The sequence below is a fragment of the Limnovirga soli genome (assembly GCF_013106755.1).
GTDB classification, from domain to species: Bacteria; Bacteroidota; Bacteroidia; order Chitinophagales; family Chitinophagaceae; genus Limnovirga; species Limnovirga soli.
This window is the reverse complement of sequence record NZ_WHPF01000005.1, coordinates 288,357-403,699: the sequence shown is the minus strand read 5'-3', so window position 1 is coordinate 403,699 and position 115,343 is coordinate 288,357. Positions and strand designations below refer to the sequence as shown.

General features: G+C 37.9%; 90 protein-coding genes (2 of these 90 cut by a window edge). 39 read left to right on the top strand and 51 right to left on the bottom strand.

The genetic code is table 11. The annotated features are described in order from the left end of the window. Window positions 1-215, top strand: the 3' portion of a protein-coding gene (gene mce, locus GD597_RS08930; RefSeq protein WP_171607486.1) for a methylmalonyl-CoA epimerase. The gene continues 190 nt to the left of window position 1, outside the view; the window shows 215 of its 405 coding nt (coding positions 191-405); its start codon lies off the left edge, out of view; the stop codon is at window positions 213-215. A 135-nt stretch (window positions 216-350) separates the two neighbouring features. Here mce and GD597_RS08925 read toward each other — a convergent pair whose 3' ends face one another. Continuing rightward, on the bottom strand, window positions 351-1,571 hold the full coding sequence (locus GD597_RS08925) for an MFS transporter (RefSeq protein ID WP_171607485.1): 1,221 nt from the start codon (window positions 1,569-1,571) through the stop codon (window positions 351-353). A 177-nt stretch (window positions 1,572-1,748) separates the two neighbouring features. Beyond that, entirely contained in the window at window positions 1,749-3,044 is a 1,296-nt protein-coding gene (locus GD597_RS08920; protein WP_171607484.1) for an aminotransferase class V-fold PLP-dependent enzyme, read from the bottom strand. Between the two features lie 76 nt (window positions 3,045-3,120). Between GD597_RS08920 and GD597_RS08915 the strand changes: the two genes are divergently transcribed. Beyond that, the gene (locus GD597_RS08915; protein ID WP_171607483.1) at window positions 3,121-3,357 is read left to right on the top strand and encodes a hypothetical protein; all 237 of its coding nucleotides are present in this window, start codon (window positions 3,121-3,123) and stop codon (window positions 3,355-3,357) included. 168 nt (window positions 3,358-3,525) lie between these two features. Here the strand turns inward: GD597_RS08915 and GD597_RS08910 are convergent, their stop codons facing one another. After that, window positions 3,526-6,642 (bottom strand): AsmA family protein, encoded by a 3,117-nt coding sequence (locus GD597_RS08910; RefSeq protein ID WP_171607482.1) that lies wholly within the window; start codon window positions 6,640-6,642, stop codon window positions 3,526-3,528. A gap of 544 nt (window positions 6,643-7,186) precedes the next feature. Between GD597_RS08910 and GD597_RS08905 the strand changes: the two genes are divergently transcribed. The 8 genes from GD597_RS08905 to GD597_RS08870 all read left to right on the top strand — a co-directional run bounded on the left by GD597_RS08905 (window position 7,187) and on the right by GD597_RS08870 (window position 14,103). After that, on the top strand, window positions 7,187-8,497 hold the full coding sequence (locus GD597_RS08905; RefSeq protein ID WP_171607481.1) for an ethylbenzene dehydrogenase-related protein: 1,311 nt from the start codon (window positions 7,187-7,189) through the stop codon (window positions 8,495-8,497). A 33-nt stretch (window positions 8,498-8,530) separates the two neighbouring features. After that, complete coding sequence (locus GD597_RS08900; RefSeq protein ID WP_171607480.1) at window positions 8,531-8,929, top strand: hypothetical protein; 399 nt, start codon at window positions 8,531-8,533, stop codon at window positions 8,927-8,929. A 10-nt stretch (window positions 8,930-8,939) separates the two neighbouring features. Then, window positions 8,940-9,872 (top strand): DUF5777 family beta-barrel protein, encoded by a 933-nt coding sequence (locus tag GD597_RS08895; protein WP_171607479.1) that lies wholly within the window; start codon window positions 8,940-8,942, stop codon window positions 9,870-9,872. 58 nt (window positions 9,873-9,930) lie between these two features. Next, window positions 9,931-10,335 carry a c-type cytochrome gene (locus tag GD597_RS08890; RefSeq protein ID WP_171607478.1) on the top strand — a complete coding sequence of 135 codons (405 nt, stop codon included), beginning with the start codon at window positions 9,931-9,933 and terminating at the stop codon, window positions 10,333-10,335. A gap of 130 nt (window positions 10,336-10,465) precedes the next feature. Next, window positions 10,466-10,735, top strand: coding sequence for a hypothetical protein (locus GD597_RS08885; RefSeq protein WP_171607477.1), 270 nt, complete (start codon window positions 10,466-10,468; stop codon window positions 10,733-10,735). A 256-nt stretch (window positions 10,736-10,991) separates the two neighbouring features. Next, window positions 10,992-11,930 carry a 4Fe-4S dicluster domain-containing protein gene (locus tag GD597_RS08880; RefSeq protein ID WP_171607476.1) on the top strand — a complete coding sequence of 313 codons (939 nt, stop codon included), beginning with the start codon at window positions 10,992-10,994 and terminating at the stop codon, window positions 11,928-11,930. Window positions 11,931-11,933: 3 nt separating this feature from the next. Next, window positions 11,934-13,241 (top strand): NrfD/PsrC family molybdoenzyme membrane anchor subunit, encoded by a 1,308-nt coding sequence (gene nrfD / locus GD597_RS08875; RefSeq protein ID WP_171607475.1) that lies wholly within the window; start codon window positions 11,934-11,936, stop codon window positions 13,239-13,241. After that, the gene (locus tag GD597_RS08870; RefSeq protein ID WP_171607474.1) at window positions 13,228-14,103 is read left to right on the top strand and encodes a hypothetical protein; all 876 of its coding nucleotides are present in this window, start codon (window positions 13,228-13,230) and stop codon (window positions 14,101-14,103) included. Before nrfD ends, GD597_RS08870 begins: the two co-directional genes overlap by 14 nt. A 386-nt stretch (window positions 14,104-14,489) precedes the next feature. On the opposite strand, the gene GD597_RS08865 is transcribed toward GD597_RS08870, so the two are convergent. Further along, window positions 14,490-17,459 (bottom strand): S8 family serine peptidase, encoded by a 2,970-nt coding sequence (locus tag GD597_RS08865; protein WP_171607473.1) that lies wholly within the window; start codon window positions 17,457-17,459, stop codon window positions 14,490-14,492. 338 nt (window positions 17,460-17,797) lie between these two features. Here GD597_RS08865 and GD597_RS08860 point away from each other — a divergent pair, with 338 nt between their 5' ends. Continuing rightward, complete coding sequence (locus GD597_RS08860; RefSeq protein ID WP_171607472.1) at window positions 17,798-18,211, top strand: hypothetical protein; 414 nt, start codon at window positions 17,798-17,800, stop codon at window positions 18,209-18,211. Between the two features lie 299 nt (window positions 18,212-18,510). Here GD597_RS08860 and GD597_RS08855 read toward each other — a convergent pair whose 3' ends face one another. Continuing rightward, complete coding sequence (locus tag GD597_RS08855) at window positions 18,511-20,070, bottom strand: beta-N-acetylhexosaminidase (protein WP_171607471.1); 1,560 nt, start codon at window positions 20,068-20,070, stop codon at window positions 18,511-18,513. A 286-nt stretch (window positions 20,071-20,356) separates the two neighbouring features. Between GD597_RS08855 and GD597_RS08850 the strand changes: the two genes are divergently transcribed. Further along, window positions 20,357-20,818: a GNAT family N-acetyltransferase gene (locus tag GD597_RS08850; protein ID WP_171607470.1), complete on the top strand. Its 462-nt coding sequence runs from the start codon at window positions 20,357-20,359 to the stop codon at window positions 20,816-20,818. 188 nt (window positions 20,819-21,006) lie between these two features. On the opposite strand, the gene GD597_RS08845 is transcribed toward GD597_RS08850, so the two are convergent. Further along, window positions 21,007-22,077 (bottom strand): App1 family protein, encoded by a 1,071-nt coding sequence (locus tag GD597_RS08845; protein ID WP_171607469.1) that lies wholly within the window; start codon window positions 22,075-22,077, stop codon window positions 21,007-21,009. A gap of 17 nt (window positions 22,078-22,094) precedes the next feature. Between GD597_RS08845 and GD597_RS08840 the strand changes: the two genes are divergently transcribed. Together GD597_RS08840 and GD597_RS08835 are read left to right on the top strand one after the other, a co-directional pair. Further along, on the top strand, window positions 22,095-22,982 hold the full coding sequence (locus GD597_RS08840; RefSeq protein WP_171607468.1) for a diacylglycerol/lipid kinase family protein: 888 nt from the start codon (window positions 22,095-22,097) through the stop codon (window positions 22,980-22,982). A 110-nt stretch (window positions 22,983-23,092) separates the two neighbouring features. Continuing rightward, complete coding sequence (locus GD597_RS08835) at window positions 23,093-24,136, top strand: cytochrome-c peroxidase (protein WP_171607467.1); 1,044 nt, start codon at window positions 23,093-23,095, stop codon at window positions 24,134-24,136. A gap of 292 nt (window positions 24,137-24,428) precedes the next feature. Here the strand turns inward: GD597_RS08835 and asnS are convergent, their stop codons facing one another. Further along, on the bottom strand, window positions 24,429-25,865 hold the full coding sequence (asnS, locus tag GD597_RS08830; RefSeq protein ID WP_171607466.1) for an asparagine--tRNA ligase: 1,437 nt from the start codon (window positions 25,863-25,865) through the stop codon (window positions 24,429-24,431). 574 nt (window positions 25,866-26,439) lie between these two features. Between asnS and rho the strand changes: the two genes are divergently transcribed. Further along, window positions 26,440-28,167 carry a transcription termination factor Rho gene (rho, locus tag GD597_RS08825; RefSeq protein WP_171607465.1) on the top strand — a complete coding sequence of 576 codons (1,728 nt, stop codon included), beginning with the start codon at window positions 26,440-26,442 and terminating at the stop codon, window positions 28,165-28,167. Window positions 28,168-28,464: 297 nt separating this feature from the next. Continuing rightward, complete coding sequence (gene chrA / locus GD597_RS08820; protein WP_216368546.1) at window positions 28,465-29,724, top strand: chromate efflux transporter; 1,260 nt, start codon at window positions 28,465-28,467, stop codon at window positions 29,722-29,724. A gap of 87 nt (window positions 29,725-29,811) precedes the next feature. Here the strand turns inward: chrA and nadD are convergent, their stop codons facing one another. Together nadD and GD597_RS08810 are read right to left on the bottom strand one after the other, a co-directional pair. Further along, window positions 29,812-30,396, bottom strand: coding sequence for a nicotinate (nicotinamide) nucleotide adenylyltransferase (nadD, locus tag GD597_RS08815; protein ID WP_171607464.1), 585 nt, complete (start codon window positions 30,394-30,396; stop codon window positions 29,812-29,814). A gap of 24 nt (window positions 30,397-30,420) precedes the next feature. After that, a complete protein-coding gene (locus GD597_RS08810; protein WP_171607463.1) occupies window positions 30,421-30,648 on the bottom strand; it encodes a FeoA family protein in 228 nt (75 codons plus the stop codon). A gap of 75 nt (window positions 30,649-30,723) precedes the next feature. On the opposite strand from GD597_RS08810, the gene ybeY reads away from it, so the two are divergent. The 3 genes from ybeY to GD597_RS08795 all read left to right on the top strand — a co-directional run bounded on the left by ybeY (window position 30,724) and on the right by GD597_RS08795 (window position 34,164). Further along, a complete protein-coding gene (gene ybeY / locus GD597_RS08805) occupies window positions 30,724-31,155 on the top strand; it encodes an rRNA maturation RNase YbeY (protein WP_171607462.1) in 432 nt (143 codons plus the stop codon). A 139-nt stretch (window positions 31,156-31,294) separates the two neighbouring features. Then, window positions 31,295-33,163 carry a tRNA uridine-5-carboxymethylaminomethyl(34) synthesis enzyme MnmG gene (mnmG, locus tag GD597_RS08800; protein WP_171607461.1) on the top strand — a complete coding sequence of 623 codons (1,869 nt, stop codon included), beginning with the start codon at window positions 31,295-31,297 and terminating at the stop codon, window positions 33,161-33,163. Between the two features lie 209 nt (window positions 33,164-33,372). After that, the gene (locus tag GD597_RS08795; RefSeq protein WP_171607460.1) at window positions 33,373-34,164 is read left to right on the top strand and encodes a peptidase associated/transthyretin-like domain-containing protein; all 792 of its coding nucleotides are present in this window, start codon (window positions 33,373-33,375) and stop codon (window positions 34,162-34,164) included. Between the two features lie 74 nt (window positions 34,165-34,238). Here GD597_RS08795 and nadA read toward each other — a convergent pair whose 3' ends face one another. Continuing rightward, window positions 34,239-35,252 carry a quinolinate synthase NadA gene (gene nadA, locus GD597_RS08790; RefSeq protein WP_171607459.1) on the bottom strand — a complete coding sequence of 338 codons (1,014 nt, stop codon included), beginning with the start codon at window positions 35,250-35,252 and terminating at the stop codon, window positions 34,239-34,241. 557 nt (window positions 35,253-35,809) lie between these two features. Between nadA and GD597_RS08785 the strand changes: the two genes are divergently transcribed. Next, window positions 35,810-37,912: a peptidylprolyl isomerase gene (locus tag GD597_RS08785; protein ID WP_171607458.1), complete on the top strand. Its 2,103-nt coding sequence runs from the start codon at window positions 35,810-35,812 to the stop codon at window positions 37,910-37,912. A gap of 148 nt (window positions 37,913-38,060) precedes the next feature. After that, a complete protein-coding gene (locus tag GD597_RS08780) occupies window positions 38,061-38,567 on the top strand; it encodes a DUF2480 family protein (RefSeq protein WP_171607457.1) in 507 nt (168 codons plus the stop codon). A 99-nt stretch (window positions 38,568-38,666) separates the two neighbouring features. On the opposite strand, the gene corA is transcribed toward GD597_RS08780, so the two are convergent. Continuing rightward, window positions 38,667-39,761 carry a magnesium/cobalt transporter CorA gene (corA, locus tag GD597_RS08775; protein ID WP_171607456.1) on the bottom strand — a complete coding sequence of 365 codons (1,095 nt, stop codon included), beginning with the start codon at window positions 39,759-39,761 and terminating at the stop codon, window positions 38,667-38,669. Between the two features lie 235 nt (window positions 39,762-39,996). On the opposite strand from corA, the gene GD597_RS08770 reads away from it, so the two are divergent. Beyond that, window positions 39,997-41,394 (top strand): glycoside hydrolase family 140 protein, encoded by a 1,398-nt coding sequence (locus tag GD597_RS08770; protein ID WP_216368545.1) that lies wholly within the window; start codon window positions 39,997-39,999, stop codon window positions 41,392-41,394. Between the two features lie 96 nt (window positions 41,395-41,490). Beyond that, on the top strand, window positions 41,491-42,216 hold the full coding sequence (locus GD597_RS08765; protein WP_171607455.1) for a ferredoxin--NADP reductase: 726 nt from the start codon (window positions 41,491-41,493) through the stop codon (window positions 42,214-42,216). 5 nt (window positions 42,217-42,221) lie between these two features. Here GD597_RS08765 and GD597_RS08760 read toward each other — a convergent pair whose 3' ends face one another. Both GD597_RS08760 and GD597_RS08755 read right to left on the bottom strand, forming a co-directional pair. After that, window positions 42,222-42,452 carry a hypothetical protein gene (locus GD597_RS08760; RefSeq protein WP_171607454.1) on the bottom strand — a complete coding sequence of 77 codons (231 nt, stop codon included), beginning with the start codon at window positions 42,450-42,452 and terminating at the stop codon, window positions 42,222-42,224. A 102-nt stretch (window positions 42,453-42,554) separates the two neighbouring features. Then, on the bottom strand, window positions 42,555-44,000 hold the full coding sequence (locus GD597_RS08755; RefSeq protein WP_171607453.1) for a glycine--tRNA ligase: 1,446 nt from the start codon (window positions 43,998-44,000) through the stop codon (window positions 42,555-42,557). Between the two features lie 353 nt (window positions 44,001-44,353). Here GD597_RS08755 and GD597_RS08750 point away from each other — a divergent pair, with 353 nt between their 5' ends. Continuing rightward, window positions 44,354-44,707, top strand: a complete 354-nt coding sequence (locus tag GD597_RS08750; protein ID WP_171607452.1) for a darcynin family protein — start codon at window positions 44,354-44,356, stop codon at window positions 44,705-44,707. 29 nt (window positions 44,708-44,736) lie between these two features. Here GD597_RS08750 and rfbA read toward each other — a convergent pair whose 3' ends face one another. From rfbA to GD597_RS08670, 16 genes are all read right to left on the bottom strand, one after another. Next, window positions 44,737-45,597: a glucose-1-phosphate thymidylyltransferase RfbA gene (rfbA, locus tag GD597_RS08745; RefSeq protein WP_171607451.1), complete on the bottom strand. Its 861-nt coding sequence runs from the start codon at window positions 45,595-45,597 to the stop codon at window positions 44,737-44,739. Between the two features lie 3 nt (window positions 45,598-45,600). Beyond that, a complete protein-coding gene (rfbC, locus tag GD597_RS08740) occupies window positions 45,601-46,152 on the bottom strand; it encodes a dTDP-4-dehydrorhamnose 3,5-epimerase (RefSeq protein WP_171607450.1) in 552 nt (183 codons plus the stop codon). Between the two features lie 121 nt (window positions 46,153-46,273). After that, window positions 46,274-47,341: a dTDP-glucose 4,6-dehydratase gene (gene rfbB / locus GD597_RS08735; RefSeq protein WP_171607449.1), complete on the bottom strand. Its 1,068-nt coding sequence runs from the start codon at window positions 47,339-47,341 to the stop codon at window positions 46,274-46,276. A 104-nt stretch (window positions 47,342-47,445) separates the two neighbouring features. Continuing rightward, complete coding sequence (locus GD597_RS08730) at window positions 47,446-48,498, bottom strand: NAD-dependent epimerase (RefSeq protein WP_171607448.1); 1,053 nt, start codon at window positions 48,496-48,498, stop codon at window positions 47,446-47,448. Further along, entirely contained in the window at window positions 48,495-49,703 is a 1,209-nt protein-coding gene (locus GD597_RS08725; protein ID WP_171607447.1) for a glycosyltransferase, read from the bottom strand. The genes GD597_RS08730 and GD597_RS08725 overlap by 4 nt, the downstream gene beginning before the upstream one ends. A gap of 264 nt (window positions 49,704-49,967) precedes the next feature. Beyond that, window positions 49,968-50,726, bottom strand: a complete 759-nt coding sequence (locus GD597_RS08720) for a glycosyltransferase family 2 protein (RefSeq protein ID WP_171607446.1) — start codon at window positions 50,724-50,726, stop codon at window positions 49,968-49,970. A gap of 27 nt (window positions 50,727-50,753) precedes the next feature. Next, window positions 50,754-51,479 (bottom strand): glycosyltransferase family 2 protein, encoded by a 726-nt coding sequence (locus GD597_RS08715; protein WP_171607445.1) that lies wholly within the window; start codon window positions 51,477-51,479, stop codon window positions 50,754-50,756. Beyond that, window positions 51,476-52,648 carry a hypothetical protein gene (locus GD597_RS08710; RefSeq protein WP_171607444.1) on the bottom strand — a complete coding sequence of 391 codons (1,173 nt, stop codon included), beginning with the start codon at window positions 52,646-52,648 and terminating at the stop codon, window positions 51,476-51,478. Before GD597_RS08710 ends, GD597_RS08715 begins: the two co-directional genes overlap by 4 nt. Continuing rightward, window positions 52,623-53,468, bottom strand: coding sequence for a glycosyltransferase (locus GD597_RS08705; RefSeq protein WP_171607443.1), 846 nt, complete (start codon window positions 53,466-53,468; stop codon window positions 52,623-52,625). Before GD597_RS08705 ends, GD597_RS08710 begins: the two co-directional genes overlap by 26 nt. Before the next feature lie 143 nt (window positions 53,469-53,611). Next, a complete protein-coding gene (locus GD597_RS08700; RefSeq protein WP_262888847.1) occupies window positions 53,612-54,508 on the bottom strand; it encodes a glycosyltransferase in 897 nt (298 codons plus the stop codon). Beyond that, a complete protein-coding gene (locus GD597_RS08695) occupies window positions 54,495-55,997 on the bottom strand; it encodes an oligosaccharide flippase family protein (protein ID WP_171607441.1) in 1,503 nt (500 codons plus the stop codon). Before GD597_RS08695 ends, GD597_RS08700 begins: the two co-directional genes overlap by 14 nt. A gap of 196 nt (window positions 55,998-56,193) precedes the next feature. Next, a complete protein-coding gene (locus tag GD597_RS08690) occupies window positions 56,194-57,240 on the bottom strand; it encodes a GumC domain-containing protein (RefSeq protein ID WP_171607440.1) in 1,047 nt (348 codons plus the stop codon). A gap of 68 nt (window positions 57,241-57,308) precedes the next feature. Beyond that, complete coding sequence (locus GD597_RS08685; protein WP_171607439.1) at window positions 57,309-59,744, bottom strand: SLBB domain-containing protein; 2,436 nt, start codon at window positions 59,742-59,744, stop codon at window positions 57,309-57,311. A gap of 424 nt (window positions 59,745-60,168) precedes the next feature. Then, on the bottom strand, window positions 60,169-62,010 hold the full coding sequence (asnB, locus tag GD597_RS08680; RefSeq protein WP_171607438.1) for an asparagine synthase (glutamine-hydrolyzing): 1,842 nt from the start codon (window positions 62,008-62,010) through the stop codon (window positions 60,169-60,171). Between the two features lie 11 nt (window positions 62,011-62,021). Further along, entirely contained in the window at window positions 62,022-63,050 is a 1,029-nt protein-coding gene (locus GD597_RS08675; RefSeq protein ID WP_171607437.1) for a Gfo/Idh/MocA family protein, read from the bottom strand. A gap of 112 nt (window positions 63,051-63,162) precedes the next feature. Further along, window positions 63,163-63,741 carry an acyltransferase gene (locus GD597_RS08670; RefSeq protein WP_171607436.1) on the bottom strand — a complete coding sequence of 193 codons (579 nt, stop codon included), beginning with the start codon at window positions 63,739-63,741 and terminating at the stop codon, window positions 63,163-63,165. Window positions 63,742-64,025: 284 nt separating this feature from the next. On the opposite strand from GD597_RS08670, the gene GD597_RS08665 reads away from it, so the two are divergent. The 4 genes from GD597_RS08665 to GD597_RS08650 all read left to right on the top strand — a co-directional run bounded on the left by GD597_RS08665 (window position 64,026) and on the right by GD597_RS08650 (window position 67,760). Beyond that, complete coding sequence (locus GD597_RS08665) at window positions 64,026-65,204, top strand: acyltransferase family protein (protein ID WP_171607435.1); 1,179 nt, start codon at window positions 64,026-64,028, stop codon at window positions 65,202-65,204. Window positions 65,205-65,381: 177 nt separating this feature from the next. After that, window positions 65,382-65,906: an ExbD/TolR family protein gene (locus tag GD597_RS08660; RefSeq protein ID WP_171607434.1), complete on the top strand. Its 525-nt coding sequence runs from the start codon at window positions 65,382-65,384 to the stop codon at window positions 65,904-65,906. 229 nt (window positions 65,907-66,135) lie between these two features. Then, the gene (locus GD597_RS08655; RefSeq protein WP_171607433.1) at window positions 66,136-67,080 is read left to right on the top strand and encodes an isopenicillin N synthase family dioxygenase; all 945 of its coding nucleotides are present in this window, start codon (window positions 66,136-66,138) and stop codon (window positions 67,078-67,080) included. Window positions 67,081-67,280: 200 nt separating this feature from the next. Then, window positions 67,281-67,760, top strand: coding sequence for a YcxB family protein (locus GD597_RS08650; protein WP_171607432.1), 480 nt, complete (start codon window positions 67,281-67,283; stop codon window positions 67,758-67,760). 62 nt (window positions 67,761-67,822) lie between these two features. Here GD597_RS08650 and GD597_RS08645 read toward each other — a convergent pair whose 3' ends face one another. Next, window positions 67,823-68,251, bottom strand: coding sequence for a GNAT family N-acetyltransferase (locus GD597_RS08645; protein ID WP_171607431.1), 429 nt, complete (start codon window positions 68,249-68,251; stop codon window positions 67,823-67,825). Between the two features lie 180 nt (window positions 68,252-68,431). On the opposite strand from GD597_RS08645, the gene GD597_RS08640 reads away from it, so the two are divergent. The 7 genes from GD597_RS08640 (at window position 68,432) to GD597_RS08610 (ending at window position 77,396) form a co-directional block, all read left to right on the top strand. Beyond that, window positions 68,432-68,668 (top strand): acyl carrier protein, encoded by a 237-nt coding sequence (locus GD597_RS08640; protein ID WP_147189896.1) that lies wholly within the window; start codon window positions 68,432-68,434, stop codon window positions 68,666-68,668. 98 nt (window positions 68,669-68,766) lie between these two features. Next, window positions 68,767-70,020: a beta-ketoacyl-ACP synthase II gene (fabF, locus tag GD597_RS08635; protein WP_171607430.1), complete on the top strand. Its 1,254-nt coding sequence runs from the start codon at window positions 68,767-68,769 to the stop codon at window positions 70,018-70,020. A 5-nt stretch (window positions 70,021-70,025) separates the two neighbouring features. Then, window positions 70,026-70,733, top strand: a complete 708-nt coding sequence (gene rnc, locus GD597_RS08630; protein WP_171607429.1) for a ribonuclease III — start codon at window positions 70,026-70,028, stop codon at window positions 70,731-70,733. A gap of 419 nt (window positions 70,734-71,152) precedes the next feature. Next, window positions 71,153-73,006, top strand: a complete 1,854-nt coding sequence (locus GD597_RS08625) for a gamma-glutamyltransferase family protein (RefSeq protein WP_171607428.1) — start codon at window positions 71,153-71,155, stop codon at window positions 73,004-73,006. Between the two features lie 115 nt (window positions 73,007-73,121). Next, a complete protein-coding gene (locus GD597_RS08620) occupies window positions 73,122-73,814 on the top strand; it encodes a hypothetical protein (protein ID WP_171607427.1) in 693 nt (230 codons plus the stop codon). Between the two features lie 211 nt (window positions 73,815-74,025). Next, window positions 74,026-75,873: a 2-oxoacid:acceptor oxidoreductase subunit alpha gene (locus tag GD597_RS08615; RefSeq protein ID WP_171607426.1), complete on the top strand. Its 1,848-nt coding sequence runs from the start codon at window positions 74,026-74,028 to the stop codon at window positions 75,871-75,873. A 305-nt stretch (window positions 75,874-76,178) separates the two neighbouring features. Beyond that, the gene (locus GD597_RS08610) at window positions 76,179-77,396 is read left to right on the top strand and encodes a DegT/DnrJ/EryC1/StrS family aminotransferase (RefSeq protein WP_171607425.1); all 1,218 of its coding nucleotides are present in this window, start codon (window positions 76,179-76,181) and stop codon (window positions 77,394-77,396) included. Between the two features lie 154 nt (window positions 77,397-77,550). On the opposite strand, the gene GD597_RS08605 is transcribed toward GD597_RS08610, so the two are convergent. From GD597_RS08605 to GD597_RS08595, 3 genes are all read right to left on the bottom strand, one after another. Further along, window positions 77,551-79,743 carry an N-acetylmuramoyl-L-alanine amidase gene (locus GD597_RS08605; RefSeq protein ID WP_171607424.1) on the bottom strand — a complete coding sequence of 731 codons (2,193 nt, stop codon included), beginning with the start codon at window positions 79,741-79,743 and terminating at the stop codon, window positions 77,551-77,553. A 2-nt stretch (window positions 79,744-79,745) separates the two neighbouring features. After that, window positions 79,746-80,114: a BlaI/MecI/CopY family transcriptional regulator gene (locus tag GD597_RS08600; RefSeq protein WP_171607423.1), complete on the bottom strand. Its 369-nt coding sequence runs from the start codon at window positions 80,112-80,114 to the stop codon at window positions 79,746-79,748. Window positions 80,115-80,265: 151 nt separating this feature from the next. Then, complete coding sequence (locus tag GD597_RS08595) at window positions 80,266-82,659, bottom strand: ABC transporter permease (RefSeq protein WP_171607422.1); 2,394 nt, start codon at window positions 82,657-82,659, stop codon at window positions 80,266-80,268. Between the two features lie 301 nt (window positions 82,660-82,960). Between GD597_RS08595 and GD597_RS08590 the strand changes: the two genes are divergently transcribed. Next, on the top strand, window positions 82,961-83,647 hold the full coding sequence (locus GD597_RS08590; RefSeq protein WP_171607421.1) for a cell division ATP-binding protein FtsE: 687 nt from the start codon (window positions 82,961-82,963) through the stop codon (window positions 83,645-83,647). An 84-nt stretch (window positions 83,648-83,731) separates the two neighbouring features. Here GD597_RS08590 and GD597_RS08585 read toward each other — a convergent pair whose 3' ends face one another. From GD597_RS08585 to GD597_RS08500, 18 genes are all read right to left on the bottom strand, one after another. Next, window positions 83,732-84,868 carry a glycosyltransferase family 4 protein gene (locus GD597_RS08585; protein WP_171607420.1) on the bottom strand — a complete coding sequence of 379 codons (1,137 nt, stop codon included), beginning with the start codon at window positions 84,866-84,868 and terminating at the stop codon, window positions 83,732-83,734. Window positions 84,869-84,951: 83 nt separating this feature from the next. Next, a complete protein-coding gene (locus tag GD597_RS08580) occupies window positions 84,952-86,040 on the bottom strand; it encodes a glycosyltransferase family 4 protein (RefSeq protein ID WP_235954226.1) in 1,089 nt (362 codons plus the stop codon). Between the two features lie 114 nt (window positions 86,041-86,154). After that, window positions 86,155-87,249 carry a glycine cleavage system aminomethyltransferase GcvT gene (gene gcvT / locus GD597_RS08575; protein ID WP_171607419.1) on the bottom strand — a complete coding sequence of 365 codons (1,095 nt, stop codon included), beginning with the start codon at window positions 87,247-87,249 and terminating at the stop codon, window positions 86,155-86,157. 298 nt (window positions 87,250-87,547) lie between these two features. Continuing rightward, window positions 87,548-89,698: a PspC domain-containing protein gene (locus tag GD597_RS08570; protein WP_171607418.1), complete on the bottom strand. Its 2,151-nt coding sequence runs from the start codon at window positions 89,696-89,698 to the stop codon at window positions 87,548-87,550. 10 nt (window positions 89,699-89,708) lie between these two features. Further along, window positions 89,709-90,068, bottom strand: a complete 360-nt coding sequence (locus GD597_RS08565) for a PadR family transcriptional regulator (protein ID WP_171607417.1) — start codon at window positions 90,066-90,068, stop codon at window positions 89,709-89,711. A gap of 643 nt (window positions 90,069-90,711) precedes the next feature. Beyond that, on the bottom strand, window positions 90,712-91,137 hold the full coding sequence (locus tag GD597_RS08560; RefSeq protein WP_171607416.1) for a hypothetical protein: 426 nt from the start codon (window positions 91,135-91,137) through the stop codon (window positions 90,712-90,714). Window positions 91,138-91,417: 280 nt separating this feature from the next. Continuing rightward, on the bottom strand, window positions 91,418-93,616 hold the full coding sequence (locus GD597_RS08555; RefSeq protein ID WP_171607415.1) for a tail fiber domain-containing protein: 2,199 nt from the start codon (window positions 93,614-93,616) through the stop codon (window positions 91,418-91,420). 177 nt (window positions 93,617-93,793) lie between these two features. Then, window positions 93,794-96,685: a tail fiber domain-containing protein gene (locus GD597_RS08550; protein WP_171607414.1), complete on the bottom strand. Its 2,892-nt coding sequence runs from the start codon at window positions 96,683-96,685 to the stop codon at window positions 93,794-93,796. 153 nt (window positions 96,686-96,838) lie between these two features. After that, window positions 96,839-99,286, bottom strand: a complete 2,448-nt coding sequence (locus GD597_RS08545; RefSeq protein ID WP_171607413.1) for a tail fiber domain-containing protein — start codon at window positions 99,284-99,286, stop codon at window positions 96,839-96,841. Window positions 99,287-99,645: 359 nt separating this feature from the next. Continuing rightward, complete coding sequence (locus GD597_RS08540) at window positions 99,646-100,095, bottom strand: hypothetical protein (protein ID WP_171607412.1); 450 nt, start codon at window positions 100,093-100,095, stop codon at window positions 99,646-99,648. 111 nt (window positions 100,096-100,206) lie between these two features. Then, window positions 100,207-100,674: a hypothetical protein gene (locus GD597_RS08535; protein ID WP_171607411.1), complete on the bottom strand. Its 468-nt coding sequence runs from the start codon at window positions 100,672-100,674 to the stop codon at window positions 100,207-100,209. Between the two features lie 164 nt (window positions 100,675-100,838). Continuing rightward, the gene (locus GD597_RS08530; protein ID WP_171607410.1) at window positions 100,839-101,471 is read right to left on the bottom strand and encodes a response regulator; all 633 of its coding nucleotides are present in this window, start codon (window positions 101,469-101,471) and stop codon (window positions 100,839-100,841) included. A gap of 60 nt (window positions 101,472-101,531) precedes the next feature. Further along, window positions 101,532-103,874 carry a tetratricopeptide repeat-containing sensor histidine kinase gene (locus GD597_RS08525; protein WP_171607409.1) on the bottom strand — a complete coding sequence of 781 codons (2,343 nt, stop codon included), beginning with the start codon at window positions 103,872-103,874 and terminating at the stop codon, window positions 101,532-101,534. Window positions 103,875-104,205: 331 nt separating this feature from the next. Continuing rightward, on the bottom strand, window positions 104,206-104,571 hold the full coding sequence (locus tag GD597_RS08520) for a hypothetical protein (RefSeq protein ID WP_171607408.1): 366 nt from the start codon (window positions 104,569-104,571) through the stop codon (window positions 104,206-104,208). Between the two features lie 237 nt (window positions 104,572-104,808). Further along, window positions 104,809-105,480, bottom strand: coding sequence for a uracil-DNA glycosylase family protein (locus GD597_RS08515; RefSeq protein ID WP_171607407.1), 672 nt, complete (start codon window positions 105,478-105,480; stop codon window positions 104,809-104,811). Between the two features lie 170 nt (window positions 105,481-105,650). Next, window positions 105,651-106,724, bottom strand: a complete 1,074-nt coding sequence (locus GD597_RS08510; RefSeq protein ID WP_171607406.1) for a 3-oxoacyl-ACP synthase III family protein — start codon at window positions 106,722-106,724, stop codon at window positions 105,651-105,653. A 191-nt stretch (window positions 106,725-106,915) separates the two neighbouring features. Next, window positions 106,916-107,998, bottom strand: a complete 1,083-nt coding sequence (locus tag GD597_RS08505) for a mannose-1-phosphate guanylyltransferase (RefSeq protein WP_171607405.1) — start codon at window positions 107,996-107,998, stop codon at window positions 106,916-106,918. Window positions 107,999-108,015: 17 nt separating this feature from the next. Further along, on the bottom strand, window positions 108,016-108,981 hold the full coding sequence (locus GD597_RS08500) for a KpsF/GutQ family sugar-phosphate isomerase (RefSeq protein ID WP_171607404.1): 966 nt from the start codon (window positions 108,979-108,981) through the stop codon (window positions 108,016-108,018). Between the two features lie 218 nt (window positions 108,982-109,199). On the opposite strand from GD597_RS08500, the gene recQ reads away from it, so the two are divergent. From recQ to GD597_RS08485, 3 genes are all read left to right on the top strand, one after another. Next, window positions 109,200-111,488: a DNA helicase RecQ gene (gene recQ / locus GD597_RS08495; RefSeq protein WP_171607403.1), complete on the top strand. Its 2,289-nt coding sequence runs from the start codon at window positions 109,200-109,202 to the stop codon at window positions 111,486-111,488. Window positions 111,489-112,308: 820 nt separating this feature from the next. Further along, on the top strand, window positions 112,309-114,981 hold the full coding sequence (locus tag GD597_RS08490; RefSeq protein WP_171607402.1) for an MGH1-like glycoside hydrolase domain-containing protein: 2,673 nt from the start codon (window positions 112,309-112,311) through the stop codon (window positions 114,979-114,981). Between the two features lie 187 nt (window positions 114,982-115,168). Continuing rightward, window positions 115,169-115,343, top strand: partial view of a hypothetical protein gene (locus GD597_RS08485; RefSeq protein ID WP_171607401.1) — the 5' portion only. The gene runs 143 nt beyond the window's last position; the window shows 175 of its 318 coding nt (coding positions 1-175); it begins with the start codon at window positions 115,169-115,171; its stop codon lies beyond the right edge, outside the window.

The following is a 115,343-nucleotide window of genomic DNA, read 5'->3' as shown; positions in this document are numbered from 1 at the left end:
TAGCCAAATTTATTGCTAAAAAGGGCGAAGGAATGCACCATATTGCTTTTGCAGTTACAGATATTGTTGCCGAAATGAAAAGGCTGCAGGACGCGGGTTTTGAATTATTAAATGCCTTACCAAAACAGGGAGCAGATAATAAATTGGTTTGCTTTTTACACCCTAAAACTACCAATGGAGTGCTTATTGAGATTTGCCAGGATATTAACAGTTAATATTGCCCTTTTAATAGTTCTTGTATTTGCTGCCATGAAACCAGCACCCCGAACCGAGCCCCGAAATTATCGGGGTAAACTGTGGCAAGTGCCGCTGCCCTTTTTGTTAGAGCCGGCTACATTAATATTTTCCAATCAGGCTTCTATAAAATTTAGGTCTTTACCAAAGGTTTCTTTGGTATACCATGCGGCTATAATAGCTGGCACAATTAGTATAATACCCGTTAGCCAGCCACCCATTATAAAATTGCCGGTAATATTTCTTAAGCCCTGAAATAATAGAATAATTAACGGTAACGCCCCACGTACCATATTGGGGATTGAAATAGCAGCCGTAGCCCTTAAGTTGGTGCCAAACTGTTCGGCAGACATGGTAATATACACTACCGAAAACCCGGTGCCAAAACCCAAACCCGCGCAAATAAGATATAAGCCTTGCGCTGTGGTAGCTACCTGTGCAAAGTATAAAACAATAAAAAAGATGGTAATGCCATAAAAAATAAACAGGGCTTTTTTGCGGCTCTTTAACCAATTGCTTATAAGGCCAACTGTAATATCGCCAAAAGCAATGCCCATGTATTGATACATAATGGCTTTGCCGGGGTCTATATTGGCAATGCCAAATACCTCACCAAATTTATCGGAGAAAGTAACCAGTACGCCAATTACATACCAGGCAGGCAAGCCAATAGTAACACAACGCAGGTATTTTAAAAAGCGTTCCCTATTATTAAACAGCATTAAAAAATTGCCACGAGGCACATTGCTTTTAGATAATTCTTTATACAAACCACTTTCAAAAATGCTTACTCTTAACAACAGTAATAATAATCCCATACCGCCGCCAATAAAATAACACATACGCCAGTCAAATTGCTGACTAACAAAGAAAGCAGTAACAGCGCCAAATATGCCAAAACCGGCAATTACAGCTGCGGCAATACCTCTTTTTTCTTTGGGCAACAATTCACTAACCAGAGTAATACTAGCACCCAGCTCTCCAGCAAGTCCCACGCCGGCAATAAAACGCATGATGGTATATTGCGGAACCGTAGTTACAAATCCATTGATAATATTGGCCAAAGAATATAAAAGTATCGAGCCAAATAAAACGCTAAGTCTTCCTTTTTTATCGCCCAGCATGCCCCAAAGTATGCCGCCGGCCAGCAAGCCAAACATCTGAATACTTAAAATATATTCGCCTTGTGTAAATACTTCATTGGCCGACAAGCCCAAAGCTGTTAAACTGGGCTTACGTATAATACCAAATAACAGTAAATCGTATACATCTACAAAAAAACCTAGGGCGCCTACAATAACTGGCAGAGAAAAAATTCCGGGCTGTTTATCATTCACAGTAATTCGTTTTTAAAAAGCAATCGTGCCCGCTAAAATATTATAATTAACTGGTATTGGCCCGGCAAAAAAGCAGGCAGGGCCTTTACTTGCGTCGCACTCTTGTACAGCAACAATTCTATGCAGCAAAACAGCGGTTTTTATCGTAAGTTGGTTTTAATAAATAAACGAAACACTTTACTTTTTAGCTGTGGCAATGGTAGTTATGGCATTTACCAAAACATCCAAATCGTTTAGTGTGGTATACACATGTGGGGTAATACGCACACAGCTTATGTTTTCCCATACAATGCTTACGGTATGTATTTTATATTTCTCAAACAGTTTACCATCAAGCTCAGCAGGGGTTAAACCATCCACGCTTACCCCGCAGATAGCACAGGAGTATTCAGGTTTTAGCGATGTGTGTATGCGCACACCCGGCACTTCCTTTACTTTAGACGCCCAGTATTTTTTTAAATAATGAATTCGTTCCTGTTTTCTTTTAGCGCCTATGGCATTATGGAAATTAAGCGCTTCACCAATCCCCTGTTCTATGGGGAAACTTCGGGTGCCAAGGGTTTCAAACTTTCTTATATCAGCACTTCTTGGTTGACCATTGCATAATAGCGGCCATATTTTCTCAATTTTTTCTTTGCGTATATACATCATGCCGCTGCCAATGGGGGCACTTAGAAATTTATGCAGGCTGGTACCCAGATAATCGCATTCCAGATCGGGAATTTTATAATCCAGTAAACCAAATGCATGCGCACTATCGCAAACCACTTCAATGCCATGGGCATGAGCCATACGTGCAATTTTTTGTACCGGCATAATCTGGCCTACCCAGTTTATAATATGGGTTACATGAATTACCTTGGTTTTGGGGGTAATGGCTTTTTCGTAGGCCGCTACAATGTTGTCGTCGTTTTCTATTGGAAAGTCGAAACTAATTTGGGTGTATTGTATCCCATCTCTTAAGGCCCTTTGTTTCCAGGCCTGTATCATATTGGGGTAATCTTGTTTGGTGCCAATTACTTCATCTCCGGCTTTTAAATCCATTCCAAAAATTACGGTATTTAACGCCTCGGTGGCGTTGCGGTTAATGGCAATTTCTTCGGCATCACAACCACCCAATAATGCCAGTTTGTGACGCAGCGGCTCCCGCCCCTGATCTAATATACGCCACATATAATAGGACGGACCTTCGTTACTTAGCTTGTTATACCGTTCAACTGCTTCCTGTACTACTTTGGGGGAAGGGCTAACACCGCCATTGTTTAAATTAATGATATTGGGGTTTACGGTAAATGCCTGTTGTATCACACTCCAGTAATCTTCATCTGCCGCAATAGCTTCATTGGTAAAACCCATTACGCGTTGGTTGGCACTATCAATAGAAGCTGCATGTAACTGGTTAAATAAGCTGGAAGCGGAAAATGCCCCTGCTGTAAGTGAAACTTGTTGTAAAAATCGGCGCCGGCTGTTCATACAGGATGGTTTAAAGAAGAAAGATAAAACTTTTTGCAGCCTTTTCGGTTATATCTTTGCAGTGAAAAGTGCAGCAATGAAAAATAAATTCTTCGTTTTATATCTCGTATTGTTTTTTTTGGTGGCCGCAAGTTCAACAGCTGATGCGCAATGTTCTATTTGTACAAAAACTGCTTCGCAGTTGGGTGAAAAGCCTGCCAAAGGCATGAATTCGGGTATTTTATATTTGATGTTTGCACCATTGGGTATTGCCGGCTATATTGGCTTTAGGTGGTGGAAAAGAGAGCAACTTTTTTTAGAAGGCGAAAAATAAATACTCATTTTTTTGATAATATAGTTTTGAAAAGCAGCCAATGGTTGCTTTTTTTATGCGTATTATTTTATTACCGCATGTTGTTTTGCTGCCATAAATGAGGAACCCTGAACGGATTGCGACGCAAGCGGCGATGCTATGAAATAATTAGCTGGTATTATAACTGGCCTACTCTTCTGGTGCGGTTTCTTCTAAATTATCGGCATCTGATGCCTGGCGCATTTTTATAATTGGATTATCCTGTGTGCCGGTGATGCTCATGGGTATACCAAATACACCTAATGGAGGCAAACCTAACCTAAACCGCAGATTTAAATTACCATCAAAACTTACCTGCCCTTCTAACCTGGGCCTGAAACCAAATACACGCATTTTAGTACGCTGGATGGTAATAATATTATTAGCGATAATAGTATTTATTTTTACGCCTTCGAGATTGGGGTTATTGATACTATCGCGGTTAGTGGCTTTACTTACTGCACTAAATAGCTTTAACCCGCTTACCTGTACTTTTTCAAGAGTTAGTGTTCCACCACCTTTTAGGGTAGGGTAAACTGGGTACATGTTGGCATCCAGATTGCCTTTTAAAGTATAATCGAGCGAAACTTGTCCTTTTACTTTTGCCGCTGCAGAAGCCATATCGTGAAATAACTGAATATCAGTATAGGCTTTATGGATATCGAAATTACTGGCCTTAATATGATAATTAAAACTGGCTTTTGTAGGAGAAACACTTGTATAGGAACCGCTCATTTCTATCGGTGTATTAATGAGTGTAAAGCCTGTATTTTTTATGGTGAGTGTGCCTTTGTTGAGTAATAGCTGTGCTTTTACATTTGTAAGATTGAGACCATTGTAATTGACCTTATTTGCTGTTGCCTGCATATCCATTTGCAGGTTAGCTGGAATAATTATAACGCCTGTACTATCGGCTGTTGCAATGGCTGCAGAATCGGTACCCGATGCATAGGCCATTAATTCATCGGCCACCAATTGGTTGCTGCTAAGGCTTAATTTGCCTTGCAGCGTTTCGTTATCTGCCAATGCATAATTGATAATATTGTTTACATAGCCTGTAAGCTTAAAATCGGATTTGCCATAATTACCTCGAAAAGCATCCAGCCAAATTTTATCCTGTTTAAAACTAAGTGTGCCATTGGTGATATTAAATGGCAGGGGAAACATATCGGCCTTTAGTGTAAGATCCTTTACAGTGAGGGTACCATTATTATTTAATTTATTGTAGCGGCCATTGGTGGCGTCGCTTTGTACACCTTGTAATGAAAGATTGGTTTCTACCATACCTGCCACATTATACCCTTTAACGGCAAACACCTGGTAAATTTTACCCATATCCAGCTTACCCGCTGCATTGATATTGTATTGCAGGTCATCAAAGTTTTTTAGATTGGCCTGCAGGCTAAAAGGCTGACCTTCAAATTCAAAAGATATGGGCAATATGGTAAGCGCTAGATCTTTTAATGTACCATTGGTGTTTAGCAGGTTGGCCTGTACCTGTATTTTTTGTACCGGATGGGGATAATAAGCGGTTTTAATGCTGCCATTGGTCAAATTAATCTTGGCCGTAGTAACCGGGAATAATTTTTTCTCAGGATTATATTTTCCTTTTGATTGCAGGTTAATAGAAAGTTTGCCTGCCAGTTCCATACTATCCAGCGGATAGAACTTTTTTATATCGGCCAGATTTAACAGGGTTTGTATGTTTAATTCCAGCGGCATATCGCTGGCTGCACTTAGCTGAAGATTGCCTTTAATTTCATTGTGCAAGGCCTGGGCATGCAGGTTATGAAGTATTAAAGCTGCATGTTTATAATTACTATCTGCACAGCTTGCGTTTAGTTGAAAACTGATATTATTTATTGGCTGGGGTACACCCTCGTATTTAATAAAGCCATTTTGTAAAGAACTGTTGATATGAAATACCGGTATGCTGGTAAGTATAGTATCAAAACCCCTTATAGCTTTTGGGATGATAGTAGTGGCATATTTTCCATTGGCATCTGCTGTTATTGTAAACCTGCCTTTTAGGTCGTATGGCGCCAGGCCCAGCGCTTTATCCCAGGTTTCCAGGTTAAGTGAAGCGTTTAATTTTGCCTGAATAAAAGGATTGTTTAAACCCTTAATATGTAATATAGAACTGCAGTAATCCTTATCTACATTAAAATAAAGTGAATCAATATTTACAAGTAAGCTATCCGTATTTAAACCCGGTAAAGCTGCATCAAAGTTGAGGAAGATATTATTTACAGGTACTGGCGCATTATCATAGGCAATAGCACCATCTCTAATTTTTAAATTAAACAGCAGGCTGGGCATAGTAATGGTTTCTGCAATATAGTTTCCGGTTAAGGATGCTATTACATCTGCCGTGCCATCAACTTCGGTTTTTTGTAACCAGCCTAAATATTTTGGGGGTAAGGCAGTAAACAAATCATACAAGGGTGTTGCTTTTGAGTTAATGTTAAAGTCCATTTTATATCCATTTTTCAAAAACTCAAAAACTCCGTTAAACTGAACCGGTAATTTGTTAATGCGCAAATCGTTTTTTTGAAACTCCAGCCGTAATGAGTTGGTATTAATTGCAGTAATAAGATCAGCATTTATTTTTTTTGACAGAACATAATCTTCATTGTCAAACGAAAAATCCAACGAATCAATGGCGGCATGGGTATACAGGTCAAAAATGTCTTTACTTAAATCGCCTTTACCTGTGTAATTAAATCCTTTCGCATTAATGCGCATGGGTAGCGATTGGTCGTTATAAATAAGATGACTGTTTTCTATAACTATTTTTTCAATTTTTAACGAGGTGCTGGTTGTATCGGTGTTTATGCTGGTTGAGGTATCGCCCTTATACACATTATAATTAGCCGCGCCAGCTGCATCTACCAGCACATTAATATTGGCATGGGTTAAAAAAAATTGATCTATACGCAATTGTTTTTCAAAAAGGGAGGAGATGTCAATACCAAAAGCCAGTTCATCAGCAGCAATTAAAGTGTCGTTGGCAAAGGGGGCAGACCCTTTTAGCGATACATCATACATTGTTAATGTAAGTGCCGGAAAATGATTAAAAAAACTAAGCCTCACTTTTGAAAAGTCTATTTTACCGTTAATACTACTATTGGCAAAATCCTTTATTTTATTTTCAATTGTATCAGGAAAAAAATAGGGCAGTAAAAATAGTAACAACAAAAGGCTGCCAATGCTAATGCCTGTAATTTTTGCCAGTTTACCTGCTAGTTTTTTAAAACGCATTGTCATTCGCCTTTCATGTATTGTTTGCACGAAAATACGCTTTTGCTTTTCGCCTTAAAATTTACCCCGCTTTGTTTTAATTAATTAATTGCCCTTTATCAGTCTTTTTTGGTTACCGGCTGCAGCATATTTATTTGGCTTTACTTGCCACGCTCGGTTCGGGGTTCCTCCTTTGTGGCAGCAAAAAAGCAATATTTTTTAGGTAATTGTTGCCTTATTACTGCTGAATTAGGTGCTAAACGTACAAGAGTGCGACGCAAGTAAAGTTGCCAAATTAAAAAAAGCCGGGCTCCCAAATTGGTTTTTATATACAAAAGCCAGAAAGTTTTCTACAAATACCAGCTATAAACACACGCTGAAAAAGCTTATTTGATTATAAGTGATTCATAATCAGTTTGTTAAATTTAAAAATGCGCCATGTATTCACATGACAGGTTTATGACATTTCTGCTTAATGTCATAAAATTTTATGATTCTAAACATAATAGCAGGTGTTAAATGGTGCAACATTTACATAACAAACAATAGTTATCACCATAAATATTTTAATATGAAAATTTATTCGATTGCAATACTCTCCATTTTGCTGGCAGTAGTTTTTTTAAACTGTACCAAAAAGGATCAGGTTGTTGCTGTTACAACTACAAACACAACTGATTTGGTTGCTTACAAAACAAGCAGTGCCCCGGTTATTGATGGCACTATTGATGCCATTTGGGACAATGCACAAAAACTAGCAATTACACCCACCGTACCTGATGCTGGTAATGGACTTTTTGCAGGTTATATCGGTCAAAAATTTCCCGCCACTTTACGCTCTATGTACGATGGTACCAGCATTTATTTTTTAGCCGAAGTACCAGATGATCAAAAGAATATTAAGTCATCTCCTTGGTATTTTAATACCACAACCAAATTATGGGCGCAGGAACCCACTGCCAAAACATTTGATGCAAATGGCGTTTTAACAAGAGAAGGCTTTGGTGAAGATAAATTTGCAATGCTTTGGAATGTTGATAATTCTACCCCAAAATTTAGTACCCAAACCTGTTATGCCAGTTGCCATGTATTTACGCCATACTTAGATTATTCAGTTACACCAGCAGTATTAAAATCAAATGCTGCAAGTGGTAACCATTATACAAATGGTGCCGATGAAAAAATAGATATGTGGTGGGGGCACCCAAATAGAGGCTTTGCATTCAACAAAATGGATGATAATTATCAGGATTGGGCAGGTGGACCTGCTATCACCAATTTAACTGGAGGCAATGGTAATGGCAGACATTTCGATGATTTAGTAGTATCTTCTACATCAGCTACATGGCCATTTCGCCCTGTCTACACTGCTGATGCTACCCAAGGCTCAATTAGCAACAGACAAAGTTTAAAATTAAATGGTACAGGAACAACTGTAACTGTACCTCTTTGGGTAATTCCTAATTCTACAGATGATTTTATAAAAGCTTCAGATACTCTAGCGGGTGGAGCTGCAGTTAAAATTACAGCAATAAGTTCTGATGGTGTTTTAACTTTTGCCGATGGCACAATCGACCCGAATATTAGTACAGATTATCAAAGACTAGGCTCTTCTGCAAACAGTGAGGTTGGTGCAAAATGCTTTCCAGGCAATATTGTTGCCCCTGTAAATAATGGTAGAGCAGACATAGATATGGTTGCCATTTATACCGGCACTGGTTGGATATATGAGTATAAGCGTTTATTAAAAACCAATGATGTATTAAAACAGGATATTGATTTTTCAAGCCTTGAAGATCAGCCATTTGGATTTGCTATTTGGGATAAATCCAATTATCAGCATGGTATACAACCAAACCTGATGCTGAAATTTCAAAAATAACCAGTAGTCTTATTAACAATAAAAAGAAAGATTATGCCAAAGATTCGAATAGCAATATTATCAGGTTTAACGGCCATAGTAATGCTTGCTATTTCAGGATGTTATAAGACTACAACAATTGTTAAAAACCCGGGCGCCGATATTACAGAAACACAAAGTTTTGCCAATGATATTGTACCCATTTTTACCAAAAGTTGTGCACTTAGCGGTTGCCATGTAGCAGGAGGTAAAGTACCTGATCTATCGGCCGCCAATGCCTTTAAAGCTTTAGCCGATGGAAGCTATATTAAAGCCAACGATCCTGATAACAGCGTACTGATGTTCTGGTTAACCGGTAAAAAAAGTCCCGTTATGCCACTTGGCGCCGGACCAGACGAAACCATAAATGCAAAGATTTATGCATGGATAAATCAAGGTGCTAAAAACAATTAAATCAATCAACATGAAAATAGAAAAATATTATACATTATCAATTCTAACCAGGATAAGCTTAGTGCTGTTGATTGGTTTGGCTACATGCTTTAATGAATTGATAGCACAGGACTCGGCTATTGCAGCCCCTGCACCTGTAGTAAAAAAGAAGGTTTATGTAAAAAATACCTTTGAGGATACTTACCTCATAGACAATCAAACAGTGATGGTTCCCATTAAAGGTACTTTCGAGTTTGATATTCAGCACCGGTTTGGTACGGTAGAACATGGACTAAAAGACCTGTTTGGCTTATTTGCCGGCGCCAACATGCGTTTAGGCTTTAGTTATGTGCCTAAAAAAAATCTGCAAGTTGGGTTTGGTGTAACCAACGATAAAATGCAGGTAGACCTAAGTGCCAAATATGCATTACTAAAACAAACCAAAAACAACAGCATGCCAATAAGTGCAAGCCTGTTTGTAAATACTGTAATGGACACCAGAGCAAAAAACAGCTCTTTACCTATTGTAGAATTTAGTGACCGACTCAGCTTTTTTAGCCAACTAATAATTGCCAGAAAAATTACAGAATCATTCTCTGTACAGGTGGCACCCAGCTTATCTTATTTTAATAATGTAGAAGGTTATTACGATAAAGCCGGTGTAATACAACCTAAATTCAATAATACGCATTTAGCCATCAGTTTCTCAGGCAGGTATAAAGTATCAAGGTCTATGTCACTTATAGCCAACTACGATCAGCCACTTACACAACATCCAATGAATAACCCACATCCCAATATCAGTTTTGGTTTAGAAATGAAATCAAGCGGTCACGATTTTCAGGTTTTTGCAGGCAACTATGGTTCTATTCTGCCCCAAAACAACAACCTGTTTAATCAAAACGATTTTACCAAAGGACAGTTCCTGGTTGGGTTTAACATATCAAGGTTGTGGAATTTCTAATAATAAAGCAGAACTTTATAATCAACCTTTTTAATTATTAAACAAATTATTTAAGATCATGAAAATCAAAATTCTTGTAGCATTCGCAATTGTACTTGTTGCCGTTTTAAGTTCAAGTTTCAGGTTTATTCAAACCAAACCCTGGGCCGCCCCTGATAAAGCTGCAAAAACAGCTAACCCAGTAAAATCAGATGCTGCATCTGTAGCTGCCGGCAAAGCATTATGGGCTACACATTGTGCATCCTGTCATGGTAAAACAGGCCTTGGCGATGGTAGTAAAGCTGCACAATTAGATACCCAACCTTCTGATTTTACCAAAGCTGCATTTCAATCACAGTCAGACGGTTCTTTATTTTTTAAAGTTTCAGAAGGCAGAGAAGATATGCCAGGCTTTAAAAAGAAAATTCCTGAGCAGGATGATATATGGAGTTTGGTAAACTTCATGCGCACATTAAAAAAATAGCAAATACCGCACATATAAAAAGCCTCATTAATGAGGCTTTTTATATCCTGCCAAAAATTGCCAGCTACAAAATCAATATCCAATTTAAAAAGGTATTCCAACAAGATTGCATCACATTAATACGGAAAAAATGAAAGCGCCTGTGATTGATAATTCAGAAAAAAACTCAAGAAGAAAATGGCTGTTTGGGCTAAGCGCTTTATCGCTTTTCCCCCTTTTAAAATTTGGCTTCTTCCGCAAAAAAAATACGGTAATTAGCTGTGCACCTGCCGCTGAAAAAAAAACCATGAAACTGTTAACACAGGATGGCAGGTTAGTAGAAGTAGATATGGCAAATATAAGCAGCGCCAAACAAAAAATAACCGATAAGGAATTACAGGGCTGGGTAAAAAAATCATAACAGAATTTTTGGGCCCGGCTGATGTATTGCTATTAAGCCAGGTTGCGTCGCACACTTATACTGTGGTACATAATGCAGCTGCCAGCAGCCCACACATGCCTGTTACTTCATATAACATAAGCACTGTATTTGCCCAATAGTATTGTTGCAGTACAAGAGTGCGACGCAAGAAAAGTTACATAACTGTGCATTTGCCCGGTTAAACATTTTTGTTGCTTTCACATAAAAATCAAGCGCCACTTTAAATATATTTCACATGAAAATAAATGATACTTCGAGAAGAGAATTTATTACATCGGGCCTGTTGGCAAGCCTTGCCATTGCGGGTTGCTCAACCAAAGAAAACCCGTTTGCACCAGATGAAAACGATTTGGTGCAACCATCGGGTGAGAAGGTAAAATTGCTATCGGTGGATGGCGAAATAATTGAAGTAGATAAAGCTTTTTTAAAACCTGTACCAGATTTACCTACCGTTTCTAATGAAGCGGCCAGGATTGGTATTAAGGGTAAAAAGTTTGTAATGGTAATTGATCTTTCCAGATGCAAAAGTCTAAAGAAATGCCAAACAGCCTGTAATCATATGCATCATATACATCCTGATCAAAACTGGATAAAAGTATACGCCATGCAGGATGCAGACCATACAGCACCATATTGGCAACCTACCACCTGCATGCATTGCGATGAACCGCCCTGTGTAAAAGTTTGCCCTGTAGATGCCACCTTTAAACGCCAGGATGGTATTGTATTAATTGACAGCGACCGTTGTATTGGCTGCAGGTTTTGTATGGCCGCTTGCCCTTACAGTACCCGTGTATTTAACTGGGAGGACCCCGGATTATCGAAAGAAATTGCTGATAAACCATACTCCTGCGAAACCAGTGTACCGCAGAAAACCGGTACGGTTGGTAAATGCGATTTTTGTCCGGATATGGTGCGGCAGGGTTCACTACCACATTGCGTATCTGCGTGCCCCAATGGTGTATTTATGTTTGGAGATATGAATGAAGATACCGTTAGTAATGGCCCCGAAACATTTCGCTTTAGCGATTTGATAAGAGACAAAGCTGGATACAGGTTAATGGAAGATCTTGGCACAAAACCTAGTGTATATTATTTACCACCAGTAAACAGAAATTTCCCTTTTGAAAACAAAGAAGAAGAAGGAACAGAAAAAATTAACCCAAAATCATAAACAGTGGAAAACTTAACATCACAAAAAATTACAGAAGATTTACTGCCACAGGAGTTTGGTAAACAGGGTAAGATTTGGGTGGCTTTCTTATTGGTTTTATGCGCAATTGGTGCTTATGCCTATTACCGGCAATTATCAGAAGGACTGGTTGTAACATCCATGCGGGATTATGCTTCCTGGGGAATTTACATTTCCAATTTTGTATTCTTTGTAGCCATTAGTTTAGTAGGCTCTTTAATTACAGCTGTATTACGGTTAACCAATGTTCACTGGAGCACACCCTTAACAAGGATTGCAGAAATTATTGCAGTTTCGGCCATCACATTTGCATCGCTAATAATTATAGTTGATATGGGCCGGCCTGAAAGGTTTTATAATTTGTTTTTGCATGGCCGTTTACAATCACCAATAATTTGGGACGTAATTGTAATTACTACCTATTTCTTTATTAGTATTTTACTGCTGTATTTCCCCTTATTGCCCGATTTTCAAATCTTACTAAGGTTTAAAGAAAAAACGGGAAAATCACTTAATAAACTCTATTCTTTTTTAGGTTCGTTCTGGAAAAACACACCAGCACAAATTAAGATAAGCGATAAGGCCATTAATATACTTTCAATCACAATTATTCCTGTAGCATTTTCTATACACACCGTTACCTCCTGGTTGTTTGCTACTACTTACCGGCCGGGTTGGGATAGTACCAATTTTGGTGCTTATTTTATCTCAGGTGCATTTTTGGTGGGTGCAGGTGGTGTAATTGTAGCCATGTATATTTTTCGTACGCACTATAAGCTGGAAAAATATATTACCAACGAACATTTTGATAAAATGGGTAAAATACTTGTACTGCTTGCATTGTTGTATTTGTATTTTAATGTAAACGAATTTTTGGTGCCAGCGTTTAAAATGAAAAAGTCTGAAGAAGAACATTTGGTAGGGCTATTTACCGGTGAATTTGCTCCTGTTTTCTGGTTTGCCATTACAACAGCCATGATTATTCCCATACTCATTCTCTTATTTAAAAAGGGCAGAAAACCTTTGCCTGCTTTTATTGCAGGTATACTGGTAGTAGTTGGTTCCTGGTTTAAACGATACCTGATTGTAACGCCAACATTGTTACATCCGTTTTTACCTATGCACGATGTACCACAAAATTATATGCACTATTTTCCAAGTTGGGAAGAGTGGGCCATTGCCATTGGTTCTTTAGCTGGTGCTTTATTGGTTATTACCTTCTTTGCCAGAATTTTCCCCATTATCCCCATTCATGAAACAATTATAGAAAATGAACAACATGAAAAAGCATAATCAATTATACATACTTATTGCACTGTTAAGTTGCCTCAGCTTTAATGCTAGGGCACAGGCCACTAAAAACGATCTGGTATTAAACCTTAGCTACTACAACAATAATAATCAATCGCAATATGTAATGGTGCATGCCAAATCAAAGATTGATGGAAAATTTCAGCAAATACCAGGCATAGATGTGCGCTTTTATATTACCAGCGATTCATCATCAGCAAACCTGTTGGGCAAGGCAATTACCAATGAAAAAGGAGAAGCTTTTGTGCTAATTCCACCATCTGCAAAAGATGAATGGAACAAATCGGCCAACCAAAGTTTTATTGCTGTGGCGCAGGCCTCAAAACTATACGATGAAACTAAAACCAATGTTGATATTGTAAAAGCAAAACTACAAATTGATACCAGCGCCGATAAAGTTATTACTGCAAAATTATTAGCACTAAATGATACGGTTTGGTTACCTGTAACGGGTGTAGATGTAAAAGTTGCTGTTAAAAGACTGGATGGCAATTTAAACGTAAACGAAACTGAAACTTATACTACCGACAGCACAGGAACTGTTACTGCCGAATACAAAAGAGACAGCTTACCGGGTGATGCAAAAGGCATCTTAACCCTTATTGCCACAATAGAAGACAATGATGTATATGGCAATCTTACTGTTGAAAAAGCCGTTCCATGGGGTGCTACATTTCAAAACACATCTGTATTTGATAAAAGAACATTGTTTGCCAGAAGAGGACACTCACCCATTTGGCTTGAGTTAATGGCCTACTCAATAATACTGGCGGTTTGGCTGGTAATATTTTACCTGATTATGCAGTTTATAAAAATAAAAAAACTGGGGCGACTGGCAGATTAATTTATTAGCCCGGCATTTACCTACACAATAAGCTTTACTTGCGTCGCACTCTTGTACGGCGGGTTATTATGGCGGCAAAATACAGGTATTTAAAACTTAAAATTGTTGTTTGTATAATTGGCTGTTAAAGCTGCATTACATGGTGCAGCACAATTGTGCGATGCAAGTAATGATGCCATAAAAATATTTTGCCTGGCCCCAAAAAATATAGCTATAATAATTTGAGTTAATTCAAATTATGTTAATCAATATGCGTACAGTTAGCTTGAAATTTTTTTAAGCGAAATAACAAGCTACCATTTCATTTTTAACATCGACTGGTTTCACTAAAAACAAAAGGAGACTGTTATTGCTAACAGTCTCCTTTTGTTTTGGTTGTTGTATGGTTACTGAATAATAACACTTGCACCATAAGTCTGTTGATCTTTAATGCTACTTAGTTTTACAAAGTAAACACCTTTCATATAAGTACTTGTAGGTATGCTTATACGGTTGGTCATTTTAACCGTGCTAAATACTTGACCAAAATTATTGGCAACAGTTACCAAATACGTTTTGCCATCGTTCATTTCAATATTTAACTGTGCTCCGGTTTGATAAACTTTCAATGGATTCTTAGGGAAGATTGCCGGTGTTTGAATAGTTGCCGGTGTTTTGGCAAAACCAGCTTTGTCTTTAAACTGCAGGTCAAACCTTTCACCACCTACCACTACATTTTTATCCATTTGCTGTATATCAAAATCGTATAAAATGCCGGGGCTAAATTTAAGTGGCATAATATTAAGTGTTATGCTACCCATTTGCGTAGTAGCAATTGGCACACCATAAATTTTACCTGTTGTTGCGCTAATACGAATAAGGGTATTGCCTTTATCATCCAGGTAAGTTTTGCCACCCTCTACCCTGCCGCCAGCATTAAGCCAGCCTTTGGTAAATTCGCCAAGATCAATATCCACATCGGCAACTGTAAGAATATTTTCAACGCCTTTTTCCCTTGGTACCATAAATGCCAGATCAGTGCTGGTAAAAGTTCTTCTTAATAATTTGGAACCTGTAATTAAAACCGAAGTTTTAACCAGACTAACATTTGGCAACAGATCTACTACTGATACATTTTTCCAAACGATATTATTGTTGTTTTTTACATTATCACCAAGACTGGTGGTTTCGGGTACTGCCATACCATAAGGGCTTGCAGGTGCAGTTTCAATACGGGCCAGTAAGCAAAAATGCGAAGCATCTGTACCAAAGCAAGGTTGGAAATCGGTTGGTTTTGGAGGTGTCCAGTTAAAAATATAGGTAGTTGTACCAGCGGCAGGAATTACGCCAATCAATTGGGTACCAATTTGGCCGCCAATATTAATGGTATTGCCTGCACAGTTATAGGTTGAACCGGTCCAGGGGAATGTCCAGCTTAAACCAGTGGAAGCTTTTGCCCAATAGAGTTTCAGGTTATCTGAAATACCTGAAGAAGATCCAACGCCACGGTTTCTAACTTTTACATACACATAATTTATCTGTCCGGCTTCGGGGTTTTGGTGAGTTGTACCACCATCATTTACATTTCTTACCCAAATATCAGGAGAAGTATAATAAGCAGCTGTTGAAGGGTTGGGCTCTATACCGGCATCGGCGCTTTGGTCTTTCATATACAAATCAGCCTTGGCTTTTTGCACTGCGCGGTAAAGATTTAAACGGCCATAACCCATCTCGTTACTAAAACCGCTTGCATTGTAGGTATAACCACCTACTTTATCGGCATTTTCAGTTAAAATATTAAATACCTGTTGCTGGGTTAAAGAGGAGTTTAGTGATAACAATAAAGCAGCAGCACCAGCCACTTGTGGCGTAGCGGCAGATGTTCCACCCATACGACCGGTATAAGATTGGTAATTAATACCGGCTGCAGGCAAATAAATGCCGCCAGTTTGAGGGTTATAACCAGTGGCCCCTGGAATATCCATAGACCATATTTCAAAGTTTTCAGTAGCTATCTGGCTGGTATAAGCCCTGTGAGAAGGAGCCACAATATCCACTATCTGGTTGTTAGCTGCTGCAGGCACGCTAAGTGGGCTGTAATTGGCTTGTTTGTCGTAGCGGTCTGATGCGCCTACTGTTAAAACTCCGGCAATATTTACATTGCCTGGAAAACCAATATAGCCGTTAATACCATGTACCAAATCAGCAGTGTTTTGTGCTGCAAAAACTACTACACAACCTAAACCACCACGGCCATTGGTAACAGCGTCCTGTATGGCTGTAACAATTGCAGGAATAAAGTTTGTGCTTGATGTACTATATCCCCAGCTATTGGAAATTACCTGTGCTCCATTGGTTTTGGCAAACGTAATTGCATTGGCAATATTTGCATCTGTGGCTGCACTGTTTAATATTTTAATAGGCATAATTTTACAATTAGGCGCTACACCAGAAATGCCTTCTCCATTATTTCTAGTAGCTGCTACAATACCCGAACATGCATTACCATGATTGCCATTACCCACCGGTGAAGGATCATTAACCGGACCACCGGGAGAAAAATTACTACCATTTAACCTTACCTGTCTGGCATTAGGTAAATCAGGGTGATTACTGGTAACACCTTCATCAATAACAGCTACAACAATGCTGCTGCTACCCATGGTTTTTACCCAGGCCTCAGGTGCATCAATATCTGCATCAGGTGTACCTGTATGGCCATCATTAATTACCTGACCGGTATTATTTAAATTCCACTGAAAGCCAAAAAACTCATCATTGGGTACTTGCTGTAATTCAATTTTTCTATAAAAATTAGGGTGGGCAAATTCTGCTACACCACTTTCCATAATAGTGTTGGCAATTTGTAAAGTATTGGCGGTTTTTGCTACACTAAATGTATAGAACAACTCGCCTTTTTGTACCAGCGATAATTGGTAAGTTTTCATAATACGCTCCACATCCGTGGCGGCAGTATACTTATTAAATCGTACCAATATTTCATCGGTAGCAGAAAGTTCCAATTGCTCTGCCAATGTTTTGTATAATGGTTGTACTGTGGCTATTTCTTTTTCGCTTTGCAGTTTGCGGATGGCTTCACTGGCATCTGAGCGCATAAAATCTATGATAGCTGTTCTGTCGTCTTTCCATTCTCTGGCAGAAAATCCATTTGTTTTGGCCAATTGCTCTAACCGGCTTTTAGCATTCGCTATATCTGTAAAACGCAGGGTAAACTTGCCTGGCTGGGTTTCTATTTTAATTTTTTCTTTAAACCCATAATAAAATAAATCGCTTTGTGGTTTGCCAAAGCTGCTAAATAAAATGGCTGCTACGGCCAGTACCAATGCAGATACTGATAGTACAATTTTGCTTTTCATACGTTAACTTTTAATAAATGTGTAAGATGTTTTTAAATGTTTGGTTAGCAATAAACCCTGTAGATGGGTTTACTAATTTTTGTGTGTTCAAATAGTGATTTGTGTTTTCATAATGCATTTATTTATTCTCTGAACTAATACATTTTGTTTTTTAGTGGCTCGGGGTTTTTATGTTGTATTATAATACAGCATATGCTTTAAAGGCAATGCTACAGTTGCAGGCTGTTATTATTAATCGAATTAGTTTTTGCATTGGAAACAACAAACCAAAAAATCCTTTAACATTTTTTTGAAATTATTGGAACGGTGTTTGCCAGAGTACTTAAAAAATTACCTATATGAAAAAGATCATTTTATTACTATTACTCGCAATGGGTACTGTACAATTTTCAATAGCCCAGCAAGTGGGAGTGGTTACCAGTAATAAACCTGGCTGGCATAAAATAGGCGAAGCAGTGGTAGATTTTAAAGCCGACAGAGATGCAATTATTGTTGCAGGTGCCGATAAATTTAAAGCCATAAGGCTGGTAGTTACCGATGCACCTATCAGGTTTGATGACCTGGAAGTGTATTATGAAAATGGTACCAAAGAAGATATTCAGGTGCGCAATATTTTTAAAAGCGGAGAAAAAACACGGATTATTGATTTAAAAGGGTATAACCGCAATTTGAAAAGGGTGGTATTTGTTTACCGAAGCATTCCTAATTGGCGGGGCCAAAAAGCACATGTAGAATTATATGGCTTAAAATAAATTAAACACATAGAAAAACACCAAAATAAAAAGCTTACACACATAAAGTGGTAAGCTTTTTATTTTTACTTACTAGCTGTTTTTTATTAGCCCGGCATGTATTTATGTAGTAGGCTTCACTTGCGTCGCACTCTTGTACTTTCTGTTGTTAGTGCAGCTATCACTGGCATTATTTTGCTGCCATGAAAGTAGAACCCTGAAGTGAGTGACACAACAACAGCATCATAAAAGAAGCAAATGCCCGCCCCATAAAATTACTAAAATATAAGGGCCGGGCATTTACTTTGCTAGCCTATATTTTATTTAGCCCATGGTACCAAAGCAGAAGGATAATAATCTATTTGCATCGCTTTTAACCTATCTGCCTGTTTTGCAAGTCGCAGTTTATATTCCTCCCAGTTTCTGCCTTCCTGCGCCGACCATCCAATTTCGGCATAACCCAATAAGCGTGGGAAAACCATGTACTCAATATGTTTCATATTGGTAATAGTTTCTGTCCACAAGGGTGCTTCTATACCAACAATATTTTCTTTTGTAATACTATCAACCAAAGTGGCAGGGTTCCAGCTATAGGCGCTATCCAATTCAATATAAGCCGCCCAATGTAAGCCCAGCCTGGTGGTAGAATCGTACTGCATATCCATATAGGTTTTGCTGGCCGGCGACATAATTATTTTGGCACCTTTACTTACCGCCAGTTTTGAATTGGGTGCATCTGCCCAATACTGTGCAATGCTATTTGGCTGCATGGTTGATAATGCAATTTCATCCCATCCAATTACCTGTTTGCCATGTGCTTTTACAATTTCCTGTACGCGGCTAACAAATGGAATATAGTCTTCTATTTTGGTAGCATGGCTTTCATCACCACCAATATGAAGATAGGGGCCGGGGGTTATAGCGGCTAATTCTCCAATCACATCGTCTACAAATTTATAGGTAATGTCTTTTTGTGTACAAAGCGTACTAAAGCCCACCTCAATGCCAGAGTATAATTGGGTTGCTGTATCGTTGCAATTTAATTCTGCATATGATGCCAATGCAGCATTGGTATGGCCCGGCATATCTATTTCGGGTATAATGGTGATATAGCGGTCCATGGCATATTGAACAATGTCTTTGTATTGTTCTTGAGTATAAAAACCACCATTACCACCGCCTACCTGAGTATTGCCACCATGTGCGGTAAGGTTGGGCCAGGATTTAATTTCAATACGCCATCCCTGATCATCAGACAGGTGCAGGTGCATTACATTCATTTTGTAATAAGCCAATAAATCAATATATTTTTTTACATCGGCTACACCAAAGAAATGGCGGGCCACATCCAGCATACTACCTCGAAATGCATAGGTAGGATAATCTGTAATACTGGCTGTTGCAATTTCCCATTTGGACTGTTGCACTGTTTGTTGCTCAATAGCAGCGGGCAATAATTGCCTGATGGTTTGTATACCCCTGAATAAGCCTGCAGGCATATGTGCACTAAGGTTTATTTTTTCTTTGGTAATCTGCAAGGTATACCCCTCCTCGCCCAATGTTGAATCTGATAACAGCGACAGGTGAATATTGCCGGGTGCAGCCGTATCTGTATTGTTAGTTACTGCCAGTGCAAAGCCCGTTGCGGGTTTTAATTTATCTGCAAGGTATTGGCCCACTTTCAGCGCTTCAGAGTTTTCGGCAGCTATGTAAATATTGGATGTGCTTGCTAACACAAATACTTCACCGGTACTATTTACCGATACTGGTTTTGGAATAAGATTTTCCAACACTTCGGTTGGGCTCCCCTGTTTTGAAGTACAGGAAACAATTGCCGACACTGCCAGCAATATTAATAGCGATACATTTTTACCTTTCATATAACAAGAAAATTTTAATGGACTAAGGTATTGAAAATTATACAGTTGGCATAAAGCATACGCAAGCGCTTGCATAGTTGTTGGTACCGGGCCAGGGGATAGGTATTTGGCTTTACTTGCGTCGCACTCTTGTTCTGCAGGTAATAAAAGCAGCAGGCAGAATATTTAGGTTCTATAATTATGGCTTTCTTTTTAATGGTTTCCTAATTTAAACAACCATGTCTGGGCAAATGATGTAAACCAGCAACAACCATTTTCTTTTAATATTGCTATAGAAACAAATTAGATGATACAGTTGCAAAGAACAAATAGTAATGATAAAAACTTTATTACATTAACCAATTGTTTGGATAAGGATTTGGAGATGATATATGGTGATACACAACAGCAATATGATCAATATAATATTATTACCAATTTAACTACGGTTATTATTGCCTGCGAAAACAATACAGCTATCGGCTGCGGTTGTTTTAAACCCATTGACGCAAATACCGTTGAATTAAAAAGAATGTATGTTGCGCCCGGACTAAGAGGGAAAGGGATTGGTGCCATGATATTAAAAGCACTTGAGCAATGGGCAACCGAATTAGGTTTTTATAACATGGTTCTTGAAACGGGTACATTACAACCCGAAGCCATACTACTCTATAGCAAACAAGGTTTTAAAATAATACCTAATTATGGGCAGTATAAGGGCAATAGCCTAAGTGTTTGTATGCAAAAAATATTAGTTGATTCCCGCTAAATCATACTGTGGCATTCAGATTTAGTGCATAGCTGCACACCTAATTTTTGCAATGGGTTTGATTTTTATCTGCTTGCTTAAGAAATTGTATTTTGAGTTGCTGTTTTAATGCACCGCGCTGTTATGCCGTACAAGTGTGCGACGCAAGTAAAGCCCGGTAATGACCAATTGTTTGGCCCATTATTGTGTTACACAATCAGGCCAATTTGCTTTGAGTGTAAAATAGCTTCGGCACTATGAAAAAAGTAGCAGCAATGGGTGCCCGCTATTTTTATTTCCCTAATTTTTGTTAGTACCACCTGCGGCGTTTTTTTAAGTACATGGCGTATGTACACACAAAAAATCTGCTGGGGAAAATAGCTAACAATGGCAGCATAAATAGTTGGATCTTCCTGAGAATCGTCGCCCAATAAAACAAACTGCTGGGTAGGGTATGCTTCTAAAATACGGGCAATTCGCATAAACTTTGTACTATGGTTATTTTGTCCGGTTTTAAATACACTGCTGATGGTTTTTAATTTATTTAGCAGATAAACCCCTTCTGGTAAAATATGTTGGGCAGAAAATGCATGAATATAATTATACAAATTCCATTCGCTGCTAGATACATAAAAAAAAGGGTTGATGGCAGCTGCCTGGCCCGTTGTTTTTGATAACAATTGATAATGTTTAACCACACCGTCAAATGGTCTTCTGCTTCTTGCATTTTTGGTAAGCAGTACGTAAAGTCTTTTTCGCAAATGCGCTGAGTGGGAGATGAGAAAGGTATCATCAATATCAGAAATAAAGGCATACTGCGAAGGGTATGGCACCATGATATTGGCTGTTGCCTGTGCAATTACCTTATTTGATTTTTTATGGTGCATGTATACTTCTGCCTTATGCCAGCCATGTGCTATCTTTTCCATACCCCATTCAAATTCAAACCTGAAAAATCCTTCTTTATCACTTAACGCCTCAACTGTTCTATTCTGCCATATTAAACTTAGCTTTATATCAGGGAGAGGTTTAACCATAAACAAACGCAATAAAGCAAGTATATTCAATAAAAAATTTGAGGTATATTTTTTAGGTGGTAAAGGGCTTAGTTGCAATGTATGTCCAAACAGAATACAGCTTGTTTCGTTGCCATAACCATTATATACCCTTATCACAGGTTTATTGGTAAGCCCTAAAATTTGCAGGAATTTTTTTTGTATTTTTTTAAAAAAACCTGCTTTCGGGTTAGTAGAAATTATATTGACTGTTTCCGGGTTCATTATACTATTACAACAAAATGATAAATGGCTTTTTACAAATATTAATTGTTATCAATCCTCGATCTGGCAGCGGCATTAAAAAAGACTGGCCCTTATTGTTACAGCAATATTTTAATGCTTTGCCATATAATACTCAGTTTTGCATGCTGGACAATAATGGCCCGGAAAATATTGTTTCCAATGCTATTACTGCTTTCTCTCCGCAACTGGTAATTGTTGTTGGTGGCGATGGTACCATTTCTATGGTGGCACAATTGCTTTCAGGCAAAGGTATAGCATTGGGTATAATACCCGCCGGAAGTGCCAACGGAATGGCAAAAGAACTTAATATTCCGCTTACCCTTAATGAGGCTTTGGATATTTGCTTAAATGGCTTTATGCAGCCATGCGATATGATTGAAATAAACAGCAGGCATAAATGCCTGCACCTAAGTGATATTGGCTTAAATGCACAACTAATTAAAAACTTTGAAGAAGATAATATCAGAGGTAAATGGGGTTATGCCAAAGTAGTACTTAAAACGTTGTGGCGTAAGAAACAAATGAATGTGGTATTTACCATGCGTAATACCACCATTAAAAGAAAAGCATTTATGGTGGTTCTGGCCAACGCCAGTAAATATGGAACCGGCGTACAAATAAATCCCACCGGCGAATTGAATGATGGCATTTTTGAAATTGTAATTATCAGAAAATTATCTGTAATAGAGTTAATAAAAATGCTTTTTCACAGCGGGCATTTTAACCCAGATAATATTGAAAGTTTCGCAGCCACCCATATTAGTATTACAACCAAACGTTTTGTTCATTTTCAAATTGATGGTGAGTATATGGGTAAGGTAAAAAGTTTAACCGCCCGTATTTTACCCGAGAAAATTGTGATGATGTTACCCGCAAAACAATAAGTGCTGCTTTACCATGGTTTTAACAAAAAGAAACGTTGCTATTACGAAGGTTTATTTTTCTTTTCTCTTCTAACCTGTACCAATTTTATCAAACAAGAAAATTAAACACTATGTTTAGCAAACAACTTAGGGTATCTGTTACCCTGGTATGCCTTACGCTGCTTTGCCAGTATTGTTCTAAAGAAGATACCAGCCAACCCGCTAATACCGAAAGCAGCAATACAACTCCCGTATTACCCACAATACCATACAACTATATGGTTAGCTTACCAGCTAATATTGCAAATAATCTTTTGCAAACAGATAATACACCCGATAATAATGCCATTACCAATGATGGCGCTACGCTTGGCAGGGTATTGTTTTACGACAAAAGACTGTCATTAAACAATACCATTAGCTGTGCCAGTTGCCATAAACAAACACTTAGTTTTAGCGATACCGCCCTGCGCAGCGTTGGTTTTGAGGGAGGGCTTACCAGGCGCCATTCTATGCCATTACTTAATATTGGGTTTTATCAATCTGGGAAAATGTTTTGGGATGAAAGAGCTGCCAGCCTGGAGGAGCAAACACTTATGCCCATACAGGACCTTACCGAAATGGGTATGACTTTACCTGCATTGGTTAACAAGCTTGATACGGTTGCATTTTATCCACCTCTTTTTCAAAAGGCTTTTGGTAATTCTACAATAAGTGCTGATGCCATTTCAAAAGCATTATCGCAATTTGTGCGCAGTATAGTAACGTATCAATCCAAATATGATCAGGTTAAAGCAGGCAAAGCCAGTTTTACTGCAGAGGAGAGCGCAGGTGAGCAGTTATTTTTAACAGCGGGGGTAAATACCTGTGCCAGCTGTCATACGCCACCCATGTTTATTACTTCAAGCCCAAAAGCGCCGTTTGCGTTAAGAGATGATAGCGACCTGGGTATAAATAATGAAGACCGTTTTAAATCAAGCAGTTTACGCAACATTGCATTAACAGCGCCCTATTTTCATAATGGCAGTATTGCAAGCTTACAAGCCATGTTAACCAGCCGTATACCAGATCATGGCGTAGCGGCGCAGGATGTTTCAAAGTTGTTGGCTTTTTTGCAAACACTTACCGATAATACAATAACAACTGAAGCCCGTTTTTCTAACCCCTTTAATTAGAAATGGGGCGTTTATCAAAATAACTTATTTTTTTTTGAACCGGGCGACAAAATACAAATTAGGCGTACTTGCGTCGCACTCTTGTACCGCATCTCTTTGCGCTGCATAAAATGCGCTGTTTACAATTGTTGATATGAGTAGCTACAAAAAAATGGCGGCATATATATGCCGCCATTGTATTAATTGAACCATGATAAATTTTTTGCGTGAGGGATAGTAGCGTAAAGCCCGCAGCGTAGCGAGGACTTGCAGCGCATAGCCCGACCCGCAGGGGCACGCCCTGCTGGCTGTATTAAAATTCGCAGTTTTTTGGTGTTCGCGCAAACGGAATTACATCGCGTATATTAGTCATTCCGGTTACAAATAACACCATGCGCTCAAAGCCCAATCCAAAACCGGCATGCGGCACTGTACCAAAGCGGCGGGTATCCAGGTACCACTCCATTTCTTCGGTGGGAATATGCATGTCTTTCATACGTTGCATTAGTTTGTCCAAGCGTTCTTCACGCTGGCTGCCGCCCACAATTTCTCCAATACCCGGTGCCAGAATATCCATGGCAGCCACCGTTTTACCATCATCGTTCATTCGCATATAAAATGCCTTTATAGCTGCGGGGTAGCCGGTAACAATAACAGGTTTTTTAAAATGTTTTTCTACCAGATAACGTTCATGCTCGCTTTGTAAATCAATTCCCCAGCTTACCTCGTATTGAAATTTCTTTTTCTTGTATGCCGGGCTATCCAGTAAAATATTGATTGCTTCTGTATAGGTAATACGTTCAAAGCCATTGTTTAAAACAAATTCCAGTTTTTCTATCAAACCAAGTTCGCTACGCTTATCTGCAGGTAATTGCTTTTCTTCCTCGGCCAATCTTTGCGCCAAAAATTCAAGGTCTTCCCTGTTGTGTTCCATGGCATATGCAATCAGGTATTTAATAAATTCCTCGGCCAGGTTCATATTGTCTTCAATATCATAAAAAGCCATTTCTGGTTCAATCATCCAAAACTCAGCCAGGTGCCTGGTGGTATTACTATTTTCTGCCCTAAAGGTTGGACCAAAAGTATAAATGTCGCCAAAAGCAGTAGCCGCTAATTCGCCTTCCAGTTGGCCGCTAACGGTAAGGTTGGTGCTTTTACCAAAAAAATCTTCTTTAAAATTTATTGCTCCGTCTTCATTTCTGGGTGGGTTATCCATAGGGAGTGTAGTAACCCTAAACATTTCTCCAGCCCCTTCAGCATCGCTTGAAGTAATTACGGGTGTGTGCATATATACAAACCCTTTATCGTTAAAGAATTTATGTATAGCAAATGCCAGGCTATGTCTTATGCGAAATACTGATCCAAAAGTATTGGTACGAAAGCGCATATGTGCTTTTTCGCGTAAAAACTCAAGGCTATGTTTCTTTTGCTGCATGGGGTATTCAGCTGCATCACAATCACCCAAAATTTCAATACTGGTGGCGGTAAGATCCATTTTTTGCCCCTTACCCAAAGAGGGAACAATATTACCGGTAACCTTAAGAGATGCGCCGGTAGTGATTCGTTTTAAGGTATCATCATCCAACATTCCCAAAGCCACTACTACCTGTATGTTATTATTAGTGCTGCCATCATTTAGCGCTATAAACTGGTTATTGCGAAATGTACGTACCCATCCCATTACTATTACTTCCTGGCCAGTTGGCTCTGCTTTTAATAGTTCCTTAATTTTTATTCGCTTAATAAACATAACACGTTAGTTTTTCTAATAATTATTTGAATACCAGCTTATAACATGGGGCATCTTTTCTTGCCACGCTCGGTTCATCGTTCTGGTACTTTGGGCAGCAAAAATGGAGATTAAATTAATTATTCAATCCTGCGGTTTGTTATAGTTGGCCTTTATAAGGCGCAAATATAAGCCAATCAAGGTTTTTAGATTAGCAAATTCGTTTATGGTATTTTTTGATAATTCAACAATATTAAAGTAACGGCATAAACAGTATCAATGTTAAAATTGAAAATTTGTACAAGCCAAAAAGTTAGCAATAACAAATATTCTACAGTGCAGTTTTTATATAATCACATAAAACAGATAAATAAGGCCAGCAAAACCAGGTAGTAATTCATAAAATACTTAGTACGGAGTATAAAAATTTTGTTTGATTATAAACATTTTGCAGTAACATTGCAACAGAAACAGGCTGAATTGAACGTGTCAAGCCCTCTCAGCTCACACCGTTTCGTATAATCAACCAATATTTTGATTTCTTCATTTTTAAGACGGTTTTTAAAGTTTTAAATACAATCTCTTTTACTTTTTTATGTACGACATTCTTCAATTGAACGACATGCTGGTTCCTGAATTGCTCGATATTGCTGAGCAATTAAATATCCCCACCACCAAGAAACCAGACAAACAGGATCTTATTTATAAGATTCTTGATAAACAGGCTATTACTTCCAGCGAAAACAAAAATGCTGGTAATACAGAGAAGCCAAAAAGAAAAAGAATTATTAAGGCTAACACGGCTAACACTTCTGAAGAAGCAGTTGTTATGAGTGAGCCTGAACCTGTTTATCCAAGCACTATTGCTGAAACAGTAACCACCAACGAAGAAAATAACAAAGAAGATAAGTTAAAAAAGAGGGGCAGAAAACCAAAAGATAAAGAAGAGAGCGCACCGGTTGAAACCAACCCGGATACTAATGCTGCCAGCGCCCCAAAATTGGAAAAGAAGATTCTTCCAATTAAACCAACACCTGTTATTGATATAGATATACCTGAATTAGGAAGCAGGTTGCTGAATATGTTGGGTGATGATGAACCGTTAAATCTGGATGATGACCCATTAGACAATGATGGGATGGATTTACCAGCAGACGAACCTATTGTATCGAAACCATATAGAAAAGAACAGGTTTTTAATATTGAATTCGATGGAATTATTCAGGGCGAAGGTGTATTGGAAATGATGCCTGATGGATATGGATTTTTACGTTCTTCAGATTATAATTATCTCTCTTCGCCTGATGATATATATGTTTCACCCTCTCAAATAAAGCTATTTGGCCTAAAAACAGGTGATACTGTATTTGGTGCGGTGCGTCCACCAAAAGAAGGGGAAAAGTACTTTGCCCTTTTAAAAGTGGAAAGCATTAATGGCAAAAGCCCTGAAGATGTGAGAGATCGTGTTCCTTTTGATTACCTGACACCTTTATTTCCTTTTGAAAAACTTAATTTATTTACAAGTCCCAGTAATTATAGCACCCGTATAATGGATTTGTTTACCCCAATAGGAAAAGGGCAAAGAGGTTTAATTGTTGCCCAACCAAAAGTGGGTAAAACAATGTTATTAAAAGAAGTAGCCAATGCAATTGCGGCCAATCATCCTGAATGCTATTTAATGGTAGTGCTTATAGATGAAAGACCAGAAGAGGTTACAGATATGGAACGTAGCGTTAAGGCAGAGGTTATTGCTTCTACTTTTGACGAACCAGCTGAAAAACATGTAAAAGTATCGGCCGTTGCATTACAAAAAGCTAAACGCCTGGTAGAATGTGGACATGATGTAGTAATTCTTTTAGATTCCATTACACGTTTGGCAAGGGCACATAATACTGTTGCCCCATCAAGTGGCAAGGTGTTAAGTGGCGGCGTGGAAGCAAATGCCATGCAAAAACCAAAGCAGTTTTTTGGAGCAGCCCGTAAAATTGAGAATGGAGGTTCGTTAACCATACTTGCAACCGCCTTAATTGAAACAGGTAGCAAAATGGATGAAGTAATTTTTGAAGAATTTAAGGGAACTGGTAATATGGAATTGGTGCTTGACAGAAGGCTTGCAAATAAGAGAATTTACCCGGCTATTGACCTTGTTGCTTCTTCTACGCGCCGTGATGATTTATTATTAGACAGAGAAGTTTTGGCCAGGATGAATATTCTTCGTTTGTATATCAACGATATGAAAACCGAAGAGGCCATGAATGAATTATTAAAACGTATGCGCGGCACAAAAGACAATTTTGAATTTCTAGCTAGTATGAGTAGTTAATATCATTAAAAATAGATTCTACATAAAAAGGCCATGCAAAAATTGTATGGCCTTTTTGTTTTTATTATAGTATCTATATCTCTCTTTGCTATATAAATGATTAACTATAAACCTTTAATACATCTGCATAAACTTAATGTGTTGTTCAATATTTTCTTCATTTCCTGTATAGTAAATACAATAAAATCAAACAGGTGATTAAAATATTTTTATGAATACATGATTAAAATAAACCCGTTCTAAAATTTTTTTTTCTAAATTGAGTGCTATTCATTTTAATACATAAAACAAACAGCATTGATTCTTTTAAGGCATATTCCTTTTTTAAAAGCTGTATTTATTCACAGTATAACAGCTTTTGGAGGACCGCAAGGTCATTTTGGAATGATGCTAAAAACATTTGTGCACCAGCGAAAGGATGTAACAGAAAAAGAATTACTGGAATACAATGCTTTTTGCCAGATGCTTCCCGGAGCTTCATCTACACAAACATTAACACTGATTGGTTATAAAAGAGGAGGCCTGCCTTTAGCCATTCTAACTTTGATTATTTGGATATTACCTGCCTGCACCCTAATGAGTGGTCTTTCTTTTTTATTAGACTATTTTGGGAAAAGCAATGATTATATGTATGTGTTTAAGTTTATACAACCAATGGCTATTGGGTTTATAGCTTTTTCGGCATTCAGAATGTCAAAGTTTTCGATAACAAATACCATTACAAGGGTGATAATGGTTGCTGCTGCTGCTTTAACTTTCTTCCTTTTTAAAACACCCTGGGTTTTTCCTGCAGTTATTCTTGCTGCTGGTATTGCCACCAATTTTAGTGATAAAAGAATTCCCCAAAAGGGTGTACCTCCTAAGAAAATAAAATGGGGAAATATCGTAATATTTTTCACGCTTTTTTTAATTGCAGGTACGCTTAGTGAAAAAGCAAGAAAGGAAGATTGGCCAAACAGGGCACCTTATAACCTTTTTGAGAATTTATATCGCTTTGGCAGCCTTGTATTTGGTGGTGGGGATGTGTTGATGCCCATGATGTATCAACAGTATGTAGTACGTCCAAATACCGAGTATATTGAAAAAGAAAACCCTAAAGTGTTGAAAATCAGACAAGAAGATTTTTTAACTGGTTCAGGCATAGTACGTGCAATTCCGGGGCCTGTTTTTTCAATTGGTGCTTTTATGGGTGGGATGGCCATGCAAAACAGTAATCCAAAACCTCAAATGCAATTGCTGGGTTGTGTTATTGGTGCTATTGCAATTTTCCTGCCAAGCGCATTGCTTGTTCTTTTCTTTTTCCCGGTTTGGCATAACCTAAAAAAATATGCCATCATATTCCGTTCATTAGAAGGTATAAATGCTTCAGTTGTAGGTATAATGATTGGTGCGACCGTATTTCTATTAAAGAATATTTCTACGGATATGCTGGATGGCAGTTTTTTACCTTTTATTAATCTTTTTGTGGTGGCCGGTACTTTTTACGCACTTTCTAGCTCAAGAATTAAGCCACCATATATTGTAATTGCCTGTTTATTTTTAGGCCTGATTTTTTAATGAATTTGCTGAATAGGGTTCGCTGGCGTACAAGAGTGCGACGCAAGAGCAGTTTAATGTATAGGTAACTGCCGGGTAAATACAACTTTACTTTTTATAATATCCAGCTGCATTTATCTCTTCCCTTACTTTTTCGGATACAAGATATTGAATTGATTTTCCCTCACCTAGCAGTTTTCGAATACTGGTGGCAGAAATATCCAGTAATGGTGCCCCTTTTAAAAGTATTGTATGGGAAGGGGGAGTAAAGGGATGGGGGTTAAATGGAAAACCTGGCCGCTCGTAAACCAATAATTCATTTTCGTTGATAAGGGTTTGATAGTTTTTCCATTTAGGTAGATTTTGATAACTATCAGATCCAAGAATAACCGCAAAGGAATAAGATGGGTATTTTTCTTTTAAATAGGTAAGCGTATCGATTGTATAAGATGGTTTGGGTAAATTAAATTCAACGTCGATTACTTTAAATCTGGGATTATCTTCAATAGCCAGGCGAACGAGGTGTAAACGGGTATATTCATTTAAGAGGGAATTAGAAGGCTTTAGTGGGTTTTGAGGTGATACTACAAACCATATTTTATCATAGTTTGTAGTATTTATTACATGGTTAGCTATAATTAAATGGCCTACATGAATTGGATTAAAAGAACCAAAGTATAAACCAATTTTCATAAAATAAATATAGGATTGAGCTTATTATATTTCTTCATCTACAAATATCTGGTAGGCTTCGTTTAAACGAAGGCTTAGGTTATAACCAGCTACCGAAATAGATATGGGATCTCCTAATGGTGCAATTTGATCAACCCTTATGGTTTCACCCGGAATACATCCCATTTCCATGAGTTTAATAAAGATGTCATCCTTCTCAAACGAATTAATAACCACCCTTTTTCCTATTTCTACTTCAGATAATCGTTTCATAACCATTTATATATGCAAATGTAGAATTGCTACCCCGGTTTTTATTACGAAATTTGGAAGTCTAAATACAACACCGTGTTAAACGTATTCTTTCATTATAGCGACAGACAACTTACTATTAAGAACAAAGTTAAGATTAGAGCCTTCATTCAGGATATTTTTAAAGCTGAGAAGGTTACTATGAAGCGTATTGACTATATATTTTGTTCCGATGAGTTTCTTTTAAATATAAATAGGTCGTTTTTAAATCATAATACATTTACTGATATTGTTACATTCGACTTATCAGATCACCCAAATGAGATTATTGGAGAAATATATATTAGTATAGACCGCGTAAAAGAGAATGCAACATTGCATAATTGCAGTTTTACAACAGAAATACTAAGGGTGTTATTTCATGGGTCACTTCATTTATGTGGCTATAAAGACAAGTCTAAAAAAGACATTATAGAAATGAGGGGAAAAGAAGATTTCTATATTTCTACATATGAGTTGGGTTTATAGTTCCACGTGAAACCTTTACTTCCTACCCAAAAACCTTTTATAATACATCTGTTCCACGTGGAACAAGAATTGAATAGTGTTTGAATAAAAACAAAACAATCCTGATGCGGGTTTATATTTGCATTTGAATTAATGTATTATGTTTCAAGAATATGATGTAATAGTGGTGGGTGCAGGACATGCGGGTTGCGAAGCAGCAGCGTCAGCAGCAAATTTGGGTAGTAAAGTGCTTTTGATTACTATGAATATGCAAACAATAGCCCAAATGAGCTGTAACCCTGCAATGGGTGGTATTGCTAAAGGCCAGATTGTTAGAGAAATAGATGCTTTGGGAGGATACAGTGGTATAGTAACTGATAAAAGCCTTTTACAATTTAGAATGCTAAACAGGAGTAAAGGCCCAGCTATGTGGAGTCCAAGAGCCCAAAGCGATAGAATGCTCTTTGCAATAACCTGGAGGGAAATGCTAGAACAAACACCAAATGTAGATTTCTACCAGGACATGGTTAAATCCATCATTATTGAAAACGAATGCGCTTGCGGTGTAGTTACCGGTTTAGGCCATTCAATTCGTTCAAAAGCAGTTGTAGTTACAAGTGGCACTTTTCTAAATGGTATTATACATATTGGCGAAAAACAATTTGGTGGAGGGAGAGTAGCTGAAAAAGCTGCAACAGGTATAACTGAACAACTTATTGAATATGGATTTGAAAGTGATAGGTTAAAAACAGGAACACCTCCAAGGGTAGATGGCAGAAGCTTGGATTATACTAAAATGGAAGAGCAATCTGGTGATGAAGAAATAACTGGATTTTCTTATCTGGACATTCCTAAAATAGCTCCAAATATGCAAAGGAGTTGTTTTATCACTTATACAAATTCAACCGTACATGATATTTTAAAGACAGGTTTTGATAGAAGTCCTATGTTTTCTGGACGAATAGATGGGGTAGGTCCAAGATATTGCCCAAGCATTGAAGATAAAATAAACCGATTTTCTGATAGAGACAGACACCAGATTTTTGTAGAACCTGAAGGTTTTAATACCGTTGAAATATACGTAAATGGATTTTCAACCTCTTTACCGGAAGAAGTACAAATACAGGCATTACGCAAAATTGATGGTTTTGAAAATGCAAAAATATTCAGACCTGGTTATGCCATAGAATACGATTACTTTCCACCAACACAATTAAAGCATTCCCTGGAAACAAAACTGGTAAAAAATCTATTTTTTGCAGGACAAGTTAATGGTACAACGGGCTATGAAGAAGCTGCCTGCCAGGGATTAATGGCTGGCATTAATGCACACCAGGCAGTAAAAAATCTTGAGCCATTAATTTTAAAAAGAAGTGAAGCATATATTGGTGTACTTATAGACGACCTGATCAGTAAAGGAACAGATGAACCTTATAGGATGTTTACCAGCCGTGCTGAATACAGAACGCTATTAAGACAAGACAATGCAGATTTAAGGTTAACAGAAAAAAGTTATGAATTAGGATTGGCTTCGGAAGAAAGAATGCAACAAGTTGCAGAAAAAAAAGAGGCTGTAAAAAAGATAAGTGCTTTACTTAAAGAAATATATATACAGCCAAATGAAATTGCCGATTATTTAACCTCCATAAATTCTGCTCAATTATCTGAAAAATATAAAGCAAGTAAAATACTCTTAAGACCAGATGTAGATATTATTTCTCTTTTTAATGCAGTACCTGTATTAAAAGAAAAAACAAAAGACTATAGCAAAGAAGAATTAGAACAAGCAGAAATACAAATAAAGTATGAACGATATATTGAAAAGGAAAATGAACTGGTGCAAAAACTTTCTGGTTTAGAAGAATTGATTATTCCAGATAATTTTAATTATGATAAAATAAACTCACTTAGTAATGAGGCCCTGCAAAAATTTAAAAAAATAAAACCAAGAACACTGGGTCAGGCAGGTAGAATTAGTGGTGTAAATCCAAGCGATGTACAAATACTTATGGTTTATATGGGTAGGTAATAATCAAGTTTTTCTTTGCTCCAAATTTAACCTGCAGATGAAAGTAATGCGACGCAAGGAAGATGCCACCATTAGTATTGCTGGTATCAAAAAACTAATAATATAAAATACAATTGATTAAAAAATATTTGTAAAAGAGGGTTAAAGTGATGCCACCAGAATTGCAATAAGTCTGGCATTTATTAATATTACAGCATAAAAAAACAAGCTTGAAAAAATTCTATCCTTTTTCTTATTGCCTGGCACTATTATGCTTTATAATCATCTCTTCAACAGCTGAGGCACAGAAAAATAGATTAACTGGTGTTGTATACGATTATTACAATAAAAAACCATTAGAAGCTGTTACCGTACAAACCTCATCAGGATTTAATACCATTTCTGATTCTACGGGTAAATTCAGTATTAATTTTAATGACAAAGATTCAGTTTGGTTTTCATACTTATCAAAAAGAACAGTAAAGTATTTAGTAGATACAATAAATGATATATCCAACTTTGAAATTGCATTACATGTAGATGCCGCCTGGTTACCAGCTGTAAAAGTAAGAAACAGTAATTATGTTTTCGATTCAATACAAAACAGGCTGGAATATGCAAAAGTTTTTAATTTCAAAAAGCCAAAAATTGGCATAACTACTTCAAATCCAAATACTTACGTTCCAGGATCAGTAACTGCTGGCATAGATTTAGTGGAATTTATTAACATGTTTCGATTTAAACGAAACCGGCAAATTTTAACCATGCAGGAAAGGTTAATTGAAGAAGAACAGGAGAAATACATTAAACACCGCTATACTCCATTTCTGGTAAAAAGATTAACCGGCTTAAAAGATAATGAACTGGATTCATTTATGAATCTCATAAAACCTTCCTACGAATTAATTGCCTATATGAACGATTTAGAATTAGGATATTATATAGAACAAAGTTTTAAAATATACCAACAATCCAAACAAAGAAATAATTCATTATTCATTAGAAAAGAAAACGAAAAATAAGTAGCCCGGCTAAACAAATAAACAAGCTTTACTTGCGTCGCACACTTTTACTCTATAACCCAAGTCACCAAATCCTATCCAATTAAACCAGCTGCTCTGCTAATATCCATCATTCTATTCATAGGTTTCAATGCAGCCAATCGTAAATCCTCAACCATATTAATCTCCGGTAATTCATATTTCATACACAGATATAACTTTTCCAGGGTATTCAATTTCATATGTGGACAATCATTACAGGCACAACTATTATTTGGAGGTGCTGGAATAAAAGTTTTAAAAGGTGCGTCTTTTTGCATTTGGTGCAAAATCCCTGTTTCGGTTGCTACAATAAATTCATTGCAATTATCAGTCACAGCAAATTTTAATAATTGGGTAGTACTACCAACAAAATCAGCAATTTTTAAAATTACATCCTCACATTCCGGATGAGCAATCAATTTAGCCTTTGGATTACGTATTTTAAGCTTCGTAATCTTCTCCAAACTAAAAATCTCGTGTACCATGCATGCACCATCCCACAATCGCATGTTACGCCCCGTTTGCTTATTTAGAAAAGCACCTAAATTTTTATCTGGGGCAAAAATAATTGCTTGATCTTTTGGTATACTATCGATAATACTTACCGCATTACTACTGGTACAAATAATATCGCTTAAAGCTTTAATTTCTGCACTGCAATTAATATAAGATACCACCAGGTGGTCTGGATATCTATATTTATAAGCTTTAAACAAACCAGCGGGTGCACTATCAGCCAAGGAACACCCTGCTTTTAAATCAGGTAACAAAACCTTTTTAGAAGGATTTAAAATCTTTGCAGTTTCAGCCATAAAATGTACACCGGCAAAAACTATTACATCTGCATTCGTTTTTGCTGCTTGTTGCGCCAAACCTAAACTGTCGCCAATAAAATCAGCCACATCCTGTATATCGGGTTCCTGATAATAATGCGCAAGTAATACGGCATTCTTTTCTTTTTTCAAATCTTCAATTGCTTCAAATAAATTCATTGAAGGATCTAAATCCAAATCAAGGAAACCTTTTGATTCAATTTCTTTCACAGCTTTTTCAATGTTAATATCCATTGTAGTATATGTATTAATACATTATTATTATATAAAACTATTACTATTACGGGTGTGTATATCGTGATAACTTTTTTATCCCCGATACGCAAAGTTAATTACCTGCGATTTATTAACAGAAATCAACAATAAATACACAAGTTGAAATGCTTTATTATAAAGGAAAAGCTGCACTTCTTAACATTAGTTGATAAAAATGAACGCTATTACAATAATCTCTAATTAACATTATATACACTGTTAATTAAGAGGATTTAAAATGTGATAAAAAAAGTGAAAATCTGAAAACGGGCTTATCTTCTATAAGTTATTCTATTTCTTTCCCAAAAAAATTTCCCAAAATGCAACTTTATTAACAGAAGAATGTTGTTTTCAACAAAATCATGTGAAATCATGTTTCACAACCTAATTAATAGCCTAAATCAAAAAATTTCCGGAAAAATCACTAAAAAAAGCTAAATACTATCGGTTCAAGCCTTTACTTATTTATTCACAATTTGTTCAAATGTTTTATTCCCCTATTTTTGCCATCCTTCTAAAAACATATATATAATATTATGTCAGTAATTCAACGGATACGCGATAAAGCAGCGTGGTTTGTGTTTGGTGCGATTGCATTGTCATTAATTGCATTTATCCTTCAGGATGCGTTTTCACGCAAAGGAGGTTCCTCTGCCAGTAACACCACATTAGGTAAAGTAAATGGGGATATTATAGATCGTAATGACTTTGAAACCAAACTTGCTTTCTATCAGGAAGCAAACGGTACTCCAAGAGATCAGTTAATGGGTAGTTTATGGGATTTTATGGTGGAAAACACTGTAATGAACCAGGCCTATAAAACACTGGGTATACAATTTACATCAAAAGAACTTAGTGATTTATTATTTGGTAATACCCCACCTTCCTGGTTACAACAGGCATTTACAGATCCATCAACAGGTATGTACAATGCAAATGCAGCTCGTGATAAATTTTCTCAAATGAAGAAAAATGCATCAGATCCATCTATTGCACAATTATACACTGCCTATCTGGAACCAACTATTGAGCAGGGTTTGCGCCAAAAATATCAATCACTTATTACAGGTGCGATATATGTACCCAAATTTGTAGCCGAAAAAGCTAATGCAGATAATAATGCCCTGGCAAAAATTTCATATGTAAGCATTCCTTATGGTGTTATCTCAGACAGCACTATCACTATTTCTGATGAGGAAATTGCGGCTTATGAAAACAAGCACCCAAAACAGTTTAAACAGAAAGAAGAAACCAGACAAATATCTTATATAAATTTTGGTGCTTCTGCCAGCAAAGACGATTCAGCCAATATTTACAACCAGATCAATTTGCAAAAAGCAGATTTTGCTGCTGCTACTGATAATAAAAAATTTATAGCTAAATCAGCTTCCGAATTACCTTATTACGATAGTTATATTTCAAAATCGCAAATTCAACAACCAGTAAAGGATTCATTATTTACTTTACCTGCAGGTGCTATCTATGGTCCATATATTGATGCAGGAAATTATGTAATAGCTAAAATGGTTGGTGTTAAACAATTACCTGATTCTGTAAAAGTGCGTCATATTTTATTGTCTACCCATCAGCCTCAGCAAAATGGTTCTTTAATAAGAGTAAGAGATGATAGTTCTGCTTATAAAAGATTGGACAGTGCAGTAGCCTTAATTAAATCAGGTGCAAATTTTGATTCAGTTTGTGCGGCATATTCAGAAGATCCTGGTAGTAAAGATAAAGGTGGTGTATATGATTATTTTACCACAGGTAAAATGGTAGAAGAGTTTAATGATTTTGCATTTGGTGCTGCTACAGGAGAAAAGAAAATTGTAAAGACTTCTTATGGATACCATTATATAGAAATTCTGGGACAGAAAGGATCTGAACCTGCATATAAACTCGCTTATTTAGCAAAACCAATAGTAGCCAGCCAGGAAACAATTAATGCTGCCAACAGTGCTGCTACTCAATTTGCTTCTGCCAATAACGATAAAGCAAAATTTGAAGCAGGCGCTGCCAAACTAAATAAACAACCGGTGCCAGCTGCTGATATTAAAGCAAATGATAATAGTATAGCTGCTATTGGCGACAACAGGCAAATGGTAAAATGGGTATTTGAAAATAGTGTGGGAGATGTTTCTGCACCATTCCAGGTAAACGAAAGTTATTATGTTGCCATTATTACAGGTGTTAGTAAACCTGGTTTAATGAGTGCTGCTTATGCCAGACCAATGGTAGAACCCATTCTTAAAAATGAGAAAAAAGCAAAACAAATTATAGCTTCCAATATTAAAGGAACCACGCTTGATCAAATTGCTGCTGGTGCTGGACGCACAGTTGCTGTGGCAGATAGCATTTCTTTTCAATCATTTATTATTCCTTCCATCGGTAATGAGCCAAAGGTTTTGGGTGCGGCATTTAATAAACAAATCTTATCAAAAGTTAGTGCGCCAATTGCTGGCAATACCGGCGTATTTGTAATTCGCGGAGAAAATGTTTATGCTGCTCCTTCACTTGGTAGTAATCCTGAAATGATTCGTTCATCACTCGAATCGCAGTTAAAAAACCAGGCAGGATACAGGTCTTTAAGTGCTTTGAAAGAATCTGCTGATATTGAAGATTTCAGATCTACTTTTTATTAATAGTATATCGGTATTTTTAAAAAGGCATGGAATTTTCCATGCCTTTTTATTTTTCGGTATGCGGAATAATGGAAGTGATTGGCTACCCCAGTCCGTTAACCCCATGCTTTTGTTTAATTCTTGATTATTTTTGTATAAATCGTTTTTTATGCAGGAAACATTTGTGAATAAGGTGGCAGAGAGTGGCATAGTTACCATTAACCTGGAAGATTTTTATATTAAAGGCGATACGGCTGTTTTTGATTTAAAGGACTTTTTATTTATGGGGCTTATCCTAAAAGAAAAAGATTACCGCGCAGCTTTACTGGCCACCGATTGGCAAATGTATGCAGAAAAAAATATTGCTATTACCTGTACTGCCGATGCCATTATACCGGTTTGGGCATATATGCTTGCTGCATCTTATTTACAGCCGGTAGCAAAAGAAATAATTTTTGGAGATGAAGCTGCTTTAATAAATGCGGTGCTGTTAAAGAATATAAATAAAATTCAGGCAGAAGATTATGCGGATAAAAGGGTGGTAATAAAGGGTTGTGGTGATATTAACATACCCGAAACAGCATATGTGGCTATTACCCACCATTTAAGACCATATGTAAAAAGCATTATGTATGGAGAACCATGCAGCACGGTACCTATTTATAAAAAGAAATAATGGCTGTATTTAATAATGTTGCATCATGTTATACAGATGAACGTAGTGCGACGCAACAGTTAATGCCATAATAACAATAGTTTGTTTCAAAAAAATACACTAGAACCAACCACGTTTTTTAAATATAACAATCATCCAGATAGGAATTAGTATCATCATGGCCAGTGCCACATAAAACCCTTCTGTTTGATGGGTAAGCGGTATAATTTCAAAGTTCATTCCAAATACGCCGCCTATTACGGTTGCGGGAGCCAGCAGGCAGGTAACAATTGTCATTACTTTCATTACCTCGTTTAGTTTCAGATTAACCTTATTCATATAAAGGTCTTGTAAGTTAATCATCATATCACGATAGTTTTCAACCAGATCATTGGCCTGAACGATATGATCGTAAACATCTTTAAAGTATTTGGTAGTTCGCTCTTCCAGTAATTCAGAATCTGTGCGTAAAAAACCATTTACCATATCTCTTACAGGAACCATATTTCTTTTTAGCACAATCAATTCTTTTCTAAGTCCGTTAATGCGTGCCAGCGAACGGGTATTGCCAAAACGAATAATCTCTTCTTCCAGTAATTCAATTTTTTCGCCAAGTTTTTCCAGCACATTGTAATAATTATCTACAATTAAATCTATCATGGAATAACATAGGTAATCCGATTTACTTTGTCTTTGTTTACTGGTACTAATACGCAGCTTATCACGTAAATGGTTAAAAACGTCCTTGTCTTTGTACTCCTGAAAACTCAAAACAAAATTGTTTCCCAGTACAATACTTATCTGCTCTGTTTCAATAGCATCATTTACATCATTGAAATACAGCATATTCAACAGGCAAAAAAGAATCCCATCAAACTCGTCCATTTTGGGTCGTTGGCCCACACTTAAAATATCTTCCATTAATAAATAGTGCACACCAAAATGGTTACAAATGGCTTCTACATCAGCTTTACGTATTCCATCAATATTTATCCAGCTATTATTATTATTATCCCTGAATGGAAAACAATCCTCTGTGCTTTTTAAATCATACTCCTTTAAATAAGTGCTGTTATAATCGTATACATAAATGCTAATATCCAGGGCCTCTTCTCTAACAGGAATAACCGTAGGGTTTATCCTGAAAATTTCTTTGGTTCTTTTTGTATTAAAAAAAGGGAAAATAAACTGCAGGTATTTTTTAGGAGTACTCATTGTATATATTTTTATGAACCCGGCACTATAATAATTATGCAGCACCGCTTGCGTCGCACTCTTCAACGGCTGGTAATGCTAATCAACAAATAAATCAAATCAGTTTACATAAGCAAAGTAAACAAACAGCTTCAAAAACTAAAACAAAATACCGCTAGCAAAGCCAAATGAAAAAAAATCTATACATCACCACTTCAAAATTCAGCTAATAGCGTAATTTCTCTAAAAATATGTTATGAGACTTATTATCGTTTGCTTCCTTATGCTTTTGTTTGGCACATCTACACTTTCCCAAACCCTTTGGCAGCATGGTCCTTTAAAAATTAGTCCCAATCAGCATTATTTACAATTTACTGATGGAACGCCCTTTTTTTGGTTGGGCGATACCGGATGGGAATTATTTCATCGCCTTAATTTAACCGAAGCCAATGAATACCTCAGCAATCGAAGCCTTAGGGGGTTTAATGTAATACAGGCAGTGATACTTGCCGAGTTTGATGGTCTAAGAAAACCTAACCGAAATGGCGACATACCTTTTTATGATCTAAATCCCGAAAAACCCAACGAAAACTATTTTTTATATGTAGATAGTGTAATACACCTGGCAAAAGAAAAGAATTTGTTTATGGGTTTATTACCCACCTGGGGCGATAAAGTAACACAGCTTTGGGGAGAAGGTCCTGTTGTATTTAACCAATCCAATGCTTTTAACTATGGTTTGTTCCTTGGTAACAGATATAAAAACGAACCCAACATTATTTGGATTTTAGGTGGCGATCGGCCCGCCAAAAACGACAGTGCAGATTGGCGGCCTATTTGGAGTGCCATGGCAAAAGGTATTAAACAAGGCACAAACAATAATGCCATTTTTAGTTATCATCCCTGGGGCGGAGATTATTCCACCACCCAGTTTATGCCAGATGAGAAATGGCTCGATGTCAATATGTTTCAAAGTGGCCACGGTGGCGGACACGATGTACCTACATGGGAATTGGTTGATAGAGATAGAAAAATATTACCAATAAAACCAACGCTTGATGGGGAACCAAATTATGAAGACCACCCCGTAAACCCATGGCCCACATGGAACCCAGCAAACGGATACTATGATGATTATGATGTGCGCAAGCAATGTTACCGCTCTGTATTTGCCGGCGCATGTGGTGTAACTTATGGGCACCATTCGGTATGGCAATTTTATTCAGAAAGAGAACCAGTAATTAATTTTGCAAAAATGTACTGGCAACAAGCTATTACCAGGCCAGGCGCTACACAGGTGGGCTATTTGAAAAAACTAATGGAGTGCAGGCCAATGCTAAATCGAATTCCTGACGACAATATAATAGTAAGCGGACAAGGTACAAAAGAACAACATATGGTGGCTTTTAGAGCTGAAGACGGAAGTTTTGGAATGGTTTACTTACCCATTGGAAAACCAATTACAATAGATCTTTCCTTTATACAGCAAAGACAAATTCATGCCTGGTGGTTTAATCCTAAAAACGCAGCGGTTATTGATATTGGAAAAATAAATAGAAACAAAGCCAGTCAATTTACTCCACCATCAAATGGTATTGGTAATGATTGGGTATTGGTTTTAGATGAATTCAATAACACCTTCTCGATGCCATGAAAAAACATGAAGATGTAAAATATGCATAAAGATTATATTCATTAAAATCCATTCTCTTTTGCAATTGTCTTTGTATTTTCAATAAAATTTTATTCTATGCTGGAACCATGGCGTACAGGAAAAGTAATTGGTATAGAAAATATTACCTCTACCACCAGACGTTTTTTTATACAAATTCCTGAAATAGAAGTTTTTGATTTTATTCCCGGACAGTTTGTAACGCTTGATTTACCCATACACGAAAAGAAAAATAAAAGGTGGAGAAGTTATTCTATAGCTTCTGCTCCGGATGGAACCAATGTGTTTGAACTGGTAATTGTATTGTTGGAGGGCGGCGCTGGTACAACCTATCTTTTTAATGAAATTCAGGTAGGGTCCGAAATAATACTACGTGGTCCACAGGGCATATTTACTTTAAGCAGCCCAATAGAAAAAGACCAATTCTTTATTTGTACGGGAACAGGCATTGCACCCTTCCGCGCAATGGTGCATCATATTCACCGGCAAAACATACCTCATAAAAATTTGTACCTTATTTTCGGATGCAGAAAATTTGCTGATGCACTTTATTTTGATGAACTAACAGCACTTTCTAAAGAACTTCCTAATTTTCATTATTTGCCCACATTTTCAAGGGAGGAACCTCAGGAAGGAAAACTAACCGGATATGTACATAAAGTGTACGGGCAAATAATTGGCGAACACAAGCCAGAAGCCGACTTTTTTTTATGCGGATGGAAAAATATGATTGATGAAGCAAAGCAAAAAATTACAGAATTAGGGTACGATCGCAAAGCAATTCATCAGGAAATATACGGCTAACAGGACTAATGTATGTCTTTTCTTAATTGGCCTAATTGTTTCTCCAGCTCTAAAATGTGAGAATGGTTGGACAGCATTTCATTTTCTAATTTTACTACTCTTTTCTTATGCTTACTGGTTACACCAGCACGAATAAAATAGCCGGCCACAAAACCTACCACCATAGCTACACCAACAGTAACAATGGTGTAGGATGGAGAAGGAGAAATGGACAATAACTGTATCAAGTTGTTCATGGCAAGTATTTAAGGATTGTTTTATTTGAAACGAGGTTATTATTTTTTAATTATTTTATATAGACTATACTATCAGTTAAAAGTTTGAAAAAGGATCATTACTTAAAAAATTGCCTTTAAAATTTCATTCTTCAATTCACTCCTATGTATCCTTTGTTGTGTCATGGTATCACGGTTTCTTAAAGTAACAGTTCCATCTTCTTTTGTTTGATGATCAACCGTTACGCAAAAAGGCGTTCCAATAGCATCCTGTCGCCGATATCTTTTTCCTATAGCATCTTTTTCTTCATAAAAACAACGGAAATGTGGCTTACACTCTTCCATTAATTCTTTGGCCAATTCCGGTAAACCATCTTTTTTGGTGAGTGGAAATAAAGCCAGTTTAATAGGAGCAATTTTAGCCGGAATATGCATCACCACGCGGCTATCGGTACTACCATCCTCTTTGGTTATCGTTTCCTCTTCGTAGGAATTGCTCAATATCAACAAAAACATCCTGTCTAAACCTATGGATGTTTCAATAACATAAGGCACATAGTGCTGATTAATTTCCGGGTCAAAATAGGTCATCTTCTTGCCGCTAAACTTCTGGTGACTGCTTAAATCAAAATCAGTTCTGGAATGTATACCCTCTACCTCTTTAAAACCAAAAGGAAATTCATATTCAATATCCACTGCATTATCAGCATAGTGTGCTGGTTTTGCATGCACATGCCATTTATATTTTTCAGCTGGCAAGCCTAAGCTAAGGTGCCAGTTTAAGCGTTGTTCTCTCCAATATTCATACCATTCTTTTTGTGTGCCGGGTCTTACAAAAAACTGCATTTCCATTTGTTCAAATTCCCGCATACGAAAAATAAACTGGCGTGCAACAATTTCGTTTCTAAAAGCTTTACCGGTTTGAGCAATACCAAAAGGTATTTTCATTCTGGCCGTTTTTTGCACATTTAAAAAGTTTACAAAAATACCCTGTGCGGTTTCGGGCCTCAAATAAATAGTATCTGCCTCCTCAGCAACAGAGCCTAATTGTGTAGAGAACATCAGGTTAAATTGCCTAATCTCTGTCCAATTGCCGGTGCCACTAATAGCACAAACAATTTTATGATCATCAATCAACTGTTTTAAACCACTAAAATCATCCTTTGCCAATAAAGCTTCCATGGAAGCTAAAACGGCTTCGGCTTTTTCGGGGTTGCCTTTATCTTTTAACTGCTCCGCATAACCTTCAATCAGGTGGTCAACACGATAACGCTTTTTGCTGTCTTTATTATCAATCATCGGGTCGCTAAAATTATCTACGTGCCCGCTAGCTTTCCAGGTGGTAGGATGCATAAAAATTGCAGCGTCAATACCAACAATATTGTCGTGCATTTGCGTCATGCTTTTCCACCAATAGTCACGAATATTCTTTTTTAACTCGCTGCCATATGGGCCATAATCATATACGGCACTAAGCCCATCGTAGATTTCACTACTGGGGAAAACAAAACCATATTCTTTAGCGTGGCCAATAATTGCCTGAAACCTGTTGTCCTGTTGAATACTCATAAGTGTGCAAAGATAACAATACACCTTTTTCTATACAAGAGAGAATTTATGGTGTACCCGGCAAAGCAATAAAAGGCAACACCGCTTGCGTCGCACTCTTGTACGTTCATAACAAATGGCAGCAAAAGCAGCATAAATAATAAACTTTATCAGCGTGGTATTCTGTATTTTCTACAGCTGCCATAACAGTGGAACCCTGAACCGAGCGTGGCAAGCGGCGATGCCCATTGAGCATTGGCAGGCTCAATAAAACATATTATTTAAAAAAATGCAGATATGGTTAAGGGCAATACAAATCCCTGAAATGTTTTAAACCAAACAGGCACGCAGCTGTTATATTACAAATTATTTTTATGAAATATCAGGTTTTGCTATTATTAAAAGCTACACCTAAATGGCAGGCTTTATCAAAAGCATACAGAGAAAAAACGTTTACCGATGTGGTGTATCCCTTATTTCAAAGCTTTTCAGCAACATTAAATATTCAGGTATTTAGTTCAGAAGCTTTTCATGCCACTATTTCGGATGTACTAAATATTGAAACAGACAATATTCAGGCCTATTACCAGTTTTTGCAGGATTTAAAAGGTTCCAGAATTATTAGCGAGGAGTATTTTGAAATTCACGACATTATTGTGGGTATTGAAAATGGCTTTAGAAAGTTTAACGAGGAAGCAAGGTTGAATAAGGCATTGGTATTAAATTAAAAAGCCCGGTTTAGCCGGGCTTTTTTTCTTTATTGTTTTATTCGTTTCAGGTATTCTCCATACCCGCTTTTGGCATAAATAACTGCCAGTGCCATTAATTGATCGTAGTTAATAAAACCCATGCGGTAGGCTACTTCTTCAATACAACCTACTTTTTGCCCTTGTCTTTTTTCTATTACGCGTACAAACTCTGTAGCATCGTGCAGGGAATCAAAAGTACCTGTATCCAGCCAGGCTACTCCGCGGTTCATTACACCTACCTGTAATTTCTTTTGTTCCAGGTATACACGGTTAACATCGGTAATTTCATATTCGCCGCGGGCAGATGGTGCAATATTTTTGGCTATTTCTACAACATTATTATCGTAAAAATATAAACCCGGTACTGCATAATTCGATTTTGGCTGCAGCGGTTTTTCTTCAATAGATAGCGCTTTAAAATTGGCGTCAAACTCAACCACACCATATCTTTCGGGGTCGTTAACTTCATAGGCAAAAATAGCGGCACCGTCTACATCGTTAAAAGATTGTACCAGTTTGCTAAAGCCCGAACCATAAAAAATATTATCGCCCAGTATTAATGCAACTTTATCGTTGCCAATAAAACTTTCGCCAATTACAAAAGCTTGTGCCAGCCCATTGGGTACAGCCTGCACGGCATAAGTAAAAGAACAGCCTACCGCACTGCCATCGCCCAACAATCGCTGAAACTGCGCAGAGTCGTCGGGTGTAGTAATAATCAATATTTCTTTTATACCTGCCAGCATTAATACAGAAAGCGGATAATAAATCATCGGCTTATCATATACCGGCATAATTTGTTTGCTGATGGCTTTGGTAATAGGGTACAACCGTGTACCCGAACCGCCGGCTAAAATAATTCCTTTCATAGTTTACAAGGTTTTCATGATGTCGTTAAATAATGGATTTTGTTGGTCTTTCTCACTTAATATCATTTCTGCAGATGGTATCTTCCAGTCAATATTTAGTGTAGTGTCGTTATACATAATGCCACTTTCGGCTTGTTTATTGTAAAAATTATCGCATTTGTAAAAGAAAACTGCTCTTTCACTTAATACTACAAAACCATGAGCAAAGCCACGTGGTACAAAAAACTGGGTACGCGATGTAGCAGATAATTCTATAGCTACATATTGGCCAAGTGTTGGAGAATCTTTTCTAAGGTCAACGGCTACATCTAAAACAGTGCCTTCTAATACCCTAACCAATTTGGCCTGTGCATGTTCACCTTTTTGAAAATGTAAACCACGCAACACCCCTTTGGTAGAGGCAGACTGGTTGTCTTGTACAAATCTGGTATTTAATCCGGTAAGTTCGTTAAACTTTTGTTCGTTAAAACTCTCAAAAAAATAGCCACGGCTGTCTTCAAAAACCGTGTCGTGTATAATGTAGCAATCTTTCAGGGCTGTTTGTTCAATTTTCATAGTTATAAATTTTATGGGCCAGGGTATATAAAATAAATGAAGCTTTACTTGCGTCGCACTCTTCAGCGCCAGCAATTCTTTGGGCCTTTATGGTGTACAAATTAACTGGCAACAAAAAATGTTATCCTTTATTGTATTGGTTTTCGTAGTAATGCTGGTAATCTCCGCTGGTTACATTTTCCAGCCAGGCTTTATTATTTAAAAACCAGTCAATAGTAGCACTTAAACCCTGTTCAAATGTTACTGATGGCGACCAGCCTAACTCTTTATTAATTTTTGTGGCATCAATGGCATAACGTAAATCATGGCCCGGCCTGTCTGTTACATAACTAATCAATTGTTCGCTCTCACCTGGTATCCTACCCAGCTTTTCGTCCATTTGGGTACAAAGCAATTTAATCAGGTCAATATTTTTCCATTCGTTAAAGCCACCAATATTATATGTCTCGTGGTTTTTACCATTATGAAATACCGTATCAATAGCCCGGGCATGGTCAATTACATATAACCAGTCGCGGGTATTTTCTCCCTTACCATAAACAGGCAAAGGTTTTTTATTAATGATATTATTAATAAACAATGGAATTAATTTCTCCGGAAAATGGTTCGGACCATAGTTATTGGAACAGTTGGTAAGTACATAATGTAAGCCATAGGTTTCGCCATAGGCCCTAACAAAATGATCAGATGATGCTTTACTGGCAGAATAAGGCGAGTTAGGCGAATAAGGTGTGGTTTCAGTAAATAAACCCTCTTCGCCCAGGGTACCATACACTTCATCAGTAGAAACATGATAGAACCGGTGCTTCTCATATTCTCCCTTCCAAACATCTTTAGCAGTTTGCAACAGATTTACGGTACCAACAATATTGGTATAAATAAAATCCATTGGCGAAAGAATAGAACGGTCAACATGCGATTCTGCAGCCAGGTGAATTACATCAGTAATGCTGTGTTTGGCAAAAATGTCTTTTATTGCAGCTAATTCAAGAATATTGGCTTTCTCAAAAAAATAATTAGCGCTTTGCTCAATGTCCTTCAGGTTTTCAAGATTGCCTGCGTAGGTAAGGGCATCAAGATTAATAATTTTGTACTGTGGATATTTGGTAACAAAAAGCCTTACCACGTGAGAACCAATAAAACCGGCACCTCCGGTAATTAAGATGTGTTTTTCAAATGCACTTTGCATGATAAATATTGAATTTTTGGGTTAATGGAATTGGAGCCCAACAGCTGGCAGAAGATGGTACGGATTAGGTTACATAAAACTGCTATTGCTAAGCGAATATAAATCTACTCAATTTTATGATATTCCTTATACCATTTTATAAATTTTTCTACACCAGTCTCAATTGAAGTAGCAGGTTTATAACCTGTATCTTTTACCAAATCGCTCACATCGGCATAGGTAGAAGTAACATCGCCGGGTTGCAAAGGCATAAATTCTTTTACTGCTTCCCTGCCTAATTGGGTTTCTATGGCACTAATAAAATCCATTAATTTAACGGGGGCATTATTGCCAATATTATAAATTTTATAAGGTGCACTCGAAGAAGAAATATCCGAGCCGTTTTTAGACCAGCTATCATTTCGGCCGGGTGCATTATGCAAAACCCGCAATACACCTTCTACAATATCATCTATAAACGTAAAATCACGTTTCATATTACCATTATTAAAAACCTGTATAGGCTTACCCTCGGTAATGGCCTTGGTAAAAATAACCGGGGCCATATCAGGCCGGCCCCATGGACCATAAACCGTAAAAAACCGTAAACCCGTAGTAGGCACATTAAATAAATGGCTGTATACATGGGCCATAAGCTCATTGCTTTTTTTACTGGCCGCATACAATGAAATGGGGTGATCTACATTCTGTTGGGTAGTAAAAGGAATACTATCATTTAAGCCATAAACGCTGGAACTGCTGGCATAAACAAAATGTTTGGTTTTGTATTCCCTGCAACAATCCAGCATATTGGCAAAACCCACGATATTGCTGTTAATATAAGCTTCGGTATTTTCCAGGCTATAACGCACCCCCGCCTGTGCGGCCAAATGAATAACATAATCAATATTATGCATATCAAATATGTTTAACAGGGCGGCTTTGTTTTCTATTTTTAAATAGTAAAAAGTATAATTGCCACATTTGCTTATAGCGGGTGTGTTGTAGTTTATAGTTTTTATATCTATACCTGCTGCAGCTAATCTATCATATTTTAATTGTGTATCGTAATAATCATTAATACTATCTATACCCACCACCGAATGGCCTTCCTTTATTAAACGATTGGCTACATGAAAGCCAATAAACCCTGCACTGCCTGTTACTAGAATATTCATTTGTTGTTTTTATGTGAGGCGCTAATACAACCAGCATACAGGTTTTTAAAAGCGTCTACTTCGTTTTGCCTTGAAAATTTGTTTTTGGCAAAATTATATCCTTTTTGGCCCATGCTTATACGCAGGCTATCATTTTCAACAAGCATTAGTAATTTCTTCACATAGGCTTCACTTTCATATCCATCAATAAGAAAACCAGAAACACCATCGGCAAAAGTATCTGCCACCCCACCTGCATTGGCTGCTACCACCGGTTTGGCGCACATTTGGGCTTCTATAAGGCTAAGTGGTGTACCCTCATTTAAAGAAGTTAGGGTAATAATATCCATGCCATGCAAAACTTCTGTAACCGGCGATACCCAGGAAGTAAATATTACCTGCGCTTTTAAATTACTATTGCCATTACACCAAAAAATGCCGGCACTGTTTAGTTGCTGCTGCAAAGCCAATTTCTGTTCCCCATCTCCAATAAAAAAGAATTTTACTGGTTGTTTTACTTTGGGCAATAAACCGGTTATAATTTCAACAAACAGACTATAATTTTTTACCGGCACCATACGCCCAATTACTGCAATGGCCACACAATCAGTAGCAATATTGTAATAATGCCTGGCTGTATTGCGTAAGTAAGCCGCATTTTCTGTTGCCAAAAAGTCGGGTACACCCAGTGGAATTAATACTGTTTTGGAGGGCGATACAATAGCATACTGCTCCGTTATTTCCCTTTGTTGTTTAGTACTTAGTACAATAAGCTTATTGGTAATTTTTGCCAATAACCTTTCAAACCGGATAATACCGGCAGAGATAAAATTATTATAATAAGAATGAAATAAATGGCCATGAAAAGTATGGATTATTACGGGTGTACCAGCCATCCAAGCGGAAAGCCTGCCTGTTAACCCTGGTTTTGACCCGTGGGTATGTACAATAGATGGCGCATAATTTTTTATAATACGATATAATGCTATGAATGCGCGTATATCGTGCAGCGGATTTATGCTGCGTTTAAGAGCGGGTATTTTTGTAAAACTAAGGCCGGTAGTGTTGGTATCATCAATGGTATAATCTTCCTCATCTTTCTCTTTTTGCCCATGAATAATCATAATATCATATTCCTCTGTAAGGCTTGCCGCCAGCGGTATGGTATCAATAGATTGTCCGCCAACTACCAGGCGGTTTAGTATAATTATTATACGGGGTTTCACTGTTGGATACGGGTTAATTTTTCCAGTTATTTTTTTGAACCAGTCAATAGAATAGTTATGTAGCTGTACTTGCGTCGCACTCTTGTGCGGTTGGTTGGTTACTGAACAATATGTTGCTGCAGCCTAATTTGGGTTTTGCTCACAAGGTACAGCAAACAGCAAGCATGTATTTTGTATTTCAATTGCCGGTTATAGCCCCAATCCCTGAAGTGTGCGACGCAAGAGGCGATGCCATTTGTACCAAAGCCGGGCTAACAATAGCTTTTATTCTAATTTTCGTCTAAACAAAAACTGCGGAATTTTAATAACAGGTTTTAGCAATCTAAAAAATACAGGAGGAGTTAAGCCATTAACCAACCATGCTTTTTTATCTTCCAGATTGGCTTTTAGTCTGTTTTTTAAACTGGCATTACCCTGGCCACCATCGCTCATGCAAACCAGTAATTTTGGTAAATAGTGCAGGGTAATATTGTTTTTATAAATAAGCCGCAACATAAGCTCATAATCGGCCGATGTTTTAAAGCTGGTATTAAAAGTGCCATAGCTTTTGTAAATAGTGGCTTTTACAAAAAAGGCGGGATGTGGAGGCATCCAACCATATTTCATTTTATACCTTTTAAAATTACCTGCGTGCCAGTAGCGGATAATTTTTGAAGTATTGTGCCGTTTTACATAAACAATATCGCCATAAACAGCATCGGTATTTGCCGAGAACCGGTTTAATACCTGTTCAAGCACCTGTTCATCTTTATACACATCATCGCTGTTTAAGATGCTGATGATATCACCGGTGGCCAATTGCAGGCCTTTGTTCATAGCATCGTACAACCCCTTATCGGGTTCTGAAATAAACTGATGTATTGCAGATGAATAGCGTTGAATAATAGTTTTTGTATTATCAGTAGAATTACCGTCTACAATAATATATTCTATGTTTTTATGGGTTTGCGATAGCACACTTTTAATGGTGTTTTCAATGGTGGCTTCGCTATTATAGCAAACGGTGATAATACTAACTTTCATATGCTTTTATTATAGATCCAATAGCGTTTATGATTGGCGGTGTTTATTTTTTCTGATAAGCAGCAACGGCAGATATCGAATGGTATTAAAGCGAAACTGTAATTTTTTGCCAAGGCTAAAAGGCGATTTTTGCGATGTTACAGAAGCATTGCCCATATGCCTGCGATATAAAAGTAATTTTTGTGGTATGAAACAGGATGTATAAAAAAGATCTGTTACAAAGCCAAGCCAAATATCGTGTTGCGGTATATGTTTTGGAAAAGGCAATGCTATTGCTAGTATATCTTTTCTAAAAGCCATACAACAACCAACATATCTGTTTCTTATAAAATTGGGTATTAAGCCCGGCTTTGATTGATACAGGCTAAACATAGATGGCTGTATCACCTCTAATTGCTGGTTTACAATGCTGCAATCAGCCACCACCATATCGCAGTTGGTTAAATATTGTAAACAGGTGTTTACTTTATCAGGCAACCAGATATCATCCTGATCGGCTAAAAAAATAAAATCACCTGAAGCTTGTTGAAGCCCGTTTTCAAAATTGCCGATAGCGCCTTTTTTTTGTTGGTTTTGTATTAGGCGGATGCAGGGATCGTTATAAGCTTTTATGATGGCAATGGTATTATCTGTAGAGCCATCATCAGAAATAATGAGTTCGCTATCATCGGGTAACTGACTTAGTATAGAATCAATCTGCTCTTTTATAAATGCTGCCCCATTATAGGTGGCCATAACTACTGAAATGCTCATGCGTTATGTTTTTTTAAAACGCTAAAACATACTATGGTAAGCATAATTAAATTCATGCCAATTGAATTGGTTAAATATGGATTGGTTAACGATTCAAAATAAGTAAAATAGGCAGATAGCAAAAAGGGCCTGGCAAAAGCTTCGTTTTCGGGATAGCACTTTTTGATATTGATATAACCAAGGGTAATATAAGCCAGTATGGCCAGCCAGAATATTATGCCAATAATCCCTTGCTTATGAAATATTTCCAGGTAATTAATTTCGAGATGATTATCCCTTACCGGCACACCTTCTCCAAAACCATGACCAATAAAAAAGGAAGGCAAATCTATTCTATCGTAAACCTGTTGTATTTGTGTGGTTCTAACATAATCCGATTCAGTTCTATCGAACGATAGACTAACATAATACTGGTTAAAAAAAACAACAGCAATAATACTGATGAACAAAATACCCATGCTTTTTACCAGGTTACCAAAAAAGAAATTATAAATAATACCGGTTAAAAAAAGGGCAACAAAAAAGCCACGGCTAAAAGTGAAGAATATGGCAGTTAGCATCATAAGCTGCAATAGCCATTTTAATACAAAGCGTTTATCTAATAACCAAAAATAAATGCCTACACATAAATAAATAAAACCCTTGTACCAAAATGCACCTGTGCCACGCCCCATTATATCTTCGTTACCAGCAACTGCATAATACACCGTTAAAAAAGGAACAATTTTAAAAACAATTAAAAGCAATACAATAAGATATACAACAGCCAATATTACGGCTGATATTTTAAGAATGTCTATTACCCGCTCCACCTGATGTTTATTGTTTATAAATAATGCATAAAAGGGAAGTAATAAAAAAAAGGATTGCATCAGGAAATTTTCGTAGACCCGAACATCATTACCATAGTGTAATAAACCAATAAAGGCGCTGGTGCCAATTAATGCAAGAAAGGCCCCGGTTATGAGCAGGATATCTGATTCAATTTTATTTTTAAAATAATAAATAAAAAAGCAGATACCCATAGCAATTACAAAATCAACTTTTCTTAAGCTAACTGCGCCTTCTTTAATAAAGCCACCTGAACCACCAATACATACTTCCAGTAAAAACAGGTAGAAGAATAACTGTAATAGCGAAAACCTATTTCTTGAATAAACGGGTAGCATGTTGTAAAAAGCTGAGTTGCTTGTATTGAACAGTTAATTTAAGTCCGCGTAAAAAAGCCCACCACAACGCTAACCAACTTTTTGCTTTTACCGCAAACAACCGGGTAGATACAATATAAGCTGCATAGCGGCTTAGTACTTTAGCGGGGTCAGTATCAGAAAAACTGGATAGCTGGTGCTGATTAACGCAGTTGAGTACAAATAAAGTGCTGTAATGGATTTTAAATTGTTTTATAAAATAATGATCACTGTAATCCATTTTAAAATTTTCATCGTATCCACCAATATGCTGAAAGGCTGCCAATTGAATTATTAAACCACTATTAATTAAGCTATAAGCCTTTGCCTTATGTATGCCCGGAATAATTGACGGTAAAATAAATGAACGGCCCAGCATAAATCGTGATGGAGAGAGGATAATTTTATTGTATTGTACAATAGGGCAAAACAAACAAATATTTGGTTGCTGGTTTATTTGCAGCAGGGCTTCCGAAAAAAAATTCTGATGCAGGCTGGTATCCTGATCTAAAAACAATAGCCATTCTTTCTTATTAATTGCTGCCAATGAAGCAGCTGTATTATATGCTTTTGAAACACCAGGGTTACTTGCATCGTGTATATAGTGTATATCCAGATAAGGAGTGGCTGTTTGTTGATGTTGTATTTCGGCAGTCTGACTGGTTTCGCTGTTATCGTATACTAAAATGCTGGTGCGTATTGTTTTGTTTACTGTTTGTAATAATGAATGAAAGCTAACAGACGATTTTAATGCTTGTTTATATAATACAATGCAAATAAGAAAATTCGATTCGTTGATCATATTATTTTCTGAGTCCTTGCTGGTTGCTTACTAAAAAATTTTGTATGGGCTATTAAAAGCTGCTTTGCATTCTTTTGTACAAGTGTGCGACGCAAGTAAAGCCGGATAATAGTTCGAAAGCCTGGCTACATATTTCTGAAATACTATTTAATGCCAACCATTTTATGGATAAGGTATTTCATACATTTTTGCATTATATGGTTTTGCATAAAAGGTATTCTGGCCAAGCCAGTAAAATAGCGCAGGGTTTGCTGTTGCTGTGGCTTAAGCCTGTTGTTATATAATTGCTTAAACGCCCGGGCCTGTTGTATATGTTTGATAAAATCCGGATTAGATTTTACGGTGTTAAAAAACCTGGATTGTAAAGATAATTTTGCTTTTTGAGTTACACTATTATTGTGCGCCCTGTATAAAACTGTTGGTGTATCTAAACTGTAAAATTGTCCAAAACTGTAGGCAATTAATGCTATCCAATGGTCGTGCAAAATGGCTTCATAGGGCATTTTATTTATTTCCTGTGCCATTGCTTTGTTAATGAGTGTACTGCAACCGGTAATTACATTATTAAAAAGCACATTGGCAAAAGATGTTTGCTGCGGATATATGCCATAATATTTCCAGAACGAAGCTTGTATGATTTGGTTGTTATTATTGATTAAACTAAGATCAGTAAAAACAACGGCTGGCAATTGTGTAGGTAATAATTGCATTTGTTGCATACATATATCCAACTTATTGGGTAGCCAAATATCATCCTGATCGCAAAAGGCAATATAATCTCCGGTACAATAGCTTACTAATTTTCTAAATGTATATAGCGGTCCTTTGTTTACCTCGTTTTTATAATAATGAATAGGAATATTGGGCGATACAAACTGCTGAATAATGTTTGCCGAATCATCGGTAGAACAATCATCCAATATAATAATTTCAGTTGCAGGGTATTGTTGTTGCAGCAAAGAATCGAGCTGCTGTTTTAAATACGCTTCGCCATTATAAACTGCCATGGCTACCGATATTCGCTGCTTAATTGCCGGCATTAACGGGTTGCGTTTTGTTTTTTAATAGCGATACAATATCCAGTTGTTTTAAAAAGGTAAAATAGATGGTTACCATAAAGCCAGCAACTAACAAGCTATTGGCAGTGTAATTCCAAAAGTTGTCTTTTATAAAAACCGGTATAATATACATAGCAACAAGTAATGTGGCCAATACACTAAACGCAATTTTTAAATTGCTGTCAATTAAACTAGTAAAGCCAATTTTATTTAGTTGCTGATATACCAATATGGTATATAAAGATCCGGCTGCCGTGGCAATAATAATGGCAATAATAATTCCGATACCCGAAAAATAATAGCCCAATATTACCCCCAGTAATGCATTTACAACGGCCATAATAATATGGCTAACAATTAGCGTATTTAAATTACCAACCGACATAAACGTGAAATAAGCTGGTATATTTAGCAGGTTTATAAAAAAGGAAATCCCCAAAAGTTGTAGTACCGTTACAAAAATGGGTTCGTAATGGCCAATCCAAACATTGGAAATAATACCGGCAGCCAGCGCCAACATGCCAATACCACTTAATGAAATAAAACAAACCAGATATAAGGTTTTACTGTAAAAAGCGCTAACGCTTGCTTCTTTGTCTTTGGCCAGTGAAATAATTACGGGTATTAAACTTTGGTATGCATTTGCTACTACACCTTTTAATTGCATTAATAAGCGATTGGCCATTTCGTAATATCCGGTTATAGCAAGTCCGCCATATTTTGCCAATAAACCTTTGGTTAATGGTTCGTTTAACATGGAGGCAAAAGATATAAACTGGAACTTAATGCTATAGGCGTAAATATCTTTAAATATGCTTTTATCCCAGTTCCATTTAAAAGGGTTGTATTGTAACCTTTGCGCAACTACCAGCAGGCAAATGCTAAGTGAATAAATGGATTGCGCCAGTTGCGCATAAGCCAATCCTTTAAAACCAAACCTGTTTACCAGTAAAATTGATAAAATCAGCAGCAGTACCGATGACGTAGAAAAGATAATATTTCTGATATAATTTTTTTGTGTACCATCCAGTATAGAAGCATATACACCACCTACTGCATTTACAATAAAACATAAAATAGAAAATGGAAGAATAGCCATTGCATCGCCAATGTATTTGGCATCAATAATATTGTGTAAAATATAACCGGCAAAAGGGTATAAAACTGCGCAAATAAATACAAATAAAACTACCATTATAATGGTGGCCGTAAAGGTTAAACGATGCAATTTTGTTTTATCTGCATCGCCCACATAAATGGCGGCAAAGCGCACAACCGAGGTAGTAACACCGGCATTGGCAAGGCTTGCAATGGAAGAGGTAGATAATACTACAGACCATACACCCAATAATTCTATACCAATACTTTTAAGTAAAAATTTATATAAAAAGAAATATACCAAACCCACCAATACCACCTGGCCAGCTGAACTAAACACATTTAGCAAAACCATTTTTTTATTTTGAAGCATACATATTTTTAATAACCGGCAAATTAAAATAGCTGCCTGTTGTTATAGTGCACAAGAGTGCGACGCAAGTAAAGTTTATAAAAGCTTACATGCCGGGCCCATTCTTCTTTGTATTATTGGCCAGGCATTGGTAGTACTATTGGGCTTTACTTGCGTCGCACACTGCACCGTTTTAAATAAAGCCAGGCAAAAAATATTATTTTTTTGAAAGCCTTTTTACATTAAGAATTACCAGCAGTAAAAAGGTAAACAAAATGGCAAAAATAATTCCGGTAAATAGCTTACTGTATTTTACCACTTTTAACGGCAGTATGGGCTCATCAATAATTTGAATTAATGGGGTTTCGCGCAGTAAATTAAATTTAGCCAGCTCCAGGTTTTTTAATAATTCGCCATAGGCGGTGGCCAGCACGGTAATATCAGTTTGTTTACGTTGAATGCCAACGGTAGGCAATTGTAATGCAGGGTTTAAATTGGCATCGTTTAATGCCGCCCGGCCATATAATGCCGCATTATATGCCCGTTGAATAGAATCTGTTCTTTGCTGTAAAATAGTAACTGTTTGTTGTGCCCTTTTTGTTTTGGTTAGAATATATAAATCTGATACCTGTGCCATTACTTCTTCGGCAAATGCTTTTGAAAATAATTCGCTTTCGCTTAAACAAGTTACTTTATAAATGCCCAGCTTTTCATCGGGCTGCGTAACCATTAAGGCTTCGGTTTGAATTTTATTGATTACCAATAATAATACACTATCCTGTAAACGGTTAAACGTAGAGGGGTCCTGCTTAACAGGAAAAGACACATTTTTTAATAAGGGCGATTTACTAAATGATTTGTACATGCCGTTTGCATCCAGATAAATATTTAATAAGCGCTCCTGTTTGTTGTTAACCGGCACTGTTTTTAATAAACTGTTGGTAATAATTTTTTGCGACTTAATTAATGCCAACACATTTTCGCCAGAAAAAGCACTGCTTTTACCACCAAGATTAAAGCCAAACTGCGAAGCAATACCCAACAATGCACTGCTGCTTTGGGCATCCTCATCTGTAGAAAAGGTAAGGTTGGCTTCATATTTAATAGGCTGTATCCATGCGTAAGCAATACCTAGTAATGCGCCGCCAATACCCACCACAAGAATGATGAGCCATTTAGACAAAATAAACCTGTATTGCCTTTTTATAATTTCGGCAACATCACTAAAAGTAATTTCTTTTAAAGAGCTGGTATCGTTACTCATTACGCTATAAATTAAAAGCCCTTGGTTGTATTATTTATAAGTTTTAAAAAAACCTGCAGATACAAAGGCTATTTTAAACTATTAATTAAGGCAATTGCCACTGCAGCCAGAGAAGCAATTGTAGATGAAATACTAATAATTTCAGTGGTACTTAGCCTGTTCTTTCTATCTGGAATTCTTGGAATAAATATTTCGTCGCCGGCATTGATTTTGGGATAAGTAGTAAAAAACAAAAATGTTTTTACTTTTCTGGCACTGCCATTTGCACCTAATACAAATGCTTTTTCCCTAACGGCCGAACTTGAGTAACCTCCTGCTTTGCTTACATAGTATTTCATGTTTTTATTTTCTTCAAAAGCAAATTGAGTTGGGAATAGCACTTCGCCCCTTACTTTAACTGCCTGGTTTTTCTTTGGGACAAAGATTAGGTCTCCGTTTTCTAATATTAAATCGTTGGTAATGCCTGGCGATTTCATTACTTCATTCAGGTCTATCCCAATTAAATCGTATGGTTTTACAGATTCTTTTGAAAGAGAATCTGCGTTTGTACTGTCTTTAATTTGAGAGCTTACCAGTTTTTCTACTTTACTGGCTTTTATTTCAGTTTGCGCATCAATAAGGTTTAATCTTTTTAGTGATGCACCGGCAGGGTAAGCCGTGTTTTTAATACCGCCGGCACGGGTAATAATATCGCTTAATTTTTCGTCGTTAGAATTAATCACATAGGCACCGGGGTACATTACTTCTCCCTGTACAATTACTGTACGCTGAGTAAAGTAGCCGGGGTTGTTTCTCACAATTACTACATCAAAAGGTTGTAAATAAAAATTTTCATCATTTTTCAGTAAATCTTTATCAGTATCTATCTGAACAATTTTGGCTATTTCGGTAGAGGCGCTGTTTATAGAGGCGTCAGTAACCCTGCGTGCAATTTCAATTCGTTTACCGGTTGCTGCTTCTGTAAATCCTCCTGCCTGGTAAATAAGGTCTTTTATGCTGGTGCTATCTTTAAAAGTATACACTCCTGGTGTTCTTATTTCGCCCTGTATAGAGAATGTATAATTTTCGTGTAAATCCGTTATGGGGGTAATAGTAATAACATCTTCTTTTTGTAAAACAATATCTGTTTCAGTACCAGCCATTATAGCACCTGTATTAAAAGAAATTATTTGTGGGGTAAGGTTGTTTTGTAAACGGGTAATAATACCTCTGTTTAAAAAGGCGTCTTCCCTAAGCCCATCTGCCGCTATAATTAATTGTTTTAAAGTCATATTTTCTGAAAGGGCATAATCTCCGGGCCGCATTACCGCTCCATTAATTTGAATGCGGTTTGCATATCGGCTAAGTACTTTACCAATATTAATTGAGTCGCCACCGTTTAATAAAAAGGTACCAAAGTTGTTTTGCTGTACATCTGCCACACTTTTTTCCTTATCGGTTAAGCGGGTAATTTTTACAGCACTTTTATAGGCAGAGTCAGTAAATCCGCCAGCAGCTTCTAAAACTTTTTGCAGGGTTTCGCCACTCATAATTTCAAAAATACCGGGCCGTTTTGCTTCTCCGCCTACAATTACTCTTGCATCGTAATAGGGTATGCGTATCACATCCTGATCCATTAAACGCAGATTACCTTGCAGGCTGCCGTTTAACAGAAAGCTGTATAAATCAATAGTGCTGATTATTTTATTATTTCTTATTAAACTTATTTTACGGAATGAGCCATTATCATCCGGACCGCCACAAGCATATAAAGCATTAAATACAGTGGCAAGAGATGACACCGTGTAGGTGCCCGGCTTTTTTGCCTGGCCAATAATGGTAACTTTTATGCTTCTGATATTGCCCAGCGCAACCTGTATTTTAGTTCCGCCGCTGGCTATGGCTTTATAAATGGTAGCTGCCAGGCGGGCTTTAATTTTTGCACTTGCTTCTTCAACCGATAAACCAGCTACGGCAATCGGACCAGCATTGGGAATATAAATACTGCCCTCGGTATTTATTCTAAGGTTGTATCTGGTTTCAGAAAGGCCATATACATTAATAGTTAATTCATCATCGGGACCCAATACATAGTTTGCCGGTGTAGCCAGGCGTAAATTGGGTTCAAAAGATAAGGAGGTATTATTAAAAATATCTGCTCCAAAAATGCGCTTGTTATAGGTATTGGCAGCCTCTTTTATGGTATTATCGTTTTGTTTTCTGCCATATCCACTGGTATCAGCTGAATTGTTAGGTGCAGCAATAGATTTTTGGCCGCTGCTTAATGCCAATACCCTTTTTTGTAATTTTTCAATTTCTTCTCTGGGCATTCCTTTAGAAGCGGCAATTTGTGCAGCCTGCTCAACAGATACACCGGCTTGTTGCAGCCGGCTGTAGTAGTAAACAATTTCTTCGTCGCTAAGTTTGTCAACATTAATTTGTCTTAAATCATTTTGCATCAGCTGTTGTGCAACGGCTGCAAACGAAATAAGTAATATCGCTATTAAAAAAAACAGTTTTCTCATTGTGAAATTTAAATAATCGTTATTGTATAAGACTGCTATCGTTGTTTAGCTGCAGCACCGTATGTTTAATTAAGAAGCGCTAGTGTTTATAAAATTCTTCCCGGCAAATATAAGCTAACTACCAGCTATATGATAAGTGCTGTTGTATAGCAAATGTTGGGGCAGTGGGCATTAGAAATATTTGTGCGGTGGTTGCGGCTATCCGTTACTACTCCGCCACCCCCCTAACCCCCTTGCAGGGGGAACCGCCAGCGCTGCAACTGCTTCAGCGGGGTATACACTGCTATCCGCCTGCCTTTGGGCTTTGGAATATATTTCAGCTGTGTGTGTTTTTGTTGAATTATTTGTTACAGCACAAGAGTGCGACGCAACGGCAGCTTAATCTATATTCTTTTGCCCGGCACATAAAAACAACCAGTACTAATTAGGCATTAGTAAGTTGTACATTAAACACTTCCATCCATTTGGCAAAACACAATGCCCGCCAAATGGTGGCATCAAATGGAATTTTGCCATCCACCATTCGCTGAAAGCGAATAAGTATTTGTGGTGTAATTAAACCATTTGTTTTTGTAATGGCATTTTCCAAGTCTTTTAACAGGGCTGGTTTATTGGCTTGCATCCATAACAACTCGGGTGTAACAAAACCCATTTTATCGTACCGGTTTAATACTTTGGCCGGCAATAGATTAGCCAGCGATTGCCGTATAATTGTTTTAGTAATGCCTTTATTTATTTTTTGAGAAACCGGTAAATGAAACAACCAAGGCGCCAGATGAGCATCAAGAAATGGTAGCCGGGCTTCTACTGAAAATGCCATAGAATTGCGGTCTTCCCAATGGAGCAGTTTGGGCAAATTGCTATTTGTTATTTGCTGGTAACTGAAGGATGTTACTGTGTGTTGTTTATTTACTTTTTGCCTGGTAATTTTGCCGGTATTAATCCAATCTGCATCGGCATATCTCAATTTTTTTAGTCGGCGCCAAAAACCACCTGGCAATATATTTTTTGCAAATTCTCTAGCGATAAAGCCATTACCGTAAATGCCTGTTTTTTTTAACCCTTTTATTTCCGCGAGTAATTTTTTGTATTTTTTCTCTTTAACTAATTGGGCAAAGTAAATACCATAATAAGCATGATAACCGGCGAGTAATTCATCAGCTCCCTGCCCATCTAACATAACAGTAATATCTGCTTCCCGTGCTTTTTTAAAAACAGCCCATTGTGCAAAAATACTGGTACTTTCAAAAGGCTCATCCTGATGCCAAACAATTTTGCCAAGATCCTGGTATAGTTGCGATAATTGTGGAAATACCTTATGACTGATGCAGTTTGCCTGTGTGGTAACTGCATCTATATAGGTTTGTTCGTCGAAGGCTTTTTCTTCAAAACAGCTGGATACGGTTTCCTGCGCGGCTGCCATGTTTTGTTGTTGCAGCAATTGGTTTACCGTTAACACAATTGAAGAACTATCTATACCTCCTGAAAGGCAGGAACCTGTTTTTACATCGGCCCTTAACCTTAAAGAAACAGCCTGATTAAAATAGGTTCTAAAATCTGTTGCAGGGTTGGATGATATGGTAAAGGTTTGTTTTTTTATATCAAACCATTGCAAGGTGCTTACACAACCGCAGAAAAGATCATACTCCATATAAAAACCAGCTGGTAATTGGAAAACCCGGTTAAACATGGTTTCGGGGGAATGATCCTGCAAGCCAGAATTAAGATAATCGTATACTTTAGGCATATTGGCCGTAGCCTGCCAGCCTGGCAAAACTGTAAATGCTTTTATTTCTGAAGCAAAAGCAAATAGCCCCGGAATTTGATAATAGTAAAAAGGCTTTACTCCAAAACGATCACGGGCAAAAAAAAGGTTGTTTTTTTGGGTGTCTAATATGGCAAAGGCAAACATGCCATTAAATTGCTGTAAACATTGGGTGCCCCAATAATCATAGGCTGCCAAAATAACTTCTGTATCGGATGCGGATATAAACTGATAACCACTATTTTGCAGGGTAGTACGCAATTCCTTATAATTGTAAATTTCTCCATTATAGGTTATGGTATACCGGTTTAAATAATGCATGGGTTGCGCACCCAGCTTAGAAAGATCAATTACAGATAAGCGCCTGTGCCCTAAAGCCACATTATTCCATTCAAAAAAACCTTCCCCATCTGGTCCACGGTGGGCCATAGTGGCCGCCATAGGAAAAATATTGTTTAACAGGGCAGTTTCATCTGCAATAATACCGGCAATACCACACATGCAATAAGGGGTTAATTTGTTGCGCCCCGCTGATAAATTCGTTCAATAATATCTACAACTTTTAATCCTTCCATGGCATTGGTGCTTATTGCAGACCTGCCTTTTAGTACCGACACAACATTATCAATAACATAGTGGTGATTTTGTGCCGATCCTTTATATCCACCATAGTCATTACCCGGATTGGTAGGCGCCAGTTTTGGCATTGTATAATCTTTTACATGACAGTATTCTACTATATCCATATACTGCCCACTTATTTTTACGGAGCCATTTTCGGCAATAATGGTCATACTGCTTTCCAGGTTTTTGTCCCATACGGCAGTTGAATAATTAATACTGCCAATGCCACCATTCAAAAAATCAAAATGAATGATGCCGGAATCTTCAAACTCTGTACTTTCACCATGGTTAAAATCGTGCAGTTTTAATTGAATATTTTCTATGTCTCCAAACAGCCAGTACATAATATCTATAAAGTGAGAAAACTGGGTAAAAAGTGTTCCTCCATCCAGGGCCCTGGTACCATGCCAGCTATTTGGAACATAGTATCTTTCATCGCGGTTCCAGTAACAGCAAAGCTGTACCATAAATATTTTACCCAGTTTTTGGCTTTCTAATAATTCTTTTATCCAAACAGATGGTGGTGAATAACGGTTTTGCATAACAGCAAATACATGTTTATGTACATGTAATGCTTTAAATATTACTCTTTCTGCATCTTGTTTTTTTAACGCCATGGGCTTTTCTATAACTACATGTTTATGTGCATCCAGGCATTGTATGGCCTGCGAAGCATGATAACCATTAGGCGTAGCAATATTGATCACATCAATAGCGATACCAGATTGCAATAATGCTTCCAGTGAAGCAAACAATGGTACACCGGCTTCGTTTATTTGTAAAGCAGCGGTATCCTTTATATCAACAATAGCCACCAGTTCGCATTCGGGGTTGCGGTAAATCATAGCAGCATGTCGTTTGCCTATATGCCCGTAACCAACTACGGCAAATTTTATTTTGTTTTCAATTGAGGCCATTTTATAAAGGATATTGTTTTATTGGAGTATTTCTTTTTAACTGGCATTCAAATTAACGGATATACCAGGTTACATATTTTGTGTTGGATAATTAACCTGAGAGGCTACTTTTTTAAATAATACGGCTAACCACATTATTATCCAGCCTGTATTGCTGGCCCGTTTCGGGGCAGAATGCTTCCCCCTCACTAGAAAAATGGAGCCGGTTACCATGCTCACTTACCCAACCAATTTGTTTTGCCGGGTTGCCAACTACCAATGCATACGGCAGTACATTTTTGGTAACTACTGCCCCGGCACCAATCATGGCATAAGCACCAATTTGATTACCGCAAACAATAGTGGCATTGGCTCCTATACTGGCGCCTTTGCAAACAAGTGTTTTTTTAAATTCGTGTTTCCTAATTACCGCACTGCGTGGATTAATAACGTTGGTAAATACCATTGAAGGACCTAAAAAAACATCATCCTCACATTCAACCCCTTCGTATACAGAAACATTGTTTTGAATTTTTACATTGGTACCAAGCTTAACATGGGAACCAATTACCACGTTTTGTCCAATATTACAGCCATTACCAATAATACTATGCTGCATAATATGCGAGAAATGCCAGATTTTTACCCCTTTACCTATTTGGCAGGGCTCATCAATAAAGGATGAAGGATGAACAAAAAATTCTGTTGTCATTTTAAAACCAATTTTACCTGTTTAAATATGGCATGGCTTCGCCACGGTAAGTCACATATATTTAAAAAAAATACCGGTTGAAATAAAACCGATACTTAACATTTAAAGTGTTTTCACTTACCATGGATGGTAGCGTCAAAGATAGCAATTTTAGTATGCTAACGAAAGGATTAACAAATAGGTGATATTACCTGCCAGGGGGGGAAAACAGCCATTGGTGTAATAAAAATGAAGCATTTGATATGGATGGGCATACCTAACTTTAACCTTCTTCAAATTTATATATGAACCAGCGATATTATTCTTTAGATGTGTTTCGCGGAGCCACCGTAGCTTTAATGATTCTCGTTAATAATCCAGGTTCGTGGGAGCATGTTTTTGCCCCTTTAGAACATGCCCCCTGGCATGGATGTACACCAACAGACCTTGTTTTTCCTTTCTTTTTATTTGCAGTTGGCAATGCTATGGCATTCGTAATTCCCCGGTTTAAAACCGCAGGCACCGCTGTTTTTTTACAAAAAGTGTTGAAAAGAACCATACTTATTTTTGCTATTGGCCTTTTTTTAAACTGGAGCCCATTTATAATGTGGCAACAAAATATGCTGGTACCTAAAACATGGTTGTGGACAGATGCCGAAGGTCTTCCTCATGGCATCCGTATATTGGGTGTATTACAAAGAATAGCATTGTGTTATTGTTTTGCCCTGCTGCTGGTATATTTTCTTAGCCCCAAAAAAGCAGCTATTGCAGGCGCATTACTATTGTTGTGCTACTGGGTACTTTGCTATTACCTGGGTAATGCTACAGACCCTTACAGTTTGGCCGGCTATTTTGGCACCGGCATTGATAAAGCCATTTTGGGTGATGTGCACATGTATCATGGCGAAGGGCTGGCATTTGACCCCGAGGGTCTTGGCAGTTTATTGCCGGCAATAGTACAGGTGATGATTGGATTTTTTGTAGGCAGCTATATTATTAAGCAGGGCAAAACGGCTATCATGCTAAAACAACTGTTTATTGCAGGTATGGTATTATTTGTAGTGGGTTTGGTTTGGTCCCTGGCTTTTCCTTTAAATAAAAAAATATGGACCAGTAGCTACGTATTATATACCAGTGGTTTGGCTATAACCATACTTGGTTTGCTAATATATATGATAGAGTTTAAACAGTTAACAGGTAAGCTTACCCGCTTTTTTGATGTATTTGGTAAAAACCCGCTATTCATTTTTGTACTTAGTGGCTTTTTGCCAAGGGTATTGGGTTTAATAAGAATAAATAATGGCATAACGCTGTCCGGTCAACCACAATACCTTTCTCCATTTGGATGGTTTTACCAGCATATTTGTAAAAACATATCTGCCGATTTAAGGGTAGGCTCTTTGGCATATGCTATTTGTATGATTAGTTTTTATTGGTTAATTGTTTACCTATTAGACCGTAAAAAAATATATATCCGCGTTTAAGTAAGTAATTTATTGGCCCGGCAGAGTATTATTAATGTGGCTTTACTTGCGTCGCACACTGCACCGTTCAGCACTTAGGGCAGCAATAAAATACAAAAGGCAGAAACCAGTATTTCGGTTCCTGTATTTGCTTATGGATTATTTATGCCCCTGCATCTCAGTAATAAACCCAATATTATGGCAGAGATAAATGTACCAAACAGCAAAGCAACACCCGGTGCAAGACGCAGTAAAAAACTGTCTACCAAAGTAGATCTTACACCCATGGTAGATCTGGGATTTTTATTAATTACCTTTTTTGTATTTACTACATCGCTAAATACCCCTATGGCCATGCACCTAAATTTACCCGATGATAGCGATACAAAATCGCCAATAGAAACAGCGGCCAGCAAAACCATCAGTTTTTTACTGGGGGCCAATAACAAAGTATATTATTATAATGGCGATAGTCTACAATACATGCACGCAACCAATTTTTCGGCTACGGGTTTACGAAATATAATTAATACTAAAAAGGCAATGGTGCAACACAAATATGGCGATGCCAACGAAACCGTTGTACTAATAAAACCTACCGAAAATGCTAGTTATGCCAATATTATAGATGCTTTGGATGAAATGCAGATTAGCATGGTAAACCGTTATGTATTAATGGATGCCGATGCCAATGAAATGCTGGCTTTACATGCCATGCAATAATCCACATAATTTATAGCACCATAAAGTGATACAGTACAAGAGTGCGACGCAAGCGGTGCTGATGCATAGGTATTAGCTGGGTTAAAAATGGCCTTTGAAACTATTTGAATTAAAGCAGCCTTAATTATTATTCTACAGCAATTATTGGTACCTAAATAATAATGGGTATAAAGGAGTATTAATAAGTTTTGTAATTTTCACACTTATTATTTATTTCAAAATACCGGCCATGTCTATTCCTGTAGTTGATTTAAGCGAATTTATTAATGGTAGTTCTGCACAAAAAGCAGCATTTGTACAACAACTAGGCAATGCTTACGAACAAGTAGGTTTTGTTGCGGTAAAAAATCATGGTATACCCAACCAGCTTATAGCTGAGTTGTATGCATATGTACAACAGTTTTTTGCACTTCCGCTTTCTCAAAAACTGGCATACGAAATACCGGGCCTGGCCGGGCAGCGTGGCTATACCAGTTTTGGCCGCGAACATGCCAAGGGTAGCGATGCCCCGGATTTAAAAGAATTTTTTCAGTTTGGTCAAACTGTAGAAAATGGCGATGAAATAAAAGAAGAATATCCTGATAATGTGCAGGTAAAAGAGATTGCAGCATTTAATTCTACGCTTTTAACAGCCTACCGGCATTTTGAAGAAAGCGGCGCTGCTATGTTAAAAGCCATTGCCTTATATCTTCATCTGGAAGAAAATTATTTTGAACCACACCTGGTAAATGGCAATTCTATATTACGTTGTATTCATTATCCGCCCATTACTACAGCGCCAAAATCGGCAATAAGGGCAGAGCAACACGAGGATATTAACCTGATTACCCTGTTGGTGGGGGCATCAGCAGACGGTTTACAAATTTTAACCAAACAAGGCCAATGGGTAAATGTTACCTCCCTGCCCGATCAAATTGTGGTTAATGTGGGCGATATGTTGCAACGCCTAACCAACAATAAATTATGCAGTACCACCCACCGTGTGGTAAACCCACCACCGGAACATTGGCATACCAGCCGGTTTTCCATACCTTTTTTTATGCATCCCCGTGGTAATATGAGCCTTGCCTGCCTGCCCGGATGTATTTCTGAAACACATCCCAAAAATTATCCAGATGCAACCGCAGGCGAATATCTGGATGAGCGGCTTAGAGAAATTGGGTTAAAAAAATAAGAGTATTAACCCGGCGTTCTGGCACCAAATGGGCTTTACTTGCGTCGCACTCTTGTACTTTACCAATACCGGGCAGCCAAAATACAATGCAAAAAGCCTATGCTGGTGTAGCTGGGTTGCATTTATTGCCTGCCTTAGTCATTCACAACAAAAAATGTTTAAAGTAAATATCTCTACTTTTATGGCTTTAATACTATTATATGCAGCTTAGTTTCCGGTACGAAAAATCTAAAGTGTTACAGGCCTTGCGTTATCATTTCATATGGCAACCCGAAATAAGAATATTGCTAATTGTAGTAATTGTATTTGATATTATATCCGCAATACTCTATTTAATTGGTAAAATTCGACCCGAGCCATTTTTACTGGGGTCTTTTATATGGATTATCTTCCTTATTTCCTTTTGGTATATTATACCTATTAATATATATAAGAAGTCTGTTACCTTTCAACACAACTTTATTGCCGACTTCGATAATAACGTGGTAACTCTGCAACATGACCGTGGAATAATGCAATGGGAATGGTCACAATTCACCAAATTCATCGAAAGTCCCAACTTTTTTCATGTCTATTTCTCTCAAAAATCCTTTTTTCTCTTTCCAAAAGACAATATGACGGATGAATTTCGGCAGGAATTAAGGGCCCTGTTTAACCAAAAAATTGGGAATAAGGCCTAATTGATGCCAAGAGGCTGCAGGAATTAAAAAACATGGTCTATTGTAATATTGGGGTAAGCATATTACAGTTTTTTCTCCATAATGTAGTGGGGAATGGTTACTTCTAAAAACTCATCGCCGGTTTTAACATAACCCAGTTTTTCATAGAATCCCAAAGCCGTTTTGCGGGCATGCATAATAATTTTTTTATACTTTCTGTCGCGGCTTATATTTTCGGCAAACTGCATCAGCATTCTGCCAATGCCTTTGCCCTGTAAGCCTGATGTAACAGCCATTTGGCGCAATTGAAGGGTTTCATTATCCAGGGGAATTAACACGCAGCAACCTTCAATTTTGTTATCATCAAAGCAGCCAATGAGTATATAATTTTTCTCTGTAACCAATTCTTCCTCAGTAAAAACTAAGCCCAAAGGTTTTCTCAAAATCTGGTAGCGCAGGTCTACCATTTGCTTGTACTCCTTACCGCCGTGATTGATAACTTTAATTGCCATAATTAACATGTTATAAGCCATCAATATACCAATCATTTTTTAAAGCAAAAAGATTTATCGGGCTAAAAATCTATAATACCAATCAACCCCGTAATTTTGCCTTCGTAAAACAAAAAAGCACTAACTCATTGCTAATTGTTCAAAAATTATATTTTTGCACCCGTAACAAAACATAAAAAAATGTCAGACATCGCAACAAGAGTAAAAAAAATCATTGTGGATAAGTTGGGCGTAGACGAAGCAGAAGTAACTACAGAAGCTTCTTTCACTAATGATTTAGGCGCTGATTCTCTGGATACAGTAGAATTAATCATGGAATTTGAAAAAGAATTCAACATTTCTATTCCTGATGAGCAGGCAGAAACGATTACTACCGTTGGCCAGGCTGTAACTTACCTTGAAGAACACGCTAAATAAGGAACCAAGGCGTTCATGATATTATTATAAATCCGCCAATCAGTGGTAATTTTCTTACTGTTGGCGGATTTTATTTCTCTAAACTAAGGTGATGCCATATGGAATTAAACAGGGTTGTTATTACAGGAATTGGTGTTATTTCTGCCATTGGAAATAATTTAGACGATTTCTGGAATAATCTCGTAAATGGTGTGTCTGGTGCAGATCATATTACACAATACGATGCATCTAAATTCAAAACGCAAATTGCCTGTGAGGTAAAAGGTTTTGATATAGCACAATTTATTGATAAAAAGGATGCCCGTAAAATGGATCGCTTTACCCATTTTGGTATTGCATCAAGCGATATGGCTTTAGCAGACGCCGGTTTAGATAAAAATAATATCAATCCAGACAGGGTAGGTGTAATTGTTGGTAGTGGTATTGGCGGTGTACAAACATTCCAGCAGGAAGTATCAGATTTTGCAAAAGGCGACGGTACTCCGCGCTTTACTCCATTCTTTATCCCAAGAATGATATGTGATATTTGTGCTGGTCAAATTTCTATCCGTCATAATCTGCGCGGTCCCAACTTTGCCGTAATGAGTGCTTGTGCCACCAGCACAAATGCAATTATGGAAGCTTATAACCTTTTGAGGTTAAATAAAGCGGATGTTATATTAGCCGGCGGCAGTGAATCTACTATCAATGAAGCCGGAATGGGTGGTTTTGTTTCAATGAAAGCACTCAGCGAACGCAATGATGATCCTAAAACAGCCAGCCGGCCTTATGATAAAGACCGTGATGGATTTGTGATGGGTGAAGGTTGCGGTATTCTGGTAATGGAAACACTAAAAAGTGCATTGGCCCGCGGTGCCCGAATTTATTGTGAAGTAGCCGGTGCCGGCGCAACTGCCGATGCCTATCATATTACAGCACCACATCCGGATGGATTGGGGGCTAAAAATGTTATGAGAGCTGCCTTGGAAGATGCAGAAATGGCTCCTGAAGACATAGATTATATTAATACACATGGTACCTCTACTCCATTGGGCGATGGTGCAGAAGTAAAAGCAATTTTAAGTGTATTTGGAGAGCATGCCTACAAACTTAATATCAGCTCAACTAAATCTATGACTGGCCATTGCCTGGGTGCAGCTGGTGTAATAGAAGCTATAGCGGCCATTAAAAGTGTTGCACACGATATTGTTCCCCCTACTATCAATCATTTTACCGATGATCCCGATATTGACCCTAAACTAAATTTTACCTTTAATAAAGCACAGTACCGCACCGTAAGAGCAGCTTTAAGCAATACTTTTGGTTTTGGTGGCCATAATGCCTGTGTAATAGTTAAAAAATACGTAGCTTAACCGCTGTGAATTTTATACGAAAAATCTTAAGTTCGTCCTCAAACACCTCTTTTGCCAAACAAGTAGAAAGTGTACTGGGTATAAAACCCGGAAATATAGTCCTGTACCAAACTGCACTTAGTCACCGCTCTGTTAAAGAAGGTGCCGACGAAAATAACGAGCGTCTCGAATACCTGGGCGATGCCGTTCTCAGTGGCATTATAGCAGATTATCTTTTTAAACGTTACCCCTATAAAGGAGAAGGTTTTCTTACGGAGATGCGCAGTAAAATGGTAAACCGCCAGCAATTAAACGATGTGGCCGTAAAAATGGGCCTCAAAAGAATTACCATGTACAACAAATTTGACAATGCATTAAAAAGCAGTCAGATTTTTGGAAATACACTGGAAGCGGTTGTTGGCGCTGTTTATTTGGATAAGGGCTATAAAAAAACCCAGCTTTGGGTACAAAAACGCATCGTAATTCCGCACTTATATGTAGAAGATCTGGAATCTATCGATATAAACCTGAAAAATAAACTTATTGGCTGGGCAAGCAAAAATGGCAAAGTGCTTGGCTTTGAAACCGTGTTGGAAAAACTCGAAAATGGCCGACGCATATTTACCATTGCGGCTGTATTAGACGGTGAAATTCTGGCTGAAGGGAAGGGCTTTAATAAAAAAGATGCCAGTCAAATTGCCGCACAACTAGCAATAGAAAAGCTGGGTTTATAATTTTTTGGCCCGGCAATGGTATTCCATAGCATCGCCTCTTGCGTCGCACTCTTGTACTGTAGCAAAGCATAAGCACTTAATGGTAATTGCTAACTAATAAAACCATGTTATTAAAGCTAACTCATCATAAACTGCTGCCATAAAAGAAGAACCCTGAACCGAGCGTGGCAAGTAAAGATGCATAAAGCGTTTAGCTGGTTCCATAAATTCTATCATTTAAGCCTACAATATTATGAGCGATCCTCAATTTAATTTTCAGGTTAAAAAGAAATTGTTGCTTTTTGGTTGTCTTCTATTGGCAGGTATTTGTGCTATCCTCTATTTTAGTTATCATGCATCATAATGGTATTAACACAACACAAAACCCATTTTTGTGTTAGTATATATAGCCACAAAAAATAATTCAAAACAATTATACAATGAAAAAAGGCAGCTTTTCCCTTGTTTTTATACTAATGGGTATAATTACAATGGCGCAAACTTTTAATGCCCGGCCCGAAGGCACACAAAAACCGCCATTACACGGGAATCATTGGATGGCTATTACCGGCAAACCTTTAGCTGCTACTGCAGGTTCTATCATTTTTAATAATGGCGGCAATGCAGTAGATGCTGCTTGCGCAATGCTGGCTGCTACCTGCACCATGTGGGATGTGTTAAGCTGGGGCGGTGAAACACAGGCACTTATTTATAATCCAAAAACAGGTAAAGTAATAGCTATTAATGCCCTTGGTGTAGCGCCCACAGGCGCCACACCTGCATTCTATGCAGCAAAAGGCATGGCTTATCCGCCTGAATATGGTCCTTTAGCGGCAGTAACCCCTGGCACACCAGGTGGCTTATGTACTATGTTGGCAGAATATGGCACTATGAGTTTACAACAGGTTTTGGCACCGGCTATGCAAATGGCAGCTGGATATGCCATAGAAGCACAAACTGCCAATTCAATTGAGCGTAATAAAGCGCTTATAAAACAATGGCCTTATTCTAAAGAAGTATTTCTGCCACATTTGGGCAAAGAACGGGAAGCTCCTGAAGCAGGCGAAATATTTAAACAATTAAACCTGCTGGCAACCTTAACCAAAATGGTTGAGGCAGAACAAAACGCTTTAAAAAAGGGCAAAACCCGTAAAGAAGCTATTTATGCCGCCTACGATCGCTTTTATAAAGGAGATATTGCCAAAGAATTTGTTCGCGGGTCACAGGAACAGGGAGGTTTAATAACAGAACAAGATCTGGCAAACTGGCAAGTAAAGATTGAAGAACCCATGAGTGTTAACTATAAAGGGATAGACGTATATAAAATGCAGCAATGGACACAAGGCCCTGCCCTGCTTCAATCTTTAAATATCCTGGAAAATATAGACCTTAAAAGTATGGGCTATAACTCGGCCAAATACATTCATACACTTTATCAAACTATTAATCTGGCTTTCGCCGATAGGGATTTTTATTATGGCGATCCTGCATTTGCGCCACAGGAACCTATGAAAGGCTTATTATCAAAAGAATATGCCAGGCAAAGAGCTGCTACTATCGACAATACCAAAAATAATATACATATTGGTCCCGGCGACCCATATCCATTTCAGGGCGAAACAAATCCTTATCTGGCTCAAATTAATAACTGGGCTACAGCATCGGCAGATATCAACACACCGGTAGATGCCTCTTTTTTGGAATCTTTTCACGCAGGTACCACATCAGTTGAAGCGGCTGATAAGGAAGGTTGGGTAGTTTCTATAACGCCCAGTGGCGGTTGGGTACCAGCTTGTATAGCAGGCAATACAGGTGTAGGCATGAGCCAGCGCATGCAAAGTTTTGTATTAGATGCAGCCCAAAACCCCTTTAATGTATTGGAGCCGGGTAAACGTCCAAGGGTAACCCTAACCCCAACATTGGCTTTAAAAAATGGCAAACCATTTTTATCGTTTGCTGTGCAGGGTGGCGATAGCCAGGACCAAAACCTGCTGCAGTTTTTTTTAAATATTGTTGAATTTGGAATGACTGTTCAGGAAGCCACTGAAGCGGCCAATATCGAGAATTTCCAGATAAAATCATCCTTTGGCGCACACGATAACCGGCCCGGCGCAGTTATGCTGCAATCAAAAACACCCGACTGGATAATAAAAGAATTAAAACAAATGGGTTATAGTATTGGTTTAGACGAGCGTAGTTCGGGGCCCATCAATGCCATTTATTTCGATTGGGAACATGGTAGTTTTTGGGGTGGCAGCAGTAACCATGGCGAGGATTATGGCATTGCCTGGTAAAAGAATTATTGTCCGGGCAAAAGAATAGGGGGCAACTTTCCTTGCGTCGCACTCTTGTACGGCTATAACTATTGGCAACAAATCAAAGCAACAGGAAATATAATAGAATAAAAATATGAAGAAGATATGTACGGTATTGGCGGTAATAATACTTTGGGCAGGTAATGTGGCTGCTCAGGATATGACAGCCCTAATAAATAAAGTAAGCGCCAAGCTTAATCAGGTAAACGATTATGAGGCAGAAGGTACCCTAAAAACCGATGTTAGCTTTATAAAAGCCCCCTCAGGTAAAATAAAGGTGTATTTTAAAAAACCTGATAAATTCAAACTTAAGAAGGATGGCGGTATTTCTATATTACCCAAAGGTGGTGTAAGTATTAATATGAGCAATATGATTATGACCAATAATTATGTTGCATTGGCTGCCGGAGAATCTACTATTGATGGCAGTAAAACCAAAATAGTAAAATTGCTGCCGGTAGATGAAAATAGCGAAATTGTATTATCTACCCTTTATATAGACGAGGCAAATCTGCTGGTACGTAAAGCCATAACCACCACCAAAGAAAATGGTACTTACGAAATGGCACTAACCTATGGCAAATACAGCAACCTGGGTTTACCCGATAAAGTGGTATTTAGCTTTAATACCAAAGACTATAAATTGCCAAAAGGGATTACCCTGGAATTTGACGATGGACAAAAAGCAACAGATATGGATAAACTTAAAAACAAAAAAGGCCGGGTAGAAATAGTGTATACCACTTACATTATTAATAAAGGTATTGATGATAAGGTGTTTAAATAAATTTGCTGCCATGCATTTTGCAGCACAAGTGTGCGACGCAACAATGCCCGGGATGCTAACAAAATGCCGGGCCAACAACCCAATACTGCATAAATTTTTATGTTTCCAGGGGTAAAATACTGCTCAAAATCATGTATTTATTTTTAGGTGTAAACATTAACTTCGCGTAAAATATTCTAACGGTTCTTATTTTATATTTCAATTTTTTTGCATGGAGAAGCAACAGGTTTTATTGAATGATGTAGTGATAAAATTTGCCGGCGACAGCGGCGATGGTATGCAACTTACGGGTTCTCAGTTTACCAATAACACAGCTTTATTAGGTATAGATCTGGCCACATTTCCCGATTTTCCAGCCGAAATTCGTGCGCCAATAGGTACAGTACCCGGCGTTAGTGGTTTTCAGGTACACTTTTCTTCTGAGCGTGTATATACCCCGGGTGATATTTGCGATGTACTGGTTGCCATGAATGCAGCCGCATTAAAAGTTAACCTGCGTAACCTTAAACCAGGTGGTAAAATTGTGGTAAACACCGAAGGTTTTGATGCCCGAAACCTGCGTTTAGCAAACTATGCAGATGGTATTAGTCCACTGGAAGATGGTAGTTTAAACAGCTATGAAGTAATTGCCATTGATGTTACCAAACTTACCCGCGAAGCCCTGAAAGAATTTGCGGACCTGGGTATGAAAGAAAAAGACCGTGCAAAAAATATGTTTGTACTGGGCTTTTTGTATTGGATGTATAACCGCGATCTGGATAATACCATCAACTTTCTTACAGATAAGTTTTCTAAAAAGCCAACTATTCTGCAAAGTAATATCAAGGTATTACAGGCTGGATTTAATTATGGTGATACTACAGAAACCTTTAGTACTACCTATACCGTAGAAAAAGCAAAACTGCCTGCAGGTAAATACCGCAGCATAATGGGTAACCAGGCTTTATCCTATGGTTTAATAGCTGCTGGTGAAAAAAGTGGATTGCCCATTTTTCTGGGTTCCTATCCTATTACACCTGCATCAGACATTTTACATGAACTAAGCAAGTATAAAACTTTTGGTATTCGCACTTTCCAGGCCGAAGATGAAATTGCAGCAATAACCAGTACCATTGGCGCCGCTTATGGTGGCAGTTTGGGTATTACCACTACATCTGGCCCTGGTATGGCACTAAAAGCCGAAGCAATGGGTTTGGCCGTAATGCTGGAAATTCCTTTGGTTATTGTAAATATTCAAAGGGGTGGTCCTTCTACTGGTTTACCAACTAAAACAGAACAAAGTGATTTAATGCAGGCCTATTATGGCCGTAATGGTGAGTGCCCAATGCCGGTAATTGCCAGCAGCACCCCGAGTGATTGTTTTGATGTTGCCTACGAAGCGGTACGCATAGCAGTGCAACACATGACGCCGATAATCTTATTAAGCGATGGTTATATTGCCAATGGTGCAGAGCCCTGGAAATTCCCAACATCTGCCGAGTTACAACCAATTGATGTATCGTTTAAAACAACCTTAGACGAAGGCGAAGTAAAATTTCAGCCATACAAACGCGATGAAAAACTGGTACGCCCATGGGCTGTACCGGGAACACCGGGTTTTGAGCATCGTATAGGAGGGCTGGAAAAACAGGATATTACCGGTAATATTAACTACGAGCCAGAAAACCATCAGCATATGGTTAATACAAGACAGGCGAAAGTTGATAAAATTGCCGATTATATTCCTCTTCAACAATTAGATAGCGGTCCCGAAAAAGGTAAGGTATTGGTAGTTGGTTGGGGTAGTACCTATGGCGCTATTAAAAGTGCTGTAATGGAACTTCAGGCCAAAGGCCATGCAGTTAGCCATGCACATATTCGCTATATTAGGCCGTTCCCTAAAAACCTGGGCGAAATGCTTAAAAACTTCGATCATGTACTGGTGCCCGAAATTAATAATGGCCAACTGGTAAGAATTTTAAGAGATCAATATTTTGTAGATGCGAAAGCCTATAACAAAATAATGGGTGTGCCAATTACAAAAACAGAGCTGGTATTGGAAATTGAAAAAATGTTGTAACAATAGAATTAATATACTAAAAAGGAAGCAATACATCTGCTTCCTTTTTTATTGCCCAACAGTTAATAGAATATGTATATTGGCCCGGCAAAAAAGCTATGTGAAGCTTTACTTGCGTCGCACTCTTGTACACCATCGCCAAAGCAGCTTAAACCATTTATTGCGCTAAACATTGCAACAAATAATGGCATTAACCAATAATTTAACTGTGCATTACCGCACAAAACTTCAACAGAAAAAAGATTAAGAATAGTTTTTCTAACTTTGCCCACTTATTACATTTTACCACCATTAAAATATAGCATATGCCCGGTTTTGAATTATTTGGCGCCGAAGAAAGAAAAGAACTAAATGATGTATTGGAAACAGGTATTCTTATGCGTTATGGTTTTGATGCCCCTCGTAAAGGCCATTGGAAAGCGGTAGAACTCGAAAAAGAAATATGCAACACTTTTGGCTGTACCTATGCACAATTAACCAGCAGTGGAACGGCCGCATTAACAACTGTTATGACAGCCCTTGGCATAGGGTATGGCGATGAGGTAATAATGCCCTCCTTTACATTCGTGGCCAGTTTCGAAGCCGTATTAAGTGTAGGTGCCATTCCGGTTTTAGTAGATGTAGACGATACCTTAACACTTAACCCAACTGCTGTTAGCGCAGCAATTACCTCCCGTACCAAATGTATAATGCCTGTGCATATGTGTGGCAGCATGGCCAATATGGATGCACTGCAAAGCATTTGCAAACAACATAACCTGCTTTTATTAGAAGATGCCTGCCAAAGTATTGGCGGCAGTTATAAAGGCAAAATGCTAGGTACCATTGGCGATGCTGGTACCTTTTCATTCGATTTTGTTAAAACCATTACCTGTGGTGAAGGGGGTGTGGTTATGACAAACAGTAAAGAAACCTATACCAACTGTGATGGTTATACCGATCATGGCCATGACCATTTGGGTGTTGACCGTGGTGCAGACCTGCATCCATTTATTGGCTATAATTTTCGCATCAGCGAGCTGCATGCTGCTGTAGGTTTGGCACAGGTTAGAAGGTTGCAAACATTTCTTGATATCCAGCAAAAAAACTACTCCATATTAAGAAACATATTAGAGCAGGTGCCCGAAATCACTTTCCGCACTATACCCGAAGGTGGTGTTGATAGCTGCACATTTATCAGCTGGTTTTTACCAACCGAAGCCATTACTGCTGCAGTAGTAGAAGAAATGAAATTGCAAGGTATACTGGCAGGTAATTTTTATTGGTTCAATAACAATTGGCACTATATACGCAAGTGGGATCATTTAAAAAATGCAACCACCCTTAATCGTTTAAACCCCTTACAACAGCAGGCTTTGTTGCAATTGCAACAAACCAATTTTAGCGCAAGCGATGCTATTTTAAGCCGCTGTATTTCTACCGCTATCAGTCTAGCCTGGACGGAAGAACAAATTATTGATAAAGGCAATAAAATGGTAGCTGCCATACAAAAAGTTCTGCAGCAACAAGCTGTGGGTGCCTAAATAAATTATGTATTTAGTGTTGTACCCGGCTGTTGGTGTTTATAGCATCTGCACTTGCGTCGCACTCTTGTACGTTCCGCTATTATGGCATCAAAAAAATAAAAAAAGGAATATGGTTAGTATTCCTTTTTCTTTTTTATAAAACCAAAATTCTTTAGCAAACACGTTTTGCATTATACAAGGCAATTACTGGAAAGCCTCCATTTATATTTTTAAATGTTGCCTTACTTGATTTTCCATCTGCCGCTGGTTGCTTTTTTTCTTTTGTGGTAATTTCCACTACACCATTTTTACCGGCTTTGCCATAGGCTTTGGCGGCAGATGCGCCTTTTAACACATTTACAGAAAGAATGTCTTCCGGCTTAATTAATTTCATTTCTTCTGCGCTAATAAAATTACCATCCAAAACATAAACCGGGGTTGTTTCTTCTCCTGCCTTGCTGTTTTCCGTTGTTGTAATAGCATCTTTTGTAGTAATTATAATAACGCCATTTTTCCCTTTTTCTCCATATACCAAAGTAGCATTTTCCCCTTTCAATACATCTATACTTTTAATGGTGTTGGGGTCTAATTTTTCCATGTCGGCTTTATTTTTAAGCACACCATTAATTACGTATAAAACAGTTGAAAGAATCTTATTTCCTTCCGCTCCTTTTGCTTCAATTACCTTTTTATCGGCATTGGTTGGTATTAAAGTATCCTTCTCAACATGATACGTTTCGCCAACAATATTTTTGTCTATGGCTTCATCCAATGTAATGGTTTTGGTATCGCCATTTAAGAATACCATATCTACTTTTTTATTGGCGGCATTTACATTTACTGATTGGAGTTTTACATTATCATACATCATGCTTGCGCCATTGTTATCGTTTCTGCGGTTGGCATAAGAAACCACAGATGCCAGAATATTATTGGCAATGCGCTCTATAATTTCCTCTTTTTGTAGTGCACTCAGGTCATCTTTATTCGATAAATAACCACATTCTATCAGCGCTGCTGGTATAGAATTAGCTTGTAAAATCCAAATGCCCACCTGCTTTTGTAGTAGTGCCGGTTGTACTGTAAAATTTGATGATAATTTTTGAATAAGTGCCGATCCTAAAATTTTGCTTTTATCCAATTGTCCGTTCTTATTATCTTTTGCAATACATACTTCCATACCAGATGGCTTTGCATCAGGTGCTGCATTAATATGTATGGATACACATGCATCTGCGTGCATGTCTGCTATTTTTTGCACACGTTCAGCAGGGTTTAGGGTAATATCCCTATCTCTGGTTAATAAAACATCTATTCCATAGCTTGCCGACAATGATTGTATTTTTTTGGCAATCAATAAGGTAATGTCTTTTTCTTTTACATTACCTGCCAGTGCATTTGCACCATCATCAGTACCACCATGCCCGGCATCAATTACCAATTTAAAACTGGTATTTGGTGCAATGGATAAAGGTGTAACTTCTTCTTTTTGTAATTTAAAAGCAAACAATAAAACGGTGCAGGCAATTAATGGCAATGCCATAATTCGGCGCAGGTAACTAAAGCGAGGTTCTTTTGATGTGGTAAGCATAATTAATCTTCTTTTAACTGGTGAATAGAAAAACGGTTGTGCAGGATAAAATTTAAAATCGCCATAATGCACCTGTAATAACATAGCGGCAAATGCTGCTGTATCTTTATCTGTTACAGATTTGTCATCGGCAATAAATTCATGAATAATGTATAACTCCTTTTGAATTAAAATATACACTGGGTTTAACCAGCATAGGGCATTTACTATTTGCATAAACAACTTATCTAAAGTATGTTTTTGCTGTATGTGTGCAATTTCGTGTTGTAATATTAGTCTTCCTGTTTGCTCATTCAGAGAAATATCGTTTCTCCAAAATACATTCCGCAAAAATGAAAATGGAGCCTGACTAATATTGGTAGCAATAAAATCAAAATCGGCCATTGGTGTAACTGGAAATTTTTGCTTAATGCGGTATATAACTACAATGCGGTATAATAATCTAATTAAAAATGCCATGGTAATTATGGCAATAAGCATCAAAGTCAATTGTCCCAAATCAAACGTGGGTGTTTTGGTAACAGGTACCACTTCTTCGCCTCCACTGGAATGCATTACATTAAAAAGGCTAATTGCATTATCATTTTGGCTGCTTAGTGTAAAAATGGGCTCGTTTATTAATGGCAAAACCAGACTTACTGCCACAGCTGCAAGCAGATAAAACCGGTTGTAATAATGAAACCGTTTATTGCGCAATGCAAACCAGTAATAGCTAAACAGCAAGCCTGAAATGATGATTGTTTTTAGCAGGTAAATACACAATAACTGTAGCATAATTATTTGTTTTTGAGTTGTTGTAAAAGCAATTCCAGCTCTTCTACACTTAATTTATTTTCTTCAACCAAAAAGGAAACGGCTTTGGTAAATGAACCCCCAAAATATCCCTTTACCACATTGTTTAAAGTGCTTTTGGAGTAAGCATCTTTGCTTACCAATGCATGGTACTGGTGCATACGCCCATAGGTTACCGTTTCTACAAAAGATTTTTCTATTAGTATCTTAAGCAGTGTTGCTACTGTATTGGAATGTGGCTTTGGATTGGGCAAAGCTTCAATAATATCTTTTAAAAAGCCTTTGTCTATTTTCCAGAGCGCCTGCATAATTTGCTCTTCGGCCTTGGTTAATGTTTTTGTGTTTGTTGGCATGTTGGCGTATTATTAAATTTTGCTTTTTATGATTGATTTTACTGTATTAGATGCCATGAAAGAAGAACCTTGAACCGAGCGTGGCAAGTAAAGCCCAATTATTACTATTGGCTGGCTAACAAAAATGTATTTACTAGTAAGCATAGCAGGTTTATTCTGTTTTTAAATTGTTTACCGGATTTGCACTTGCCGCATGTATTATATGAAAAGCAATTGTACCAATAGTGATAATGAGTATAATAGCTGCGGATTGTAGGAAGATGCTTGCATTGATAGTGATACGATAGGCATAATTATGCTGTAGCCATTGGTGCATTAATAGCCATGCCAATGGCGATGCAATTAGAATGGCAATCAGGATGAGCCATAAAAAATCTTTTCCCAGCGTGTATACCATGTTTGCTACTGTTGCGCCTATTATTTTTCGGATGCCAATTTCTTTTTTGCGTTGGATGGTTGTAAATGCTGAGAGGCCATATAAACCCAAACAGGAAAGAAAAATGGCAACCGATGATAAAATGATAAAGAGTGTATGAAACTTGTCTTCGCTTTTATATAGTGTATTATAAGCATCATCAGAAAAATCATAAATCAAGGGTAAGCCGGGTACAAGCTGTTTCCATTTGTTTTCTATTTGAGCAATAGTGCCCTGCATATCAGCCGATGTTACGGATAAGGAAATAAATGTATGAAACCAGGGCGCCAGCTTAAAAACCAGCGGTTGAATAGGTTGCTGAAAAGATTGAAAATGAAAATCTTTAACCACGCCTATAATAGTACCGTTGCTGCCTTTTTGGGTAAATTTTTTACCTAACGCATCAGAAGGATGTATATAGCCAAGCGTTTTTGCAGCAGCTTCGTTTATAAGCATGGCCTCTGTTGTATCAGATCCAGTATAAGCAGAGAAATTTCTGCCGGCTATAATTGGTATTTGATATTGTTGTATATAATAGTTGTCTATGGCATACATATCCCAATCTGCGGCTAACATAGTACCCAGGTTATTTTCAATGGAAGCAGTTAACTTACGACTGGTTTTGCCAGGAATGGTAGAACCAATACTCGCCGTTTTAATGCCCGGAATGGAGAGTAATTCCTGTCTTACTGTAGCTTCGCGATTAATTACCAGGCTGTCGAAATGAAAATCGATGGTTAAGAAATGATCTTTTGTAAAACCAAGATCAATATTGCGCATATAGTTAAGTTGGTTATTTACCACCAGGGTAGCTACCACTAAAATTATTGCAATACTAAGTTGCGAGATGACAAGCGTTTTACGAAGTGTAATGTTTTTAAGCGAATGGCTGCCATGGCCTTTTAGGTTTTCTGCAATCCTGATTTTTGCCTGAAGAATGGCCGGATATACTGCTGCCAATAATGCATTTACCAACGCTATCAACAACATCCAGCCCAGTTGGGCAATATTATTGAATATGCCAGAACTTATTACTTTGCCCATTACCTGGTTAAAAAGTGGCAATAGTAAAATACACATTACAATAGCGAGTAAATAGGCAATACCACTTAGAAAAAACGCTTCACTAAAAAACTGTAAAACTAGTTGCTGTTTGGAGGCTCCAATTACTTTTCTAAGTGCCGTTTCTCTGGCCCGTTTTAAGGAATGCGCGGTGGAGAGGTTTATAAAATTAAAACTGCTGATGATTAGAATAAAAAGAGATACCAGCGAGAAAATATAGATATTGTTGGCGTTACCTGTAACAGCTGTACCTGTTCGGGAACCCCGCGGCTTTCCATTGAGGTATACCCATTTCAAAGGTTCAAGGCTAAGGGTATATTTACGGGTATTATCCGTAATATGGGATTGTATAAATGCAGGTAATTTGGCAGATAGTTTAGCTGCATCATAATTTTCGGGGAGTAATAAATAGGTATAAAACCCAAACCTGTTCCAGTTTTGAGCCAAATTTTGATTCCACTCGGATAGTAAGGTTGGCATAGATACAAATATGTCTACCCTAAACTGTGCATTTAAAGGCATATCCTTCATTATGCCGGTAACTCTTGCAGGAAATTTGCCATCTAAAAGTAATGTTTTGCCCAAAGCCTCTTCACTCCCAAAATATTTTTTAGCTGCAGTTGTAGATAATACCAGGCAATAAGGTGCATCTAATGCACTATGCAAATTGCCTTCAAGCAATGGAATGGTGAAAACATCAAAAAGCGATGCATCAGCATAAGCAATGGTTTCTTCGGCGAAATTGCTATTGCTGTTTTGAATGATGAGATTATCAAGAAAAATTCTGGTTACCGATTTTACTTCTGGAAAACTTTGGGCAATGGCCGGCCCCATGGGGCCGGCACTGCTTTCGTAAGCAATACCTTTATCAGATTGCACATCAGTTACCAGTCTGTAAATATTATCGGCCTGTATATTTTGTGTATCGTAACTATTTTCAAACTGAATATATAGCAGTGCAAAAAAGCAAATACATAACCCTACCGCAAACCCCATAATATTAATAAAAGCAAACATTTTGTGATGCCTGAAGTATTGAATAGTGGTTTTGAAATAGTGGCGTATCATACGTCAAACATAAAACTAAATATTTAGTTATACAACTATTTCTTTAGTTAAAGAATTGTGAACTTGATTTTTGCAGGTACTATCAGCAAAAGCCCTGCGTTTAAAAGCTGATTTTTCGAAATATATTTTAATGCCATTAAAAGCAGACCTGCAAGTGCGGTATTTAGGCGGTAATGGAACATATACTAAACAAGAGGCGTTGCCTATTGAAAGAAAACACCAGAGCACATAATTGATTTATTTAAAAATGAACAACCAAAAATTAACCCGCTAAGTTTACCTTTGCCATCATCTAATTTTTATGCAGGAAACAGTAGTATCTATAAGAAACGCAAACATTTACCAGGGCACCACCCTTATTTTGAAAGATGTTAGTTTTACCGTTAACCGTGGGGAATTTATTTACCTGGTAGGAAAAACCGGTACTGGCAAAAGCAGTCTTTTAAAAACACTTTATGGCGAACTTACATTGAAAGAAGGTGATGCAACTGTTGCAGGTTTTAACCTTAAAGAAATGGATTGGAAAAAAGTACCCTTCCTGCGCAGAAATTTGGGTGTGGTTTTTCAGGATTTTCAATTATTAACCGATAGAAATGTACACGAAAACCTGCGTTTTGTATTACGTGCTACCGGCTGGAAAGATGAAAAACTAATGGAAGAAAAAATACATGATGTACTGGATAAGGTTGGCCTCAAAAGCAAAGGGTTTAAAATGCCTTTTGAACTAAGTGGCGGCGAACAGCAACGTATCGATATTGCCCGTGCCTTATTAAACTCACCCAAATTAATCCTGGCTGATGAACCTACCGGAAACCTAGACCCGGAAACCAGCGATGAAATTATGCAGCTGTTGTTTCAAATAAGCAAAGATTATGGTACCGCCATCATAATGGCCACCCACGATTTTATAGTTATTAGTAAAAACCCTTCGCGTATGCTAAAAACTGAAAGGGGAAAAGTGTACGATAGCGCCACAGGCGAAGTATAGTTTTTGTAGCCAGGCTATTATTATTCAGTCAGCTTTACTTGCGTCGCACACTTGTACTGTAGTAATGCTGTGCAGCAAAAGGCATTAGGCATATTGGTTCCATATCCAATCTACCATTTGTCTGGCGCCAGCTTCATTGCTATAACGCTGTGTTAATGCGTTGCACCTGCTATTAACCTCACCTGTGCTAAAAGGCTGATTATACAATTGCTCTACGCGTGTTCTAAAACTGGCTTTATCATCGGCAATTACACAAAGATCCTCCAAACCTGTGCCATCTATCATTTGGCTGTTTACCAAACAATGTCTGCCATTAAACAGCGCATTAAGCAATTTAATTTTAATACCCGTATTGTTAAACGAGGGCAAAATATGTACCTGCGCCTTGGCAATTAAATCCTGCAATTCTTTTTCGCCGGGGTTGGCTACCAGACAGGTATGCATTTTTTGGTGCGCCAGTTTTTCCAATGCCGCCGACGGGTTTTTACCTGCTATCACCAATGGAATTTCCAGGTTATTAAAAATGTTTTTTAATAACCATGTGGCTGCATATTCATTTTCGGCTACTTCCAGGTTGCCATGGTACAAACAAAAGCTACCCATGCCAGCCGTACTTTTTACCTGCCACGGTGGTATAAATAAGGGTAGGTAATCCATGGTATTGCAATGCAGGTCTTGGCGGTAATAATCTGTATCTTTTTGTGTAACAGCCCAAAATGCTGTGGCTTTGTTAACCAAACCTGCTTCGTATTTTTTTAGCATATTACTTTCCCAGCCATAATACATCTTTTTAAATCCGGCAGGTGCGCAATTATATAATTCCTTATAATACTGATGCTCCACATTATGTATACGTACAAACTTGCGCCTATTACTAAATCGGTTGTCTAAAACCGGGTAGGTGCAATGTACACCCTCCATAAAAATGGGGTAATTATCTTTAAGCAGGTTTTGTAGTAAATCCTCATTCTTTCTGCTGGAAACTATATAGGGCAATGCACTGGAAAAACCCTTATGGCCTGTATTGCGATGATAATAATGTACCTCTTCGCAATAAGTATTTAATTCCGTTTGTTCGCCACGGCCATTATCAAAACAATGCAGGTGAATTTTAACTCCCTGCGCCTGTAAAGCAGGCAGCTTATAAAATAAATCATATACGCCACCATAGTTTGCAGGAAAAGGAACGTCCAGACTTATTATGTGCAAATGCTTATCCAATACTTTAAAATTTTAGGCGGGCATTATGTATTTAATCAAAATCAAACGCATACTAATTGTACAAATATGCAATAAAAAAAATATTAGCACGCATGATAAAAATCAAGCAAATACTTTTCTTCCTGTTGCCAGCTTAAATGCTTTCTATTAGTAACACAATTATGCTGCAAATGTTTATACAATGCTGCATCGTTTAACAGGGTATTTAGTGCATTGGCTATGGTGCTAGAGGTGGTATCATTTATCATTAGTGCAATATCGTACACATCATTAATTATTTTGTATTCGGGATAATTAACACAAACCTGCGGTACCCCTGCCATTATGTAATCAAAAAAGCGATTGCTTAATGAGTAATATTGGTTTAATCCGGTTTGTTCAAATAAGGTAACGGCAATGCTGGCAGTGGGAGTAATATTTTTTAAATCCTTTGGTAAAACATACCCGTGTAATATTACTTTATCCTGCAAACTATATTTTATAATTAGTTGTTCAGCGGCTTCAAAAAAATTGCCTTTGCCATAAATATGTAATTGGGCATTTACCTGTTGCATAGCGGGTATCAGGGTTTCAAAACTACGGCCCTCATTTACCGCACCCTGATAAATTATATACCCGCTTTGTTTTTTATTTTCAAAACCAGCTATATCGTATAATACCGGCATGTTGCGTACAATTCCATATTGCACCTGATAGCGGCGGTATAATTCATCTGCAATAAACTGGTTAACGGTATAGCCAAGGCTGAACTTAGGCACGGTAAATTTTTCTATTAGTAACCAGTATTTGTGTATAAATGGGCGGGTAACTATTTCCTTTTGTTCGGTAAATAATTCATGTGCATCATATACTCTTTTTTTACGGCGCAAAGCACTTACTGCATAACAGGGAAGAATAGTATCAAGGTCTATAGCACAAATAATATCTACCGGTTGAAACAATAGCCAGAAAAATAAACGCAGGTTATACTCCGCATAAAATAAAATGCCTTTTGTAAAAAGGCAGAATAATCTTTTTTGGTGATAGGCTTGTGGCGTAAGATGCGGCGACTGCACTAATTTTCTGCCTGCGAGGGTAACATCAAAACCATTGGCGGCCAGTGATGCACAAATGCGTTGCATACGCTGATCGTAGCAAAGATCGTTGGTAACCGTAAAAATAATGCGCTTCAAACTGGCGGTTTAATTGGTAACAGAAACTCCTTTGGTTTAATAAAAGTATTGGCCGGGCACAGGTAAAACTATTGGGCTTTACTTGCGTCGCACACTGCAGCGCCTTGTTCAATTTTAGGCAAAAGGCGCTTTTACCACTTTTGCTTTAATTAAAGTATTCCTGATATCTATATAAATTTCACTGTCTATAGCTGCATGGGCAATAGCTACATAACCCATACCTACGGCCTTTCCAAGTGACGGTGCCTGGGTACCGCTGGTAACTTTACCAATTACCGCACCTGCGGCATCTTTAATAACATAATCATGTCTTGGAATACCGCGGTCTATCATTTCAAAACTTACCAGTTTGCGTGTTATGCCCGCTGCTTTTTGTGCTTCAATAATGGGTTTGGCGGTAAAGCTGATAGGTTTATTAAACTTGGTAATCCACGCAAGGCCTGCTTCCAAAGGACTGGTGGTATCATCAATATCATTACCATATAGGCAAAAACCCATTTCTAAACGCAAGGTATCACGGGCCCCAAGTCCAATTGGCTTAATACCCTGGGCTTTACCGGCTTCAAAAATGGCATCCCATATAATATTGGCTGCATTAGCATTGTCTTCAAAATAAATTTCCACGCCACCACTACCTGTGTAACCTGTAGCGCTGATTAATACATTATCTACACCTGCAAAATTGCCTTTTACAAATGTGTAATATTTAAGATTGAGTATATCAATATTGGTTAGGGTTTGTAAAATTTTACAGGCATTGGGTCCCTGAATAGCCAGTAAGCAGGTTTTATCGCTAATATTATGCATTTCTGCATGGTTGGTATTATGGCTGCTTATCCAATTCCAGTCTTTATCAATATTAGAAGCATTTACCACCAGCATGTATACTTTATTTTCTTCTACACAATATACCAGTAAATCATCTACAATACCACCCTCGTTATTGGTAAGGCAACTATATTGGGCTTTGCCATTGGTTAGTTTTGATGCATCGTTTGTGGTAACACGCTGTATTAGTTCCAGTGCGTTATCGCCTTTAATAATAAACTCGCCCATATGGCTTACATCAAATACGCCAGCATTATTGCGCACGGCAGCATGTTCATCGTTTATGCCGGTATAGCTGATGGGCATATTATAACCGGCAAACGGAGCCATTTTTGCACCAAGTGCCAGGTGCTTATGCGTGAAGGGCGTATTTTTTACCATAACTAACTATTATTTGTTTTATGCCAGCAAAAATAAGTGAAGCAAACAGAGTTTAAAAATAAAAGCCTGAACCTTATTTTGTTATATGGAGTGGTTTGATATTGTGTTTTACCAACTGTTGTAGTTTGTTTGATGCCATAATAGCAGAACCCTGAAGTGTGCGACGCAAGTAAAGCTATATAAACGCTTTGCTGCCTGGCTAACAATAAAAAAAGGCAATAAAAATTGCCTTCAAGAAAGGGAAGAACCCAAATCCGCAAACGGAACCGGGTTCTTTTTCTCCCAACCTTAACCGAGTTTATATTGTGGCACTGCCAAGGAAGGTAGCGGCCAAATCGTGAAAATCTATATTGATAAAATGTTTTTGAATGGCGGGTGACAGCTCAGCTTTTATTTCACTTTTTGCAGGTTCCTGTTCCTGCGCCGGTTGATAACGATACTTGTTAGAATCTTTGTCGTTTCTAAGCGTGTCGGACTTAGGCTCATCTGTATTATCATCATTATTCATATCGTTATTGTCCTGGTCTTCAGGGTGTACCCTTTTTAAACCATCGGTATGCATGATGTATTCTACATTATCTGACCAATTGTAACCTTCATCATTGTTTCTCCAATCCCAGTCGTTTAAATCGTTACCAAATTGTACATGTACATCGTTACCCCAGCCAATATTATCACGTATAAGAATTCTTTTACCTACAGGTACATACATGGTAACATATACTGTTTGGTTGCGGAACTTGTCAATTTTTGGTACAGGTATACCTCTGTCGAACAGCAGGAAGGTATCTTTTTGTACAATTTCAAACTCCATTCTTTCTGCCCTGGCTTCTGCTTCTGCTTTAGAGGCACCATTTACCATTTTTAGCATGGTTACGTGAAAGCTATCATCATCAGATTTTAGTACGCGGATATGTATATTTTGTACATAAGCCGTGTCTTCATCAATGCTTGCAAAAGGCTCCAGGTGTAAAAAAGTGTTATTGAAATAGTAACGATTGTCTTTATTTAATTTCAATTCCAGCTTATTTACTGAAGGATCAGTTAATGCTAAACTGCTTTCTGATGGTGTATTGTGATAAGAAAAATCAGCTTTTAAAGAGGCAATTAATGCTATTAAACAAACCCAGCCAGCTATCCACATGGCAGCAAAACCAAACCTCATGGCATTGCTATTGCTTTTTACTTTGGCAATGCGCCTGATGATCCAGGTAATTACACCTACCACAGGCACCCATATAAAGAGTATATAAACACCCCAGGTAAGTAAATCCTGCCAGCCATCTGTTATAAAGTAGGCTTTAAGCGGTAGCAAACCGGTAGCCCCAATACCCAAACCAAATAATGCAGCTACTATGGCAAATGTTACCACTGCTAAAATAAAGTAGGCAATTATTTTAAAGATCATGGAGATAACGTCGCCCAAGGTAGTGCCTGTTCTGCGTGCTACCGTACTTGCTTCTGCACCTACCTGTTTACCTCTTTCGCCTATTTTGGTACCAATTTCGGCAGCTTTTTCCCCTACCTCTTTGCCAAACTCTTTGGCCCTGTCGCCAAAGCCTTCCATATCTTTCTGAATAGTATTTTTAATACTGTTCAGGTCTACTTTCTCTCCTTTCATTTCCAGTTTGTCTGATGTGGTACTTGCTTCGGGTAATACCAACCAAAGAATAATATAGATAAGGGTTGCACCAGGACTAAAAGAAAGATTTATAAAATTGGGGAAGTTAAAAGCACCCCAGTTATTCCAGCTGGTTACAAAAGATAAAAAAGGAATAAGAAATAATATTCTTGGCAACCAGATATTTACACCAAAATAAGAGGCTAAACCGCCACATACACCGGCAATCCACTTATTATCCGGGTCGCGGAACAAACGTTTACGTACCGATCCAATTACGGTAGACGCAGAACTTGGAACAGCTACCCAAAGAATTAAGTATGGAATAAACACAATACCAAAACCCAGTACAAATAGTATTCTGATAATCAGTTTATCTATGCCAAAATAGTTGGCAATACCGGCACAAACACCACCCAGTAACTTATTATTCTCATCGCGGTATAACCTTTCTGGCCTAATATGAGCAGTGTTTTCACTGGTATTTTGCGATGTGCTGCCAGTTTCAGCAGATGTTGATTTGCTTTTGCTGTTAGCACCCAGTTGTGTTTGTACGCTTGACTCTTCAGCTTCAAAATCTTCGGGGCGGCCCATACTATTTATAATGGCATTTACATCGTCATCAGTAATACAGGTATTACCTTTTTTCAATGTTTCCACAAACAATTCAGCAATACGGCCTTCTATATCATTTATAATTTCGTCTTTACCTTCTTCGTTTTCAAAAAAACGGCGCAGGCTATCAACATACTGTTTCAGTATGTCGTACGCGGTTTCCTCAATGGGAACAACGCGACCCTGGAAGTTTATGTTAATTACCTTTTTCATGTTGCAAAATTTATTGGTTAAGGTTTTCTGTTTCAAGATCCGCTGGTTGGGCGGTAAGTGCGTGAACGGCATCGGCCAGTTCGTTCCAGGTTTTTTCCAGTGCGCCGTAAAATTCCAGGCCTTTGTCAGTCATCAGGAAATATTTACGTGGCGGTCCGCTATTGCTTTCTACCCAGCGGTAAGTTAAAAGCCCGTCGTTCTTTAATCGGGTAAGCAGGGGGTAAAGGGTGCCTTCCAGTATTTGCAGGTTGGCTGCTTTCATCTTGTCCACAATATCACTGGGGTAAACTTCACCCTGGCGAATAATGGAAAGAATGCAAAACTCCAATACGCCTTTCCGCATCTGGCTTTGTGTGTTTTGAATGTCCATAACCGGAGTTTTAATTGATCCTTCTCTGAATACTTTTGGCAAGCATAGAAGGAGCGAGTTATAAAATATTTTTTCTGTTGTTGTCGGCAGTTAAGTAACTGTTCAGCTGTAGTTGTGTCACTCACTTGTACGTTCTGTAATACTATTCGGCTAAACCCTTACTTTGACAACACAAAGATGCTACAAATTTTAATACTATGCAATACAAAGTACCAAGTGTTTTAAAGTAATTTGCACTGGATGCTAATAGGCTTACTATTAAAATATTGATAATCAACAGATTAGTATATTTCTGTATAAAAATAATTCCTTTAACTTGTGATGAACGGTAAAATAACGTGATGAATGAATTTTGCCCTAAATAGAGACCCTGGCTAAAATATTTGAGCGTTGGCATTGGAGGAGATTGAGCTTTTGTTGGCCTGTTGAATAGAGGCACAGACAGGGTAATGTATAAACGTAAAAGTTGGTTTTCCTTCCATTAGTGACTGCGGCTGCTTGAAGAGTGGATTTAATGAATTGCTTTTCTTTTTATTAGCAGGTAGCAATATTTTTTAATCTGTAATTATATATCCTGTATATATGTTGCTTTTACTCTGGCAAATATTTAGGCATTTCTAAATTTGAATTCATTTTAATCGCATTACAGAAACCTTGAAAATGGTTTAAATAATTTGGAATTAGGAAGAATAAAATAGATTACTGAAAGCAAAATGGCAATGCCTGAAAAAAGCATAACTCCTTTTTCTTCATTAAAACTAACTTGGGGTAAATAATAAATTTCATTTTTTGCATTATAAAGTAAGCTTATTGTGTCACCAGGATTATACTTTAAACATTCCGAAGGATCTAAATTAACATGGTGAACAATATTTATTGAATCACGAAACCATAAATTACTAAGGCGACCAACACAAGAAACATCAAATATGGAGACTTTAACTGCAATACCATTTGCAATAACTTCAACTTTCATTCTATAGTTATAATAGCTTCCAAAGAAAAAAAATAAAAGCATCAGTAAGAAAAAGCCTTTTATAATTTTCGAGTACTTACCATAACTATTCATGCTATTTATTTTTTCATTCCCCTTAGTTTGGCCTCATATGCCCCATGTAAGGCAGGGGTCTTCTGTTCGGGGAATGTAAATTTAAATTATCCCTTTCTTTTTATTTGCCAGAATAAATATTATGCTAGCAGTATTAGTATTTTATAGCATCACCTCTTGTTAGGTATTTGCTGCTTGCCCGCACATTTAACCTACTTGTATGGCTGCACATTGATGAGCAAAGAACCAAACGTACAAGAGTGCGACGCAAGCAACGATGCCATTAGTACAATTGCCGGGCTCATTTAATGATCTCCATTTTCTTACTATCCACCATTTTACCATTCACATATAAAGAATAATGATAAAGCCCATTTGCCAAAGACCCTTTTGCTATACTTACTGTTCCTTTACCTGAAGAGGAAAGTGTAAACTGTTTAATGGTTTTGCCGCTATTATCTGTTATAATAATGGTGGCGCTGTTGAATTTTTCTGCGATTGTGTAATTGATGGTGGAGGATTGATTGAATGGATTTGGTATGTTTTGTTCAAGTGAAATACCAGTAGGCATAGCATTAACTGCTTGCTGGTTGTTTTGAGTTATCAATAATTTTAACTCATCAATTTGTTTCTGCAGGTCTGCATTTATTTTCTTTTGTGCTTCATTTTCATTTGATAATTCCTGCACGGCTTTTACCAAAGGCACTACAAATTCTGCATAACGCAGGCCCATAACTTTACCTGTTTTATCAATACCACTAAAATCAAAATTCATCTTTTTTGCAGCAGCGTCTACCTCCTGCGCAACAAAACCAGTAAATGCAATTTTTTCAATATCAAATTTTTCTTTGTAGTTAGAACTGCTATCTTTTATACCCATTAATGCATATTGTTTTGCAACATCAAAATGATAAGTAACAGGGCGCAGTGAATTGATGAATTTTAACCCAGGTACATTTTCTTTTATATCTTTTTTTATCCTTCCGTCAGAAAAAGAAGTCCAAGTTACCTGACCCCCAATGCTGGTTACAGCAGTATTGCCAATACGCACTTTGTTACTTGCATCTACCTGTGCATCATAACCAATCGAAGTAGCATTAGTAAGATTATCAATAAAATTTGTATTGCTAAACTTGCCAATTGCTGTGTTCCGGTTACCGGTTTTATTATTATTTAGTGCCCGCACACCTATTGCCACATTTTCAGTTCCGGTTGTATTATTTTCAAAAGAGCCATAACCAATAGCTGTATTATCTCCACCACTTGCATTTGAAGACATGGAGCCATAACCTATAGAAGTGTTTCCACCTCCTGTAGTGTTGCTAAACAAGGCTGCCGAGCCAAATGCAGAATTTCCATCTGCATTGGGGCCATAATTATTAACCAAGGCATTTGCTCCCATGGCAGTATTATCCCTGGCGCTTTCGTTGCTGTATAAGGCCTGAAAGCCTACCGCAGTATTCTTATACCCAACTGAATTAAATGTTAGTGCACGGTTCCCCTCAGCTGTATTATTATATCCTTCTGTATTGTTGGCAAGTGAATAAGCTCCTACCGTTGTATTTCCTGTAGCTGTAGTATTTTGCTGCAAGCTATATGCTCCAATGGCGGTGTTTTCATCTGCATTGTTTTGTTCCAATGCATATACACCAACGGCAGTACTGTAACTTCCGGTAAGGTTATAGTACAAGGAGTTTTTTCCGATGGCTGTATTCAGATTGCCACTGGTATTTGTAAATAGTGCACCAAAGCCTGCAGCAATATTGTTGTTGCCGCCAATATTATTTAGCATAGCTGTATTACCTACTGCAACATTACTGCCGCCGGTAGTATTATTTAAGAGAGCACCATAACCCACTGCAGCATTATAGTTTCCGTTTTGGTTGCTTTGTAAACTATTGCTGCCAATAGCTGTGTTTTGATATCCTAATGTATTATTAAGTAAGCTATAAGTGCCAACAGCTGTATTGTATCCACCTGTTGTATTGCTAAATAGCGCCTGATAGCCGAATGCAGAATTATTGAAATTGGTATTGCTTACTAAAGTCTTATAGCCGAAACTTGTATTGGCTGTAGAACTATAATCTAAGCTCCCAGAAAGTTGATTGTTAACTTTAAAAATTAATGCCTGCGCATCTGTAGTGCCTAGAAAATTAGCAGCTGGTGATGTACCTGCGTTACCGGTAAGTAGCCAGCCCTTACTTTTTGGTGTCATGGCTGTCCATGCTGCACCAGTATAATAATAAAAGCCCGGTGTACTGTTGGTTTGATAAATCATCAACCCTATAGCTGGGGTGGCAATGGCATTGCGTTGGGTAGCGGTCATACGTGGAATAAGCAGACCTTTTGATGTGCTTACCATTTCAAGTAATGCAGAAATATTGGGCGCTGTGGTGCCAACGCCTGCGCTGCCATTTGCAGGAAAAATGTTTTGTGCTGTTGCATTGCAAATAGTAAACACAAATAATGCTGCTAAAATTTTTGAAGTAAACTTGTTCATAATGTTATTTATATAATTTGTTTATCGGCATTTGTATTTTATAGCATCAGTTGTTGTAGCGAAATTGCTGCGTTGCCGCGTAAATTCCTCACTTGTGCGGTTGCGCATTGGTGAGCAAAGATCTAAAAGTACAAGAGTGCGACGCAAGAGGCGATGCAATTGTTACAATTGTGTGGCTCATCTTATTATTTCCAACTTTTTACTATCTACCATTTTGCCATCCACATACATAGCATAATGATACAGCCCACTTACCAGGGTACTGGCAGCAATAGTTATGGTGCCTCTACCTGAAAATGAAAGTGGAAACTGCTTAATAGTTTTGCCGCTATTGTCTGTTACAATAATTGTGGCGCTGTTGAATTTTTCGGGGATTGTATAACCTATTGTTGCTGACTGGCTGAACGGGTTTGGTGTATTTTGTTCAAGGGTTGCAACGGCATTTGATGCATTTGAATTCTTGACTGTTTGCAAACTACTGCAACACTGCGATACAGCGTTTATCAGATTTTTAAGTTCATTAATTTGTGTTTGAAGATCTTGTATTTGGGATTGCAATTCTTCGTTTTTGGTTGATAATTTCTCATTCTTTTTACTCAATGCCTGAATAGCAAGTAAGGCCACGCCTGCCGGGTCAATGGTGGAAATAGATTTATCATCAAGGCCCACATTAAATAGTTTATAAAAATCCTGCGCTACAGGTCCTATATGGTATTCATTATTGATGCCTTTGTATTTCCACTTACTTATTTCAAGCTTATTTATTTTATCAAGGATATTTTGTGGGTCTTGTTTTTGAAAATCCTCTTTCAGGTTTTTATCAGATGTATTAGTCCAGGTACCACCTTCTGAAAGATAGGCGGCGTTTCCATTGGTTGAATTACTGCCTACCACCAATGCTTTTCCGGGGTCAATAAGAGCGATGCCACCAAAAATCCAGTCTGTAACTTGTGCGCTACCAAGTGAAACGCTGTTGCTGCTGCGTGCCCATGCACCAAAACCAATTGCGGTGCTTCCAGAAATGCCATTATCTATTGTAGTAAGAGCGCCTATGGCAGTATTATTACCACCCGAACTCATAAATTCTGCAGCACCAATACCCAAGGCTAAATTGAAATTTCCTGTTGAATATTTTAATGCATTATAACCTAGGGCGCAATTGCTCTCGCCAATTAAATTTAAATTCATAGAATTTGCCCCTATTGCCGTATTGTTTTTTCCTGTGGTATTAGACCGCAGTGCACCGTTGCCCAATGCAGTATTTTCAGTACCTGTTGTATTTAAAAATAAAGCCTCATAGCCCGTGGCTGTATTTCTATAACCAGTAGAATTTGAATACAATGCAGATGACCCAGTGGCTGTATTGTACGAACTGGTATTGTTGTACAATGCAAAATAACCACTGGCAACATTATTTACTCCTGACAGATTACTGTATGATGCCGAATAACCAATCGCCGTATTATTTATACCATCCGAATTAAGGTAAAGACTTTTGGCACCGGCACCGGTATTTTTAGTACCATTGGTATTGTTGTATAGTGCCCTGCTGCCATTAGCAGTATTTTCACTGCCTGTAGTATTTCCACTTAGTGAATATTCGCCGCTAGCTGTATTACTGTTGCCTGTTGTGTTTGATAAAAGAGAATTATATCCTAAGGCTGAATTATAATTCCCTGTAGTATTACTATAAAGGGATTGGAAGCCCAATCCTGTATTATAAACACCAGTTGTATTTAAATTAAGAGCAAGTGCACCAATACCGGTATTGTATGAGCCATTATTTTTTTCCAAAGCATAAACACCGTTAGCAGTATTATACCCCGCAGTGGTATTGGCTTGCAAAGAAAAATAGCCTGAGGCCGCATTATAAGCACCCGTTGTATTAGAAGATAACGCTCCCATTCCAAATGCCGAATTATTTAGGCCCGTAGTATTTTCATACAATGCGTTATTGCCCATTGCGGTATTGTTATCGGCTGTATTATATCTCAGTACCTGGTTGCCAACAGCCGTATTATTCGTTCCGGTTGAATTAGCAGCCAGTGTATAATACCCAATTCCAATGTTATTATCTGCTGTGGTATTACCTTGCAATGCCGCAAGGCCAAGGCCTATATTCCAATTGCCCGTAGTATTAAACCGTATAGCATTTGCCCCTATTCCAATATTGCTTTCACCACTTGTGTTTGAATAAAGAGCGCTACTGCCAAGTCCGATGTTAGAACTCCCGGAGGTATTTGCAATTAATGTCTGGTTACCAAATGCTGCATTGTCGCTACCAGTAGTATTATTGTACAATGCCTTATCTCCATTAGCAATATTTCCACTACCACTTATATTTTGCAACAAAGCAGTATTACCAATAGCAACGTTGCTACTGCCGGTGGTGTTATTAAGCAAAGCACCATAACCCAATGCTGCATTATAGTTTCCACTTTGGTTACTTTGTAAACTATTGCTGCCAATTGCTGTGTTTTGATATCCTAATGTATTATTAAGCAAGCTATATGTACCAACAGCTGTATTGTATCCACCTGTGGTATTGCTGAAAAGAGATTGATAGCCGAATGCCGAATTATTGAAATTGGTATTGCTTACTAAAGTCTTATAACCGAAACTTGTATTAGCTGTAGAATTAAAATCCAGGTTTCCTGAAACCTGGTTATTTACCTTAAATAGTAAGGGCTGTGCATCGGTAGTACCGAGAAAATTAGCAGCTGGTGATGTACCTGCGTTACCGGTAAGTAGCCAGCCCTTACTTTTTGGTGTCATGGCTGTCCATGCTGTACCTGTATAATAATAAAAGCCTGGTGTGCTGTTGGTTTGATAAATCATCAACCCTGTTGCCGGTGTGGCAATAGTATTGCGTTGTGTAAGCGTCATTCGGGGAATAAGCAAGCCTTTTGAGGTGCTTACCATGTCCAATAAGGCCGTAGCATTTGGTGTACTGGTTCCAATACCTGCACTACCTGTGGCGGGAAAAGTGTTTTGAGCGGTTGCTATATTTACAATGCATAGAATATATACAAGGTGCGCTGAAAAGTATTGTATAAAATTCGTTTTCATACTGTTTGATTTTTTTATTTTTTGTGACCGGCTTTTGTATTTCAATTGTGCTTCGTTGTGTCACTCACTTGTACTGCTGTACATTGATGAGCAAAGAGCAGGATGTACAAGTGTGTGACGCAAGGGACGATGCCACTTGTACAATTGCCCGGCTCATCTTATTATTTCCATCTTTTTACTATCCACCATTTTGCCATCCATATACAAAGTATAATGATACAGCCCGTTTGCAAGTGAGCCTGTGGCCATACTTACAGATCCTTTACCTGCAGCGTTCAGTATAAACTGTTTTATGTTTTTACCATTGTTATCTGTTACGATAATTGTTGCGCTGCTAAATTTTGCAGGTAAAGAAAAATTGATGGTAGTAGACTGTCTTGAAGGGTTGGGAATATTTTGATCTAATTGTGCATTTGTTTGGGTATTTGGCGATTGCCGGTTGACTGACTGCATCAACAATTTCAATTCATCAATTTGATTTTGAAGATTGTCGATTTTTTTATTTTGTTCGATTATCTGCACATCTTTTGCATCATTCATTTTACTCAATTCCTGTACAGCTTTTGTAAGTGGCACTACAAACTCTGCATAACGCAAACCATATAAACCATCTTTGTTCTGCGGCTTATCTACACCACTGAAATTGTAATTTATTTTTTCTGCTGCTTTTTCTACATCCTGCGCTATAAAGCCATTATATACAATTTTTGCTGCCTTGTCTGATGACTCTTTCATATTCACCTTCATCTTTTCATAAACGCTGTCGAGCTTTCGTCCTTTGGTGTAATATGCATCTAAACCATTTATGTCAACCGTATAGGTTATGGGTTGTAGGCTGTTTACGAAAGCAAGCCCCTGCACATCTTGTTTTATATTTTTTTTATACCTGCCATCGCTAAAAGTTGTCCAGCCCACCTGACCTCCAATGCTGGATACAGTTGTATTGCCAATACGTACTTTGTTGCTGGCGTCAACAAGGGCATCACTTCCTATACTGGTGGCATTTATTAAATTATTATTTAGGCATTCTGCGTCATTTCCAATAAATGTATTTTTCCATCCGGTAGTATTGTATGTGCCGGCATGAAAGCCAACTGCTGTATTAAAGTCACCACTTGAATTTTGAGAAAGTGCCCATTTACCAATGGCAGTGTTTAGTGAACCATTCAGGCTATAACGTAGTGCCCAATAGCCGATGGCAGTATTGCCCTCTCCATTGAAGTTGGTAATAAGTGTCTGAGAACCTATACTTGTGTTTTCAAAGCCGGAAGTATTGTTTTTTAATGCATCAGTTCCTATGGCTGTGTTTTCAGTACCATAAGAATTCAAGGGTAATGCATTACTGCCAACAGCTGTATTATTATAACCAGTTGTATTAAACTGTAAAGTATTATATCCTGTTGCGGTATTACCGTATCCTGTGGTATTTGATTGCAAACTATAAGCTCCTATGGCAGTGCTGGCATTTCCAGTAGTATTATTTTGTAGACTATAACTTCCAATTGAAGTGTTCTCATATCCCGTTGTGTTGTTTTGTAGTGCAAAAATACCAGCAGCAAGATTGGCATATCCACTTGTATTTGCCTGTAGTGTACTTTTACCAATTGCTGTATTAGAAAAGCCCGTTGTGTTTGCAGACAATGCCCCTACACCAAATGCTGAATTATTTATGCCGGTTGTATTGGCAAACAATGCACTATTTCCATTTGCAGTATTATTACTACCCGTCGTATTTGCCTGTAGTGAGTAGTGACCTGTGGCAGTATTTGAGGTGCCGGTTGTATTTGCATACAAACTATAATTGCCTATGGCTATATTTTCATTACTGGTAGTGTTATTATAAAGCGCCACATCACCGATGGCAATATTTCCACTGCCACTTATATTTTGCAGTAAAGCTGTATTACCAATGGCAACGTTGCTACTGCCGGTGGTGTTATTCAGCAAAGCACCATAACCTAATGCTGCGTTATAGTTACCGCTTTGGTTACTTTGTAAACTATTACTGCCAATCGCCGTGTTTTGATAACCTAATGTGTTGTTAAGCAAACTGTAAGTACCAACGGCAGTATTGTATCCGCCAGAGGTATTGCTGAACAGCGATTGATAGCCAAATGCAGAATTGTTGAAATTGGTATTGCTTACCAAGGACTTATACCCAAAACTTGTATTAGCTGCAGAACTAAAATCAAGACTTCCTGAAACCTGGTTATTTACTCTAAATAATAAAGGTTGTGCATCGGTAGTGCCGATAAAATTAGCTGCTGGTGATGTGCCCGCATTTCCGGTAAGTAACCAGCCTTTACTTTTTGGTGTTATAGCTGTCCATGTTGCACCAGTATAATAATAAAAGCCCGGTGTGCTGTTGGTTTGATAAATCATCAAACCGATGGATGGAGCAACAATGGCATTGCGTTGTGTTGCAGTCATACGTGGAATAAGCAGGCCTTTTGTAGTACTTACCATTTCAAGCATTGCAGAAGCATTGGGTGATGTAGTGCCAATGCCTGCGCTGCCTGTTGCAGGAAATATGTTTTGCGCATGGGCAGATAAGGCCATTAACATAGTTGTGGAAGCCGCAATAAAATATGTTGTTTTCATAACTGGGGAATGTTGATTTTAGAAAAATGCAAATCAGATTTTACAATTATTTCAACTGGTACAGATAAGCATAAATAGCGCCTAATTCATTATCTGTTTAAGTAAAGGCTTTTACAGGCATTGCAGCCGAAAGTTCTTTACCATCAGGCTTTTTTGCCGGTATGAAACAGGTTTAAAAAATCAGGTTTGATTATGCAGTTATGGTGGGCCCAATGTGAGCCAACCTTTTAGTTAACATGGCATCTTTCCTTGCGTCGCACTCTTCAGGTTTCATTTCATAGATCAGCAAAGAGCAAGGCGTACAAGAGTGCGACGCAAGGATGCTTAATAGCATTTCTGCATTTGGGCTCAATATTTTTTTAAACTTCATATTGCGCACCATTTGCTAGATGGAGATTATTGCATAGTGCCCATACGTGATTTAATGGATCTGCGGAAACAACCATACTGCCTGGCTGATTTTTACAAAATCTCAGCAGATTTACAACATCATTAAAACGGTTTAATGCATAATAGAGAAAGAAGAAGTCTTTACCGTTTACTTTTTCCAGATGATTTATCTGCGTTGCCGGAATATCTGTAGGTTTAACTTGTAACGGTTCTTGCCCGGGTAATGTAGTGTGCTGGGGATATGTGAAAATGAGATAGCCGGTATGCCTTACATCTCCGGCGCCATTGTTTTGGAAGCAATTGATATAAGCGGCTTCCCATGGGTTACTGCTTTGGCTGTAATAGTGAACCGTATATTCGTTAAAATAAATAAGGGTTGCATCTTTAGATTCAATGCCTTGCGTGAATATCGTTGACATAAATTTTTATTTTTTTGTGTAATCTTTTAATTGAGAATTTTCTGCTTACTTAGGTATAGAGATCTATGTATTAACTGCTTTATTTTACTGGTGTACAGGTAACATAATAAGTTACATGATTGCACCTGCTTTAGTGATGGCTTTGTGGTTTAAAACCCTGCCTAAAAGCGAAATGCTGATTTTAGCAGCTACCTGATCACTTAACTCTTTTCCCAATGCCAGGTTGTAATCAGGAGCATCAGGGCCATTGCCACCAACATGCGGTACATAAGCCGGCACTTGAGCCTGAAAGCTAAGCAGGGGATTGCTATGTCGGTTTTCGTCAGCATCATCCACAATAGATGCCGCAAATTTTTCAGTTACTATTTGTGCCTGTTCCTTAAGCACGCTTATCAGCAGCTCTTTAGCTTCGTTATTTTTAACCGAAGCAAGATGTTGCTTTATTACTTGGGTTGCAAAAATTGCCTGCCCTAATTCGTTAAATTTAGCAGGGTCCCAAAGTGGGCCGTAAACCCAGTGAAATCCTGTTTCGCCTGGTACAAGGATCCAACCTCCTGCAAGCATTAAATTGTGTATCATAGTTTTATTTTTTTGTGCCTACTCTTTTAATAAGGATTTTCAGCTTACTCCCTTTCTTTGTAAGTTTTGGCAAAGGCATGGCCATAGTACGGGCATTTATACCTGTTGCTTCATTAGTCTATATAAATCAGTAAGAAATATTTATGAGTCAGAAAACGGGTTGATCAGTTCTCTTTTACGATACGGTATTTAAGCGCTTTGGTGATGGCTTCTTTGCCGGTATTTACCTGTAGCTTAGTGTAAATGTTTTTAAGGTGTGTACGTACGGTATCCATTGCAATAAAACATTCTGCACTGATGCGTTTATAAGTGTAGCCATCTACCAGCAGTTGCAATATTTGTTGCTCACGCTGAGATAAATCGAAACTTTGTTTTGGTTTATTATGAAAAGCCTGCAATACTCTTTTGGCTACTCCCGGCGAAATAGGTGCACTGCCAAGCGTTACATCCTTAATAGCTTCGTAAAGTTTTGCAGGCGAAGTGTTTTTTAGCAAGTAACCGTCTGCACCTGCTTCAAGCGATTTAAAGATCTTATCATCATCATCAAATACTGTATGCATGATCACGTTGATCTCAGGATTGGTTTCTTTTATTTTTTCAACACCGTAGATACCATTTTTCCCGGGCATGTCAATATCCATCAGCACCACCTGTGGTTGCAGCGATTTTATATCCTGCTCAACTGTATTGCAATTGCTGAATGCGGCAATTACTTTTACATCTTCCATACCACCAAGCATCAGGCTTAGCGATTCGCGTAAAATATCTTTGTCTTCGTATATAATGAGGTTCAGCATTTAATTCGTATGCAAGATAGAAATCCAAATGGTATAATGCAATCACTCATTTCCGTGATTTTAGAGCGGTATCGTTACACTAATGTTTGTGCCGCTGCCCGGTGCTGATTGCAAAATGAATTTTGCATTGATCATCTTTGCCCGCCGCTGCATGTTTTCTATGCCATTGCCTTTTGTTATATGGGCAGCATCAAAGCCATTGCCATTATCTTTTACGTCAAGTTGTATCTGATTTGCTTCTTTATTGAATTTAATAATGGCTTTTGTTGCGCCTGAATACTTGGCGAGATTGTTAACCGATTCTTTAAAAATAAGATAAATGTTCTGGCGGATGTCTGCATCTGTTATTTCATCGCCGGGTTTAATATTGGCTTCAAAACTGTAGTCAATATTTTTTGTTTCAAGCAGTTCGGCGGCATAACGTTTCATGCGCCCAAGAATGATATCGAGCTTATTATTTTTGGGATTGATGCTCCAGACAATATCGCGTAATGCATTGGTTACTTCAGTTGTTTGTTCATTCATTTTCTGGAGGTATTCATTTCTTGTTGCAGCATCAATTTTTTGCTGCTGCGATAATTGGGAGAGGATGTTGATGCTGGTTAGTGATGCGCCGATATCATCATGCAAATCTGATGAAATTCGCTGCTGCATACGCTCCATTGCAATGGAACGTTTAAGTTTATAGCGATTTATGATAACAGCAATAAGTATCAATAATAGTATTATACCGCCAACAGATGCATTGCGGATGATCTTTTGATTTTCTAATTGTTGTTCCTGGAGCACTTTGTCTTTATTCAGTGAAATGATCTCCTGTTCTTTTTTTTCCGTTTCGAATTGTATTTGCTGGCTGGTAATACCTTTTGCTTTTTCTGCATTGATAAGTGTGTCCTGGATCTCTATATATTCTTTAAGATAAGCTAAGGATGTTCTATAATCTATCTTTTGTTCGTAAAGTTTACTTAGCTCGTGCAATGCAAGCCGTTGATTAAGCAACAGGCTGCCATCATTTTTTGTGATTTCCAATGCGCGGAGTAAATACGCTTCCGCTGTCTGAAATTTTGTTGCAGGTTCAATGCCACTTTTCTTTAGTTCTGAATCGGGAGTTATCAATATTAATTTGCCCAGTGATTCCAGGGTGCCGGATAAATAAGTACTGGATTTTATTTTTTCTGAATAAGAAATAGATTGCCTGTAATTATAAAAAGACTGTACATAGTTACCGTCATCTCGACAGGCATCGCCAAGATGATCATAGACTGAAGCGAGACGATAATCGAATTTTAGTTTTTTTGCTGCTGTCAAAGCGCTGTCAAAATATACCAGTGCTTTTTTGGGTTCTTTATTTTCGAGTGCTATAGATCCGATGCCCGTATAGGAAGTAATTACTATCTCCAGCCCGTTGACACCTTTTTCTGATTCATTTACTGCTTTAGCCAGTACCAATGCCTTTTGAAAATATTGTAATGCACTCGTATATTCATTCATGTGAGAAAGCTTTGAACCAACTCTTTGCAAACAATCTGCCTGTCCCTGCAGGTTGTTCATTTGCTCACTTATACGCAAGCCTTTCAGAATGCACTCCATTTCCATTTTGTCATCCTGCAGATTGTTATACACATTGGCCATTTGTGAATATACCATAGCAAGCCCTGGTAAATTTTTGTCTTTTTCGTAATACTTCTGCGCAAGCAGCAGGTAGCTCATTGCTTCTTTTGTTTGGCCATCATTTACATACATGTGCGCAATATCTACGTAAACAAATGCAGGCTTGTATTCATTTCCTATGGACAGGAATATTGAATCTGCTTTTCTGAAATAAATAAATGCGGTATCGTTTACACCGGTATATTTATAAATATATCCAATAAACATTGTTGCATTTGCAATACCAAATTTGTATTTAGTACTGTTATATATTTTCAATGCTTTGACTGCGTCAACTTTACATGCCGTAAAGTCTCCCTGAACGCCATGCAAAAGGCTGGATACCATAGAACAATCACCAATGCCATTACTATTTTTTTGTTCGGAATTTAATGTAATAGCACTTTTAATAAGACTGTCTGCCTCAATATACCTTCCTTTTCGTGTAAAAATTTCTGCTTTACAGCAATATGCTTTTGCAAGTGCTTTATTATCGCTCAGCTTTTTTGAAAGCACTATTGCTTTATTAGCACAGATAATACCACTGTCAAATTTGCTTAGAAGTGTAAGTTTACAGGTTTCTGATAATTCATTTAATAGATTAAGCCGTTTTGCGTCTTCTTTAGGATGATTATTTAAGGCTATTTGCAGGCTATCATATCTCGCTTTTTGTCCATTGGCAGGTAAAGTAAATAGAAAAGATGAAACTGTAGCAAATACAATGATGCATTTAGCGAACATGAAATGTTTCATGAAGTATTGATGTTATATTTCATTAATGAATATTCTAATATAATCTTTTTTTTCAAATATTTAACCCTATTACATTTGTTTAGAAAGCTTCTTTTTGAACAGAAAATATAAGACCTATACTTCACCAGGCCCGAGTCTATTCTGCACTACCAGTGTGCGACGCAAGGATGTTGATTTAAAATACATACATCTGGCTAATAAAATTCTTTTTATTTAATAAGCACCATTCGCTTACTATCTATAAACCTGCCATCAACATACATTGCATAAATATATACACCACTCGCCAGCATACCAGCGTTGATGGCTATTGCACCTTTGCCTGCAGATGTTAGTGTAAACTGTTTACTACCCTGCCGCAAAGTATAAAACCTCCATCTGTTGTGGTTTGTACTGCATCAAACACTTCATCTTTTGTGCCGCCAATGCATTTCTTCCATTGTATAACGCCCCAATTATCAGTTTTAAAAACCCAGCCATCTGCACCCCCATGATTACCGCTTACATCACCATCGCTTCGTCCTGTATAACCTGTCATGATATAGCCATCAGCAGTTTGCTTAATACTGAAAACTCCATCGTTTTTAGTGCCTCCATACGCTTTTTGCCATTGTATAGGTGGAGTTGTAGATTGAGCAAAAGCTAACTGATTTATAAAAATGCAAAACAAAAGCATTTGTGGAAGTATTTTTTTCATGTAGAAAATATTATCTATATAAAATTATACTACTTAAAATACTTAAGTAATCACCTCTTTCCGTGATTTTTTAAAAGATGTATTTGAGCCAACCACTTGCTAATTTGGTTTTTAATGCTTTTGAGGGGCGCCAAAATATGATTATGTTATGGTTAGTTGAAGTAAATACCGGATTAGAAAAGCCCGGCCCATAATGACCCGAATGATATGATAGTTTAAATGTAATAGAGGGTGATATTATTTTGTAGCAAGCGTTTGGAGGTAATGGGCAATATAGGCCTCTTTTTGCTTTACCTTATATTGCATGATAAACCGGGGATGTGGCAGGCCCTTTATACTGCCAAACCATTTGTATTTTTCATTTAAGCGTGTTAAAAATTTAAGGTTCTCCCCTTCTCCAATGCAAAAGCAAATATTGGTGTTTATTCCAAAACTTATTTGCGTTTGTATACAATCCGCAGCAAAGCTTTCTATTTTTTTCATCAATTTTTTATCATCATAATAATTCAGGTTTTTGCCTTGTTTTACAAAACCTAGCGGACTAACCGATGAAATATAAAATTGCTGGTAGAAAGTTTCGGGGCCTCCAAAAGCGGCAATCATATCGTATATAAATGCTGAAGAAAGTTCTTTTTGTTTTGTAAACTCATTGGCTATTAAACAATTGTTTGCCAGGCGAATAGGATCGGTAAAGGGGATGCCGGTTACACCACCGCCAAACCTGCCGGGGTTTATACCCAGCAGCAGATGTCTTTGGTGATGGTTATGATAAAATTGCTGGTAAAATCTGGTGCAGGCTAGTTGTACATTTGGTTGCTGGTACACATCTAAAACACCTACATCTTTTGGAAGTTTAAACGGTAATTGCAGTGAAAATAAAAAGCTGGTTACTTTTTCGCCAAAAAACATAGGATTAATTTATTTATGTAAACGTGTAATGGCAATAAAACAGGCAGTTAATTGCTGCTTTTACGATGTAGTACAAGTGTGCGACGCAAGTAAAGCTACATTATGTTGTTATTGCCGGGCCCAAAAAAAGCCCCTTTAACCGGAGCTTTTACATATGATTTGATATGTGCCTACATGCGGTAACAAACGGCATTAATATTCATTCCTGCACCTACTGATGCAAAAACAATGATATCATTTTTTTCCATGCTATGTTCTGGCATAAGACCTTTTTGTACCATATCGAACAAAGTGGGAATGGTGGCTACAGAACTGTTACCGAGTTTATGAATATTCATGGGCATTACGTCTGCAGGCATATGTTCGTACCCGTAGAGCTTATATAGCGCATTCACTATGGCTTCGTCCATTTTTTCGTTGGCCTGATGGATAAATATCTTTTTTACTTCGTTGATATTTACCCCGCTTTTATCAATGCAATCTTTCATGGCTTCGGGTACATGTTTTAGGGCGTATTCGTATACTTTACGGCCTTTCATTTTTATATAACGTACACTAGGATCTGCATCTGGCAAATAAGAGCGGCCCATGGTTATATAACCAGCTTCGTTGATACAATGTGATTGTACAGATGCCGATAAGATACCGCTGCCCGTGGTTTCCACTTCTTTATTTTCCAATATACAGGCACCGGCACCATCGCTAAAAATCATGCTGTCGCGGTCGTGGGCATCTATTACCCGGCTAAGTGTTTCGGTGCCAATAACCAGTGCTTTTTTTGCGATACCTGCTTTAAAAAATGCATCGGCCTGTATTACGCCCTGCAGCCAGCCGGGGCATCCGAAAAGAATATCGTAAGCTATACAGGATGGGTTTTCTATTCCCAACACATGTTTTATTCTGGAAGCAAGGGATGGTACTGCATCTGTTTGTATAGTGTTGCTGAGTACGTCGCCAAAGTTTTGAGCTACAATAATCTGGTCGATGGTTTCGGGGTTAATCCCAGATTCCTGAATGGCCAGTTTGGCTGCTTCGGCCCCAATGCCGGAAGCTGTTTGGGTGGCGGGAGCATACCTTCGTTCTTCGATACCCGTTATTTGCTGGAATTTTTTAACTATTACACTGGATGGGATATTGAGTGGCTTATGGTCTTCGCCAAAGAAGCTATGCACACCAAAGTCTTCATTTGTTTTAGTTTCCGGAGGTATATAACAACCTGTGCCGGTAATTACAGATCTAAACATGATATTAATTTATACATTGCTTTGTTACAGTAATGTGTTGAAGGTAATAGCTAAACCAAATATCAGCACTAAAAATACCTGTGCCCCGATAAAATTTTAACAATTGCTGTGCTTATTGCCGCATTTAGTGTTGTGGTACAAGAGTGCGACGCAAGTGCAGCTATATTAATAATCTACAGTTGGGTTAATGATTATAAATACCTGTCGCCCTTATTTCTTTTTACTTCGGCTACATATTCTTTTACCTGCTGTTCGTTTTCTTTTTTACAGATAAGCAATACATCTTCGGTATCTACAATAATAAAGTCGTCCAGCCCCTGCAATACCAATAATTTGTTATGGGGGGCCGATACCATACATTTGGTGGCATCGATAATCATAACATTATTACCGGCTACTGCATTACCCAGGTAATCTTTTTCCAGGGTTTCGTAGGCGCTATTCCAGGTGCCTAAATCGCTCCAGCCAAAGGAGGAAGGAATAACGTAAACGTTACTGGCTTTTTCCATGATGGCATAATCGATGGAAATATTGGTGCATAATGGGTAAATTCTGGCTAAAGCATTGCTTTCTTCCGGTGTATTAAAAAGCAATTGCTCTGCGGCAAAAACCTCGAACATTTCGGGTTGATATTTTTCGAAAGCCCTTACCACATCTTCTACCCGCCAGATGAATATCCCAGCATTCCAAAGAAAATCGCCGCTGGCAATAAAGGTTTTGGCTAATTCTGTATTGGGTTTTTCGGTAAATGTTTTTACCTGATAAATATTATCGGCTACGGCCTGGGTTTCGTGCTGAATATAACCGTAACCGGTATTAGGATAAGTTGGCTTTATACCCAGGGTTACAAATGATTTCATGTGCTCGGCAAAACCAAGTGCTTCTAATGCTACCCGTTCAAACTCGGCATTATCCAATACCAAATGATCGCTTGGTGCTACAATTAGGGCGGCTGCAGGATCAATTTGAGCCAGTTTAAAAGCAATATAAGCTACACAGGGAGCAGTATTTTTTCTACTGGGCTCTGCCAAAATATTGGCTGCATTTATTTCAGGTAATTGCTCCTGAACAATACCTGCATATTCTTCGGATGTTACAACGAAGATGTTTTCTTTGGGCAGAAAAGAGGCGTACCTGTCGAAAGTAGACTGTATAAGCGTTTTTCCGGAGTTCAAAATATCCAGAAATTGTTTGGGGTAGGCAGTTCTGCTTTTAGGCCAGAACCTGCTGCCTATACCGCCTGCCAGAATGGCTACATAATAATGGTTATTCATAAGTAAAGATTATTGCTTTATATAATGCCTTCCCTTATCAGGTCGTGCAGATGCAATATACCTAAATAGGCATCATCTGTACCTGATACTAAAACCTGACTGATATCAAATTGTTTCATCATTTCAAAAGCTTCGGCAGCAAGCAATGCTGGCTGCACACATTTTGGCGTGGTGCTATATATGTCTGCAGCTTTTATAACACTCAGATTATCAATGGTTTCAAGCATTCTGCGTACGTCTCCATCGGTAATAATGCCTTTTACCTTGTTGTTTGCATCTACTACTGCGGTAGCACCTAAACGGCCTTTACTGATAGCAAGGATAACCTCTTTTAATGTAGCATCGGCTAAAACGGCCGGTTTTTCATTAAGGGTATATACATCGTCTACCTTAAGGTATAATTTTTTACCTAAGTTACCACCCGGATGGTAACGGGCAAAATCCTTACCGGTAAATTTATTTAATTCCATTAAACAAACTGCTAAAGCATCGCCCATCACCATTTGAGCCGTAGTACTGCTCGTTGGCGCCAAATTATTGGGGCAGGCTTCCTTGGCAACGGTGGTATCCAAAATAAAATTACTTTCCCGGGCCAGTAAAGCATTTTTATTGCCTACCATGCCAATAAGTATATTGCCAAAATTTTTAATAAGAGGGATTAACACTTTAATCTCAGGGCTTTCTCCACTTTTACTGATTACAATTACAACATCATCTTCCTGAATCATACCCAAATCGCCATGAATGGCATCGGCTGCATGCATAAAAAGCGCCGGAGTGCCTGTTGAGTTTAGGGTAGCAACAATTTTTTGGCCCACTATAGCACTTTTGCCAATTCCGGTAATTACAACCCTTCCTTTGGCAGCATGTATTGTTTCTACTGCACCTACAAAATCATCGTCAATAAAGGCTTTAAGGCCTTCAACTGACCTGGATTCCAATTCTATGGTAAGTAAAGCGGATGTTTTGATATCGGTTTTCATCTATGCAAAGGTAAACTTTAACAACAATCGATTTTTTAATAAAAGATTTGAAGGTTAACTTCGTTTAACTCCGCAACAGGTAAACATATTAACCAGCATCATCTGCTCCAGATTCAGTAAATGAAATTTTAATTACTCTATCCGGATTAAAAGCGGTAACTTTTAGTATTATTTTTATTTAAAATCCACTTTCTTGTGGGAGTGAAATATAGTGAACAATGGAAACCATTTCTAAGAAATCAGCATCAAAAAAGGCTACAGCAACCAAATCCAACACAACAAAAACCACCACCAAAAAAAAACCGGCCAATCAACATAAACTGGATATTTATGAAGGATTGAAATTATATTTTGGATTTGAACATTTTAAAGGCCGCCAGGAAGAAGCTATTAATAGTTTATTAAATGGCAACGATACATTTGTAATTATGCCAACTGGTGGCGGTAAAAGTTTATGTTACCAGCTACCAGCCATGATTTTAGAAGGCTGCGCTATTATTGTAAGTCCCCTTATTGCATTAATGAAAAATCAGGTTGATTTGGTAAGGGGTTATAGCGAGAAAGATGATGTGGCCCATTTTTTAAACTCATCTTTAAATAAAGGCCAGATAAAAGAAGTAAAGGATGATTTGTTAGCCGGCAAAACAAAATTATTATACGTTGCCCCCGAAACCTTAACCAAACAGGAAAATCTGGATTTTTTTAGTGATTTAAAAGTGTCTTTTTTTGCGGTAGATGAAGCACACTGTATTTCTGAATGGGGTCACGATTTTCGGCCTGAATACAGGCGCCTGAGGGATATGATGGAAATTATTAATCCGGATGCAGCGGTTATTGCGCTTACAGCAACAGCCACACCTAAAGTACAAAGTGATATTGTAAAAAATCTGGCCCTGCGTAACCCCAATATTTTAATTTCTTCTTTTAACAGGCCAAACCTGTATTATGAAATTCAGCCCAAAATAAAAAAGGAGCAAACTGTAAAAAGTATAGTGCGCTTTATTTCTCAAAACATGGGCAAGAGTGGTATTATTTATACGCTTAACCGTAAAACCACCGAGGAATTGGCGGCCTTACTAGTAGCCAATAATATAAAGGCTGTGGCTTATCATGCCGGTTTAGACAGTAAAGTGCGTGCAGAACGCCAGGACCAGTTTTTGAATGAAGATGTACAGGTTATTGTAGCTACTATTGCATTTGGTATGGGTATAGATAAACCCGATATCAGATTTGTAATACATTTCAATATCCCTAAATCTATTGAAAATTATTATCAGGAAACCGGTCGCGGTGGCAGAGATGGTTTGGAGGGGAAATGTATTCTGTATTATTCTCATAAAGATGTTTCTAAACTGGAACATTTAATGCGGGATAAACCATTAAGTGAAAGGGAAGTTGGCGCACAACTTATTTTTGAAACAGTGGCTTTTGCTGAAAGCGCCGTATGCCGCCGTAAAATACTACTGCACTATTTTGGAGAAGATATAGAAGATAAAAACTGCGGCAATTGTGATAACTGCCTGCACCCCAAAGAACAAATTGAAGCAAAAGAAGCAGCAGTTAATGTTTTAAAAGTTGTAAAAGCATTAGACGAAAGATTTACTGCCGAGTATGTGCTAAATATTATTGTGGGTAAACTTACACCCCAGGTAACCATGTACCGCCACGAAAATCTGGATGTATTTGGTATTAGTAAAGATAAAGACGATCATTTCTGGAACAGCCTGATACGCCAAATGTTATTGGCAAACCTAATACGAAAAGACATTGAAGAATATGGCTTATTAAAGCTTACAGATTTAGGTATCAAATTCCTGAAAAAACCAGCTTCCTTTAAAATTGTACTTAACAACACATTTGATGAAGCCAATGAAGATGATGAGGAAGAAGGCGGCAATAGTGGCAATGCGGCAGCTGATGAAAAATTACAGGAACTATTAAAAGACCTTCGCCAGCGCGAAGCAAAGAAAAAAGGACTGCCCCCTTTTGTGTTATTTTTAGAATCCTCCCTGCAGGATATGGCCACCATGTACCCCACCACATTGTTGGAACTGGAAAAATGCCAGGGTGTTAGTAAGGGAAAGGCATTAAAATACGGCAGACCCTTTGTTGATTTAATTAGCAAATACGTTGAAGAAAACGAGGTAGAAAAACCTGATGATTTTGTAATGCGCAATGTGGCCAATAAAAGCAGTAACAAAATCTATATTATTCAAAATGTAGATAAAAAAATACCACTTGAAACCATTGCAAAAAACAAAGACCTAAGGTTAGACGCCATGCTGGAAGAAATGGAAACCATTGTTGCCAGCGGTACCAAACTAAACCTGAACTATGCTATTGACGATATGCTGGATGAAGATGAACAGGAAGAAATAATGGATTATTTTAAAAGTTGCCAAACCTCATCGCTGGATGTAGCCAAAGAAGAATTGGCCGATAGCGGGTACGAATGGGAACAATTAAAAATTATGCGTATCCGCTTCTTAAGCGAGTACGGAAACTAATCCTACAATATATTTTTAAAGCACGCTGATAAATTTAGCGTGCTTTTTTTGTTACCGGCAACATCACATTTATGGGGCTTTACTAGCCACGCTCGGTTCAGGGTTCCACTTTTATGGCAACAATAAAAGGCATAAAAAAACGCCCCGTTTTATAAGGCGTTTCTTTTAGACATTGGATTTTAAATGGAGTTTTTAATAGGTTTCTAACTTTATGAACTTCCCTTTATTTGTACTGTAAAGCTACGCCCCTGCAATAGCCCTAATTGTAGAATAAAACCAACTAATCATTTATTATTGCGCATTATATTTTGTAGAAGTGTTACTACAGTGCAATGTTACGAGGTGTATATATAATATAGCAGTTTAAAAAAAAGGTTTCAGCATGCTGAAACCTTTTTTTAGGAATTGGATTTTAAAATCTCTTTGTGAGATGTAGGTTTGGATGTTTTCACGGGTATTTGAACTATAAAACTTGTTTGCTCTTTCCACAGTAAAGATAGATAGCTGGTAGAACCTGCATTGTAGTAATAGTAAATGGTTTATTTGTATAGTTTGACCAAATTTTTTGTAGTAATAATTCTATAACATAACCTGCAAACCCCATAAATAGGATAGCCGATAAATGATTGGAACGTACAAGAGTGCGACGCAACGGATGTTGCAGATGGAATTAAATGCCAGGCTAACAAGCATTACATTATGTACTTAAATAAGCGGTATTATATAATTTCATTACCTTACCGGCTTAGGATTGCCTGTCAGGCCATATGAGAATAAGCATGCATTTGCATGGGATTTTATTATTGACAATTGATTATACATGACAGCAGAACAACAAAGACTAAAAGCTAACGCAGGTAAAAAAATTCCCCTTGAACAATGGGGCCCCTATGTATCAGACCGTCAATGGGGTACAGTAAGGGAAGATTACAGCGAAAACAGCGATGCATGGAATTATTTTCCTTTTAACGATTCTCACTGCCGTGCCTATCGTTGGGGCGAAGATGGAATTGGCGGTATATCGGATTTTTTTCAAAGCCTATGTTTTTCTGTTGCCTTATGGAATGGTAAAGATACTGTGCTGAAAGAACGCTTATTTGGCCTGGGCAATTATGAAGGCAACCATGGAGAAGATGTAAAGGAGCTGTATTATTATCTGGATAATACCCCTACCCATTATTATATGCAAATGCTGTACAAATATCCACAAGCAGCATTTCCCTACGAGCAGTTGCGGGAGGAAAACCGCAAACGAACCAAACTGGAAACAGAATATGAATTGCTGGATACCGGTGTGTTTGATGATAATAAATACTTTGATGTATTAATTACTTATGCCAAATACAGCAAAACAGATATTGCCATAAAGATTGATATCACCAACCGCGGTAAAACCACTGCCCCCATAACCGTTTTACCTACTTTATGGTTTTATAATCGTTGGCAAACAGAGGTGGCCGCAGATAATAGGAAGAAGCCTCTATTAAAAGAAATAAACGAGGGCACCGTTAGAGCTACCCATGAAAGATTGGGTGCTTATTACTTATATTATCCTAAAACCGTAGAAAGATATTTTACAGAGAATGAAACCAATACTGAAAAGCTGTATAATAAACCCAATATTACCCCATTTACAAAAGATGCCATTAATAATGCGGTAATAGACCAAATTAATGTTGATCAGCTAAAAAAGAATAAAACAGGTACCAAGTTTTCGCCGGTATATAAATTTAAAATTCCGGGTGGCAGCACCAAAACCATTTGTCTGCGCTTAAGTAATGTATTAATGGATGCGCCTTTTTCAAAAGGGTTCGATCAGATTTTTAATCAACGTAAAAAAGAAGCAGATGAATTTTATGCTGATGTATTACCCAAAAATGCATCAGAAGACCTCAAAAATATTCAACGCCAGGCATTGGCCGGTTTATTATGGAGCAAGCAATACTATCACTACGATATTGAAAACTGGCTATCTGTAAACGATGGTATAGCACATGTAAGCGATCAGCGGAAGAATGGCCGTAACCACCAATGGCTGCATTTAAAAAACCAGGATGTGTTATTGATGCCCGATAAGTGGGAATACCCCTGGTATGCGGCATGGGACCTGGCTTTTCACTGTATACCTATGGCATTAATAGATCCTACTTTTGCCAAGCATCAGCTGATACTGATGATGCGGGAATGGTATATGAAACCAGATGGGCAACTTCCTGCCTATGAGTGGAATTTTAGCGATGTTAACCCTCCTGTACATGCCTGGAGTGCATTACAGGTATACCATATTGAAAAGAAAAAAACCGGTAAGGGCGATATAGATTTTCTAAAACGCACCTTTCAAAAACTCATCATCAATTTTACCTGGTGGATTAACCGTAAAGACCCTAATGGTAATAATATCTTCGAAGGTGGTTTTCTTGGTTTGGATAATATTGGGGTATTTAACCGCAGTATACAATTGCATAGCGAAATGGAGCTGGAACAGGCAGATGGTACCAGCTGGATGGGCATGTATGCATTAAACCTGATGGATATGGCCATAGAAATTGCCATGCACGATATTTCTTTTGAGGATACTGCCACCAAGTTTTTTGAACATTTTGTATTAATTGCCGAAGCACTTAATGAAATGGGTCTTTGGAACAATGAAGACAAATTCTTTTATGATGTGCTGGGTTCGCCGGGTAATAAACCCATACAATTACGTATACAAAGTATTGTAGGTCTTACCAGTTTATTTGCCGTATCGGTAATTGAACGTAAAGTAATGCACCAGTTGGAAGACTTTAGTAAACGTATTAGCTGGTTTGAGAACTACCGTATAAAAAACAATAAATTCTGGCCCAATGAAGAGCATGATGAAGGAGAAAAAACCCTGCTTTCTCTTGTACCAAAAGATAAGTTGATAGCCTTATTGCAAAGGCTGGTTAGCGAGGCAGAATTTTTATCCGATGGTGGAATAAGGGCATTAAGCAAATACCACGAAGCCAACCCGTATAGTGTTAATATTCAGGGTACTGAGTATTCCATTGGATACGATCCCGGCGATAGTACCTCTGATTTTTTTGGGGGTAACAGCAATTGGCGTGGCCCCGTTTGGATGCCCATAAATTACCTGATTATCCAAAGCATCAAAAAATTTGGCGAGTTTTACGAGGGTAGCTTAACCATAGAATACCCCACTGGCTCTGGTATTTATATGGAGCTGGGCGAGGTGGCCAACGAACTGGTAAAACGTATTGTAACGCTGTTTAAATTAGACGAAAAAAATAACCGCCGGCTGCATGCCGAGTATAACTGGTTTTACAGTCTGCCCGAAAATAAAGACCTGGTACTGTATTACGAATATTTTAATGGAGATACCGGCCGTGGACTGGGTGCCGCACACCAAACTGGCTGGACGGCACTAATTGCCGAGCTGATTAACGAACTGGCCGAAAAGCAATTGCCGCCCAGTTTTACAAAGGCAAAAACGTACGAAGAAGAGGATTGATAGAAAAATAGAACCAATTTTTTATAACAAGCGGTAGAATAAATGGCATCGCCGCATGTTATGTATTTGTTGCTTTGCTACACAAATAACTCACTTCTACTTTCCTGGCAATGTGAAGCAAAGCTTTTTGCTTATAAGCCATTACCTATATTAGTCTGTTGCCTGTATTAAATAATAAACCAATTGCATGTCAAAAATTAAAAACATGGATGATTTAAGTACCGAGGAATTAAATCTGGAGTTAATTAGCGGTGCCAAATTTGTAATTTTTCAATATTGTATTTCCCTGCTAATTATCACCTTTAAAAGAAATAGTGATGTTTACTTTATCAGGTCTGGAGAATCTACACTTAAACATGGCA

Excerpts from the sequence above, each read along its gene's own strand:
- GD597_RS08920 (WP_171607484.1), bottom strand. The coding sequence starts at position 3,044 with ATGAACAGCCGGCGCCGATTTTTACAACAAGTTTCACTTACAGCAGGG.
- GD597_RS08915 (WP_171607483.1), top strand. The coding sequence starts at position 3,121 with ATGAAAAATAAATTCTTCGTTTTATATCTCGTATTGTTTTTTTTGGTG.
- GD597_RS08910 (WP_171607482.1), bottom strand. The coding sequence starts at position 6,642 with ATGACAATGCGTTTTAAAAAACTAGCAGGTAAACTGGCAAAAATTACA.
- GD597_RS08905 (WP_171607481.1), top strand. The coding sequence starts at position 7,187 with ATGAAAATTTATTCGATTGCAATACTCTCCATTTTGCTGGCAGTAGTT.
- GD597_RS08900 (WP_171607480.1), top strand. The coding sequence starts at position 8,531 with ATGCCAAAGATTCGAATAGCAATATTATCAGGTTTAACGGCCATAGTA.
- GD597_RS08895 (WP_171607479.1), top strand. The coding sequence starts at position 8,940 with ATGAAAATAGAAAAATATTATACATTATCAATTCTAACCAGGATAAGC.
- GD597_RS08890 (WP_171607478.1), top strand. The coding sequence starts at position 9,931 with ATGAAAATCAAAATTCTTGTAGCATTCGCAATTGTACTTGTTGCCGTT.
- GD597_RS08885 (WP_171607477.1), top strand. The coding sequence starts at position 10,466 with ATGAAAGCGCCTGTGATTGATAATTCAGAAAAAAACTCAAGAAGAAAA.
- GD597_RS08880 (WP_171607476.1), top strand. The coding sequence starts at position 10,992 with ATGAAAATAAATGATACTTCGAGAAGAGAATTTATTACATCGGGCCTG.
- GD597_RS08870 (WP_171607474.1), top strand. The coding sequence starts at position 13,228 with ATGAAAAAGCATAATCAATTATACATACTTATTGCACTGTTAAGTTGC.
- GD597_RS08865 (WP_171607473.1), bottom strand. The coding sequence starts at position 17,459 with ATGAAAAGCAAAATTGTACTATCAGTATCTGCATTGGTACTGGCCGTA.
- GD597_RS08860 (WP_171607472.1), top strand. The coding sequence starts at position 17,798 with ATGAAAAAGATCATTTTATTACTATTACTCGCAATGGGTACTGTACAA.
- GD597_RS08855 (WP_171607471.1), bottom strand. The coding sequence starts at position 20,070 with ATGAAAGGTAAAAATGTATCGCTATTAATATTGCTGGCAGTGTCGGCA.
- GD597_RS08850 (WP_171607470.1), top strand. The coding sequence starts at position 20,357 with ATGATACAGTTGCAAAGAACAAATAGTAATGATAAAAACTTTATTACA.
- GD597_RS08845 (WP_171607469.1), bottom strand. The coding sequence starts at position 22,077 with ATGAACCCGGAAACAGTCAATATAATTTCTACTAACCCGAAAGCAGGT.
- GD597_RS08840 (WP_171607468.1), top strand. The coding sequence starts at position 22,095 with ATGATAAATGGCTTTTTACAAATATTAATTGTTATCAATCCTCGATCT.
- GD597_RS08835 (WP_171607467.1), top strand. The coding sequence starts at position 23,093 with ATGTTTAGCAAACAACTTAGGGTATCTGTTACCCTGGTATGCCTTACG.
- asnS (WP_171607466.1), bottom strand. The coding sequence starts at position 25,865 with ATGTTTATTAAGCGAATAAAAATTAAGGAACTATTAAAAGCAGAGCCA.
- rho (WP_171607465.1), top strand. The coding sequence starts at position 26,440 with ATGTACGACATTCTTCAATTGAACGACATGCTGGTTCCTGAATTGCTC.
- nadD (WP_171607464.1), bottom strand. The coding sequence starts at position 30,396 with ATGAAAATTGGTTTATACTTTGGTTCTTTTAATCCAATTCATGTAGGC.
- GD597_RS08810 (WP_171607463.1), bottom strand. The coding sequence starts at position 30,648 with ATGAAACGATTATCTGAAGTAGAAATAGGAAAAAGGGTGGTTATTAAT.
- mnmG (WP_171607461.1), top strand. The coding sequence starts at position 31,295 with ATGTTTCAAGAATATGATGTAATAGTGGTGGGTGCAGGACATGCGGGT.
- nadA (WP_171607459.1), bottom strand. The coding sequence starts at position 35,252 with ATGGATATTAACATTGAAAAAGCTGTGAAAGAAATTGAATCAAAAGGT.
- GD597_RS08785 (WP_171607458.1), top strand. The coding sequence starts at position 35,810 with ATGTCAGTAATTCAACGGATACGCGATAAAGCAGCGTGGTTTGTGTTT.
- GD597_RS08780 (WP_171607457.1), top strand. The coding sequence starts at position 38,061 with ATGCAGGAAACATTTGTGAATAAGGTGGCAGAGAGTGGCATAGTTACC.
- corA (WP_171607456.1), bottom strand. The coding sequence starts at position 39,761 with ATGAGTACTCCTAAAAAATACCTGCAGTTTATTTTCCCTTTTTTTAAT.
- GD597_RS08770 (WP_216368545.1), top strand. The coding sequence starts at position 39,997 with ATGAGACTTATTATCGTTTGCTTCCTTATGCTTTTGTTTGGCACATCT.
- GD597_RS08765 (WP_171607455.1), top strand. The coding sequence starts at position 41,491 with ATGCTGGAACCATGGCGTACAGGAAAAGTAATTGGTATAGAAAATATT.
- GD597_RS08760 (WP_171607454.1), bottom strand. The coding sequence starts at position 42,452 with ATGAACAACTTGATACAGTTATTGTCCATTTCTCCTTCTCCATCCTAC.
- GD597_RS08755 (WP_171607453.1), bottom strand. The coding sequence starts at position 44,000 with ATGAGTATTCAACAGGACAACAGGTTTCAGGCAATTATTGGCCACGCT.
- GD597_RS08750 (WP_171607452.1), top strand. The coding sequence starts at position 44,354 with ATGAAATATCAGGTTTTGCTATTATTAAAAGCTACACCTAAATGGCAG.
- rfbA (WP_171607451.1), bottom strand. The coding sequence starts at position 45,597 with ATGAAAGGAATTATTTTAGCCGGCGGTTCGGGTACACGGTTGTACCCT.
- rfbC (WP_171607450.1), bottom strand. The coding sequence starts at position 46,152 with ATGAAAATTGAACAAACAGCCCTGAAAGATTGCTACATTATACACGAC.
- rfbB (WP_171607449.1), bottom strand. The coding sequence starts at position 47,341 with ATGCAAAGTGCATTTGAAAAACACATCTTAATTACCGGAGGTGCCGGT.
- GD597_RS08730 (WP_171607448.1), bottom strand. The coding sequence starts at position 48,498 with ATGAATATTCTAGTAACAGGCAGTGCAGGGTTTATTGGCTTTCATGTA.
- GD597_RS08720 (WP_171607446.1), bottom strand. The coding sequence starts at position 50,726 with ATGAAAGTTAGTATTATCACCGTTTGCTATAATAGCGAAGCCACCATT.
- GD597_RS08715 (WP_171607445.1), bottom strand. The coding sequence starts at position 51,479 with ATGAGCATTTCAGTAGTTATGGCCACCTATAATGGGGCAGCATTTATA.
- GD597_RS08710 (WP_171607444.1), bottom strand. The coding sequence starts at position 52,648 with ATGCTACCCGTTTATTCAAGAAATAGGTTTTCGCTATTACAGTTATTC.
- GD597_RS08705 (WP_171607443.1), bottom strand. The coding sequence starts at position 53,468 with ATGATCAACGAATCGAATTTTCTTATTTGCATTGTATTATATAAACAA.
- GD597_RS08700 (WP_262888847.1), bottom strand. The coding sequence starts at position 54,508 with ATGCCGGCAATTAAGCAGCGAATATCGGTAGCCATGGCAGTTTATAAT.
- GD597_RS08695 (WP_171607441.1), bottom strand. The coding sequence starts at position 55,997 with ATGCTTCAAAATAAAAAAATGGTTTTGCTAAATGTGTTTAGTTCAGCT.
- GD597_RS08690 (WP_171607440.1), bottom strand. The coding sequence starts at position 57,240 with ATGAGTAACGATACCAGCTCTTTAAAAGAAATTACTTTTAGTGATGTT.
- GD597_RS08685 (WP_171607439.1), bottom strand. The coding sequence starts at position 59,744 with ATGAGAAAACTGTTTTTTTTAATAGCGATATTACTTATTTCGTTTGCA.
- asnB (WP_171607438.1), bottom strand. The coding sequence starts at position 62,010 with ATGTGTGGTATTGCCGGTATTATTGCAGATGAAACTGCCCTGTTAAAC.
- GD597_RS08675 (WP_171607437.1), bottom strand. The coding sequence starts at position 63,050 with ATGGCCTCAATTGAAAACAAAATAAAATTTGCCGTAGTTGGTTACGGG.
- GD597_RS08670 (WP_171607436.1), bottom strand. The coding sequence starts at position 63,741 with ATGACAACAGAATTTTTTGTTCATCCTTCATCCTTTATTGATGAGCCC.
- GD597_RS08665 (WP_171607435.1), top strand. The coding sequence starts at position 64,026 with ATGAACCAGCGATATTATTCTTTAGATGTGTTTCGCGGAGCCACCGTA.
- GD597_RS08660 (WP_171607434.1), top strand. The coding sequence starts at position 65,382 with ATGGCAGAGATAAATGTACCAAACAGCAAAGCAACACCCGGTGCAAGA.
- GD597_RS08655 (WP_171607433.1), top strand. The coding sequence starts at position 66,136 with ATGTCTATTCCTGTAGTTGATTTAAGCGAATTTATTAATGGTAGTTCT.
- GD597_RS08650 (WP_171607432.1), top strand. The coding sequence starts at position 67,281 with ATGCAGCTTAGTTTCCGGTACGAAAAATCTAAAGTGTTACAGGCCTTG.
- GD597_RS08645 (WP_171607431.1), bottom strand. The coding sequence starts at position 68,251 with ATGGCAATTAAAGTTATCAATCACGGCGGTAAGGAGTACAAGCAAATG.
- GD597_RS08640 (WP_147189896.1), top strand. The coding sequence starts at position 68,432 with ATGTCAGACATCGCAACAAGAGTAAAAAAAATCATTGTGGATAAGTTG.
- fabF (WP_171607430.1), top strand. The coding sequence starts at position 68,767 with ATGGAATTAAACAGGGTTGTTATTACAGGAATTGGTGTTATTTCTGCC.
- GD597_RS08625 (WP_171607428.1), top strand. The coding sequence starts at position 71,153 with ATGAAAAAAGGCAGCTTTTCCCTTGTTTTTATACTAATGGGTATAATT.
- GD597_RS08620 (WP_171607427.1), top strand. The coding sequence starts at position 73,122 with ATGAAGAAGATATGTACGGTATTGGCGGTAATAATACTTTGGGCAGGT.
- GD597_RS08615 (WP_171607426.1), top strand. The coding sequence starts at position 74,026 with ATGGAGAAGCAACAGGTTTTATTGAATGATGTAGTGATAAAATTTGCC.
- GD597_RS08610 (WP_171607425.1), top strand. The coding sequence starts at position 76,179 with ATGCCCGGTTTTGAATTATTTGGCGCCGAAGAAAGAAAAGAACTAAAT.
- GD597_RS08605 (WP_171607424.1), bottom strand. The coding sequence starts at position 79,743 with ATGCTACAGTTATTGTGTATTTACCTGCTAAAAACAATCATCATTTCA.
- GD597_RS08600 (WP_171607423.1), bottom strand. The coding sequence starts at position 80,114 with ATGCCAACAAACACAAAAACATTAACCAAGGCCGAAGAGCAAATTATG.
- GD597_RS08595 (WP_171607422.1), bottom strand. The coding sequence starts at position 82,659 with ATGATACGCCACTATTTCAAAACCACTATTCAATACTTCAGGCATCAC.
- GD597_RS08590 (WP_171607421.1), top strand. The coding sequence starts at position 82,961 with ATGCAGGAAACAGTAGTATCTATAAGAAACGCAAACATTTACCAGGGC.
- gcvT (WP_171607419.1), bottom strand. The coding sequence starts at position 87,249 with ATGGTAAAAAATACGCCCTTCACGCATAAGCACCTGGCACTTGGTGCA.
- GD597_RS08570 (WP_171607418.1), bottom strand. The coding sequence starts at position 89,698 with ATGAAAAAGGTAATTAACATAAACTTCCAGGGTCGCGTTGTTCCCATT.
- GD597_RS08565 (WP_171607417.1), bottom strand. The coding sequence starts at position 90,068 with ATGGACATTCAAAACACACAAAGCCAGATGCGGAAAGGCGTATTGGAG.
- GD597_RS08560 (WP_171607416.1), bottom strand. The coding sequence starts at position 91,137 with ATGAATAGTTATGGTAAGTACTCGAAAATTATAAAAGGCTTTTTCTTA.
- GD597_RS08555 (WP_171607415.1), bottom strand. The coding sequence starts at position 93,616 with ATGAACAAGTTTACTTCAAAAATTTTAGCAGCATTATTTGTGTTTACT.
- GD597_RS08550 (WP_171607414.1), bottom strand. The coding sequence starts at position 96,685 with ATGAAAACGAATTTTATACAATACTTTTCAGCGCACCTTGTATATATT.
- GD597_RS08545 (WP_171607413.1), bottom strand. The coding sequence starts at position 99,286 with ATGAAAACAACATATTTTATTGCGGCTTCCACAACTATGTTAATGGCC.
- GD597_RS08540 (WP_171607412.1), bottom strand. The coding sequence starts at position 100,095 with ATGTCAACGATATTCACGCAAGGCATTGAATCTAAAGATGCAACCCTT.
- GD597_RS08535 (WP_171607411.1), bottom strand. The coding sequence starts at position 100,674 with ATGATACACAATTTAATGCTTGCAGGAGGTTGGATCCTTGTACCAGGC.
- GD597_RS08530 (WP_171607410.1), bottom strand. The coding sequence starts at position 101,471 with ATGCTGAACCTCATTATATACGAAGACAAAGATATTTTACGCGAATCG.
- GD597_RS08525 (WP_171607409.1), bottom strand. The coding sequence starts at position 103,874 with ATGAAACATTTCATGTTCGCTAAATGCATCATTGTATTTGCTACAGTT.
- GD597_RS08520 (WP_171607408.1), bottom strand. The coding sequence starts at position 104,571 with ATGAAAAAAATACTTCCACAAATGCTTTTGTTTTGCATTTTTATAAAT.
- GD597_RS08515 (WP_171607407.1), bottom strand. The coding sequence starts at position 105,480 with ATGTTTTTTGGCGAAAAAGTAACCAGCTTTTTATTTTCACTGCAATTA.
- GD597_RS08510 (WP_171607406.1), bottom strand. The coding sequence starts at position 106,724 with ATGTTTAGATCTGTAATTACCGGCACAGGTTGTTATATACCTCCGGAA.
- GD597_RS08505 (WP_171607405.1), bottom strand. The coding sequence starts at position 107,998 with ATGAATAACCATTATTATGTAGCCATTCTGGCAGGCGGTATAGGCAGC.
- GD597_RS08500 (WP_171607404.1), bottom strand. The coding sequence starts at position 108,981 with ATGAAAACCGATATCAAAACATCCGCTTTACTTACCATAGAATTGGAA.
- recQ (WP_171607403.1), top strand. The coding sequence starts at position 109,200 with ATGGAAACCATTTCTAAGAAATCAGCATCAAAAAAGGCTACAGCAACC.
- GD597_RS08490 (WP_171607402.1), top strand. The coding sequence starts at position 112,309 with ATGACAGCAGAACAACAAAGACTAAAAGCTAACGCAGGTAAAAAAATT.